94 protein-coding genes and 3 pseudogenes (1 of these 97 running past the window's edge) are annotated in these 115343 nt (G+C 59.3%); 62 read left to right on the top strand and 35 right to left on the bottom strand.

Going from position 1 to position 115343, the window contains the following annotated elements; all coding sequences use genetic code 11:
* The 7 genes from NPS56_RS14735 to NPS56_RS14705 form a co-directional block, all read left to right on the top strand.
* On the top strand, window positions 1-934 hold the 3' portion of the coding sequence (locus NPS56_RS14735; protein WP_274075257.1) for a Zn-dependent alcohol dehydrogenase. It extends 152 nt beyond the left edge of the window; 934 of the gene's 1086 nt are visible here — the last part of the coding sequence; the start codon falls outside the window, past its left edge; the stop codon is at window positions 932-934.
* Between the two features lie 100 nt (window positions 935-1034).
* Window positions 1035-2231, top strand: coding sequence for an acyl-CoA dehydrogenase family protein (locus NPS56_RS14730; protein WP_274075256.1), 1197 nt, complete (start codon window positions 1035-1037; stop codon window positions 2229-2231).
* 10 nt (window positions 2232-2241) lie between these two features.
* Window positions 2242-3384 carry an acyl-CoA dehydrogenase family protein gene (locus tag NPS56_RS14725; RefSeq protein ID WP_274075255.1) on the top strand — a complete coding sequence of 381 codons (1143 nt, stop codon included), beginning with the start codon at window positions 2242-2244 and terminating at the stop codon, window positions 3382-3384.
* A 74-nt stretch (window positions 3385-3458) separates the two neighbouring features.
* A complete protein-coding gene (locus NPS56_RS14720) occupies window positions 3459-5024 on the top strand; it encodes an arylsulfatase (RefSeq protein WP_274075254.1) in 1566 nt (521 codons plus the stop codon).
* Between the two features lie 169 nt (window positions 5025-5193).
* Window positions 5194-5943 carry an electron transfer flavoprotein subunit beta/FixA family protein gene (locus NPS56_RS14715; RefSeq protein WP_274075253.1) on the top strand — a complete coding sequence of 250 codons (750 nt, stop codon included), beginning with the start codon at window positions 5194-5196 and terminating at the stop codon, window positions 5941-5943.
* Window positions 5944-6885: an electron transfer flavoprotein subunit alpha/FixB family protein gene (locus NPS56_RS14710; protein ID WP_274075252.1), complete on the top strand. Its 942-nt coding sequence runs from the start codon at window positions 5944-5946 to the stop codon at window positions 6883-6885.
* A 159-nt stretch (window positions 6886-7044) separates the two neighbouring features.
* A complete protein-coding gene (locus NPS56_RS14705; protein WP_274075251.1) occupies window positions 7045-8379 on the top strand; it encodes an MFS transporter in 1335 nt (444 codons plus the stop codon).
* 50 nt (window positions 8380-8429) lie between these two features.
* Here NPS56_RS14705 and NPS56_RS14700 read toward each other — a convergent pair whose 3' ends face one another.
* Window positions 8430-11165, bottom strand: a complete 2736-nt coding sequence (locus tag NPS56_RS14700; protein ID WP_274075250.1) for a LuxR C-terminal-related transcriptional regulator — start codon at window positions 11163-11165, stop codon at window positions 8430-8432.
* A 309-nt stretch (window positions 11166-11474) separates the two neighbouring features.
* Here NPS56_RS14700 and NPS56_RS14695 point away from each other — a divergent pair, with 309 nt between their 5' ends.
* The 4 genes from NPS56_RS14695 (at window position 11475) to NPS56_RS14680 (ending at window position 17482) form a co-directional block, all read left to right on the top strand.
* Complete coding sequence (locus NPS56_RS14695) at window positions 11475-12581, top strand: acyl-CoA dehydrogenase family protein (RefSeq protein WP_274075249.1); 1107 nt, start codon at window positions 11475-11477, stop codon at window positions 12579-12581.
* Window positions 12582-12609: 28 nt separating this feature from the next.
* Window positions 12610-13797 carry a lipid-transfer protein gene (locus NPS56_RS14690; protein WP_274075248.1) on the top strand — a complete coding sequence of 396 codons (1188 nt, stop codon included), beginning with the start codon at window positions 12610-12612 and terminating at the stop codon, window positions 13795-13797.
* A gap of 112 nt (window positions 13798-13909) precedes the next feature.
* Window positions 13910-14482, top strand: a complete 573-nt coding sequence (locus NPS56_RS14685; RefSeq protein ID WP_274075247.1) for a DUF2889 domain-containing protein — start codon at window positions 13910-13912, stop codon at window positions 14480-14482.
* A 246-nt stretch (window positions 14483-14728) separates the two neighbouring features.
* Entirely contained in the window at window positions 14729-17482 is a 2754-nt protein-coding gene (locus NPS56_RS14680; RefSeq protein WP_274075246.1) for a LuxR C-terminal-related transcriptional regulator, read from the top strand.
* Here NPS56_RS14680 and NPS56_RS14675 read toward each other — a convergent pair whose 3' ends face one another.
* Window positions 17483-17947, bottom strand: a complete 465-nt coding sequence (locus NPS56_RS14675) for a PaaI family thioesterase (RefSeq protein ID WP_274075245.1) — start codon at window positions 17945-17947, stop codon at window positions 17483-17485. It lies immediately after the preceding gene.
* A gap of 121 nt (window positions 17948-18068) precedes the next feature.
* On the bottom strand, window positions 18069-19217 hold the full coding sequence (locus tag NPS56_RS14670; protein ID WP_274075244.1) for an acyl-CoA dehydrogenase family protein: 1149 nt from the start codon (window positions 19215-19217) through the stop codon (window positions 18069-18071).
* 466 nt (window positions 19218-19683) lie between these two features.
* On the opposite strand from NPS56_RS14670, the gene NPS56_RS14665 reads away from it, so the two are divergent.
* The 9 genes from NPS56_RS14665 (at window position 19684) to NPS56_RS14625 (ending at window position 30142) form a co-directional block, all read left to right on the top strand.
* Window positions 19684-20868 (top strand): lipid-transfer protein, encoded by a 1185-nt coding sequence (locus tag NPS56_RS14665; protein WP_274075243.1) that lies wholly within the window; start codon window positions 19684-19686, stop codon window positions 20866-20868.
* Between the two features lie 32 nt (window positions 20869-20900).
* Complete coding sequence (locus tag NPS56_RS14660) at window positions 20901-21338, top strand: MaoC family dehydratase N-terminal domain-containing protein (protein ID WP_274075242.1); 438 nt, start codon at window positions 20901-20903, stop codon at window positions 21336-21338.
* 10 nt (window positions 21339-21348) lie between these two features.
* Entirely contained in the window at window positions 21349-21783 is a 435-nt protein-coding gene (locus NPS56_RS14655) for a MaoC family dehydratase (RefSeq protein ID WP_274075241.1), read from the top strand.
* 34 nt (window positions 21784-21817) lie between these two features.
* Window positions 21818-22651 (top strand): SDR family NAD(P)-dependent oxidoreductase, encoded by an 834-nt coding sequence (locus NPS56_RS14650; RefSeq protein ID WP_274075240.1) that lies wholly within the window; start codon window positions 21818-21820, stop codon window positions 22649-22651.
* 97 nt (window positions 22652-22748) lie between these two features.
* Window positions 22749-23891, top strand: coding sequence for an acyl-CoA dehydrogenase family protein (locus NPS56_RS14645; RefSeq protein WP_274075239.1), 1143 nt, complete (start codon window positions 22749-22751; stop codon window positions 23889-23891).
* Between the two features lie 90 nt (window positions 23892-23981).
* Window positions 23982-25547, top strand: coding sequence for a long-chain-fatty-acid--CoA ligase (locus NPS56_RS14640; protein ID WP_274075238.1), 1566 nt, complete (start codon window positions 23982-23984; stop codon window positions 25545-25547).
* A gap of 110 nt (window positions 25548-25657) precedes the next feature.
* Window positions 25658-27478 carry a DUF1302 domain-containing protein gene (locus NPS56_RS14635; RefSeq protein WP_274075237.1) on the top strand — a complete coding sequence of 607 codons (1821 nt, stop codon included), beginning with the start codon at window positions 25658-25660 and terminating at the stop codon, window positions 27476-27478.
* Window positions 27479-27503: 25 nt separating this feature from the next.
* The gene (locus NPS56_RS14630) at window positions 27504-28871 is read left to right on the top strand and encodes a DUF1329 domain-containing protein (protein ID WP_274075236.1); all 1368 of its coding nucleotides are present in this window, start codon (window positions 27504-27506) and stop codon (window positions 28869-28871) included.
* An 83-nt stretch (window positions 28872-28954) separates the two neighbouring features.
* Complete coding sequence (locus tag NPS56_RS14625) at window positions 28955-30142, top strand: lipid-transfer protein (protein WP_274075235.1); 1188 nt, start codon at window positions 28955-28957, stop codon at window positions 30140-30142.
* Between the two features lie 462 nt (window positions 30143-30604).
* Here NPS56_RS14625 and NPS56_RS14620 read toward each other — a convergent pair whose 3' ends face one another.
* Complete coding sequence (locus NPS56_RS14620; protein ID WP_274075234.1) at window positions 30605-32317, bottom strand: hypothetical protein; 1713 nt, start codon at window positions 32315-32317, stop codon at window positions 30605-30607.
* A gap of 162 nt (window positions 32318-32479) precedes the next feature.
* Here NPS56_RS14620 and NPS56_RS14615 point away from each other — a divergent pair, with 162 nt between their 5' ends.
* Complete coding sequence (locus NPS56_RS14615; RefSeq protein WP_274075233.1) at window positions 32480-33595, top strand: CaiB/BaiF CoA transferase family protein; 1116 nt, start codon at window positions 32480-32482, stop codon at window positions 33593-33595.
* A 42-nt stretch (window positions 33596-33637) separates the two neighbouring features.
* A pseudogene (locus NPS56_RS14610) lies at window positions 33638-34702 on the top strand (LuxR C-terminal-related transcriptional regulator); the annotation flags it as partial.
* Window positions 34703-34756: 54 nt separating this feature from the next.
* Here NPS56_RS14610 and NPS56_RS14605 read toward each other — a convergent pair.
* Entirely contained in the window at window positions 34757-37264 is a 2508-nt protein-coding gene (locus NPS56_RS14605; RefSeq protein WP_274075232.1) for a LuxR C-terminal-related transcriptional regulator, read from the bottom strand.
* Between the two features lie 512 nt (window positions 37265-37776).
* Between NPS56_RS14605 and NPS56_RS14600 the strand changes: the two genes are divergently transcribed.
* Together NPS56_RS14600 and NPS56_RS14595 are read left to right on the top strand one after the other, a co-directional pair.
* Window positions 37777-39684, top strand: coding sequence for a DUF1302 domain-containing protein (locus NPS56_RS14600; protein WP_274075231.1), 1908 nt, complete (start codon window positions 37777-37779; stop codon window positions 39682-39684).
* Between the two features lie 26 nt (window positions 39685-39710).
* Window positions 39711-41078, top strand: a complete 1368-nt coding sequence (locus NPS56_RS14595) for a DUF1329 domain-containing protein (RefSeq protein WP_274075230.1) — start codon at window positions 39711-39713, stop codon at window positions 41076-41078.
* Window positions 41079-41203: 125 nt separating this feature from the next.
* Here the strand turns inward: NPS56_RS14595 and NPS56_RS14590 are convergent, their stop codons facing one another.
* Window positions 41204-41884 (bottom strand): helix-turn-helix transcriptional regulator, encoded by a 681-nt coding sequence (locus NPS56_RS14590; protein WP_274075229.1) that lies wholly within the window; start codon window positions 41882-41884, stop codon window positions 41204-41206.
* A gap of 370 nt (window positions 41885-42254) precedes the next feature.
* Between NPS56_RS14590 and NPS56_RS14585 the strand changes: the two genes are divergently transcribed.
* The 9 genes from NPS56_RS14585 to NPS56_RS14545 all read left to right on the top strand — a co-directional run bounded on the left by NPS56_RS14585 (window position 42255) and on the right by NPS56_RS14545 (window position 53073).
* Window positions 42255-43091, top strand: a complete 837-nt coding sequence (locus tag NPS56_RS14585; protein ID WP_274075228.1) for a transposase — start codon at window positions 42255-42257, stop codon at window positions 43089-43091.
* A gap of 48 nt (window positions 43092-43139) precedes the next feature.
* Window positions 43140-44300, top strand: a complete 1161-nt coding sequence (locus NPS56_RS14580) for an acyl-CoA dehydrogenase family protein (RefSeq protein WP_274075227.1) — start codon at window positions 43140-43142, stop codon at window positions 44298-44300.
* A gap of 10 nt (window positions 44301-44310) precedes the next feature.
* On the top strand, window positions 44311-45678 hold the full coding sequence (locus NPS56_RS14575) for an MmgE/PrpD family protein (RefSeq protein WP_274075226.1): 1368 nt from the start codon (window positions 44311-44313) through the stop codon (window positions 45676-45678).
* Window positions 45668-46882, top strand: a complete 1215-nt coding sequence (locus tag NPS56_RS14570) for a CaiB/BaiF CoA transferase family protein (protein ID WP_274075225.1) — start codon at window positions 45668-45670, stop codon at window positions 46880-46882. Before NPS56_RS14575 ends, NPS56_RS14570 begins: the two co-directional genes overlap by 11 nt.
* Before the next feature lie 13 nt (window positions 46883-46895).
* Window positions 46896-47708: an HpcH/HpaI aldolase/citrate lyase family protein gene (locus tag NPS56_RS14565; protein WP_274075224.1), complete on the top strand. Its 813-nt coding sequence runs from the start codon at window positions 46896-46898 to the stop codon at window positions 47706-47708.
* Window positions 47709-47919: 211 nt separating this feature from the next.
* Window positions 47920-49242, top strand: coding sequence for an MFS transporter (locus NPS56_RS14560; protein WP_274075223.1), 1323 nt, complete (start codon window positions 47920-47922; stop codon window positions 49240-49242).
* Window positions 49243-49410: 168 nt separating this feature from the next.
* The gene (locus NPS56_RS14555; RefSeq protein WP_274075222.1) at window positions 49411-50661 is read left to right on the top strand and encodes an OprD family porin; all 1251 of its coding nucleotides are present in this window, start codon (window positions 49411-49413) and stop codon (window positions 50659-50661) included.
* 67 nt (window positions 50662-50728) lie between these two features.
* Window positions 50729-52291, top strand: a complete 1563-nt coding sequence (locus tag NPS56_RS14550) for a long-chain-fatty-acid--CoA ligase (RefSeq protein WP_274075221.1) — start codon at window positions 50729-50731, stop codon at window positions 52289-52291.
* Window positions 52292-52398: 107 nt separating this feature from the next.
* Complete coding sequence (locus tag NPS56_RS14545; protein WP_274075220.1) at window positions 52399-53073, top strand: dTMP kinase; 675 nt, start codon at window positions 52399-52401, stop codon at window positions 53071-53073.
* Here NPS56_RS14545 and NPS56_RS14540 read toward each other — a convergent pair.
* The 3 genes from NPS56_RS14540 to NPS56_RS14530 form a co-directional block, all read right to left on the bottom strand.
* Entirely contained in the window at window positions 53063-54361 is a 1299-nt protein-coding gene (locus tag NPS56_RS14540) for a carbohydrate porin (protein ID WP_274075219.1), read from the bottom strand. The two genes, NPS56_RS14545 and NPS56_RS14540, sit on opposite strands and share 11 nt — an antisense overlap.
* Window positions 54362-54464: 103 nt before the next feature.
* A complete protein-coding gene (locus NPS56_RS14535) occupies window positions 54465-56870 on the bottom strand; it encodes a glucose/quinate/shikimate family membrane-bound PQQ-dependent dehydrogenase (protein ID WP_274075218.1) in 2406 nt (801 codons plus the stop codon).
* A gap of 124 nt (window positions 56871-56994) precedes the next feature.
* Window positions 56995-58347: an SDR family oxidoreductase gene (locus NPS56_RS14530; protein ID WP_274075217.1), complete on the bottom strand. Its 1353-nt coding sequence runs from the start codon at window positions 58345-58347 to the stop codon at window positions 56995-56997.
* 185 nt (window positions 58348-58532) lie between these two features.
* On the opposite strand from NPS56_RS14530, the gene NPS56_RS14525 reads away from it, so the two are divergent.
* Together NPS56_RS14525 and NPS56_RS14520 are read left to right on the top strand one after the other, a co-directional pair.
* Entirely contained in the window at window positions 58533-58772 is a 240-nt protein-coding gene (locus NPS56_RS14525) for a hypothetical protein (protein WP_274075216.1), read from the top strand.
* A gap of 212 nt (window positions 58773-58984) precedes the next feature.
* A complete protein-coding gene (locus NPS56_RS14520; protein ID WP_425313631.1) occupies window positions 58985-59806 on the top strand; it encodes a ZIP family metal transporter in 822 nt (273 codons plus the stop codon).
* A 93-nt stretch (window positions 59807-59899) separates the two neighbouring features.
* Here NPS56_RS14520 and proP read toward each other — a convergent pair whose 3' ends face one another.
* Window positions 59900-61402 (bottom strand): glycine betaine/L-proline transporter ProP, encoded by a 1503-nt coding sequence (gene proP, locus NPS56_RS14515; RefSeq protein WP_274075354.1) that lies wholly within the window; start codon window positions 61400-61402, stop codon window positions 59900-59902.
* 366 nt (window positions 61403-61768) lie between these two features.
* On the opposite strand from proP, the gene NPS56_RS14510 reads away from it, so the two are divergent.
* Window positions 61769-62692 (top strand): LysR family transcriptional regulator, encoded by a 924-nt coding sequence (locus NPS56_RS14510; RefSeq protein ID WP_274075215.1) that lies wholly within the window; start codon window positions 61769-61771, stop codon window positions 62690-62692.
* 76 nt (window positions 62693-62768) lie between these two features.
* Here NPS56_RS14510 and NPS56_RS14505 read toward each other — a convergent pair whose 3' ends face one another.
* Window positions 62769-63260: a (R)-mandelonitrile lyase gene (locus NPS56_RS14505; protein ID WP_274075214.1), complete on the bottom strand. Its 492-nt coding sequence runs from the start codon at window positions 63258-63260 to the stop codon at window positions 62769-62771.
* Between the two features lie 473 nt (window positions 63261-63733).
* On the opposite strand from NPS56_RS14505, the gene NPS56_RS14500 reads away from it, so the two are divergent.
* Together NPS56_RS14500 and NPS56_RS14495 are read left to right on the top strand one after the other, a co-directional pair.
* Entirely contained in the window at window positions 63734-64120 is a 387-nt protein-coding gene (locus NPS56_RS14500) for a putative quinol monooxygenase (RefSeq protein WP_274075213.1), read from the top strand.
* A gap of 60 nt (window positions 64121-64180) precedes the next feature.
* Entirely contained in the window at window positions 64181-64576 is a 396-nt protein-coding gene (locus tag NPS56_RS14495) for a DUF1330 domain-containing protein (protein ID WP_274075212.1), read from the top strand.
* A 342-nt stretch (window positions 64577-64918) separates the two neighbouring features.
* On the opposite strand, the gene ycaC is transcribed toward NPS56_RS14495, so the two are convergent.
* On the bottom strand, window positions 64919-65551 hold the full coding sequence (ycaC, locus tag NPS56_RS14490; RefSeq protein WP_274075211.1) for an isochorismate family cysteine hydrolase YcaC: 633 nt from the start codon (window positions 65549-65551) through the stop codon (window positions 64919-64921).
* Between the two features lie 711 nt (window positions 65552-66262).
* Here ycaC and NPS56_RS14485 point away from each other — a divergent pair.
* From NPS56_RS14485 to NPS56_RS14455, 7 genes are all read left to right on the top strand, one after another.
* A complete protein-coding gene (locus tag NPS56_RS14485; RefSeq protein ID WP_274075353.1) occupies window positions 66263-68473 on the top strand; it encodes a putative bifunctional diguanylate cyclase/phosphodiesterase in 2211 nt (736 codons plus the stop codon).
* A 162-nt stretch (window positions 68474-68635) separates the two neighbouring features.
* Entirely contained in the window at window positions 68636-71635 is a 3000-nt protein-coding gene (locus NPS56_RS14480) for a xanthine dehydrogenase family protein molybdopterin-binding subunit (RefSeq protein ID WP_274075210.1), read from the top strand.
* A complete protein-coding gene (locus tag NPS56_RS14475; RefSeq protein ID WP_060742345.1) occupies window positions 71632-72438 on the top strand; it encodes an FAD binding domain-containing protein in 807 nt (268 codons plus the stop codon). The genes NPS56_RS14480 and NPS56_RS14475 overlap by 4 nt, the downstream gene beginning before the upstream one ends.
* A gap of 2 nt (window positions 72439-72440) precedes the next feature.
* Window positions 72441-72941 (top strand): (2Fe-2S)-binding protein, encoded by a 501-nt coding sequence (locus tag NPS56_RS14470; protein WP_274075209.1) that lies wholly within the window; start codon window positions 72441-72443, stop codon window positions 72939-72941.
* Between the two features lie 5 nt (window positions 72942-72946).
* The gene (locus NPS56_RS14465) at window positions 72947-74485 is read left to right on the top strand and encodes an AMP-binding protein (RefSeq protein ID WP_274075208.1); all 1539 of its coding nucleotides are present in this window, start codon (window positions 72947-72949) and stop codon (window positions 74483-74485) included.
* A gap of 19 nt (window positions 74486-74504) precedes the next feature.
* Complete coding sequence (locus tag NPS56_RS14460) at window positions 74505-75308, top strand: enoyl-CoA hydratase/isomerase family protein (RefSeq protein ID WP_064596713.1); 804 nt, start codon at window positions 74505-74507, stop codon at window positions 75306-75308.
* Window positions 75309-75491: 183 nt separating this feature from the next.
* A complete protein-coding gene (locus tag NPS56_RS14455) occupies window positions 75492-76844 on the top strand; it encodes an MFS transporter (RefSeq protein ID WP_274075207.1) in 1353 nt (450 codons plus the stop codon).
* On the opposite strand, the gene NPS56_RS14450 is transcribed toward NPS56_RS14455, so the two are convergent.
* Window positions 76837-77622: an alpha/beta fold hydrolase gene (locus tag NPS56_RS14450; RefSeq protein WP_274075206.1), complete on the bottom strand. Its 786-nt coding sequence runs from the start codon at window positions 77620-77622 to the stop codon at window positions 76837-76839. The two genes, NPS56_RS14455 and NPS56_RS14450, sit on opposite strands and share 8 nt — an antisense overlap.
* 90 nt (window positions 77623-77712) lie before the next feature.
* Here NPS56_RS14450 and NPS56_RS14445 point away from each other — a divergent pair, with 90 nt between their 5' ends.
* Complete coding sequence (locus NPS56_RS14445; RefSeq protein ID WP_274075205.1) at window positions 77713-78684, top strand: XdhC family protein; 972 nt, start codon at window positions 77713-77715, stop codon at window positions 78682-78684.
* Window positions 78685-78872: 188 nt separating this feature from the next.
* Window positions 78873-79727: a helix-turn-helix transcriptional regulator gene (locus NPS56_RS14440; RefSeq protein ID WP_274075204.1), complete on the top strand. Its 855-nt coding sequence runs from the start codon at window positions 78873-78875 to the stop codon at window positions 79725-79727.
* 345 nt (window positions 79728-80072) lie between these two features.
* Here the strand turns inward: NPS56_RS14440 and NPS56_RS14435 are convergent, their stop codons facing one another.
* A complete protein-coding gene (locus NPS56_RS14435) occupies window positions 80073-80816 on the bottom strand; it encodes an SPOR domain-containing protein (protein WP_274075203.1) in 744 nt (247 codons plus the stop codon).
* 364 nt (window positions 80817-81180) lie between these two features.
* Window positions 81181-82164: an LLM class oxidoreductase gene (locus NPS56_RS14430; RefSeq protein ID WP_274075202.1), complete on the bottom strand. Its 984-nt coding sequence runs from the start codon at window positions 82162-82164 to the stop codon at window positions 81181-81183.
* A gap of 689 nt (window positions 82165-82853) precedes the next feature.
* Here NPS56_RS14430 and NPS56_RS14425 point away from each other — a divergent pair.
* Window positions 82854-84161: an OprD family porin gene (locus tag NPS56_RS14425; RefSeq protein ID WP_274075352.1), complete on the top strand. Its 1308-nt coding sequence runs from the start codon at window positions 82854-82856 to the stop codon at window positions 84159-84161.
* Between the two features lie 283 nt (window positions 84162-84444).
* Here NPS56_RS14425 and NPS56_RS14420 read toward each other — a convergent pair whose 3' ends face one another.
* From NPS56_RS14420 to NPS56_RS14410, 3 genes are all read right to left on the bottom strand, one after another.
* A complete protein-coding gene (locus NPS56_RS14420) occupies window positions 84445-85464 on the bottom strand; it encodes a zinc-binding alcohol dehydrogenase family protein (RefSeq protein WP_274075201.1) in 1020 nt (339 codons plus the stop codon).
* A 10-nt stretch (window positions 85465-85474) separates the two neighbouring features.
* The gene (locus NPS56_RS14415; RefSeq protein ID WP_064677804.1) at window positions 85475-85768 is read right to left on the bottom strand and encodes a putative quinol monooxygenase; all 294 of its coding nucleotides are present in this window, start codon (window positions 85766-85768) and stop codon (window positions 85475-85477) included.
* Between the two features lie 189 nt (window positions 85769-85957).
* Window positions 85958-87049, bottom strand: coding sequence for an NADH:flavin oxidoreductase/NADH oxidase (locus tag NPS56_RS14410; RefSeq protein WP_064677805.1), 1092 nt, complete (start codon window positions 87047-87049; stop codon window positions 85958-85960).
* A gap of 86 nt (window positions 87050-87135) precedes the next feature.
* Here NPS56_RS14410 and NPS56_RS14405 point away from each other — a divergent pair, with 86 nt between their 5' ends.
* On the top strand, window positions 87136-87438 hold the full coding sequence (locus NPS56_RS14405) for an ArsR/SmtB family transcription factor (RefSeq protein ID WP_177010346.1): 303 nt from the start codon (window positions 87136-87138) through the stop codon (window positions 87436-87438).
* Here NPS56_RS14405 and NPS56_RS14400 read toward each other — a convergent pair.
* The gene (locus tag NPS56_RS14400; RefSeq protein ID WP_274075200.1) at window positions 87435-88433 is read right to left on the bottom strand and encodes a zinc-dependent alcohol dehydrogenase family protein; all 999 of its coding nucleotides are present in this window, start codon (window positions 88431-88433) and stop codon (window positions 87435-87437) included. The two genes, NPS56_RS14405 and NPS56_RS14400, sit on opposite strands and share 4 nt — an antisense overlap.
* A gap of 103 nt (window positions 88434-88536) precedes the next feature.
* Here NPS56_RS14400 and NPS56_RS14395 point away from each other — a divergent pair, with 103 nt between their 5' ends.
* Both NPS56_RS14395 and NPS56_RS14390 read left to right on the top strand, forming a co-directional pair.
* Window positions 88537-89424 carry a LysR family transcriptional regulator gene (locus NPS56_RS14395; RefSeq protein WP_274075199.1) on the top strand — a complete coding sequence of 296 codons (888 nt, stop codon included), beginning with the start codon at window positions 88537-88539 and terminating at the stop codon, window positions 89422-89424.
* Window positions 89425-89676: 252 nt separating this feature from the next.
* Entirely contained in the window at window positions 89677-90492 is an 816-nt protein-coding gene (locus tag NPS56_RS14390) for a CmcJ/NvfI family oxidoreductase (protein WP_228732721.1), read from the top strand.
* Window positions 90493-90633: 141 nt separating this feature from the next.
* Here the strand turns inward: NPS56_RS14390 and NPS56_RS14385 are convergent, their stop codons facing one another.
* The 4 genes and pseudogenes from NPS56_RS14385 to NPS56_RS14370 form a co-directional block, all read right to left on the bottom strand.
* Window positions 90634-91734, bottom strand: coding sequence for a low temperature requirement protein A (locus tag NPS56_RS14385; protein ID WP_274075198.1), 1101 nt, complete (start codon window positions 91732-91734; stop codon window positions 90634-90636).
* Between the two features lie 519 nt (window positions 91735-92253).
* The gene (locus NPS56_RS14380; protein WP_010459441.1) at window positions 92254-92781 is read right to left on the bottom strand and encodes a DsbA family protein; all 528 of its coding nucleotides are present in this window, start codon (window positions 92779-92781) and stop codon (window positions 92254-92256) included.
* A gap of 17 nt (window positions 92782-92798) precedes the next feature.
* Window positions 92799-93335 (bottom strand): redoxin domain-containing protein, encoded by a 537-nt coding sequence (locus tag NPS56_RS14375; RefSeq protein WP_064677812.1) that lies wholly within the window; start codon window positions 93333-93335, stop codon window positions 92799-92801.
* A gap of 36 nt (window positions 93336-93371) precedes the next feature.
* Window positions 93372-93677, bottom strand: a pseudogene (locus NPS56_RS14370) (TolC family protein); the annotation flags it as partial.
* A gap of 428 nt (window positions 93678-94105) precedes the next feature.
* Here NPS56_RS14370 and NPS56_RS14360 point away from each other — a divergent pair.
* Complete coding sequence (locus NPS56_RS14360; RefSeq protein WP_425313630.1) at window positions 94106-96871, top strand: AAA family ATPase; 2766 nt, start codon at window positions 94106-94108, stop codon at window positions 96869-96871.
* Window positions 96872-97063: 192 nt separating this feature from the next.
* Window positions 97064-97474 (top strand): phosphate-starvation-inducible PsiE family protein, encoded by a 411-nt coding sequence (locus NPS56_RS14355; protein WP_274075351.1) that lies wholly within the window; start codon window positions 97064-97066, stop codon window positions 97472-97474.
* Between the two features lie 122 nt (window positions 97475-97596).
* Here the strand turns inward: NPS56_RS14355 and NPS56_RS31190 are convergent.
* From NPS56_RS31190 to NPS56_RS14340, 3 genes and pseudogenes are all read right to left on the bottom strand, one after another.
* Window positions 97597-97820, bottom strand: a pseudogene (locus NPS56_RS31190) (aminotransferase class I/II-fold pyridoxal phosphate-dependent enzyme); the annotation flags it as partial.
* A gap of 58 nt (window positions 97821-97878) precedes the next feature.
* Window positions 97879-98760, bottom strand: a complete 882-nt coding sequence (locus NPS56_RS14345) for a hypothetical protein (RefSeq protein ID WP_274075196.1) — start codon at window positions 98758-98760, stop codon at window positions 97879-97881.
* A gap of 351 nt (window positions 98761-99111) precedes the next feature.
* Window positions 99112-99546 carry a hypothetical protein gene (locus tag NPS56_RS14340; RefSeq protein ID WP_274075195.1) on the bottom strand — a complete coding sequence of 145 codons (435 nt, stop codon included), beginning with the start codon at window positions 99544-99546 and terminating at the stop codon, window positions 99112-99114.
* Window positions 99547-99627: 81 nt separating this feature from the next.
* On the opposite strand from NPS56_RS14340, the gene NPS56_RS14335 reads away from it, so the two are divergent.
* Window positions 99628-99897 carry a helix-turn-helix domain-containing protein gene (locus NPS56_RS14335; protein ID WP_034022979.1) on the top strand — a complete coding sequence of 90 codons (270 nt, stop codon included), beginning with the start codon at window positions 99628-99630 and terminating at the stop codon, window positions 99895-99897.
* Window positions 99898-99978: 81 nt separating this feature from the next.
* On the opposite strand, the gene NPS56_RS14330 is transcribed toward NPS56_RS14335, so the two are convergent.
* From NPS56_RS14330 to NPS56_RS14315, 4 genes are read right to left on the bottom strand one after another with little or no spacing between them, the layout of a single operon-like run.
* On the bottom strand, window positions 99979-100374 hold the full coding sequence (locus NPS56_RS14330) for a hypothetical protein (RefSeq protein WP_274075194.1): 396 nt from the start codon (window positions 100372-100374) through the stop codon (window positions 99979-99981).
* An 8-nt stretch (window positions 100375-100382) separates the two neighbouring features.
* Window positions 100383-102491 carry a hypothetical protein gene (locus tag NPS56_RS14325; RefSeq protein ID WP_274075193.1) on the bottom strand — a complete coding sequence of 703 codons (2109 nt, stop codon included), beginning with the start codon at window positions 102489-102491 and terminating at the stop codon, window positions 100383-100385.
* A complete protein-coding gene (locus tag NPS56_RS14320; protein ID WP_274075192.1) occupies window positions 102478-103998 on the bottom strand; it encodes a tyrosine-type recombinase/integrase in 1521 nt (506 codons plus the stop codon). Before NPS56_RS14320 ends, NPS56_RS14325 begins: the two co-directional genes overlap by 14 nt.
* An 11-nt stretch (window positions 103999-104009) precedes the next feature.
* Window positions 104010-105263 (bottom strand): tyrosine-type recombinase/integrase, encoded by a 1254-nt coding sequence (locus NPS56_RS14315; RefSeq protein WP_274075191.1) that lies wholly within the window; start codon window positions 105261-105263, stop codon window positions 104010-104012.
* A gap of 243 nt (window positions 105264-105506) precedes the next feature.
* Here NPS56_RS14315 and NPS56_RS14310 point away from each other — a divergent pair, with 243 nt between their 5' ends.
* Entirely contained in the window at window positions 105507-106112 is a 606-nt protein-coding gene (locus NPS56_RS14310) for a class I SAM-dependent DNA methyltransferase (RefSeq protein ID WP_274075190.1), read from the top strand.
* Window positions 106113-106321: 209 nt separating this feature from the next.
* Here NPS56_RS14310 and NPS56_RS14305 read toward each other — a convergent pair whose 3' ends face one another.
* The 3 genes from NPS56_RS14305 to NPS56_RS14295 form a co-directional block, all read right to left on the bottom strand.
* A complete protein-coding gene (locus NPS56_RS14305) occupies window positions 106322-106780 on the bottom strand; it encodes an RES family NAD+ phosphorylase (protein ID WP_274075189.1) in 459 nt (152 codons plus the stop codon).
* Window positions 106780-107292, bottom strand: a complete 513-nt coding sequence (parS, locus tag NPS56_RS14300) for a type II RES/Xre toxin-antitoxin system antitoxin (RefSeq protein ID WP_406590778.1) — start codon at window positions 107290-107292, stop codon at window positions 106780-106782. Before parS ends, NPS56_RS14305 begins: the two co-directional genes overlap by 1 nt.
* 184 nt (window positions 107293-107476) lie before the next feature.
* Complete coding sequence (locus tag NPS56_RS14295; RefSeq protein ID WP_274075188.1) at window positions 107477-108394, bottom strand: MerR family transcriptional regulator; 918 nt, start codon at window positions 108392-108394, stop codon at window positions 107477-107479.
* A 162-nt stretch (window positions 108395-108556) separates the two neighbouring features.
* On the opposite strand from NPS56_RS14295, the gene NPS56_RS14290 reads away from it, so the two are divergent.
* From NPS56_RS14290 to NPS56_RS14260, 7 genes are all read left to right on the top strand, one after another.
* Complete coding sequence (locus NPS56_RS14290; protein WP_274075187.1) at window positions 108557-109003, top strand: PAS domain-containing protein; 447 nt, start codon at window positions 108557-108559, stop codon at window positions 109001-109003.
* Between the two features lie 124 nt (window positions 109004-109127).
* Window positions 109128-109550, top strand: a complete 423-nt coding sequence (locus NPS56_RS14285) for a nuclear transport factor 2 family protein (protein ID WP_274075186.1) — start codon at window positions 109128-109130, stop codon at window positions 109548-109550.
* A complete protein-coding gene (locus NPS56_RS14280; RefSeq protein WP_274075185.1) occupies window positions 109547-110296 on the top strand; it encodes an SDR family NAD(P)-dependent oxidoreductase in 750 nt (249 codons plus the stop codon). The genes NPS56_RS14285 and NPS56_RS14280 overlap by 4 nt, the downstream gene beginning before the upstream one ends.
* Before the next feature lie 6 nt (window positions 110297-110302).
* Entirely contained in the window at window positions 110303-111550 is a 1248-nt protein-coding gene (locus NPS56_RS14275; RefSeq protein ID WP_274075184.1) for an NAD(P)/FAD-dependent oxidoreductase, read from the top strand.
* On the top strand, window positions 111547-112350 hold the full coding sequence (locus NPS56_RS14270) for a DUF1365 domain-containing protein (RefSeq protein WP_274075183.1): 804 nt from the start codon (window positions 111547-111549) through the stop codon (window positions 112348-112350). Before NPS56_RS14275 ends, NPS56_RS14270 begins: the two co-directional genes overlap by 4 nt.
* Window positions 112325-113584 (top strand): SAM-dependent methyltransferase, encoded by a 1260-nt coding sequence (locus tag NPS56_RS14265; protein WP_274075182.1) that lies wholly within the window; start codon window positions 112325-112327, stop codon window positions 113582-113584. Before NPS56_RS14270 ends, NPS56_RS14265 begins: the two co-directional genes overlap by 26 nt.
* A 1-nt stretch (window position 113585) precedes the next feature.
* On the top strand, window positions 113586-114077 hold the full coding sequence (locus tag NPS56_RS14260; RefSeq protein WP_274075181.1) for a DUF2878 domain-containing protein: 492 nt from the start codon (window positions 113586-113588) through the stop codon (window positions 114075-114077).
* Window positions 114078-114083: 6 nt separating this feature from the next.
* Here NPS56_RS14260 and NPS56_RS14255 read toward each other — a convergent pair whose 3' ends face one another.
* Window positions 114084-114608, bottom strand: a complete 525-nt coding sequence (locus NPS56_RS14255) for a DUF3833 domain-containing protein (protein WP_274075180.1) — start codon at window positions 114606-114608, stop codon at window positions 114084-114086.
* Between the two features lie 10 nt (window positions 114609-114618).
* A complete protein-coding gene (locus tag NPS56_RS14250) occupies window positions 114619-115176 on the bottom strand; it encodes a chalcone isomerase family protein (RefSeq protein WP_274075179.1) in 558 nt (185 codons plus the stop codon).
* Between the last annotated feature and the right edge of the window lie 167 nt (window positions 115177-115343).

Below are 115343 nucleotides of genomic sequence, written 5' to 3'. Positions count from 1 at the left end.
CCCGATGCCGGTGGTGCTCGGTCACGAAGCGTCCGGCATCGTCGAGCAAGTGGGCTGCGAAGTGCGTACGGTCAAGCCGGGCGATCATGTGGTGACCTGCCTGTCAGCCTATTGCGGCCACTGCGAGCATTGCGTCACCGGGCACCTGTCGCTGTGCGTGTCCCCGGACACCAAGCGTCGTGCCGATGAAGAGTCACGCCTGACCTACGTGCAGAAACCGATGACGCAGTTCATCAACCTGTCGGCCTATGCCGAACAGATGCTGGTGCATGAGAACGCGCTGGTCGCCATTCGCCGCGACATGCCGCTCGACCGCGCGGCGCTGCTCGGTTGCGCGGTCACCACCGGCACCGGCGCGGTGTTCAATACCGCCAAGGTGCGCCCGGGTGAAACGGTCGCGGTGATCGGCTGCGGCGGTATCGGCCTGTCCACCATCAACGGCGCGGCGCTGGCGGGTGCCGGGCGAATCATCGCCATCGACATGCTCGATTCGAAGCTGGAACTGGCCAGGCAGTTTGGCGCCACCGATGTGGTCAATGCCAAGGACGGCAGCGCCGTTGCGCAGGTGCTGGAGTTGACCCGAGGCGGCGTGCATCACGCGTTCGAGTGCATCGGCCTCAAGCAAACCGCCGAACAGGCTTTCGGCATGCTTGCCCGGGGCGGCACCGCAACCATCATCGGCATGATCAAACCCGGGGTAAAACTGGAGCTGGACCCCATGGCCATGTTGCACGAGCGCCGCATCCAGGGTTCGTTCATGGGGTCCAACCGTTTCCCCGTGGACTTGCCGCGCCTGACCGACTTCTACATGCAGGGCCGGCTCAAGCTCGACGAAATGATCTCCCAGCGCATCAAGCTCGAGCAGATCAACGAGGCCTTCGACGAATTGCGCCGTGGTGAGCTGGCACGCTCGGTCATCGTCTTCGATCAATGACTGCGCCGTCGTCGCCGGCTCATGCCGGCGACGGCACGCCCATTCAGTCGTCCTCCCACAAGACCGGCCCCAGGCTGGCGACTCATCATCGAGGTATCAGATGGATATTCATTTCAGCGCCGAGGAAGTGGCGTTCCGCGAGCAAGTGCGCGCATTTCTCAAGGCCAATCTGCCGCAAGACATCGCGGACCGGATCAACCAGGGCAAATCGGTGTGCAAAGCCGACCAGGTGCTGTGGATGCGCACCCTGAATGACCAGGGCTGGCTGGCGGCGAGCTGGCCGGTGGAGCAGGGCGGCACCGGCTGGACTGCCGTGCAGAAGCATATTTTCGACGAAGAGTGCTCGGTCGCCGGTGCGCCACGGATCGTGCCGTTCGGCATCAACATGGTCGGCCCGGTGATCATCAAGTTTGGCACCGAAGAACAAAAGGCCCATTACCTGCCGCGCATCCTCAATTGCGACGACTGGTGGTGCCAGGGTTATTCCGAGCCGGGCGCCGGTTCTGACCTGGCCAGCCTGCGTACCCGTGCGGTGCGTGACGGCGACGACTACGTGGTCAACGGCCAGAAGACCTGGACGTCCACCGGTCACATGGCCGACTGGATGTTCTGCCTGGTGCGCACCGATGCCGAGGCGCAGCAGCAACGGGGCATTTCCTTCCTGCTGATCGACATGAAGAGCCCGGGCATCACCGTGCGGCCGATCATCACCCTCGACGGTGGGCATTACGTCAACGAAGTGTTCCTCGACAACGTGCGGGTGCCGGTGAAGAACCTGGTGGGCCGCGAAAACGAGGGCTGGACCTGCGCCAAGTACCTGCTGACCCACGAACGCACGACGATCGCCGGGATCGGCATCGCCAAGGCCATGTTGTCGCGGCTCAAAGCGGTGGCCCGGGCAGAGCGGCGCAACGGCAAGCCACTGATCGAAGATCCGCACTTTCGTGCGCAGATCGCCGACGTGGAAATCCAGTTGATGGCCATCGGCATGAGCAACCTGCGCATCCTCGCCTCGGCCCAGGAGGGCGGTGTTCCCGGTTCGGAAAGCTCGATCCTGAAAATCAAGGGCACCGAGATTCGCCAGGCCATCACCTACCTGCTGACCAAAGCCGTGGGGGCCTATGCCAACCCGTTCCTCAAGGACGAGTTGGGTTACGACCATGAAGGTGAACTGCTGCACAGCGAGTTCAGCAATTCCTCCACCTGCCAGTACCTGGACATGCGCAAAGCCTCGGTCTACGGCGGTTCCACTGAAATCCAGAAGAACATCATCGCCAAGATGATTCTCGAACTCTAAGGGGCAGTCCATGGACTTCAAACTTTCAGAAGAGCAGCAAATGCTGCAAGACACCGCCGCACGGCTGGTGCGCGACACCTACACGTTCGAGCAGCGCGAGCAGTTTCGCGACAGCGCCAAGGGCTTCAGTGGCGAGTTCTGGCAACAGATGGGCGAACTGGGGCTGACGTCGGTGCCGTTCGCCGAGGACGTCGGCGGTTTCGGTGGCAATGGCGTGGATGTGATGCTGGTGGCCCAGGAACTGGGACGCGGCCTGTGCCTGGAGCCCTGGCTGCATTCGGTGATCTTTGCCGGTGGCCTGATCGATCAACTGGGCAGCCCGACGCAAAAGAGTGAACTGCTGCCGCAGGTGGCCAGCGCCGATTTGCAACTGGCGGTGGCCGTCGAAGAGCCGCACAGCCACTACCAACTGCACGATGTACAGACCCGCGCCGAAGCGGCCACCGGCGGCTGGTCCCTCAACGGGCGCAAGTCGGTGGTGGTGGGCGGGCAGAGTGCAGGGCTGATCCTGGTCTCGGCGCGGTCGTCCGGGGATGTGCGTGACGAGGCGGGCATCAGCCTGTTCCTGGTCGATCCGTCCACCCCGGGCGTGAGTGTGCGCGAATACCCGACCATGGACGGCCGCCGGGCGTGCGACCTGTTCCTGGACAACGTGTTCGTCAGCAGCGCCGCGGTACTGGGCGAACAGGGCAAGGCCCTGGATGCGTTGCGTTACCAGCAGGGCCGGGCCATCGCCGCACAATGTGCCGAAGCCGTCGGCAGCCTGCAAGCCACCTGCGCGCTGACGCTGGATTACCTCAAGACACGCAAGCAATTTGGCCAGGTCATCGGCAAATTCCAGGCCCTGCAGCACCGCATGGTCGACATGTACATCGAGCTCGACCAGGCGACTTCCATGACCCTGCTCGCTGCCTGTGTGGCTAACGAGCCGGACAGCGAAGAACGCAACCGCACCCTGGCCGCCGCCAAATACACCGTCTGCCGTGCCGCGCGCTTCGTCGCCGATCAAGGCATCCAGTTGCACGGCGGCATCGGCCTGACCTGGGAATACGTGCTGTCGCACCACGCCAAGCACTTGCTGATGATCGCCCGCCAGTTCGGTGACGACGACCATCACTTGCAGGCCTACAGCGCGCTCATGCAGGACGCCTGACACTCACGCCGCGCGCCTGTTTTCCAGCCAGGCGCGCTCGATCCAGACAAGACGATAAAAACAAGGAGCAAGACATGATGACGAGATCATGGCGTTGGCTGCGCGACCTGAGCGTCGCGAGCACGTTGCTGGCCGTGTCGGTCTGCAGTTCTGCCGCCGACAAACCGAATGTGCTGGTCATCTTTGGCGATGACATCGGCATCTTCAATATCAGCGCCTACAACCAGGGCATGATGGGCTATGAAACGCCCAGCATCGACCGTATCGCCAAGGAAGGCGTGCTGTTTACCCATGCCTATGGCGAGCAGTCCTGCACCGCAGGTCGCGCAGCGTTTGCCCTGGGCGAACACCCGTTCCGTACCGGCCTGCTGACCATCGGCATGCCCGGTTCCGATCACGGCATTCCCGATTGGGCACCGACCATCGGCGACGCGATGAAGCAACAGGGCTACACCACCGGACAGTTCGGCAAGAACCACCTGGGCGATCGGGACAAGCACCTGCCGACCAACCATGGCTTCGACGAGTTCTTCGGCAACCTGTACCACATGAACGCCGAGGAAGAGCCGGAAACCTACTACTACCCCAAGGACCCGGCGTTCAGGAAGCAATACGGGCCGCGCGGTGTGATCCATTCCTATGCCGACGGCAAGATCGAAGACACCGGTCCCCTGACCCGCAAACGCATGGAAACCATCGATGACGAGTTGGTGCAGGCCACCAACAACTTCATCGACAAGGCGCACAAGGCCGACAAGCCGTTCTTTGTCTGGTTCAACGCCACCCGCATGCACATCTGGACCCACCTCAAGCAAGAGTCCGAAGGCAAGACCGGCGTCGGCCTGTACCCCGACGGCATGGTCGAGCATGACGGGCAGGTCGGTCAGTTGCTCAAGAAGCTCGATGACCTGGGCATCGCCGACAACACCATCGTGATCTACACCACCGACAACGGCGCGGAGAAATTCAGTTGGCCCGATGGCGGCACGTCACCGTTCGCCGGCGAGAAGGGCACCTCCAATGAAGGCGGGCATCGTGTGCCGTTGCTGGTCAAGTGGCCGAAGGTACTCAAGCCCGGCACCCATATGAACAACCTGATTGCCCACAACGACTGGATGCCGACCCTGGCCGCGGCGGCGGGCGCACCGAACCTGGTGGCGGACCTGGCCAAGGGCACTCAGCTCAACGGCAAGCAGTTCCGTGTGCATCTGGATGGCTATGACTTCCTGCCGTTCTTCAAGGGCGAGGTCAAGGACAGTCCGCGCGAGGAATATTTCTACTTCAGCATGGGCGGTGACCTGGATGCGATCCGCTGGCGCGAGTGGAGGCTGGCGTTCGCGCAAATGACCGGGGATTTCGCCAGCGCTACGCGCAAGGTCACCAACGTGCCGGTGTTGACCAACCTGCTGGCCGACCCGTTCCAGACGGCGCGCAAGGAATCGCCAATGGCCAAGCGCTGGGCCGCGGACCAGGCGTGGTTGCTGGTGCCGATCCAGGCCAAGGTCAAGGCCTTCATGGCCACGCTGGGCCAGTACCCGTTCCAGGAAGGCGTCAGCCTGAACCCCGGCAATATCAACTACCAGAGCCTGGCGGTGAAGAAAGCGCTGATGGGGCTGCAGAAGCCTGCACCTGCCAATTGATCGGTATTCGCAGGTATTGCGGTCAACGCACAACAACTGCAGGAGCGAGCTTGCTCGCGATGGACGTCAACGATAACGCGTGCGTCCTGATTAAACGCGTCGTTCTCAAGTTTTTCGCGAGCAAGCTCGCTCCTACAAAAAGAAGCTATCCACTTTTTGGAGTTATCTGATGAAAGTCCTCGTAGCCGTCAAGCGCGTGGTCGATTTCAACGTCAAGGTTCGCGTCAAGGCGGACCAGTCCGGCATTGACCTCGCCAACGTCAAAATGGCCCTCAACCCCTTCTGCGAAATTGCCGTGGAAGAAGCCGTACGCTTGAAAGAGCAGGGCATTGCCACCGAAGTCGTGGTGGTCAGTGTCGGTCCTGTTGCCGCGCAGGAACAGTTGCGCACCGCGCTGGCACTGGGCGCCGACCGCGCCATCCTGATCGAGTGCAATGACGAGCTGAGTTCGCTGCCTGTGGCCAAGCTGCTCAAGGCCGTGGTCGACCAGGAGCAACCGCAACTGGTGATCCTCGGCAAGCAAGCCATCGACAGCGATAACAACCAGACCGGGCAGATGCTCGCCGCACTCACCGGTTTCGCCCAGGGCACCTTCGCCTCGAACGTCGAGATCGCTGGCGACCAGGTGATCGTTGCCCGGGAAATCGACAGCGGCATGCAAACCGTCGCGCTGAAGCTGCCGGCCATCGTCACCACCGACCTGCGCTTGAACGAGCCGCGCTACGCCTCTTTGCCAAACATCATGAAGGCCAAGAAAAAGCCGCTTGAAACCTTGACCCCCGAGGCCCTGGGCGTGTCCACGGTTTCCACCAACCAGACCGTGAAAGTCCAGGCGCCTGCCACACGCAGCGCCGGCATCAAGGTCAAGTCGGTGGCTGAACTGGTCGAAAAACTGAAGAACGAAGCGAAGGTGATCTGAATGGCAATCCTGGTAATCGCTGAGCACGACAACAACTCCATTGCCACGGCCACGCTCAATACCGTGGCTGCAGCTGCTCAAATCGGCGGCGACATCCATGTGCTGGTAGCGGGGCAGGGTATTGGCGCCCTGGCTGAAAGCGCCGCTGAAATCGCCGGTGTGGCCAAAGTGCTGCTGGCCGACAACCCGGCCTACGCCCATCAACTGCCGGAAAACATCGCGCCACTGGTGGTCAGCCAGGTGATCGAGCAACACACCATCTACAGCCACGTCCTGGCGCCGGCGACCTCCAACGGCAAGAACATCCTGCCGCGCGTAGCGGCTGCGCTGGACGTCGACCAGATCTCCGAAATCATTTCGGTGGAGAGCGCTGACACCTTCAGGCGCCCGATCTACGCGGGCAACGCCATCGCCACCGTGCAATCGAGTGCCGCAGTCAAGGTGATCACCGTACGTGCCACCGGTTTCGACCCAGTGGCCGCCGAGGGTGGCAACGCTGCCATTGAAGTCGTTGGGGCCGTCCACGAGGCTGGCGTCAGCGCTTTCGCGAGCGAAGCGCTGGCCAAATCCGATCGTCCGGAACTGACCGCCGCGAAGATCGTCGTGTCCGGCGGGCGAGGCATGCAAAACGGCGACAACTTCCAATACCTGTACAGCCTCGCCGACAAACTCGGCGCCGGGGTCGGGGCTTCCCGTGCCGCAGTCGACGCAGGTTTCGTGCCCAACGACATGCAGGTCGGCCAGACCGGCAAGATTGTCGCGCCGCAGTTGTACATCGCGGTCGGCATCAGCGGGGCGATCCAGCATCTGGCCGGTATGAAAGACTCGAAAATCATCGTCGCCATCAACAAGGACGAAGAGGCCCCGATCTTCCAGGTGGCGGACTATGGCCTGGTGGCGGACCTGTTCGAAGCGGTCCCGGAACTCGAACAAGCCCTCTAAAAAACACCGTCCCCCCCAACACCCTGTAGGAGCGAGCTTGCTCGCGATGGACGTCAACGATGACGCGTTCTTTCTGAATAATCGCGTTGTCCTTGCGTTCTTCGCGAGCAAGCTCGCTCCTACAGGGGAGGTGTTTTCAACCATGGAAAGGAGCGCCACATGAGCCACGCAGCAGAGCACTACCTGCCGGCGACAGCCGATTATTCGGTCGAGGAAACCCGTGCGGTTTACCGCAAGGTCATCCTGCGATTGTTGCCGTACCTGGTCCTGGCCTACGCCATCAATACCATCGACCGGCTCAACGTATCCTTTGCCAAGTTACGCATGGCCGAAGACATCGGGTTGACGGATGCCGCCTACGGCATCGGCGCCGGTATTTTTTACCTGGGGTACATCCTGTTCGAAGTGCCGAGCAACCTGTACCTGCAGCGCATTGGTGCCCGGGCCACGCTCACTCGCATCATGGTGCTGTGGGGCATGGTCACGGTGGCCACGGCCTTTGTCACCACGGCGAACCAGTTGATTGTCGCGCGGTTTCTGCTGGGCGTGGCCGAGGCCGGTTTCTTCCCCGGCGTCATCCTGTACCTGACGTACTGGTTCCCGCCCGCACTGCGTGCGCGCATCACCGCGGTGTTCCTGATGGCGGCGATGATTGCCGGCATCGTCAGCGGGCCGCTCGCCGGGATCATCATGAGCCATTTCCATGGCTGGCTGGGCCTGCGCGACTGGCAGGTGCTGTTTGTACTCGAAGGCGTCCCGGCGATGCTGCTGGGGCTGTTCGGCTGGTTCTGGCTGGTCGATAAACCGGACGATGCACGCTGGCTCACGCCGCAGGAAAAACACCTCCTGGCGGCGAGTCTTGCCCAGGGGCGCCCGGCAGACATGCCCAATGCCAGCCTGGCGCAAGTGCTGCGCAATCCCCGGGTGTACGTCGCCGGGCTGGTGTTCTTCTGCATCTACAGTGGCTCCAATACGGTGTCTTACTGGATGCCGACATTGATTCGCGGATTCGGTGTGCATGACCTGAAAACCATCGGCCTGTTGGCCAGCGTGCCTTATGCCGGTGCCTTGATCGGCATGTACTTGCTGGCCCGCAGCTCGGACAAACGCCTGGAACGTCGCTGGCATGTGAGCCTGACCCTGCTGCTCAGCGCAATTTGCTTCTTCCTGCTGGGCCCGGTCCAGGATCATCTGCTGCTGTCGCTGGTGTTCATGAGTATCGGTGCCGCCGCCGCCATGTCCGCGCTGTCGCTGTTCTGGAGTATTCCACCGGCCTTGCTGTCACCTTCGGCGGCGGCGGTGGGCATTGCGGTCATCAGCTGCATTGGCGGCCTTGCCGGCGTTATCAGCCAGGTTGTCGTAGGCGCGATCAAGACGGCGACCGGGGACCTGTACCTGGCGTTCGATGTGATCGCGGGTGTGTTGGTGGTGGGTGCGGTGGTGTTGCTGGTCGCCATTCCGGCCAGTCACCTGAAGGAGCGCATCAAGCCGTAGCCCTCCTGATCGGCTCATCGCGGGCCACCCCCGCGATGAACGCCGGTCTTTCAGGTGATCCAGCCCCGCGTGCGGGCAATGGCCAGGGTTTCCGTGCGCCCCTTGGCCTCCAGTTTCGCGTAGATCTTCTGCAGGTGCGATTTGACCGTGAACTCGGAGAGAAACACCTTCTCGGCGATCTCGCGGTTACGATGCCCGGCAGCCAGCAGTTGCAGGATCTGATATTCGCGCACCGTCAGCACTTCGTGGGCGCCGTTGTCCTTGCGCGCATCTTCCATGTTGCCGTCGCTGACATCCAACAGTTGCATCAGCCTGTCGACGAATCCGCAGTCGATCCCCAGCTCCTTGCAGCGTGCCTTGCCGGTCGTGGCCCAGCGTTGCAACAGCCCGGCCATGCGCTCGCCTTCTTCGATGAACGTGGCGAAGAAGCCGTCATGGCTGGCCAGGCGCAGCGCTTCACCGAGCGCTTGAAAGGCCTCCTGTGGTTGCTGGAGGCTGTCCAATGCGAGCGCCAGGAGAATCTGCAGCTTCAGTTCGCGGCGGTGATGTTGCCAGTGCCGCGCCTGCTCGATCGCCGTGCGCAAGGCCTTGGCTGCCGCCGCACCTTCACCCTGGACAATGCGCAAGCGTTGTCGGGCGATACTCGGGGTGTCCACGTCGTTGGCGATGCGGATGAAGTCGGGACGGTCCCAATCGCCGGCAAGGTCAGCTGAATGCAGGGCTTGCAGCGCCGTGTCCAGGCGCTGTTCGAGCAACGCCACTCGGGCTCGCTCCAGCCAGGCAGAGCACTGGACGCGGTGTGAGCCGACCTGGCGGCCGATCTGCTCGAGCTCCACCAGGCAGCGGGTCCAGGTGGTGCGATCGCCCTGGCTGTAGGCGATACGTGCGGTCAGCACGTGGGTGATGATCTGGTTCTCGGGGGAACTGACCTGCTTGGCAAAAAACAGGCAGCGTGAGAGATACTTTTGCGCCTGCGCAAAGTTGCCGTTCTCGTACAGCAGCAGGCCATGAAGGATATCCAGCGACAGCTTGGCTTCGTGTGGTTTGCCCTGGCCGGTGTTTTGCGTTCGCTCCGGCGTGCTGTGCATGCGCACCAGGGCATTGCTCAAGCGGCCCTGGATCAGGTCCAGGGTGCTCTCGTTGACCCGGAAGATGTGGCGCAGAAAACTCGAATGAACCCGCGAGTCACGTTGCAATGCACTGGACAACAGGTTGCGTGCTTCATCGTAGCGACCGCTGGCAACCATGTTCATCGCCACCGAATTGGCCAGCACGATGTATAAATGCACTTCGTCGGCAGGCATGCACTCAAGCAGTTCGACGCCCCTGCGGCAACAGGCTTCGGCCTGATCGGTCACCCCAAGGCGCAAACATTCCACGACCTTCGGCACATAGGCATAGGCCGGCCCCGACTGGTGCGCCAGACGTTCGGCCACGTGCATCGCGTCCTTGAGGCGTGTCGTGCTTGCCAGCAGCCAGGCGTAGGCCTGGTTGAGTAGCGGATAGCGGTCGCGAGTCGCCTCTGGAATCCGATCCAGCCAACGCAGCAGCAGGCGTGTGCGGCCACTGTCGATCAGGGTATCGAGGTGACGGTTCAAACCGTCGGCGGCTTCATCGAGGAGACCGGCATTGAACAGGTGTTCGACGCCGGGGATCGGTTGCCCGGCATCGAAGAACCAATGCGCAGCGGTTTCATGAAGGGTTTGTGCCATGCCCGGGTACAGGCGATCCAGGGCGTGGCGCAAGAAGCTGGCGAACAGGTGGTGATAACGGAACCATTGCTGCTGGCTGTCGACCGGCACCAGGAACAGGTTGGTGCGGTCGAGGTGGTCAATCATGGCGCGGCTGTCCTTGCGCCCGGTCACCGCTTCACACAGCGGCACGCAGAACTGCTCGAGGATGCTGGTCTGCATCAGGAATACCCGGCAGTCCTCGGTCTGTCGCGCCAGGATGTCTTCGGTGAGGTATTCGGCCAGTTCCAGGTTGGAGCCGGAAAAAGACGAAATGAAGGCGCCGTGATCGTCCCGGTCCTTGAGCGACAGGCTGGCCAGGTAAAGCCCGGCGATCCAGCCCTCGGTGCGCCGGTACAGCGTGGCCAGCTCATCGTCATGCAGCGGGATCTGCCGTTTGCCGCGAATGAACGCCATGGATTCTTCAAGCGTGAAACGCAGATCCTGCGGGCGGATTTCCAGCAGTTGTCCACGGGCGCGAATCCGCCCCAGGCCGATGCCCGGCGTTGAGCGTGACGCCATCACCAGGACGCTGCCGGAGGGCAGTTGCTCGACCAGTTGCTGGAGAAACTCGAGCACTTCGGGGTTCTGGATGACTTCGACTTCGTCGAGCAGGACGGCAAAGGGCAAGGGGCTGCTGACCATGAGTTGCAGCAGGTCCTCGGCACAGGGCGGATCGTTGCGCTCAGACTGCCGGGCGGACACGGGCAGCAGGCCGAGGCCCTTGTCCAACAGGTTGACGAAACGTTGCAAGTCGTTGTCGGCGGGCTCCAGGTTGATCCACAGCGCTCGCTTGCCGCTGGCCAGACAGTGCTCGCGGTATTGCTGCATGAGCGTGGTTTTACCGAAACCTGCGGCTGCACGAATCAGGATCAGGCGGGCCGCATCGGCGTCGGCCATTTGCTGAAGCAGGCGCGAACGCGACAGGTGGCTGTCGGCCGATTTGGGACTGGCGAACTTGATAGAGCCACTTCTCGAGGCTGACGGCTCACTCGGGGCGGCAGTGAGCGCAGGGCCGGCAGGCCCGACCATTGAATTGTCCCAGTGAACTGGCATTGAAAGTACCTCCAAACAGATCACTCGCCTGGCAATGTGATCTTTTTATTCTTGTAAGTGCGGCCATATTGCCACGTCTGGCCGTTGCCCGAGACTTTGGTCTAACGCAACCCTCAGGGCGCGCCGTTAAGCGGCGGCGTCATTCATTGAGCTTGCCCGATTATTGTGCACGCACAGCGTCTTGCAAACCCGCCCCCCCTGTGAGGGTGGCTCTCGATGCACCGCGTCCCATGCAACGATTGCCTCGACAAACTGGAACGGGTTTTCCCGTTTTTTTCCATGCAATCGGGCGATGGCCAAAGGTTCCGGATGGACGTTCAACGCACTCTCTACCGCGAAGACCATGAGATGTTTCGCACCGCCGTGCGACGCTTTCTCGAGCGCGAAGACTTGCCTCGCCTGACGGGTCGGGAAAATACCGGTGATGTTGAACGGCGGGTCTGGCTGAAGGCCGGTCGTGAAGGGCTGTTGTGCGTGACCCTGCCGGCGCAATTTGGCGGTGGTGGTGACGTGGGTCATGCCGCGGTGCTGCGCGAGGAGTTTGCCCGGGCAGGGGCCTGTGACCGGGCGATGTCACTGCACTCGGACGTCATCGCACCGTGCATCGCCCAGTTGGCCAGCGACGAACAGAAGCGTCGCTGGCTGCCAGGCGTTTGCAGCGGCGAGGTGGTGCTGGCCCTGGCCGTCACCGAACCCGGCGGCAAACCCGGGAGCTTGCGTACTCACGCCGTGCGCCATGGCGCTGATTACCTGATCAAGGGCAGCAAAACCGCGGTCGGCAACGGCATCGCCGCCGACCTGATCCTGCTCGCGTGCCGTACCGACGGCAATAACGGTGAATCGGGTGTCAGCCTGATCATGGTTGAAACCGGTCGCCCGGGCGTGCAGCGCATCCGTAGTGCGCCAGGCTGCGCGCAACCGAGTGCCGCCGAATTGCACTTGGACAACGTGCGTGTACCGGCGGGCAACCTGCTGGGCGAAGCGGGCAGGGGCCTGGATTACTTGAGCCAGGCAGGAGCGCAGGAGCGCCTGTTGGCGGCGATTGCGGCCGCCAGCCGCCTCGAACACCTGCTGGACCTGACCCTGGACCATCTGCGTCAGCCCGATACCAGCGGACATTGTTCGTGGGATCTGCAGCACACCCGCAAAAAAGTCGCCGATATCAAGGCCCGCGCCGTCGCCTTGCGGGTACTCGTCGATCACTATCTGGAGCGGCGCATGCGCCATCCATTGAGCGCTGAGCACACGGCGATCGCCTATCTGTATGCCAGCGACACCCTGCGCAAATGCACCGAGGAACTGGCACGCCTGCGCGCCACCCAAGGCCGCCTGCGCACTCATTCCATTGCCCATGCCACGGTCGAACACGGCATGACCGGCAAGGCCATGCACGAAATCATCGCACAAGCGCTGTGACACCCCTCAAACCAGCAAGGACATCGTCATGAGTCAAAATGCATTAGTAGCCGGCGTCGGCATGATCCCGTTCAGCAAACCGGGCGCGAGCCCGAGCTACATCGACATGGGGGCCGAAGCGGTACGCCTGGCACTGGCCGATGCCGGCCTGAGCTATGACCAGGTGCAGATGGCGTTTGCCGGTTACGTGTACGGCGATACCACCTGCGGCCAGGCCGTGTTGTACCGGGTGGGCCGCACGGCGATTCCGGTGTTCAACGTCAACAATGCCTGCGCCACCGGCTCCAGCGCGCTGTTCCTGGCCCGTGCCGCCGTCGAAAGCGGCCAGGTCGAATGCGCCCTGGCGGTCGGCTTCGAGCAGATGCGTCCGGGGCCGACCCGCTCCAACTTCGATGACCGTCCGTTGCCCCGTGGCGATTACTTGCCGATTCAGGATGAACTGTGTGGCGACGCCGGTGACATCCCGCGCAACCTGATCACCTTCGGCGGTGCCGGCCGTGAGCACATGCGCAAATACGGCACGCAGATGAGCACCTTCGCCGCGATCCGCGCCAAGGCCAGCCGCCATGCCGCCAACAACCCGCTGGCCTTGTTCAAGAAGATCGTCACCACCGAAGAGGTCATGAATGACCAGTTGATGTGGGAAGGGGTCATGACCCGGATGATGGCCTGCCCGCCGACCTGCGGTGCCGCCGCCGCGATCATCTGCTCGCCGGCGTTCGCGAAGAAGCACGGCCTGCGCACTGACGTGGCGATTCTCGCCCAGTCGCTGGTGACCGATCCGGTGGAGTCCTTCGAGCCGAAAACCATGATCGGTTTCGTCGGCGCGCACATGGCCGAACGGGCCGCCGGTGCGGTGTACGAAAAGGCCGGCGTCGGTCCCCAGGATATTCGCGTGGTCGAATTGCACGACTGCTTTGCCCACAACGAACTGTTGACCTATGAAGCCCTGGGCCTGTGCCCGGTGGGTGGCGCCGAGCAGTTCGTGCTCGATGGCGATAACACCTACGGCGGTCGCGTCGTCACTAACCCGTCCGGCGGCCTGTTGTGCAAAGGCCATCCGCTGGGCGCCACAGGCCTGGCGCAGTGCTATGAGCTGACCCACCAACTGCGCGGCACCGCGGGTGCGCGACAGGTCGAAGGTTTGCGCCATGGCTTGCAGCACAACCTCGGGCTGGGCGGCGCCTGTGTGGTCACGCTGTACGGCAAGAACTGAGTGATCTGAGCGGCCGTGCCAGGCACGGCTGACTCACCCGAAAACAACGGTCGGGGACCTGTACCCGGCCTGTTTCAAACGCTTTTGCGATGCAGCAAGAAGGAATTCATTGATGACCACCGAACCTGTCGACTCGCCCACTCGCACACTGCTGCACACCCGCGAAATCATCTGCAAGGGCTATCAGCGCAGCGATGGTATGTACGACATCGAAGGACGCCTGCAGGACCTGACCAACGAACCGACCGACCTGCCGTTCCACCGGGTGCCCCAAGGCGGAACGATCCACGACATGCGCCTGGTGATGACCATCGACGCCGACATGGTGATCCAGCACATAGCAGCCGTGACAGCGACCGGTGCCAGCCAGTTCTGTGGTGAAGCGGCGGCCGTTTACTCAGGTTTGGTGGGGCTGAAGATTGCCGCAGGCTTCAAAAAGAACATGAAAGCCATCGTCGGTGGCGCAATCGGTTGCACCCACCTCACCGAACTGCTTGAACGCATGGCCAACGTGGCGATGCAGACGCTGTTTTCCACCTACCGGGCTGAGGCCTCTCGCCGTCGGGAAACGGGCGCGCAGCAGGTCATCGCGGTGCGCCCATGGGTGATCGGCACCTGTCATGCCTATCGAGAAGAGGGCGATGCCGTGAAGCTGTTGTGGCCCGAAGGCGTACCCAAGGCCTGATCAACACTCGATCCCCCTGTGGAGCTGCCGCAGGCTGCGATCTTTTGATCTTTGCTTCTAAAAACAAGATCAAAAGATCGCAGCCTCGTTGCACTCGACAGCTCCTACAGGGGAATGTGTCGGACGAAAGCCGTATCGGCAAATGCCGCGTCAGGCCCTACAATGTGCTGCGAAATTTCATGCAGCCGGGACAGTCTCAGTCCTACATCGTTTGTCGCCTGGCTCGCCATTCGGAAGTGTTCTCCCATGTCGTTACCGCCCCTCAAAGACACCGACGCTCGTTCCTCACCGGACGCTGACCACTCGATTGCCGATACCAAGGTCGTACCGCCGCGCGGGGCCCGTCGGCTAGTGCCTCGGGAGAGCCTGTTGCTACGCCTGCAAGAGGTCCGGCGCCAACGTTGCGTGGTGATCCAGGGCCCTGCCGGGTGTGGCAAGACCAGCACTTTGCTGGCCTGGCGCCGGGAACTGTTGGCGATGAATTTCGACGTGGCCTGGCTGTCGCTGGGAGCCGAAGACGACGAACCTGGCCGCTTCTGCCATTGCCTGCAAGCGAGCTTGGCGCAAGTGCTGCCGGAGCAGGTCCGCGATGCCGGCATTCTGCTCGGTCGCGATAATCAGGACATGGCGGTCGAGCACTGGGTCATCACCCTGGTCCAGGGCATCGCCCAGCATTCGCGCGAACTGGTGCTGATGCTCGATGACATGCAGCATCTGCAGGAGCCGCGAATCGTCCAGGCATTGCAATGGCTGATCGACTACGCCCCGCAAAACCTGCACCTGGTATTCGGCACACGGGCAGCACTGCCATTTCCGCTGGCCGCCTTGCGCGCGCGGGGTCAAGTCAGCGAATTCGACCTGCGCGACCTGCGCTTCAGTCGCAGCGAATCGCAGCTGTTCCTGCGTGAACACCTGGGCGCCATCGATGCCCGCGACGCGGCGACGCTGCACGAGCTGACCGATGGCTGGGTCGCCGGCCTGCAATTGTTCGCCGTCGACCTCAAGGCCAAGCAGATGACTCGCTTCGACCGGGTGCAGATTCGCGATGCCATCGGCTTTGCCGACTATTTCGAACGCGAAGTGCTGGTGCGCCTGGAGCCGGAAGATCTGCGCCTGCTCACCTGCGCATCGATCTGCGAACGGTTCTGCGCTTCGTTGTGCGCGACCCTGCTTGGCCAGCCCCACGCCATCGCCGGCATGATGACCCAGCTTGCCCGCCTCGATGGCGACAATCTGTTCATCACCCAGGTCAAGAGCCACGACCGTGAAACCTGGTACCGCCTGCATCCGTTGCTGGGCAGCGTATTGCGTGCCCGGCTGGCGGCGCGACCGCAGCAGGAACAGGTGCTGCACGCCGTTGCGCGGGGCTGGTTCACCGAACACGAGCACCTCGATGAAGCGGTGCGCCACGCAGTGCGCGCCGGTGATTGCGAAGCGGCGGCCGATATCGTTGAAGCCTGCGCCTATGACTTGCTGGCCAAGGGCAACCTCAGCCAGATCTCCGGTTTGCTCAAGGGCTTGCCGGCGGAACAGACTGCCGAACGTTTCGGCTTGCAGGTGGTGATGGCTCATCTGCAACTGTACTCGCGTAATTTCCAGGCGTTGCAGCAGACCTTGCAGCATCTGCAAGCCCACCACGAAAGGCTTGACCCCCGGCAGCGCCATGCAGTGACCGTGCTCAAGGGCAGCCAGGCGATTCATCAGGACGACACCGCGGCGATGTTGGCGATCCTCCCTGACTTGCTGGCGATCCCGGACGATGCCGACGACTTTTCCTGGTCGGGGCGCAGCAACACCCTGGCCTGGCTGTACATGTACCAGGGCGAATTCGAGAAAGCGCGGGAGGTCCTCGAGGGCGGCGAGCGGCCATTCGGTTCGCCGCGCCGCAGCCTGCTCGGGCGCTGCATGAGTGGCATGAGCCTGGCGCTCGAAGGCCGCGCCACCCAGGCCGAGCACCTCTACCGTGAAGTGCTGGAGGAGGCCGAAAAACATGGGGTGGCCTATCTGGTGGTCAGCACCATGGCCGCCGGTTTGCTCGGTACGGCGTTGTACGAGCAGGGCGATTACCACGCCGCCTGCCAGTTGCTCGAGCCACGGATGAAACTGCTGGAGCAGGTGGCGATCCCCGACACCGTGTTGCAATGCATGCAGACGCTGGCCATGGCCCATTGGCTGGCCGGGCGGCACACCGAAGCCATGGGCTGTCTGGACCGCCTGGAACAGTATGCGAGCCGTTATGACCTGGACCGTCTATTGGTCTGTGCGCTGCTGGTGCGCATGCGCTGGTTGCAGCAGATCGGCGATGAATCCGCGGCGGACGGCGCGTTGCAACGCATCCTCCAGACGGCGCAACCACACCAGGCGGCGCAATCGGGCACTGAGCTGGAAGTGCGGATCATCGCGCGCCGGGCCGCGATTGAACGGTCCCTGCATGCCGAGGATTTTTCGGCGGCGGCCGAGCCATTGCCGGCGCTGATCGAGGCGTCACAGCATAACCGCCGATGGCGGCGGGTGGTGGCGATGCGTGTGCAAATGGCCGTGATCGAGCAGGGCAGGGGGCACGTGGATCAGGCTCGCGAGCAATTGATCGAAGCGTTGCGCCAGGGCCATCGCCTGGGGCTGGTGCGCAGCCTGCTGGATGCGGGGTCGGGGGTTGCTGCGCTGCTCGAAGCGCTGATGGCCGAGCATGTCCTGGACCCGGTGTTGACGTTCTACGCGCAACGCCTTCTCGACGTCGCTCGTACAGCTGACGCCAGCAGCCAGCAGGCGCCGGACACCGAAACCGCCAGTGTGCTGAGCATTCGCGAACTTGACGTGATGGCTCTGGTGGCCCAGGCGCTGCCCAACAAGAAGATCGCCCGGGTGCTGAACCTGTCACCGGAAACGGTGAAATGGCACATGAAGAATATTTTCTACAAGCTGGAGGTCACCGGGCGCGACGAGGCCATCGCCAAGGTACGCGACCTGGAACTGAAGCTTCCCGGCAACCCGCAGGTTTGATCAGCCCTGGCGTGGCTTGCCGTGCAGGCTTGGGGTATTGCCGATAAATGTCGCCTTGCCCCGGGCCACCAGGCGTTCGCCATCGAGCAGGTCGAGGCTGGCATGGGACAACGAGCGCCCGATCCGGTGAATCTGAACGTGAGCTTCGACCCATGCGCCCAGATTGGCCGGGCTGAGGTAGTCCATGCTCAGGTTGATGGTCGCGGGGGGTAGGTCGGTCGCTGCCGCCAGGCGCAATGCCCGGCCGAATGCCGTATCCGCCAAGGTCGCAAGAAAACCGCCGTGGGCGATGCCCAGCGGGTTCAGGTGTTCGGGGCGAATGCGCGCGGCCAGTACCGAGCGTTCCTCATTGACGTAAAGGCCGGTGCAATGCACCACGAAACCGACGCGCCCCATCGGCACGAAACCGGCGAGCGGTTTGTCCTCGTGGGCGGCAGCTTCAAAGGGTTCAGGAATCGAATTCATTGGCATGTGCTCTGTGGGAGCGGGCTTGCTCGCGAAGGCGTAGGCACAGTCAATATAGAAGTCGCCTGACACTCCGCTTTCGCGAGCAAGCCCGCTCCCACAAGGGGGGTGGTGGATGGGCTTATAGCGTGCGCGCAATCAGCTCTTTCATGACTTCATTGGAGCCGCCATAGATGCGCATCGGCCGGGTGTTCACGTACAACCGGGCGATCGGGTACTCCATCATGTAGCCGTAGCCGCCGTGCAATTGCAGGCATTCGTCGATGATCTGGCAGGCTTGCGTGGAGGTCCACCACTTGGCCATGGCGGCCGTGGTCGGGTCCAGTTCATGCTTGACCATCTTGTCCAGGCAATCGAAGACAAAGGTGCGGGCAATGGTCACGGTGGTCTGCATTTCCGCCAGTTTGAAGCGGGTGTTCTGCATGTCCAGCAATGGCTTGCCGAACAGCTTACGGTCATTGGTGTATCTGATGGTTTCCTCGACCGCGCGCTCCATGGAGCCCAAGGCGTTCATGGTGATGAACATGCGTTCTTCGGGCAGTTGCTGCATCAGCTGGATGAAACCCTTGCCTTCTTCCGGGCCGAGCAGGTTGGCCACCGGCACGCGCACATCATCGAAGAACAACTCCGAGGTGTCCTGGCCTTTCTGGCCGATCTTGTCGAGGATCCTTCCACGGCGGAAGCCCGGCAGATCCTTGACCTCAAGGCCAATGATCGACATGCCCTTGGCACCCAGGGAGGGGTCGGTCTTGCACACCAGCAGCACCAGGTCGGCGTGGAAGCCATTGGTGATGAAGGTTTTGGAGCCGTTGATGACGTAGTGATCACCCTCACGGATGGCCTTGGTCTTGACGTTCTGCAGGTCAGTGCCGGCGCCGGGTTCGGTCATGGCAATGGCGGCGACCATTTCGCCGGTGGCCATTTTCGGCAACCAGCGCTGTTTCTGCTCTTCGCTGGCGTAACGCAGGATGTAGTGCGCGCAGATGGCGCTATGGACGTTGGTGCCCAGGCTGGTGGCGATCTCACGGGCCAGTTCGTAGCCGATGATCGCGTTGTGCGCGTGGCTGCCACCGCCGCCGCCGTATTCTTCCGGGATCGCAGGACACAGCATGCCCATCTCGCCGGCCTTCAGCCAGGTCTCACGGTCCACGTGCTGCTGTTTGGCCCAGCGCTCTTCGTGGGGCACCAGTTCCTCGGCGGTAAAACGACGAACCGATTCCTGGAAGATCGCCAGGTCTTCGGTCAGCCATGCGGGTCTGTATTCGCTCATGTGAATCCTCGGTAGGTCAGGGACAGGGACTCTTGTAATGCTGGGCGTGGTGCAAATTTTCAGCGAGCGCCGAAGGGATGATGCTGCGGAGTAGGCGGGGGATCGTTCGAAGGGATGGTCCGGGGGAGTAGTCAGGCACTCACCTGTGAGAGCGGCTGAACGCAAAACCTGCGGCTACCCGAGATCATTGTGGGAGCTGGCCTGCCAGCGATGGGGGCGGCACATCCGACATTCATTTCGCCTGACACACCGCCTTCGCTGGCAAGCCAGCTCCTACAGTTGAGTCTCCTGTCCTCATCGATTTACTCCCTCCAAACGTTCCTTGGAACGCCTCCCACTACCTCCGCAACTTCATCCCTTCGACGGTCGTAGCACCGCCATGGGCAAACCTAGGATGAATCCCCACAAGAACCTACCGGCCGGCAGGTACGACAACCGAACGTGTATGCCAAAAGGAAATTCATCCATGAGTGAAAAAGTCGTAGTCGCCGGGGTCGGCATGATCCCCTTCGCCAAGCCGGGTGCCAGCCCCAGCTACACCGACATGGGCGCCGAAGCCGTGCGCCTGGCCCTGAAGGACGCCGGCATAACGTACGACAAGGTGCAGATGGCCTTCACCGGTTACGTGTTTGGCGACTCCACCTGCGGCCAGACCGCCCTGTATGAAGTGGGCCGCACCGGCATCCCGATCGTCAACGTCAACAACAACTGCTCCACCGGTTCCACCGCGCTGTACCTGGCCCGCGCTGCCGTGCAGAGCGGTCAGGCGGAGTGCGTGCTGGCCCTGGGTTTCGAGCAGATGCAGGCTGGCGCACTCAAGTCGCACTGGGATGACCGTCCACAGACCCGGGCCAGTGTGGTCCACGTGCTGGAAGGCCTGACCCGCGACGTCGACCTGCCGCGTGCACTGAAGACTTTCGGCGGTGCCGGTCGCGAACACATGCAGAAGTACGGCACCCGTATGGAAACCTTCGCCGCCATCCGCGCCAAGGCCAGCCGTCATGCCGCGAACAACCCGTTGGCGCTGTTCAAGAAAGTACTGACCACAGAAGACGTGATGAATGACCAGCTGCTGTGGCCGGGCGTGATGACTCGCCTGATGGCTTGCCCGCCGACCTGTGGCGCGGCGGCGGCGATCATCTGCTCGCCGGCCTTCGCCAAGAAACACGGCCTGCGCAGTGACGTGGTGATCCTCGCGCAGTCGATGGTCACCGATCCGGTGGAGTCCTTCGATCCGCCATCAATGATCGCCTATGCCGGCTTCCACATGACCCAACGCGCCGCGCAGCTGGTTTACGAGCAGGCCGGCGTCGGTCCTCAGGACGTGCGCGCCGTGGAGCTGCATGACTGCTTCGCACACAACGAGCTGCTGACCTACGAAGGCCTGGGCCTGTGTGCCGTCGGTGGCGGCGAACAGTTCGTCCTCGATGGCGACAACACCTTCGGCGGCCAGGTGGTAACCAACCCGTCCGGCGGCCTGCTTTCCAAGGGCCACCCATTGGGCGCCACGGGCCTTGCCCAGTGCTATGAGCTGACCCATCAGCTGCGCGGCACCGCCGACAAACGCCAGGTCGAAGACCTGAACATCGCCTTGCAACACAACCTCGGCCTGGGCGGCGCCTGCGTGGTCACGATGTACGGGCGCAACTGAGTTTTTCCATAACAACAAGAGGAGTGAGACACATGGCTGACAAGAGCCTGATCGGGCACAAGCTCGATAAATTCAGCGTCGATGTGGAGAAGGGCCGCCTGCGCTTCTTCGCCAAGGCGATTGGTGAAACCGATCCGGTGTACACCAGCGAGGCGGCGGCCATCGCCGCGGGCCACAAGGCCTTGCCGGTACCGCCGACCTTTCTCAAGTGCCTGGAAGGTGAAGGTCGCGACCTGACCGCTTTCCTCAAGCTGTGCAACTTTGACCTGGGCCGCATCCTGCACGCCGAGCAGTCCTTCGTGTACCACGCCATGGCCTATGCCGGCGACGTGCTGACCTTCAACGCCAGCATCACCGATGTCTACGAGAAAAAGGGCGGGGCCCTGCAATTCGTGGTCATGGAATCACGGGTAACCAACCAGGACGGCGTGCATATCGCCGATGTCCGCTCGTCCCTCGTACAGCGCTGAGGAAATGTCGATGACGCTCTCCAACACCACCCACGCGCAATTCTCCGATGTCCAGATTGGCGATGTGATCCCGCTTCTCAAACTGCAACCGGTTAACCGCACCACCCTGGCGCTGTACTGCGGCGCGTCGGGTGATCACAACCCGATCCATATCGACATCGATTTCGCCCGCAAATCGCGCATGCCCGACGTGTTCGCCCACGGCATGTTGTCGGCCGCCTACCTGGGTCGCCTGTTGACCCAATGGGTACCACAGCAGCAAGTGCGCAGCCTGTCGATCCGTTTCACCGGCATTACCCATCTGGGGCACATCCCGACCTGCACCGGCACCATTACCGAAAAATTCGAAGAAAACGGTGAGAAGCGCGTGCGCCTGCAGATCCGTTGCGCCAACCAGTACGGCGAAGAAAAGCTCGTCGGCGAAGCCGTCGTGGCCCTGGCCTGAACTCCTTGAATCCCTCACTCAGGAACAATAAAAAATGAAAAAGCTTGAAGGCAAAGTCGCTCTGGTCACCGGTTCCGGCCGTGGCATTGGTCGTGAAGTCGCTCTGCAACTGGCCGCCTACGGCGCGAAAGTCGTGGTCAACGACCTGGACGCTGCACCGGCTGAAGAAGTAGTCGCCGAAATTCGCGCCGCTGGCGGCGAAGCCGTGGCGTGCGTAGGCAGCGTCACCGCGCCGGACTTCGCCGACCGTTTCGTGCAGACCGCCGTCAAGAGCTATGGCTCCATCGACATCATCATCAACAACGCCGGTTTCACCTGGGACAACGTGATCCAGAAGATGAGCGACGAGCAGTGGTACGCGGTCATCGACTGCCACCTGACCGCGCCGTTCCGCATCCTGCGTGCCGCCCAGCCGATCATCAGCGCCATGGCCAAGAAAGAAGCCGCCGAAGGCCGAGAAGTGCTGCGCAAGGTGGTGAACATTTCCTCCGGCGCTGCTGGTGGCAACGTCGGCCAGTCCAACTATTCCTCGGGCAAATCCGGGATTCTGGGCCTGACCAAGACCCTGTCCAAGGAGTGGGGCCGCCTGAAAGTCAACGTCAACGCCGTCGCGTTCGGTTTGATCGACACGCGCCTGACCCAGGCCCTGGCTGGCGAGGACAGCAAGACCGTGAACATTGAAGGTCGCGAAATCAAGGTCGGCGTGCAGCAGGCGCGTCTCGACGGTGTGGCCGCCACCATCCCGTTGGGTCGTGTCGGCAAACCAGAAGAAGCCGCGGGTGCAGTAGTGATGTTCTGCCTGCCGGAATCCAACTTCTGCTCCGGCCAGGTCATCTTCTGCGGCGGCGGTCCAGGTTCGAATTTCTAAGGCTGTTGCGGCGTGTGCCCTGGTAAGCAGGGCCAACGATTCGTCGAGCTTGTTGCCCGCCCGCGGGTAACAAGCCCAAGAACTTGAGGTGTTTGCAATGCTGGAAAATTACCGCTCCCCGTGGATGACCGAGGACCTGGAGTCGTTCAACGACATGGTCATGCGCTTCGGCAAGGAATACATGGAGCCCAATGAACTGAAGTGGCGTGAGCAGCACTTCGCCGATCGTTCTGCGTGGCTCAAGGCCGGTGAATTGGGTCTTATTCTTCCGGATGTCTCGCAGGAGTACGGCGGTGCGGGGGGCGACATCGGCCACTACGTGTGCGTGTGCAACGCGATGAGCACCTTCGGTGGCGGCCTGGGCCTTGGCCTGAGCCACATCGTCGCTCATTACATCCTCGAATCCGGCACCGAAGCGCAGAAGAAGCACTGGCTGCCGAAGATCGGTTCCGGCGAGATGATCTGCGCCATCGCCATGACAGAACCCGGTGCCGGCTCGGACCTGCAATCAGTTCGCACCCGCGCCGTGAAGCGGGGCGACAAATACGTCATCAATGGCGCCAAGACCTTTATCAGCAATGGCCAGACCTGCGACATGGTGCTGGTGATCGCCAAGACCGACATCACCCAGGGCGCCAAGGGCGTTTCGCTGTTCATGGTCGACACCAACACCCCGGGTTTCCGTCGCGGCAAGCTGCTGAGCAAAGTCGGCATGCATGCCCAGGACACTTCGGAGATGTTCTTCGACGACGTTGAAGTGCCCGCCGATTGCCTGTTGGGCGAAGTGGAAGGACAAGGGTTCTACACCCTGATGAGCCAGCTGCCATACGAGCGCGCGCAGATCGGCGTTGGCGCTGTGGCGGTAATGGAGCGCGCCCTGCGCCTGACCGTGGAATACACCAAGGATCGCAAGGCCTTCGGCAAACCGGTGATCGACTTCCAGAACAGCCGCTTCGTGCTGGCGGACGCCAAGGCGACGGTCATGGCGGCCAGGACCTTCGTCGACCTGATCATCCAGCGTTGGATCGACGGCACCCTCGACACCACGCTGGCGTCGATGGGCAAGTTCTGGCTGACCGAACGCCAGGGTGAAGTGCTCGATCGCTGCCTGCAACTGTTCGGTGGCTACGGCTACATGAACGAGTACCCGATCGGGCGGATGTGGGCCGATGCACGGGTGGCACGCATCTACGGTGGCTCCAACGAGATTCAGCGCGAGGTCGTTGCGCGTTCGCTGTGACAACAGGGCTGACTCCGACTGTGGTCGGCCCGACAGCCACGTCGATAGTTCCAAATCGATTGAATAATAAAAAAGCAATTTGGAGTTTTCATGTACATCACTCAAGGGCTGCACCGTCATCTGCAGCAACGTCCCAATGCCGTGGCCATCCGCTCTCAGGGCGGCCACAGCATCACCTACGCCGAATTCGGTGATCGCGTCGCGCGCCTGGCCAGTGCATTGAAAGGCCTGGATGTCGGCAGTGGTGATCGCGTGGCCATGCTGTCCTTCAACTCGCAACGCTTCATCGAGTATTACCAGGCTGTGCCGTGGGCCGATGCCGTGGTCAATCCGGTGAACTTTCGCTGGAGCCTGGCGGAGATCGTCTATTCGCTGGACGACTCAGAAACCACCGTGCTGATCGTCGACGATCACCACAAGGCACTGGGCGCCAAGGTGCAGGAACAGGCGAAAACCGTACGTGTGGTGATCTACGCCGGTGACGGCGAAACACCACCGGGGATGCTCAACTACGAAACCCTGATCGAGATCAGCGAGCCGGTGGAAGATGCGCGCCGCAGCGGTGATGCCTTGCTTGGCATTTTCTACACCGGCGGCACCACCGGCCAGCCTAAAGGCGTGATGCTCAGCCACAGCAACGTGGCGTTCTCGGCGATGAACTCCTTGATCGCCGGCCGTTGCAGCGCGGGTTCGACATTTCTCCACGCGATGCCGATGTTCCACCTGGCGGACTTCGCCGCGATGACGGCCTGTTTCATCAGTGGCGCGACCCATGCGGTTTTGCAGACCTTTACCGCGCAAGGCGTTCTGCATGCCATTGACCAGGAGAAAGCCAATGAGGTGCTGCTCGCGCCAACCATGATCCAGATGGTGCTTGACTGGCACCAGGCACAGGGTCGGGACCTGGATCTTAGCTCGCTCAATCGCATCATCTACGGCGCTTCCACCATAACCCCGGCCTTGCTGGACCGGGCACGCGCGGTGTTCACCGATGCCGATTTCTCCCAAGGCTACGGCATGACCGAACTGGCCCCGGCAGCGGCGATCCTCGACAGCGAGTATCACAGCGCGGAGCACCAGGCGAGCGGCAAGATGTACTCGGCCGGCCTGCCGGTACAGTGCGTGGAAATACGAGTGGTAGACGCCAACGACAACGAAGTGCCGCGCGGCACCGTGGGCGAAATCATCGTGCGCGGCCCGAACGTGATGCTCGGTTACTGGAAAAAACCCGAGGCCACTGCCGAGGCGCTGCGCGGCGGCTGGATGCACACCGGTGACGGCGGCTACATGGACGAGGACGGCTTCATCTACATCTGCGACCGTCTCAAGGACATGGTGGTCAGTGGCGGCGAAAACGTCTACTGCGGGGAAGTTGAGGCGGCCATCGGCAGCCATCCCGCCGTGGCACAAAGTGCCGTGATCGGCATCCCCTGCCAGAGATGGGGCGAGTCCGTGCATGCGGTGATCATTCTCAAGCCTGGCATCAAGGCCAGCAGCGAAGAAATCATTGCCCACTGCCGCGAGCGGATTGCTGGCTACAAGGTGCCGCGCAGTGTCGAGTTCCGCGAAGCACTGCCGCTGACCAGCGTCGGCAAAGTGCTGAAGACCGAACTGCGCAAACCCTTCTGGGAAAACCAGCAGCGCGGGATCGCCTGAACCAGTGTCGCGCGGTCGTTGCGGCCGCGCATCTTATTTCCAACGCCAGGAACTCAAGCGCATCCACCGGTGCGCACGGGTCTCCTTGTGTCAATTCAATCGGAGGACGCATGAGCATTACGAGATTGCGTAGAGCTTGCTACCCAAACCTGCTGGCAGTCGCCGTCGCTGCGGCAGTCACCCCACAGGCTTTTGCCAAGGATTTCAGCATTGGTGAAATCGAAGGCAGTTTCGATTCCGCGCTATCGGTTGGCGCCAGTTGGGCGGTACGCGGACCGGACCCGGATTTCATTTCCAACTTCAATTCCCAGGGCGTGCGGGGCAATGCATCGGCGCGCACCAACGATGACAACCGCCTGAACTTCAAGAAGGGCGAGACCTTCTCGAAGATCTTCAAGGGCGTGCATGACCTGGAGCTGAAATACGGCGACAGCGGCGCGTTTGTGCGCGGCAAATACTGGTATGACTTCGAGCTGATGGATGAAAGCCGTCCGTTCTACGACATCGACGATCACGGCCGCCAGCGTGCCGCGAAGTCATCCGGCGCGATGTTCCTCGACAGCTTCGTCTACCACAACTACACGATCGACGAATTGCAGGGCAACGTGCGCCTTGGCAAGCAGGTGGTGAGCTGGGGCGAAAGCACCTTCATCGGTAACTCGATAAACAGCATCAACCCGATCGATGTGGCGGCGCTGCGCCGTCCGGGGGCCGAGGTGAAGGAAGGCCTGATCCCGGTGAACATGCTGTACGTGTCCCAGGGCCTGACGGAAAACCTCACCGCCGAGGCGTTCTACCAGATCGAGTGGGCGCCGTCGGTGATCGACAACTGCGGCACTTTCTTCGGCAACGACGTCACGCCCGAAGGCTGCAACGACCGTGCCGTGCTGGCAGGTCTCGATCTGCCACCGGGCGTGGCCAACAACACCGGGGCCCCAGGCCTTGCGGACGACGCCTACATCCCGCGCACCAAGACCAAGGACGCCCGGGACAGCGGCCAGTTCGGCCTGGCCCTGCGCTGGTACGCGCCAGAACTCAACGACACCGAGTTCGGCGCCTACGCCATGAACTATCACAGCCGCAACCCGAGCCTGAACTTCACCCGCGCGACCAACACCGCCAACGCGGTGACGGCGATTCGCAGCGCCAGCTACAACGTGGTCTACCCCGAAGATGTGCGCCTGTATGGCCTGAGCTTCGCCACCAACGCGATGGGTACTTCGCTGGGCGGCGAGGTGAGCTTCCGGCCGAACATGCCGTTGAACCTCAACGGCGCCGACATCAACCTGGCGGCCGTGGGCAACGCCGCTTCGCCGCTGTTCGTCAGTGGCCAGTCCGCCAATGTCGCGGGAGCCAGCGTCGAGGGCTACAAGCGCATGCCGGTGCTGCAGGCGCAGATGAGCGCCACCCGATTCTTCGACCAGGTACTCGGTTCCGAGCGCCTGACCCTGGTGGGCGAGGTGGGCTACAACCACATCAACGGCCTGGGCGCAAGCGACGGTAGCGAGGAACGTTTCGGTCGCAACACTGCATTCGGCGCAGGCCAACTGGTCAATCAGGCAGTCTGCGCCGGCCAGGCCACACCGGTGCCCGGCCAGCCTGGCGTGACCCGACCGAGCAACCCGCAGCAGGAATGCAACAGCCACGGTTTCTATACCAGCGACTCCTGGGGCTATCGCCTGCGCGGCAAGCTCGAATACCCCAACGTGATTGCCGGCATCAACCTGTCGCCCAACCTCGCCTGGTCCCATGACGTCAATGGCGTGGGTCCCAACTTCGAGGAAGGCGACAAGGCCATCAGCCTGGGCGTGGATGCCGACTACATGAACACCTACACCGCGAGTCTCAGTTACACCGATTACTTCGGCGGCAAGTGGAATACCAACACTGATCGCGACTACGTCGCCCTCAGCTTCGGCGTGAACTTCTGACACCGGTCAGACGGAGATAATAAAAATGCAATCGAGCACTCTGATTAAAGCCTGCACCTTGACCCTGAGCCTGATCGCTTCCAGCGTGATGGCCGCGGTTTCTCCCCAGGAAGCGGCGCAACTGGGCACCACGCTAACACCCCTGGGTGGGGAAAAGGCCGGTAATGCCAGCGGTACCATTCCCGCCTGGACCGGTGGCCTCAAGCCGGGTGCCGCGCCAATGACCAACGACTTTCTCGGCAACCCCTTCGAAGGGGAAAAGCCGCAGTTCGTGATCACCGCCGCCAATGCCGCGCAGTACAAGGCCAACCTGACCGCCGGGCAACTGGCGTTGTTCCAGCGCTACCCCGACACCTACAAGATCCCGGTGTACAAGACCCAGCGCACGGCATCGGCGCCCCAGGAGGTCTACGACGCGGTGAAGAAAAGCGCGGTGACCACCGAGTCGGCCAATGATGGCTACTCGTTGAAAAACTTCGAGCAGTCGCACTACTACGCATTCCCGATTCCCAAGACTGGCTTGGAAGTGGTGTGGAACCATCTGACCCGCTCTCGTGGCACCAACTTCATCAGTCGTCAAATCCAGGCTACGCCACAGGTCAACGGAGACTACACCCCGGTGGAGATCGAGTTCGCCACGGGGCTGCCATGGAAAATGAGCGACGCCAAGCCTGAGGACAGCGCCAACATCCTGTTCTATACCAAGCAAACCGTGACCGCGCCGGCGCGTCTGGCCGGTGGCGTGCTGCTGATCCATGAAACCCTCGATCAGATCAAGGAACCACGCATGGCCTGGGCCTACAACGCCGGCCAGCGCCGTGTACGGCGTGCGCCACAAGTGGCCTATGACGGCCCGGGCACTGCGGCGGACGGCATGCGCGTGGCCGATAACGCCGACATGTACAATGGTGCGCCGGATCGCTATGACTGGAAGCTGATCGGCAAGAAAGAGGTGTACGTCCCCTACAACAACTATCTGCTGCAATCGCCGAAGTTGAAGTATGCCGACATCATCAAGCCGGGCCATATCAACCAGGACTTGACCCGCTACGAACTGCACCGCGTTTGGGAAGTGGAGGGCACGCTCAAGCCAGGCCAGCGCCACATCTACGCCAAGCGTCACATGTACTTCGATGAAGACACCTGGGCTGCCGTGGAAATCGACCAGTACGACGGTCGTGGTGCGCTGTGGCGTGTGAGCGAAGGCTACCTGGTCAACGATTACAAGCAGGGCGTCGCCGTGTATGCCGCGATGGGCGTGTACGACCTGTTGGCAGGCCGCTACCTGGTGTCCAACCTGGGCAACGAGAACAAGCGCGGCACCGATTACGCCTATCAACCGACCATGGGCGATTTCACCCCGGCCGCGCTGCGTAACGCCGGCATTCGCTAAGCCAATCGAACCATTGCCGTTCGCCCTCGATGAGCGCGAACGGCTTCCCCCTGCGTCCTGTTCACTGAATCTGGAGAGAAGCAATGTCGCAAAAACCTTACGTTGTCGGCGTGGGCATGATTCCGTTTGTCAAACCGGGTACCAGCGGTACCTACATTGAAATGGGGTCCCAGGCGATTCGCCTGGCGCTGCAAGACGCCGGCGTGGACTACCGCCTGGTACAGCAGGCCTATGCCGGCTACGTGTATGGCGATTCCACCAGCGGCCAGGCCGCGCTCTATGAAGTAGGCATGAGTGGTATCCCGGTAATCAACGTCAACAACAACTGCGCCACCGGTTCCAGTGCCCTGTTCCTGGCACGCCAGGCCGTGGAAAGCGGGGCAGTCGAATGTGCCTTGGCATTTGGTTTCGAGCAGATGCAACCCGGCGCCCTGAAAGGCAACTGGGACGATCGCCCACGTGCGACCACGCACATGACCCAGTCGGTGATTGACGAGCTGACCTCTGATATCGAAATCCCGAGTGCCCTGCGGATGTTCGGCGGAGCCGGTCGCGAGCACATGCAAAAGTACGGCACGCAGATGAGCACCTTCGCCGCGATCCGCGCGAAGGCCAGCCGTCACGCCGCCAACAACCCGCTGGCGCTGTTCCGCAAAGTCGTGACCACTGAAGACGTCATGAACGACATGGTGATGTGGCCGGGAGTGATGACCCGCCTGATGGCTTGCCCACCAACGTGCGGCGCGGCGGCGGCGATCATCTGCTCCGAAGCTTTCGCTAAAAAACATGGCCTGCGCACGGACGTGGTGATCCTCGCGCAATCGCTGACCACCGACAAACCGGTCTGCTTCGAAAGCCGTTCGATGATCGAAGTGGTCGGTTTCGACATGGCGCAGCGGGCGGCCAGGGCAGTCTACGAGAAGGCCGGCGTCGACCCGCAGGACATTCGCGTCGCCGAAATGCACGACTGCTTTGCCCATAACGAGCTGCTGACCTATGAATCCCTGGGCCTGTGCGATGTCGGCTGCGCCGAGCAGTTCATCATCGACGGCAACAACACCTACGGCGGCCAGGTGGTGACCAACCCGTCCGGCGGCCTGCTGTCCAAGGGGCACCCACTGGGGGCGACCGGCCTGGCGCAATGCTTCGAGCTGACCCAACAGCTGCGCGGCAATGCCGACAAGCGTCAGGTCGAAGGCGTCAACCTGGCACTGGCGCACAACCTGGGGCTGGGTGGTGCTTGTGTGGTGACCCTCTACGGTCGCGCCTGATACAGCCGGCGGCGCATGCCGCCCAACCATGCTCCTTGTTTCGCCGGGCCACGCGCCCGGTTTTGTTATGCCGTTTGCACCTGAAAGCGGTACACCTGAAAGGAATATGTCGACTGACACGCCCTCATCGCGAGCAGGCTCGCTCCCACAGTAGATCTGCGGCGAACACAGATCTTGTGCATGACACCGATCAAAATGTGGGAGTGAGCCTGCTCGCGATGACGGCCGACCCGTTGATAGAGATATCGCCTGACCCACCGCTTTCGCGAGCAAGCCCGCTCCCACAGTAGATCTGCGGCGAACACAGATCTTGTGCATGACACCGATCAAAATGTGGGAGCCTGCTCGCGATGGTCGTCAACGATGACGCGGGCCGTATGGAGGAACGCGGGGATATGTTGATTGCATAAAAAACGCCGGCCCCTCAAAGAAGGGCCGGCGTCGCTGGCTGAAGGATCGCGTTTACTCGCTCTTGGCCACCTGTTCGACTTTCTGCATGCGGTTGGTGTCCATCAGCACCATGCCGAAGGCCATGCCATACATCAGGCGGCCCTGCTTATCGACCTTCATCGGCGCGTACATGCCGTTGAACACGGGGTCGCTGCCGGTGGCGATTTCCAGTACGGTCTTGCCGGTATCCAGGTCCATGCCGATGTGGAAGCCTTCACCCAGTCGACCGGCGTAGAAACCGTTGATCAACGCCATGCGGCTGCCGCCGCTGATCATCGGCACGATCGAGATCGAACCCACGTCGTCACGGGTCCACAAGGTGCTCCACTGGTCCTTGGCATTATCCCACTTGAACATCGCCACGCCGCTCGGGGCAGGGCGGGTCATGCCGTTGAGCATGGTCACGTAGTAGCCGGACCTGGCCAGCACCGGTTTTTCCACGGCAGGGATGTTGTTCACCACGAACGCGTGGCCGTCATACACCGCCACCGATTGTTCCGATTGCACGGTAGGCACGTTCGGGCCCATGTCGACGACACGCTGGTCGGCCACCCGCGGCGACGAAGTGCCGGGCTTCTGCTTCCAGCCGGCCGGGATCTTGTCGCGCCACATGGCGACGATGTTCATCTTTTTCGCGCCGTCGGTGAACACCACCAGTTTGTCTTCCTCCGGACCGTAGCCCATCAGGGTCGGCGTGGAGCCGGTGCCGTCGGCAATCTTGATCGACGTGAAGCGTGGCCCGCGCTCGTAAGGGGCCTTCCAGGCACCGCTGGCTTCGTCGGCGTGGATCTTGCCCTGCTTGTCGACCACCAGGCGGTACATGTTCTGGTTGGACGCGACATACACCGCGCCGCCATCGACTTCCGGGCCGGTGGCGAAGGAGTTGAGGAACAATTCGTCGCTGCCTTCCACGCGGTAGCTGTCGATCAGTTTCAGTGTGGTGCGGTCGAGGGTGGCGACGGTCCCGCCCATGGTGTTGACCACCAGGAAGCCGTTGGGGGTCATGCCCATGCCAAAGGTGGTGTCCATCGGCACGCCAACACCGTTTTTGGTCTTTTCATTGTTGAACAGTTCATCCGGAAGCTGCACTTCCCGGGTGAGCTTCATGCCGGAGGTCGGGTCCTTGTGATCGTTCTGGTCAATGCGGAACACCCGGCGGGCGCTGGCACCAATGAAGGCATCGTCGCGGGTCAGCAGTGAATAGATCGCGCCGCCCAACAGTTGGTCGGTGGTGCCGGTCAGCATGCGGTTCGGTTGCGCATTCATGTAATCGAGCAAACCTTTCTCGTCCCTGGCCTCGAGAAATTTGCGGGTTTGCGCGGCTTGCTCCAGACGCTGCTCAGGGGTGATCGGCTGGTAATTGGGCAGTTTGACCGGCAGATCGACCCGGGCCACTTCGGTGAACTTGAAGTCGTCCTCGATCTTCACCTTGCGCAGGGAAAAGCCGGCCCAGAACCAGTACAGGTCGGTATCGCCGACCTTGTCGCTGTACTGCACCAGGCTGCCCGATTCATTGGGCATTACGCGGTAGGCGTCCGGGGTCATTTTGTACGCACCGCGCGGCACGGCGATGTCGGTGCTGTCCGAGGCCCCATCGTTCCAATGGGTCTGGTTGTTGTAGGACTGCGCCAGATAAGGGTTGGCCGGTGCGACCTGGGCCAGGGCCAGCGTCGGAACCGTCAGCAGTCCCGCCAGCAGTGTCCAATGGGAACGTAGAGCAAACATGTGTTCTTCCTTTCTATTGTTGTTATGGCTTGAGGATTAAGTCTTAGAGTAACCAACCCGGGGTTCCGTCCCGAGCCCCCCGTAGCGGGGGGCCATGCTTCGTGGCGGGCTTTGCTAGCGTGTCCTCCATACAAGGCGCAGTCGCAGTCCGGAGGGAAAGAAATGCTTTCAGGTATCAAGATTGTAGAAATTTGCGGGATCGGCCCAGGGCCGTTTTGTGCCATGCACCTGGCGGACCTGGGCGCGGATGTGATCGCGGTCGAACGCGAAAATGCGCTGCCGCTCGGCATGACGGGCAAGCCACCGGCCAACCCGATTCACCGCGGCAAGCGTTCGGTGGTCGCTGACCTGAAAAGCCCGGAAGGCCGCGATCTGGTCCTGAAACTGATCGAAAGCGCCGACGTCCTGATCGAAGGCATGCGCCCGGGCGTCATGGAGCGCCTGGGTCTCGGTCCGCAGGACTGCCAGGCGCGAAATCCGCGTCTGGTCTACGGGCGCATGACCGGTTGGGGCCAGGACGGTCCGATGGCCCATGTCGCGGGTCATGACAACAATTACATTGCCCTGTCGGGTGCGCTCTATCACAGCGGCACCGCCAACGAAGCGCCGTCGTCTCCCATCACCCTGATCGGTGATATCGGCGGTGGTGCGCTGTACCTGACGATCGGCATCCTGGCCGGTGTGCTCAATGCGCGGCAGACCGGCAAGGGCACGGTGGTCGACGCGGCCATCGTCGACGGCTCGGCGCACATGATGCAGTTGATGCTGTCGCTGCAGGGCCGCGGGTTGCTCAAGGAACAGCGCGGCAAGAGCGTGCATGACGGCTCGCATTTCTATGCCACCTATCGCTGCGCGGACGACAAGTACGTGGCCTTGGGCTCGATGGAGTCGCAATTCCATGCACTGCTGCTGAACAAGCTGGGCCTGGAGGATGACCCGCGTTTCGCCAAACAGTGGGACATGAGCCGCTGGGAGGAACTGCGCGGGTTGCTGGCCGAAGTGTTTGCCAGCCAGCCGCAGGAACACTGGTGCGACCTGCTCGAAGGCACCGACGTGTGTTTCGCCCCGGTCCTGAGCCCCCGCGAGGCCTCGCAGCACCCCCATATGGTGGAGCGGGGCGTGTACTTCGAACGCGACGGCTTGTTGCAAACCAGTCCCGCGCCACGGTTCGATGGTCGGGTCCAGGTGCCAGGTTCGATCCCGGCCCGTGGCGAGCACACGGCAGGGATCATGAGCGCACTCGACGTCGGCGATCTTGCGGCCGTCTGGAAGCCGTAACCTCTGGACGTCGCCATCACCCTGCGGGCGGCCTCGCGCCTGATGGCCCTCGGGCGGTTCGACGAGGCAAGGTGCAGGCTGTCCCTGGCGATCGGGCAGGGTGTGGATGACCTGGCCTGCGCGGCGACGGCGCTGGAAAGCCTCATCGACCTGAGCCAGGGATGCCTGGCGACGGCGCGCCTGCGCCTGGAGTGTTTTGCCCCGGCTGGCACGCAAGCCGATAGTGTGCGTGCCCTGGTGCTCTATGAGAGTGGCGAGCTTGCGCAAGCGCAACGCGTGCTCACGCAAAACCGATCAGGCAGGCCTGACGAATCGCCAGCGGATGCGTGGATCCTCAGCCATATGCTCATGGCGCGTATCGCCTGGTCCCGGGGTGAACATTCGATCAGCCACCGTCACCTCGCCGTACTAGAGCAGACCGGGCGGGAGAGGGCTTGCCATCGCATCCAGTGTTCCGTGTGGATCGAGCGTGCCCGTGTCGCGACACTGGACGGTCGCGCCGAAGCGGCGGCGCAAGCGCTGACTCAAGTGGACAGATATGGCGATTGGGCCAATACGGAGCGGTTTTTCGTCGCCAACGACGTCGACACCCCAACCATCGCCCACGTGCGCCTGCACATCGCCCAGGGCCGTTTCGACCAGGCCATTGCAGCGTTGCAACCAGACATTCAGTACGCACGGCAGCGCGGCCGTTTGCGTCGTACACTCAAGCTGCGCCTGCTGTTGGCCATGGCCCTTGATGGCAAGGGACGACACGATGCGGCGATGGCGCAGTTGACCGGTGTGTTGCCGTTCGCCTGCGAGGAGGGCTGGCGCAGCACCTTTGTCGAAGAGGGTCCCCGACTGGCTGCGTTGCTGCATCGTCGGACGCTGCCAAAGCAAGTGCAGGGATTCGTCGACGACCTGCTCAAGTGCTTTGCAGAACGCAATGGCACGCCGTCTAAAAGCGCGGCTCTGACGGAGCGTGAGTGTCAGGTGATTCGTCTGGTTGCCCGCGGCCACCCGATCAGCACGGTTGCCGAGCACTTGCAGCTGTCCGCGCACACGGTAAAGGTCCACCTGCGCAATCTTTACCGCAAGCTGCACGCCCATGGCCAGGCACAAGCTGTCGCTATCGCCAGGGCGCGGGGGTTGCTGGATTGCCCAACCGAAGCCTTTGACTCAGAGCAGCACACCGGTCGCCTTGGCCCGCATCACGGCCTGGGCGCGCCGGGTAACGCCGAGTTTTTCGTTAATGTGCTTGATGTGTGCCTTGACCGTATTGGTCGAGATGTACAGGCGCTCGCTGATCTCACGGTTTGAAAACCCTTCGGCAAGCAATTCCAGCACCGCCATCTCCCGGCCCGTGAGCCGTTCATCGCGTTTGCTATTGACCGTGGGTTTACCTGGCGGGGCCAACCGGGCTTCGCTGACCACCAGGTTGAAGGCGCCGGCGTTCGTCTTCGACGGCCAGGTCGATTGGGCTGCACCAGCGTCCTGGGAGAAATGTTCCAACAGGCGCAACGCCTTGGCTTCAAGCCCATGGAAGTTCAGGCGTTGGCATTCGCGCAGTGCCGTATCCAGGCGCCTGCAGGCATCCCGGGTTTGCCCCACGGCCTGTTCGACAATGGCCAGTAGCAGCTGACTGTGCACCGGCAAAGACGGCACCTGCACGCGGGTCAGCCGTGCGGCAGAGCCGCGCAGATATTGCTCGGTCATCTGCGCCATGAGCAGGGCCTGCTTCCAGTTCCCTTGCAGGATCAATACGCTCAGCGTCTGCAGATTGAGCACTGCGCGGTAGCTGCTTTCCTGGACATTGGCGCATTGCATATGGCGCTCTGCGTCTTGCAGGAAAGCGCAGGCCTGTTGGAAATCCCCCCGGCAGGCGGCCACTTGTGACAGGCCCATCAGGGCTTGCAGGGTGGACAGGTGATGACCGCCGGCCAATTGCATGGCCTGATGCAGGAGGCGCTCGCATTCATCGAGTTCTGCGCGCTGCAAATGCAGTTTGCCCTGCAACACCCGCAAGCGTCCAAGCAACATCACATGCCGGTTGCCGTCGGCCTCTAACAATGAAAGGTTGTGCTGCAACAGGCGGTCGGCCATATCGCTCTCACCGCACAGCATCATCAGGCAGATGCGCTGGATGTTGACCTGTACTTCCCGGACCAGGCAACCCTGGCGGCGGGCCTGCTCGACGGCGAGCATCAGCATCTGCTGGGCCTGGGCGGTTTCACCGCTGCTCATGGCCAGTCGCGCAAGGATGAACGTGCAGACGAACGACATGTGTCGTTCATCGTCACCCAAGTGATTGAGTGCCGCCTGGCAGTACTCGGTGGCCAGCGTGCAGTTGCCCTGCAGGCCGTTGATGACGCCCCACAAGGCTTGCCAGCGTGCCAGTAGGCGCCGGTTCTGTTCGGCTGTGGGTTGTGGCAGGAAGCGGTTCAAGTGCGCCAGGCAAACCTGCGCTTCATCCAGACGGACATTCATCATCAGGGCGCAGGCAATAAGGACCACCAGTTGCGGCGTGCTGGTCAGCAAGCCGGCAGGCAAGCGCCCATGCCAGTCGAGCAGGCGTGACAGATTGCGCCCGGACAACAGCCAGCCCGGATTGAGGGTGGCCATGTAATTGGCAGCCACATCGGCGCGGCCGGCACTTAAGGCCAGGTCGATGGCATCTTCGATGAAGCCCGCCGCACTCAAGCCCCGGCAGGCGCGCAGGCGCAGTCGATTGAGTGGGTTGAGGTCGATTCTTCCCTGCAGGGCCTGCGCCACGGCCGGCAGGATGCAATACCATTGACCCTCGCTGTCCAGCGGCTGGAAGTACGTATGGGCGCGCAGCATTTCGCGCAGGGATGACGTGTCGTGGAGCTCCTCCCACAGCTCGGCGCAAAGGGCTTCGCTAAACCGTGGCAAATAGGCCAGGCCGCTCAGCAGGTTGCATTGTTCTGCATTCAGGTGTGCCAGCAATTCACGTTCCAGATAGTCGTACAGCATCGCTCGTGCGCCAGTTGCCGAGTTGACCAGCAGACGTGTGCCCGCGCACCAACCCGCCGCCTGCTGCCAGATCGCCTCGCGGCCCGCATCGCCGGTTGTCGGGGCGAACCGGCGCACCAGATCGTCGGACTCCTGACGGGAAAAGGCTAGCGCCCGGCTATCGAGTTCCAGTAGTTCACCCTCGAGCATCAGGCGCGGCAGGTTCCAGGCCGGGCGTTGTCGGCAACTGACCCACAGTTCGATGGTGGCGGGGGAATGCAGCAACAGGTGGTCGATCCAGGCATCGAGTGCGATATCGGCCTTTGCCGGATAATCGTCAAGGATCAGGGTGCAAGGCTCTTTCAATCCCTCAAGCCAATCGAGCAATGCGACCGGCGTATTGACGGGCTGCGCCAGATGGCTGAACTGCTCGGCGATGCGTGTGCAAAACCGGGCCAGGGTCAGGGGTTGTCCTGCCAGATTGAGTTGCAGGATTCGCGGTGCCGGTACGCAACGGGTCATGCATTGTCTGATCAACGAGGTCTTGCCATAACCTGCCGGTGCGCATAGCAGGCGCAGTCGTTGCGGTTTTTCCAGCAACTGCGCTGCCAGATGTTGGCGCGGCAACCATTGTGTGGAAAGCGTGGGTACTTCGGCGTCCAGGCTGACCGGTTTGCAGGCTTCAAGAGAGAGGGGTGAAAGGGACTGCGACATGTCGTTCTCCCGGGCCTTTGGGCGATGCTCTGGCGTTCGGCCCACAGCATCCGCAGCCTGGCCATCGCCGGCAATACCCTTTTCGGTTGAAAAGAGCGCTCGGCCCTTGCCTGCCATGGCGGCCTGACAGTCGACCCAACTCTCGCGGCCGTGCCCGATCTACTGTAGGAGCCGGCTTGCTGGCGATGACGGCCTGACACCCGACTCATCTCTCACGCCTGTACCCTATCCACTGTGGGAGCGAGCCTGCTCGCGAATAACGTCCGGCCCCCGCGTTCATCCAGACAGTGCGCGATATCGTTGACGACCATCGCGAGCAGGCTCGCACACAAGGATCGGGGTGCAACCCAGGCCCCGCAGCGCTCCCCTGGACTGCGTTACTTCCCGTATCGACACCACCCCCCCTAATCACCCACACGGGTAACCCGAAATCACCCCATCAGGGAATGTCACCGTGATGGCACAGTCCCTACTGTTGGCGCTCCAACACAAACCGTAGTTCGGGGAGCCGCATGACAAAAACAACAAAGTGCGCAATCTTTCAACCGCACCTGCTGGCAGCAGCCGTTGCACTGGAGATTAGCGCGCAGGCTTGCGCTGTAAATTTCGATATGGGTGAGATTGAGGGCAGTTTCGATTCATCGCTGTCGGTGGGGGCCAGTTGGGCGGTACGTGGACCGGACCCGGATTTCATCTCCAACTTCAACTCGCAGGGAGTTCGTGGCAACGCCTCAGCCCGCACCAACGATGACGGTCGGTTGAACTTCAAGAAGGGTGAAACCTTTTCGAAGATCTTCAAGGGCGTGCATGACCTGGAGCTGAAATACGGCGACAGCGGCGCCTTCGTGCGCGGCAAGTACTGGTACGACTTCGAACTGATGGACGAGAGCCGTCCGTTCTACGACATCGACGATCACGGCCGCCAGCGTGCCGCGAAATCATCCGGCGCGATGTTCCTCGACAGTTTCGTCTACCACAACTACACGATCGACGAATTGCAGGGCAACGTGCGCCTTGGCAAGCAGGTGGTGAGCTGGGGCGAAAGCACCTTCATCGGCAACTCGATCAACAGCATCAACCCGATTGACGTCGCCGCGCTGCGCCGTCCCGGTGCCGAGGTCAAGGAAGGCCTGATTCCGGTGAACATGCTGTACGTCTCGCAGGGCCTTTCCGAGAACGTCACCGCCGAAGCCTTCTACCAGATCGAGTGGGCGCCGTCGGTAATTGACAACTGCGGCACCTTCTTCGGCAACGACGTGACGCCGGAAGGCTGTAACGATCGCGCCGTAATCGCCGGTCTGGATCTGCCACCCGGAGTTGGCAGCAACACCGGCTCAGGCCTGCAAGTGGCAGGCACCGGCGCTCAGGGCGGCGGCGTCGATGATGCCTATGTGACGCGTACCAAAACCAAGGATGCCCGCGACAGCGGCCAGTTCGGCGTGGCGTTGCGCTGGTTCGCGCCTGACCTGAATGACACCGAGTTCGGGGCCTATTTCCTCAACTACCACAGCCGTAACCCCAACCTCGACTTCACCCGCGCCACCGTGATCACCAATACCGGCGCCGGCCTGGCGACCGTGCCAGGCGCGATCAGCTCGATCCGCACCGCGACGTACCACGTGGTCTACCCCGAGGACATTCGACTCTACGGCCTGAGCTTCGCGACCAATGCCCTCGGTACCTCGCTGGGGGGTGAGATCAGCTACCGGCCAAACATGCCACTGCAACTCAACGGTGCCGACCTCAACCTGGCGGCCACGGGCAACAAGAACTCACCGTCGTTTGTCGCGGGGCTTTCGCAGAACGTCGCGGGTGCACCACTGGACGGCTATGTGCGGATGCCGGTACTGCAAACCCAATTCAGCGCCACGCGTTTCTTCGATCAGGTGATGGGGGCCAGCCGCCTGACCCTGGTGGGCGAGGTGGGTTACAACCGCATCAACGGCCTGGGCGACGCCGACGGCAGCGACGTGCGTTTCGGTCGCAGCACGATTTTCGGCGCAGGCGTACTGACAACAGGCGCGGGGGCCGGCCCCACCGGTGCGCAAACCTGCGCCGGCGCGCCAAGCCAGGTACCAGGTGCGGCAGCCGGGGTGACCCGGCCGAGCAACCCGCAACAGGAGTGCAACAGCCACGGTTTCTACACCACCGATTCCTGGGGCTATCGACTGCGCGGTCGACTTGATTATCCGAACGTGTTTGCCGGGGTGAACCTGGCGCCGAACATCGCCTGGTCCCATGACGTCGAGGGTAACGGCCCGAACTTCGAGGAAGGCCTCAAGGCCGTCAGCGTCGGGGTGGATGCCGACTACGCCAACCTCTACACCGCCAGCCTCAGCTACACGGATTTCTTTGGCGGCCATTTCAACTCCAACGGCGATCGCGACTACGTGGCCTTGAGCCTCGGCGTGAACTTCTGATAGCCCAACTGCAAAGGATCAAGACCATGAAAAAAATCATTCTTGTTGCATGCGGCACCCTGGCGCTGAGTCTGCTATCCACCAGCATCATGGCAGCGGTGTCGGCGCAGGAGGCGGCCAAACTGGGCACCAGCCTGACGCCCCTGGGCGGGGAAAAGGCCGGCAATGCCAGCGGCACCATTCCCGCCTGGACCGGCGGCCTGAAACCCGGCGCCGCGGCGATGACCAACGACTTTCTCGGCAACCCCTTCGAAGGGGAGAAGCCGCAGTTCGTGATCACCGCCGCCAATGCCGCGCAGTACAAGGACAAGCTCACCCCCGGGCAGCTGGCAATGTTCGTGCGTTATCCCGACACCTACAGGATTCCGGTGTACAAGACCCAACGCACGGCATCGGCGCCCCAGGAAGTCTACGACGCAGCGAAGAAAAGCGCGGTGACCACCGAGGCGGTCAACGGCGGTTACGCGCTGAAGAACTTCGAACAATCGCACTACTACGCGTTCCCGATTCCCAAAAACGGCCTGGAGGTGGTGTGGAACCACCTGACCCGTTCACGGGGTACCAACTTCATCAACCGCCAGGCCCAGGCCACGCCGCAAACCAATGGTGACTACACCATCGTCGACATCGAGATCGCGGCGGGTTTGCCGTGGAAAATGGTCGACGCCAAGCCCGAGGACACCGCCAACATCCTGTTCTTTGCCAAGCAGACGGTGACCGCGCCGGCACGGATGGCGGGCAGTGTGCTGCTGATCCACGAGACCCTCGACCAGGTCAAGGAGCCGCGCATGGCCTGGGCCTACAATGCCGGCCAGCGCCGCGTGCGCCGGGCTCCGCAAGTGGCCTATGACGGCCCGGGCACCGCCGCCGACGGCATGCGTGTGGCGGACAACGCCGACATGTACAACGGCGCGCCGGACCGCTATGACTGGAAACTGATCGGCAAGAAGGAGATGTACATCCCGTACAACAACTACCAGCTGCAATCGCCGAAGCTCAAATACGCCGACATCATCAAGCCCGGCCATATCAACCAGGACCTGACCCGCTATGAGCTGCATCGGGTGTGGGAAGTGGAGGGCACGTTGCGCCCGGGTGAGCGCCACATCTACGCCAAGCGTCATATGTACTTCGACGAGGACACCTGGGCAGCGGTGGAAATCGACCAGTACGACGGTCGCGGTCAACTGTGGCGGGTCAGCGAGGGGCATCTGGTCAACGATTACCAGCAAGGCGTGGCGGTCTACGCCGGGATCGGCATCTATGACCTGATCGCCGGGCGTTACCTGGTGTCGAACCTGGGTAACGAAAACAAGCGCGGCACTGACTACAGCTATAAGCCCACCATGGCCGACTTCACCCCGGCGGCGCTGCGTAACGCCGGTATTCGCTAGATCCTCATCCCAACGCAACCCCTGTAGGAGCTGCCGCAGGCTGCGATCTTCTGATTGGCTTTTAAAACAAAATCAAAAGATCGCAGCCTCGTTTCACTCGACAGCTCCTACAGGGGTTCAAGTGATCAGTCCAGCCATCCCCGCGTGCGGGCAATGGCCAGGGCCTGGGTGCGGCTTCGGGCACCGAGCTTGACGTTGATTTTGTGCAGGTGAGTCTTGACCGTGGATTCGCTGAGGAACAATTTCTGGGCGATCGTACGGTTGCGATACCCGGCGGCCAACAGATGCAATACCTGTATTTCCCTTGTGGTAAGGCTTATGGGGGCGATGGTCTTATCGGAATGCGCGCATCGCTGCTCGCCCCAACGTCCCAGCAGCGCCGCCAAGGGTTCACCTTCGTCGATTAAACACTGCAAGAAACCGCCCAAGCGAGGGTGCTCTGCCAATTTGGAAGACCGTCGGCCGCTGATGCTTTGCGCTGTTTGCAAGGCCACCTGCGCGACGTCCAGCTGGTTGTTCAGGGTCGCCACCCGGCTGCGTTCCAGCCAGGCCACGGACTGGGCTTGCGTGCAGCCTGTCTTTTGCCCGAACCGCTCAAGCTCGATCAAGTGGCGCAACCAGGTTTCTCGCTCGCCACGCACCAGGGCCAGGCGAGCCATCAGCACGTGGCTGATGACCAGGCTATCGGCTGCGGCGATCTGCCGGGCTTGGGGCAGGAGGTCTGCCAGTCGCTGCCCGGCCTCATGCAGTTCACCGTGTTCATACAGCGCAAGGGCGGTGAGCGTATCGCGCAACAGGCCAGGCATGACAGTGATCCCGGTAAATTGAGCCACGATCCTCTGTTTCGTGGCGGTCGGGGAGTAGCAAAATCGCTGGTGCCAATCTCCCTCCAGCGTACGTTCCTTTGGACGCGGTCAACTTCATCCTCGGCTTCATTCCTTCGAACGTCGAGACTCTGTTTATCCAGATGCCACGTGTCATCGTTAACGACCATCGCGAGCAGGGGAATGCGATCAACTGTGGGAGCGAGCCTGCTCGCGATGATCTCAAGGTCGCCGCGCTCACCCTACAAACCTCTTTATTCCAGCTAACTGATGCCCCCCCGATGCGGGGAGTTCTGCGGGGGCCAGCAAACATCCGAGCATGGGGCTCACGCGCCCTGACAGGATTTTGTGCATGACAGCCCCGAGTGATTCCCCTTACGCCGCCTGGATCGGGCGCAGCGAGCACACCACCGAGCATTTGAGTTCGAGCTTGGTCAAGCGTATCGCCGCAACCCTGGGTGATGTCGCCCCTGAACCGGGCCAGCCATTGCCCGCGCTCTGGCACTGGGCATTCTTCCAGCCCGTGGTAGAAGAGACCGGGCTCGGCCAGGACGGTCACCCGGCCCACAGCGAGCTCCTGCCACCGACCCACAATCGCAATCGGATGTGGGCGGGCGGACGGGTGGAATTCTTCGAGGCGCTGCGGGTGGATGCCCCGGCGACGCGCACCACCACCGTCCTGAACATCGAGGAAAAATCCGGGCGCAGCGGTTCGCTGTTGTTCGCGACCCTGCGTCACGACTATACGCAGGAAGGACGCCTGGCGATTCGCGAGGAGCAGGACATCGTCTATCGCGACCCGACCCCACCCAAACTCGCCAGTGGCGAAGCCTTGCCCCTGGCCGGTTGGCAAGAATCGATAACACCCAGCCCGACCCTGCTGTTTCGCTACAGCGCCGTGACCTTCAACGGTCATCGCATCCACTACGACTGGCCCTATGTCACCGAAGCCGAGGGCTATCCCGGCCTGGTGGTGCAGGGACCGTTGATTGCCACGCTCAACCTGCACGCCTTTCGCCGCGCCCACCCGCAGGCGCGAATCCGGCGCTTTGAGTATCGCGGCATCCGCCCGTTGATCTCGCCACAGCCCTTCATGGTCGGTGGACGCCTGTATGCCCCCGGCAGGGCCGAGCTCTGGGCCGGCGACGACGGCGGAATCGCCCAGCGCGCCGAACTGATTTTCGACTGATTTCCTGCCTTTCCCTGGCAGCCCCATAACAACAATCGAGGACACCCGATGAACCCCAACAGTGACGAACTCAATGCGATCCGTGAAGGTGTGCGCGCGTTGTGCGCTGAATTCGATGCCGCTTACTGGCGTGGGATCGATGAGCAAAAAGGCTTCCCGGAAGCCTTCGTCGAGGCATTGACCAAGGCCGGTTGGCTGGCGGCGATGATCCCGGTGCAATACGGCGGCTCGGGCCTGGGCCTGGCCGAAGCCTCGGTGATCCTGGAGGAAGTGAACCGCTGCGGCGGCAACTCCGGCACCGTGCACGGGCAGATGTACAACATGTTCACCCTGCTGCGTAACGGCAGTGAGGCACAGAAAAGCTATTACCTGCCGAAACTGGCCAGCGGCGAACTGCGCCTGCAGTCGATGGGCGTGACCGAGCCCACCACCGGCACCGACACCACCAAGATCAAGACCAGTGCCGTGCGCAAGGGCGACAAGTACGTGATCAACGGCCAGAAGGTGTGGATCTCGCGCATCCAGCATTCCGACCTGATGATCCTGCTGGCCCGCACCACCCCCTTGGCCGAAGTGAAGAAAAAGTCCGAGGGCATGTCGATTTTCCTCGTGGATCTGCGCGAAGCCATCGGCAATGGCCTGACCGTGCAGCCCATCGCCAACATGGTCAACCACGAGACCAACGAGTTGTTCTTCGACAACCTGGAGATTCCTGCCGAAAGCCTGATTGGCGAGGAGGGCAAGGGCTTCAAGTACATCCTCGACGGCTTGAATGCCGAGCGCACCCTGATCGCCGCGGAATGCATTGGCGACGGACGCTGGTTCATCGAGAAAGCCAGCGCCTATGCCCGCGATCGCGTGGTATTCGGCCGTCCCATCGGACAGAACCAGGGCGTGCAGTTCCCGATTGCCGAGGCGCATATCGAAATCGAAGCCGCCGACCTGATGCGCTGGCGTGCCTGCGCTGAATACGACAGCGGGGTCAACGCCGGCGCCAGCGCCAACATGGCCAAGTACCTGGCTGCCAAGGCGTCCTGGGAAGCGGCCAATGCCTGCCTGCAAACCCACGGCGGTTTCGGTTTTGCCTGCGAATACGACGTAGAGCGCAAATTCCGCGAGACGCGCCTGTACCAGGTGGCGCCGATCTCCACCAATTTGATCCTGTCCTACGTCGCCGAGCACCTGCTCGAACTGCCACGCAGCTTCTAAGGAAAAATCGATGAGCCATACCCGTACGCTGGCAGCCTTTCTCGCCCGCCTGAGCTATGCCGACCTGCCGCAAGCGGTGGTTGCCCGCACCGAAGACCTGTTCCTCGACTGGCTGGGATCCGCCCTGGCCAGCCAGGGCGCACACCCGATCCCTTTATTCGAGCGCTACGCCGCGACCATGGGCCCGGCCCACGGCCCGGCAACCCTGCTGGTCAATGGCCAGGGTACCTCGGCGTACTTCGCCGCGCTGGTCAATGGGGCTTCCTCGCACCTGGTCGAGCAGGACGACCTGCACAACAGCTCCGTGCTGCACCCGGCCACCGTGGTCTTTCCCGCCGTGCTGGCGGCCGCCCAGGACCTGGGCAAGTCCGGTGCCGAGCTGCTGTTGGCCGCCGTGGCCGGTTATGAAGCCGGCATCCGCATCGGTGAATTCCTCGGCCGCTCCCATTACCGGATTTTCCACACCACGGCGACCGTCGGCACCCTCGCCGCAGCGGTGGCGGTCGGCAAACTGATGGGCTTTGACGAAGAACGCTTCATCAACTTGCTCGGCACCGCCGGCACCCAGGCCGCCGGGCTCTGGGAGTTTCTGCGCGATGCGGCGGATTCCAAGCAGTTGCACACCGCCAAGGCCGCGGCCGATGGATTGCTGGCGGCGTACCTGACCCGCGACGGCCTGACCGGGGCGCGCAACATCCTCGAGGGCGAGCAGGGTATGGCCGCCGGTATGTCCAGCGATGCGCAGCCGCAGTGCCTGTCCGATCGCCTGGGCAGCCGCTGGGCACTGCTGGAAACTTCCTTCAAGTTCCATGCGTCGTGCCGTCACACCCATCCCGCCGCCGATGCGTTGCAGGCGCTGATGCAACGCGAACGCTTGCAGCATCAGCAGATCACCAGGGTCGTTACCCGGGTGCATCAGGGCGCCATCGACGTTTTGGGTCGGGTCACGGTGCCACAGAGCGTGCACCAGGCGAAGTTTTCCATGGGCACCGTGCTCGGGCTTATAGCGGTGCATGGCAAGGCCGGCCTGCCGGAGTTCCAGCAACTGGCCTTGACCGATCCGGCTGTCAGCGAATTTCGCGGCAAAGTGCTGATGCAACTGGATGCAGAAGTGGATGGCGCCTACCCCCGGCGCTGGCTGGGACGTGTCGAGGTGCATACCACCGACGGTCGCGTGCTGCACGGGGCCATCGATTCGCCCAAGGGCGATCCGGACAACACGCTGTCGCGCGCCGAACTGGAAGACAAGTTCCGCCGCTTGCTGGCGTTTGCCGACCAGTTGAATGGCGATCAGGCCGGGGTATTGATCGCCCGTGTCTGGGGGTTGCGCGATGCACTGGACCTCAAGGGTTTGATGGAGAACATCCATGAGCAATGAAAAAAACAATCTGCGGCCGCTGGACGGCATTACCGTGATCAGCCTCGAGCACGCCATTGCCGCACCATTCTGCACGCGGCAACTGGCGGATCTGGGCGCACGGGTGATCAAGGTCGAGCGTCCTGGCAGCGGCGACTTTGCCCGTGGCTATGATCAGCGCGTGCGTGGCATGGCCTCGCATTTCGTGTGGACCAATCGCTCCAAGGAAAGCATCGCGCTTGATCTCAAGCAGCAGGAGGCCCAGGTCATTCTCGACCAGCTATTGCAGCAGGCCGACGTGCTGGTACAGAACCTTGCACCGGGCGCCGCCGCGCGGATGGGGCTGTCGTTCGAGACGTTGCACAAGGACTATCCACGACTGATTGTCTGCGACATTTCCGGGTATGGCGAAGGTGGCACCTACGAAGACAAGAAGGCCTATGACCTGCTGATCCAGAGCGAAAGCGGCTTTCTGTCCGTGACTGGTAACGCCGCGGAGGAGGGCATGGCCAAGGCCGGGTGTTCGATCGCCGACATCTCCGCCGGCATGTACGCCTACACCGGCATTCTCTCGGCGCTACTGCTGCGGGGCAAGACCGGGCAGGGCAGTCGTGTCGAGATTTCGATGCTGGAAAGCCTGGTGGAATGGATGGGTTTCCCGATGTACTACGCCTTCGAGGACGCCGAGCCACCGCAGCGCACGGGAGCGTCCCACGCGACGATTTATCCCTATGGCCCATTCCCGTCAGGCGACGGCGGCACGGTCATGATCGGCCTGCAAAACGAACGTGAGTGGGTGCAGTTTTGCGAGTTGGTGCTTCAGCGTCCCGAGTTGATCGACGACGAACGCTTCAGCGCCAACTTCAAGCGCTCGGACAACCGTCAGGCCTTGCGCGCCATCATCGTTGACGTGTTTGCCCAGCTGGATGCCGCCACCGTCATCGACAGGCTCGATGCCGCGCAAATCGCCAACGCCCAGGTCAACGACATGTCCGGCGTCTGGGAACATCCTCAGCTCAAGGCGCGAGGTCGCTGGACAGAAGTCACCAGCCCGGTGGGCATTCTCCCGACGCTGTTACCGCCGGCCAGCAGCAACGCATTTTCACCGCGCATGGCGGCCGTACCGGGGCTGGGTCAGCACAGCAACAGGCTACTGGCCGAATTGGGTTACAGCGCCATGGATATCCAGCGCCTGAGCGAAACAGGCATTGTCCAGAACGGTTGAGGGAGGCGTGTGTATGTCCAGTCTGTGTGTTCGCTCGGCGCTGTTCGTGCCGGGCAATCGTCCTGAACGTTTTGCCAAGGCGCTCGCCAGTGGCGCCGACGCGGTGATCATCGATTTCGAAGACGCCGTGCCCGCCGCGCAAAAAGCAGCAGCGCGCCAGCACCTGGCGCAGTTCATCCTGTGGAACCGGGGCGTGCAGCTGCTGGTGCGGATCAACGCCGCCGGCACCGCGGAGCACGAGGCCGACCTTGAGGTGTGCCGCCAGCATCCGGATGTGGTGGGGATCCTGTTGCCCAAGGCCGAGTCTGCCGCTCAGGTCATCCATGTCGCCGCTAGCGGCAAACCTGTCTGGCCCATCATCGAAAGCGCTCTGGGTGTGCTCGCGGTCGACGCCATTGCAGCCTGCAAGGGCGTGCAGCGCCTGACGTTCGGCGCTCTGGACCTGGCGTTGGACCTGGGATGGAAGGTGGGCAGTCCCGCCGTGGAAACGCTGTTCGACCAGACCCGTTTTGCGCTGTTGCTGCATTCGCGGGTCAATCATCTGCCGCCGCCGCTGGACAGCGTCTACCCGAGTTTCGAGGATGACGCCGGGCTTGGCGCGGCCATGGGACGTGCCCGCGACATGGGCATGGGCGGTGCCTTGTGCATCCATCCGCGCCAGGTGCCCGTTGTGCATGCAGCAATGGCACCCAGTGCCGAAGAAATGGCGTGGGCGCAACGGGTGGTGAGCGCGGCGGAGTCCGGCGAGGCCGCGTTCAAGGTGGATGGGGAAATGGTCGATGCACCGGTGTTGGGGAGGGCGCGCAGGTTGTTGGCGATGGGCTAGAGATCAAAGGATCAAAAGATCGCAGCCTCGTTGCACTCGACAGCTCCTACAGGGTTTGCGCATAACCTGTGGGAGCTTGGCGTGCCCGCGATGCGACGCGCATTACCCCCCCGGCAGGGGGAGGACTTACCGGACGTTTACCTGACGTAACCTCGAGCCGCTCAAGTGAGTGCAGCGATAACAACCAAAATAATAATATCGAGGTTATTTCATGACTTTACTGAACACCGTCGCACCTCCCGAAGTGGTCAATGCCGATGCCTTGTACCGCAGAGTCACGTTCAGGCTGCTGCCGTTTCTTTTTATCTGTTACGTCATCAATTACATCGACCGTGCCAATATCGGTTACGCCAAGTTGCAGTTCACTCAGGATCTGGGCTTCTCCGAAGCGGTGTATGGCCTGGGCGCGGGGCTGTTCTATCTGGCCTACCTGCTGTTCGAAGTGCCGAGCAACCTGTATCTGCAAAAGATCGGTGCACGTGCAACGCTGACCCGCATCATGATCATCTGGGGTCTGGCTTCAGGGCTGACGTGCCTGGTGACTACACCCATGCAACTGTATGTGGCCCGTTTCTGCCTCGGTGCCGCCGAGGCCGGTTTTTTCCCCGGTGTCGTGTTGTACCTCAGCTACTGGTTCCCGGCGGCGCGCCGCGGGCGCATCAGTTCGATCCTGTTGATGGCGATCGTTACGGCAGGTTTGCTGGGCGGCCTGGTATCTGGCTGGATCATGCATGAGGCCGATGGCTTGTTCGGCCTGCGCGGGTGGCAGGCGTTGTTCGTGATCGAAGCGATACCGGCGATATTGCTCGGTTTGGCCGTGTTTTGGGTGCTTGACGATTCGCCGCAGAAAGCCAAATGGTTGTCACCGGCCGAACGCGAACTGATTCGCCAGGATCTGCAAAACGATCAGGCGCTCAAGACCTCCAAAGGGCATAGCGGGGCATTCAGCGCCTTGCGTGACCCGCGTATTCATCTACTGGCGCTGGTCTATTGCGCGGTGTGCGTAGGCTCGGCGGTCATCGGCACCTGGGGCCCGTCGATCCTCAAGAGCGCCGGGGTCACGGATCTCAAGCAACTGGGCATGTTGATGATGCTGCCCTATCTGACGGCGGCCATCACGATGTATCTGGTTGGCCGCAGCTCCGATCGCCTGTTGGAGCGGCGCTGGCATGTGATTGTCCCATCCCTGGTGGCGGCAATTGCCTTCCTTGTCCTCGGCTTGCCCGACATCGGTGTGCCGGTGACGCTCTTGATGCTGTGCCTGGCCGCGGCGGGCGTGTACTCGGCGACGCCGGTATTCTGGACCATTCCTCCTACCTATCTGGGCAAGGACACGGCGGCGACCGGGATCGCGTTCATCAGCAGCGTCGGCGCCGGGGCCGCCGGTTTCGGTTCCGCTGCGTTGCTGGGATGGATCATGGCCGAGACGGGCAGTTTGAGTGTGGGCTTATCGTCTGTTGGCGTCTTGATCATCCTGGGCTGCGGGCTGTTTCTCGCCTGCATGCCAATCCGGTTGCTGAGGCTCAAGCGCTGATAGCGGCTCTGACGCTTCTGTTCCACATCCACTTTTAACGGTCACTCGATGTCCCTGTTCCAGGGGTAGCGAGACAGCTCATCTGCAATTTCTGACTGGCAGTTGACCAGGGACCGAAACGGGCCCTGGACAATCTGCTGCGGACTGCAAAAAAGAAGAGATGTTGAAATGCATGTAAAGCAACTGTGCTGGTTTTCCACGTTGGGGGCGTTGCTCGGCACGCTGCTGGCTTCACCAGCAGCCTGGGCAGAATTTGTGCAGCAGAGCCACGCCAGCCTGCTGACCCGCAACTTCTATCTCAATCGTGATTATCGCCAGGCCGGTGCACCGCAGAACCTGTCTGCGGAGTGGGCACAAGGCTTCATCCTGCGCGCCGAGTCCGGCTACACCGATGGCGCGGTCGGCCTGGGGGTCGATGCCTTGGGGTTGCTGGGCGTCAAACTCGACTCCAGCCCCGAGCGCAGTGGCGGCACCGGTTTGTTGCAACGCGACCGTGAAACGCGGCGTGCCGAAGATGAATACGGCGAGTTGGGCTTGACCGCCAAACTCAAGGTTTCGAACAGCGTGCTGAAGGTCGGTACGTTGACCCCACTTTTGCCGTTGGTGATGTTCAACGACACCCGCCTGTTGCCCCAGACGTTCGAGGGTGCCTGGCTGAACTCCACAGAGCTCGACGGCCTGACCCTGGACCTCGGCCAGTTGCGCCAGGTCAACCAGCGTGACTCCTCGGATAACGAGGACCTGTCCGCGAGTCGTACCACCCCGGGGCTCAATTCCGATCGCTTCGATTTTGTCGGGGGCAACTACAAATGGACCCCTGCGCTGAGCACGGGCCTTCATTACGGCATTCTGGAGGATGTCTACAAGCAACAGGTGGCGACGCTGGTGCATAGCTGGCCCATTGCGCCAGGGCACGCATTACGCACCGATCTGCGCTGGTCCCACGAGAGCGCCGATGGCAGTGCCAGTGAGGTGGACAATCGTGCGCTAGGGGCTGCGTTTACCTACAGCTACCGGACGCACCGCTTCGGTTTCTACTATCAACAAATGGACGGTGACACGGGATTCGCCTACCTCACCGCGACCAATCCTTATCTGGTCAACCTGTTGCAGGTCAGCGATTTCGGCTCCGCCAAAGAGCGATCGTACCAATTGCGCTACGACTACGACTTCGCCGCATTGGGCTTGCCGGGCCTGACGTTCATGACGCGTTACGTCCAGGGCAAGAACGTCGAGGTGAGCGGCAGGGCAGAGGAGGGCCGGGAATGGGAGCGCGACACCGATATCGCCTATGCGATTCAAAGCGGCCCGCTGAAAAACCTTTCATTGCTGTGGCGAAACGCGAGTGCCCGTTCTGACTTTGGCAGTGATATCGATGAGAGCCGCCTGATTCTCAGCTACTCACTGCCACTGTGGTGACCGCGCATTAATCCGCCTTCACGCCGTTCCAGATCAAGGCAACAACCCAAACCATCCGGAGATCCCCATGTACATCACTCAAGGGCTGCATCGTCATCTGCAAAGTCGTCCCAATGCCGTGGCCATTCGTGCCGATGGCCGTAGCACCACTTACGCGCAATACGGTGACCGGGTTGCCCGCCTTGCCAGCGCGCTGAAGCGCCTGGGCGTCCAGAGCAATGATCGGGTGGCCATGCTTTCGTTCAACAGCCAGCGCTATATCGAGTATTTTCTGGCGGTACCCTGGGCCGATGCCGTGCTCAACCCGGTGAATTTCCGCTGGAGTGCGACAGAGATCATCTACTCTCTCGACGACTCCGAGACCACCATCCTCATTGTCGACGATCATCACAAGGCGCTCGGCGCCAGGATCCTGCAAGAGGCGAAAACCCTGCGCCAGGTGATCTACGCCGGTGACGGTGAAACCCCTGCTGGCATGCTCGATTACGAAACCCTGATCGCCGCCAGCGAGCCAATTGAGGATGCGCGCCGTAGTGGCGATCAACTGCTGGGTATCTTCTACACCGGCGGTACCACCGGTTTTCCCAAAGGCGTGATGCTCAGTCATGACAACATCGCTTTCACGGTCATGAATGCCCTGATGCACGGCCGTTGCGGGGCCGATGCGGTGTTCCTGCACTCGATGCCGATGTTTCACCTGGCCGACTTCTCCGCGATGGCGGCCTTGTTCGTCAGCGGCGGCACCCATGTGGTCTTGCCGTCCTTCACGCCCAAGGCGGCGCTTGAGGCCATCGACCAGGAAAAAGTTACCGAGATTTTGCTGGCTCCCACGATGGTCCAGATGCTTCTGGACTGGTACCAGAGTCAGGACCATGCACTGCAAGTCGGATCGCTCAAACGTGTCTGTTATGGGGCGTCATCCATTACCCCGGCGTTGCTAGACCGCGCGCGTAACGTTTTTTTCAACGCCGGTTTCTCGCAAAACTACGGCATGACCGAACTGGCACCCACCGCGACCACCCTGGGTGTGCAGCATCACACACCCGAGTGTCAGGCTAACGGCAGGATGTACTCGGCAGGCCTGCCAGCGGCCTGCGTCGAAATCCGTATCGTCGATGCCCAGGACAATGAGGTCCCCCGTGGCACAGTGGGCGAGATCGTCGTCCGCGGCCCGAATGTGATGCTCGGCTACTGGAACAAGCCCGAGGCCACCGCCGAAGTCTTGCGCGGTGGCTGGATGCATACCGGTGACGGTGGCTACATGGACGACGAGGGGTTTGTTTTCGTCTGTGACCGGCTCAAGGACATGGTGGTCAGCGGCGGCGAAAACATCTATAGCGCCGAAGTCGAGACGGCCATTGCCCGCCATCCGGCGGTGGTGCAAAGCGCGGTCATCGGTATCCCTTGCCAGAAGTGGGGCGAGACCGTGCATGCCGTGATCATTCTCAAACCCGATTGCAGCGTCAGTGGCGAAGACATCATCGCTCATTGCCGTCAGTACATCGCGGGCTACAAAGTCCCCCGCAGCATCGAGTTCCGCGAATCACTGCCGCTATCCAGCGTCGGCAAAGTGTTGAAAACCGAGCTTCGCAAACCGTTTTGGCAGAACCAGTCGCGGGGGATTGCGTAGGAGATGCGGCAGGCTGCGATCTTTTGCTCTGGCTTTTAGAAGATCGCAGCCTCGTTTGATTTAATCAGGTTAGAGTGTTCATCAATCTATCAATCGTTAAGTGATGAATGAATCGTCCGCTGTTTGTTTCTCTGGATGGGCCCAAGGGAACCGGTAAAACCACACTGTTGGAAGCCGTTACGAAAGCACTGAGGGCAGACAACAGAAAGGTGATCCGGCTATGCGAGAAAAAAAGCGATCCCCATAGGGGTGAAACAATGGCCCTCGTCAACAAGCTCGTCAGAAATCCCACCCGGGAGCTGGAGTTGAAAGTTTGTGAGCGCCTGGCTGATAGCCGTAGCTGGATTTCCCGGCACGTGCTGGCTAAACAGCCACCTGGCAGCATCATCCTGATCGATCGCTGGTACCCGTCTGATGCCGCGTTTCGCCGGATAGTCCCGTTTGCAGAGATTCTGCAGTTGAACATTGATCGACACGTGCAAGTGCCAGACCTGCATGTCGGCGTTGTCACCGACCCGGATATTTCATGGGCAAGGGCAGCGGCACGAGGGCGTGGGCTGAGCAGTACGGTGATCCATAAGCTGGAAGAACAGGTCGCTTGTACCCAGTCGTTCGAGCGGGCGGTTGCAGATCACGGCTGGGTTTTATGCCGAAATGAAGGAACGATCGAAGACGCCACGATGCAGGTGGTTTCCGAGATTTATAAAGTCCTTGGCGGTCGGGACTTCACCGCCAATGGTGTGACCACCACTGGCGATGGAAATCGACCGTTCAGAGCGTAGCTTTCACCTGCAAACCGAACACCAGTGCATTGTCGATGTCCTGCCCGGAAAATGCGCCCGGTTCGATGATGTATTGCATATTCGGGCGCAGCGTCAGCCAGGGAGTGGCCTGGTAGCCGTAGCCTAGTTCGACCAATTGTTCGGCACTGTCCAGATTCGGCAACATTGTGCCGTTGGCCTGCGCGGCGTCCTGCTGCACATCGCGGCTGCGCGGGTTAGGTACGGCCCGGCCATAACCCAGGGCGACGGTGTCACGCGGGCGACCTTCGAACGGTTTGTACAGCACCACGCCGGTGCCGTACCACTTGCTGAACGGTGAAGCCGCTTCGCTGGCCGCCGAGTATTGGCCGAAGGCGTGCAGGCTGCGACCCTCGGACGTTTGCGAACGCCACACGGCCTGATCGATCAGCAGGTAATGACCGCCGCGGCCGGACACTTCCTTATCGCTGCCGATGCGTTGCACATCGGAACTGTCGTAGTAGTAGCCAACCTTGTACTCGCCGGGCAACTCGCCCGCGTGCTTGTACACCAGTTCGATCGGCACCACGGTCCCGGTGGTATGTTTCGGGCCCAGGTGCCAGGCACGGCTGGAATTGCCGTTGCTCTCGGGATCGACATTGAAGGCCGCCACGCGCAGCTGCCAGGACGACGACAGGTCGTACTTCACGCGCACGCCCAGGTGGGCGTTGGGGTAGTTGGTCCAGCCACTGCCGCCGGACATGTTCAGCGGATGGCCGCAGAAACCGGCGTTCATGAAGTTGCAGAGAATGCCGCTGTCCAGGCCACCGAGGTCGTTGCCCATGGCCATATAGCCCAGCTTCACGTTGAGCGACGGAGTAAACAGGCTGCGCTCGTAACTCAGTTCAGTCAGGCGAGTGTAGAGACCGCCGTAGTTTTCCTGGATGGGCAGACGGTTGCCGACCAGATCCTCGGAGGCGCTATTGCCGCGTCGGTCGTTGATGGTCAGCTGGATCTTGCCGGCGTTATCCGCGCCATACAGTTTGCTCAGGTCGAACTGCGCGCCGAGCTTGATGTTCTGCGAGTAACGGGCCGAACGGTGCAGGCCGCCATCGGCGTTGTAGGCGGTTTCGCCGCTGTAATCGCCGGTGAATTTGATGCCGTCCTGATCCATCTGGTGGCGCAGACCACCCCAATCACCGGTCAGGGTATTGCGGGTCAAGAGGTTCGAATCGGTATCGGCGAAGGCGGGCAGGGTGGCGCTGCAGGTCAGGCCCAACAGCAAGCCGTTGAGCCAGCCTGCATGAGAAAAGCGAACAGCCAAAAACATGTGAGTCTTCCAGGTGGAATCTTGAATGATTGCGCAAAGCGGCGCGGCACCCGCAGGTGCCGCGCACAGAGGAGTTGCCCGCCAGTGAGGCGGGCACGGCGGCTTACGGCAAGGCGTAAGCCATCACGTAGTCGCCGCGATCGGTCGACTGGCGCGCACCACCGGCGGTGATGACGATGTACTGCTTGCCGGACTTCGGTGAGACGTAGGTCATCGGGCCGCCCTGGCTGCCGACTGGCAGGCGGGCTTTCCACACCTCTTCACCGTTGCCGCTGTTGAAGGCGCGCAGGTAGAAGTCCTGGGTACCGGCGATGAAGATCAAGCCACCTTGCGTCGACAGGGTGCCGCCGAGGGTCGGCAGACCCACCTTGATCGGCAGGTGCATGCGGATACCCAGGGGACCGGTGTCTTCAACGGTGCCGACCGGAACCTGCCAGGCGACTTTCTGCGTCTTCATGTCGATGGCGGTCAGCGTGCCGAACGGCGGTGCCTGACAAGGAATACCGGCCACCGACAGGAAGCGGTTCTTGTTCACCGCATATGGCGTGCCCTTGAGCGGCACAGCGCCCATGCCGGTGTTCAACGCTTCGCCACCGGAAGTGGCCTGGCCTTTGTTCTGCGACGGGATCATCTGAATCCACAGACCCAGGCGCATGTCGTTGACGAAGATGAAACCGTGCACCGGGTCAGTGGAGATACTGCCCCAGTTCATGCCGCCCAGCGAGCCTGGGAAGCTCAGCGATTTATCCATGCCCGGCGCAGTGTACAGACCGTCATAACGCATCGATTTGAAATCGATACGGCACAACAGCTGGTCGTACGGGGTCGCGCCCCACATGTCGGATTCGGTCAGGTGCTGGGCACCGATCTGCGGCATGCCCACCGATTTCGGCTGGGTTGGCGAGTACGGTTCGTTGGGGATGTTGGCCGCCTTGACCGGCACTTCTTCAACGTCGGTCAGCGGTTTGCCGGTGGCACGATCGAGCACATAGATCTGCCCGGCCTTGGTGCCGATGACCAGCGCCGGTACGGTTTTGCCGTCCTTGGTGAAGTCGATCAGGCTCGGCTGCATCGGCAGGTCGAAGTCCCAGAGGTCGTTGTGAACGGTCTGGAAGACCCAGCGTTCTTCACCGCTGGTGGCATCCAGCGCCAGGATCGAGGCGCCGTAGGTGTGATCGAGCTTGCTGCGTTCGACACCATAGATGTCGGTGGAAGAACTGCCCATCGGCAGGAACACCGTGTTGGTCGCCGGGTCATAGGACATCGGCGCCCAGCTGTTCGGCGTGCTGCGTACATAAGTGCTGCCTTCTGCCGGCGCATTGCGATCCTGCGGATTGCCCGGGTCGAACGCCCAACGCATGGCGCCGGTGATCACGTCAAAACCACGGATCACGCCACCCGGCATGTCGGTTTGCACGTTGTCAGCCACGCGACCACCCACCACGACAGTCGTGCCGGCCATCAACGGAGCCGAGGACAACTGATAGTAACTGTCCGGGACATTACCCAGTCCAGCCTTCAGATCCACCTGACCGTTGTTGCCGAACCCCTGGCAGAACTCGCCGGTGTCAGCATCGACCGCGATCAGGCGGGCATCGATGGTGTTGGTCAGCAGACGACGCTGGCAATTGGCAGCCGGCGCGGTTTTGGCTTCGATGATCGTCGAATTGCTCGGCTGAGCGATGACGGTGGAGGCGTCGAAATACGCCATGCCACGGCAACGCTGCCAGACTTTCGACTGCGCGTTGATCGAGTTCTTCCACAGTTCCTTGCCGCTGTCGGCATCCAGTGCGATCAGGTTGTTGTGCGGGGTGCAGATGAACACCTTGTTGCCGACCTGCAGCGGGGTGAGCTGGTCTTCGGCGCCATTGCCATCGCTCTCGGCGACGTCACCGGTGTGGTACGTCCACGCGACCTTCAACTTGTCGACGTTGTCGCGGTTGATCTGATCCAGCGCAGCAAAGCGGCTACCGCCCTCGGTATTACCGTAGTGCGCCCAGTCCTTTTGCGCGTTGGCGGGCTCGACGGGCGTCAGGCCCGGGCCAGTGCCCGTGGCGGCGACAGTCGGGTGCGCAACGAACATGTTGCCAGCCGCCACCGCCAGCGCAATCGCCAACACCGCAGCGATGCCATAGGCACCGCGGCCTGGCACGCCACCATTGGCACGCTTGAGCAGCGGGTAGACCAGCGTCACCGCCAGGCCAACGGCGCTGAACATGAACAGGCGCGAGAAGACCGGCCAGAACACCAGCCCGGCATCACTCACCGCCCAGATCGCCGTGCCCAGCAGAAACACGGCGAATAACCAGGCACCGGCCGTCTTGAAGCGAGCGATCAGCAGACCGGAAACGGCCATCACCAGCCCACCCACCAGGAAGTACCAGGAGCCTCCCAGGCTGACCAACTTCACGCCGCCCGCAGCCAGCGCCAGGCCGAGGAGGGTGATGATCACGCCCAGCCCGACCAGAATGAATTTTGATACGCCCGAGAGGCGTTGACTCTGCTTCACGTTGAATGTCCCGTTGAAATGAGGGGGGCATTATATAGTTAGGTAACTATCTAGTTAAACCATAAATTCTGAATGAAGCGTAGTTCGTTGCTCAATGGCGCGCCTGAACGACGGCCTGCGCGCCTCAGCTGACTTCGCGACCTTTACCTCGCGGGCGATCTGACTGCCGACCATGGCGCTTCAAAGCGAACATCAAGCCACCCAGCAAAAGCGTCGCGCCCACTACGACAGCGAGCGAGGGCCGTTGCGTCGTTACTCGCCATCCACCTTCAACCTGGCGTTGAGCATTCGATGGGGTAAACAGATTGCCCGACGTGGCCTGAGTCTGCGGCCTGTGTTGCAAGCCTAAGCGAGTCAACCAGCCCGACAGATACGCAAAGCCCGGCAGCAAAAAATGCGCTATCCGTGCCATCGTTGCAGCTGCGCCGACGGTAGTACTCGGCCTCGGACGTAATGCGCAAGCCACCATGGCTTCGGCGACGAGATGTGGGTCATAAACGGGCGGCGGGGGTTTCAGCGCATGGCCAGTGAAATTGCCACCGTCACGAAATCCTGGGGTGTCCATGACAGCCGGATAAATGTCACAGACATGAATATCTGGATAGTCATACAGTTCACCGCGCAACGCTTCGCTCAGACCACGCAAGCCATATTTGCTGGCGGAATAGGCAGCGGCATATGGCTGTGCAACCCAGCTGCCCAGTGACAACGTATTGATCAGGATTCCACGTTTCTGCGCTTTGAAAAACGGCCATGCCACATAGGCGCCGCGCAGGTAACCCAACAGGTCCGTCTGCAGTACTTGCTCATGCGCTTCCAGCGGCGTTTCCTCAAAACTGCCTACCGCCCCGACACCGGCATTGTTGATCCAGATGTCGATGCGTCCGTCGCCGAAGGCAGCGGCCTGGTCTGCTAAAGCGCGCATCTGCTCACTGTTCGTGACATCGGTGCGCACGGCCAGGGCTGAAGCGCCACGTGCTGTGCATTCTTCGACAACGTCATCAAGTGCGGCCTCGTCACGCGCACTCAACACCAAGCGTGCGCCCTTGTCAGCAAATGCATGGGCTGCTGCACGACCTATCCCACTTGAAGCTCCGGTGATCACCACCAGTTTTTCATTGAGCGCCGAGGACACAGGGTGAACGAGCACATCGGGACTTTTATCGACTTCGGGTGGGGTGGGTTCTTCTCGAGCGTTGTACCTCACCTCGTTCAGGTTCAGACGTGCACCATCTGCCAGGATGAGCGTCAGGTTTTCAATAGTGCCAGCGACCCGATTCGCAAACACCGGTTCTCCGGTAGGGTCGAGTTGATCGTAAAAAAACGTCTGTCCTTCCAGCCATCCGACCGTCGTCATCAACTCGGGCCCCAGGTAATACTTTCCATCGAGGAAGAATCCTGGAAAGTGTTGGGTACGCTCCAGGCTTTCGACGACATACCGCTCGCCTGGCTTCATACCGGTTTTTGGATCGATCATGGCGGCGTCCTCAGAGTGTCTTGGTGTTGCGATAGAGGACGACGCTTCGCGCAATGTTCCATCGAGTTGACTCAATGGCTGCCCCGGAGGACGTCGACGATCGGTACGCGGATAAATCGAACGCTCGAAATTCGAAGCATCTCCAAGCTATACATCCTCAATGGTGAGGGTGCTGAGAGGTGCGTATGAATAATGATCCAAAGTTGCAGGGCGGTGCGGGACAAGACGACCCGATGCCAACTTCACCCGATCCACTGAGTCCTGGTCGCACTGAAGTCGACCCGATGAAGGAGGAGGGCATAGACGAGTTACCTGATAACGAAGGTGAGCGTCCGCTTGATGATGACAGCACCGGACTGGATCCCGACCGGGTGCGTGAAGAAACGGACAATGCGGTAATGGACAGACAGCAAGATCCCCGGTAAAAAACGTGATCCAGCCCTGTATCCAGCGGGGCTTGTCACCGCTCATAAAATTCGAACCTTCGGATGCGCCCTTGAACGCGCAACACGAAAGTAAGGGGCCCTGCATGTCGGAACCGCCTTCTTCATTTGTAGCCCCCTTACGCGCCTTGTTTGTACAGCTGACCCGTTCGGGATGGGGCGGCATGGTGTTTTGGCTGGCTCTACTGTCCGTGATGATAGTGCTGATGGTCAGCGGTTACGGAGCTTTCGCCGGGGCCAACAAGGACAATCTGCGTTTCGCTTTTCTTGGTGGGCTGTCGGGCTTTGCTGCGACAGCCGTGGGGGCTGTCGTCGCGCTTGCACTGCGCGATATTGCGGCGCGCACTCAGGACATCATGCTTGGCTTCGCTGCAGGGATGATGCTGGCTGCCAGTTCTTTCTCGCTCATCTTGCCGGGCATCGAAGCGGCCAAGGAACTCACCGGTAACAGTTTGCTGGCGGCCAGTATCGTGGTGCTGGGATTGGCGCTCGGTGTTGCATTGATGATCGGCCTTGATCGATTTGTTCCTCACGAACATGAGAAAACCGGCCGGCGCGGGCCTGAAGCCAAGCGTATCGATCGAGTCTGGCTTTTCGTCCTGGCGATCACCCTGCATAACCTGCCGGAAGGCATGGCGATTGGTGTCAGCTTTGCCACCGGCGACATGCAGGTCGGTATACCGCTGACGACCGCGATCGCCATCCAGGACATACCCGAGGGTTTGGCCGTCGCCATGGCTTTACGGGTGACCGGCATCTCGGCGCTGCGCGCGGCACTGATTGCAGTGGGGTCTGGCTTGATGGAGCCCTTTGGCGCCCTCGTAGGCCTTGGCATTTCCAGTGGCTTTGCCCTGGGCTACCCCATCGCACTTGGCCTTGCTGCGGGGGCAATGATCTTCGTGGTCTCCCATGAAGTCATACCAGAGACGCATCGCAACGGTCATGAAACGCCCGCCACTTTGGGACTGATGTTGGGTTTTGGCGTGATGATGTTTCTCGATACCGCGTTAGGCTAGGGCACGCTACGTTTCGTCCGGGACAGGTTCATAATTTTGGAACACCGACACCCCCCGGGGTGCCGGCAGTGGATCTCACGTCCAGTCGCCGTGTTATTCGATTCGCGGATGCTGTTGCACGAGATGCTCGCGTTTAGCTTCCAGCTCGGCAATTTCTTTGTCGATGTCCTCGATCTTCTGCTCGATGTTGTCATGATGTTCCTGAAGCAGTTCATGCGCTTCCTCAATGTCGGAAGCCGCCGGAGCTGCACCACGCAATGGTTTGTTGGCTGTTTCTTTCATCGTTACGCCGGTTATCAGCCCCACCACGGCAATCACCATCAGGTAGTAGGCCGGCATATACAGATTTTCCGTGCTTTCCACCAGCCAGGCTACGGCGGCAGGGGTAAGACCCGCGATCAACACCGAGACGTTGAAGGCACTGGCCAAGGCGCTGTAGCGGATGTGAGTGGGAAACATCGCCGGAAGGGTGGAAGCCATTACGCCGATGAAAAAGTTGAGCAGCACAGCCAGCACCAGCAAACCGGAAAAGATCAGGCCGATCTTGCCGCTGTTGATGAGCATGAAGGCCGGGATGGCGAGGAAGAACAGGCCGACGCTACCGAAGATAATGAAGGGGCGGCGGCCAATCTTGTCGCTGATGAGCCCAATTACCGGCTGGACGAATAACATGCCGACCATGATCGCGATGATGATCAACACGCCGTGATTTTCGCTGTAGTGCAAGTTGTGTGTCAGGTAGCTCGGCATGTAGGTGAGCAGCATGTAGTAGGTGACGTTAGTGGCCACCACTACGCCAATACAGGTCATCAGGCTGCGCCAGTGCTGGGTGGCCACCTCCTTGAAAGACACTTTCGGGCCAGTGGCAAGGCCTTCGCGATCCCCCTGTTCCAGTTGCTCGACATGCTGCTGGAACGCCGGTGTCTCCTCCAGCGCGTGACGCAGGTAGAGCCCGATCATGCCCAGGGGCAGGGCGAGGAAGAAGGGCAGGCGCCAGCCCCATGCCTCAAACTGCTCTTCACCGAGAATGGTGGAAATCAGCACGACCAGACCTGCGCCGAAGACGAAGCCGGCGATAGAGCCGAAATCCAGCCAGCTGCCTAGGAAACCGCGCTTGCGATCCGGAGCATATTCGGCGACGAAGATCGAGGCACCCGTGTATTCACCTCCCACTGAAAAACCTTGGGCCATTTTAGCGAGCAACAGGAGGATCGGCGCCCAGATGCCGATCGAGGCATACGAAGGAATCAGCCCGATGGCGAAGGTGCTGAGCGACATGATCACAATAGTGGCCGCCAGGACTTTCTGCCGACCGTACTTGTCGCCCAACGTACCGAAAAACAAACCGCCCAGAGGCCTGATCAGGAACGGAACCGAGAAGGTGGCCAACGCGGCAATCATCTGCACACCGGGATCAGCACCGGGGAAAAATACCTTGCCGAGAACATAGGCAACAAAACCATAGACGCCGAAATCGAACCACTCCATCGCGTTGCCGAGTGCAGCGGCAGTGATCGCCTTGCGCATTTTCGCGTCGTCGACAATGGTGATGTCTTCCAATCCGATCGGATTAACGGCTTTCTCAGGTGATTTCATGCGAGCCACCCTGTAACTGATTTTTCCTGATGCACACCACTGCGCTGCGGTGTGGCGCAGGCCAGACGAGCTTGCCTTTACCGATGCCATCTTTTTGATAGCACTGCTTCTTTCTGATCAGATACAGGAAGGCACGAAAAAATTCACATCTTGCCGTTATTTTTGCTGGCAGCCATGGCTGACAATGCGGTGGCCTTGATCAGAGTCTTCGTTGTCCCATGCATTGACCAGCGATCGCCCAACTGATGAGTAAAGTGAGACTATTTGATGAGAAACACTCATCAAATATACATCTATGTGGACGGTAGAATCCTCTGACGTGGTCGCTGGTCTGGCTTCCATCCCAAATCCAAGTTGTGAGGCCTCATGAATATAAGCCGCGCCAACCTCGCAGACTTTGTCTACTTTCTCGCAATTGCTCGCCATCAGAGCTTTAATCGAGCTGGCATAGAGGTTGGGATCAGTGCCTCCGCCTTGAGCCATGCTATCAAGGGTCTGGAAACCAGAATCGGCGTTCGTCTACTCAATCGCACCACTCGCAGCGTCACCCTCACTGCGGCGGGCGAAGAGCTGCACAACCTGATAAGCGAGCCCATGCTTGAGATGGGGCAGGCCATGGAGGTTCTCAATCGTTTCCGAGATGAGCCAACTGGTCGTATTCGCTTGAACTTGCTCAGCGATGCCGCAGATCTGTTGCTCGGCCCCGTATTGCCCGTCTTCAACGACCGCTACCCGGAAATCCAGATTGACCTGACTGTTACCAACCTGATCGTCGATGTTATCGGCGGAGGCCATGACGCAGGTATACGCTACGGCGGCACTGTTCCGGAGGACATGATCGCTCAACGTTTGTCTCCGGACATTCGCTGGGTCGTGGCTGGCGCTGCGCAATACCTGAAGCGCTTTGGTGTTCCAGAGCATCCGCAGGATTTGCTCAAGCACCGCTGTTTGCGCATTCGCTTGGGCAACGGCTGTATGTACGACTGGGAGTTCGAGAAGGGCGAGGAAGCAATTTCAATTGCGGTTCCTGGGTTGATTACAATTGACGAAACCCGTGTCGGCCTGTCTTTAGCACGTCAGGGGGCCGGATTGATGTATGCGCCAGAGCCGGCCATGGCGCCTCTTATCGCGAGCGGGTACGTCACAACTGTTCTTGATGATTGGGCCAGCATCGCACCTGGATTTCACATGTACTACTCGAGTCACCGGCAGTTACCGATGGGGCTGCGTCTGCTTATCGACCTGATCCGCGAGCTGCAGCCCCTTGATGAGCCAGCGATCATCAGCTAGCGGTGGCCGGCGCGATCCGTTGAGTCACAATCGGCCAGGAGCAGGCCAAGGCAGGCGACGCCTGCTTGAAAAGGCCTCATCGCGATGCCTCGTATTGCGCTTCGCTGACTGGCTCCATCCATACGACATTCTTTCCATCCACAGCCTCTTGAATCGCGATATGGGTCATTCCCGTGGTCGCGGTCGCCCCGTGCCAGTGTTTAACGCCGGGCGGTGTCCAGATTACATCGCCTGGCTTTATTACAGTTTTCTCACCGCCCACCTGCTGAATCCAGCCAACGCCTGTGGTGACTACCAACGTTTGGCCTTTGGGATGTGTGTGCCAAGCCGATCGAGCCCCCGGCTGGAATGTCACCGCACCCGCAGAAACAGTAGAGGGTTCACGCGCAGCGAAAAGAGGGTCGATCCTTACGTTGCCGACGAAATTGCCTGGAGCCCCCATCAGTGAGGCTTGGTCGCCATTCCTGACAATACTCATGGCTTGATCCTTCGGAAGATCCGCTGCATGCGCAGATGCGTCGGACAGGATCGCGGCAGTCAGCATCGAGGCGGTGACGAGTGTTCTCATGAGGCAAGCTCCTGCTGGATATGCGATAGAGCTGACAAACTATTGCAAGACCCTCCTGCGGACTACATGGCAAAACCGACATGAAGCAATGAATATCTCTCATTAGTCCGGCTGTGCGCCTGCTTCTACTGACTCGAGCCCTCTCGCGCAGTCGCTACCTGGATTGCTGAGTAACACTCATCAGAACATCCCACATTTGCCCCATATTCATCTTCTTACTCCTTAATTAGCGTGGGCGTCCTCACCAGAGGAGATCGCCGACGCGGCTCTCTGGTTAAGCAGTAGCGCCTCCGGTTATTTCACAGGCCAATCCATCTCGGAATCGCCACCCACCTACCTATGCCAATCGGCATGCCAACTCGCGGTGGGCCAACAATACTTAATCGTCAGCGCTGGCGGTAATTCAGCCATGACGCAGAAGGGTGATTACGTGGTGGCGTATGCGCTGCCGCAGTGAATGAGGGGGAAACCTGATGGGTAAACGTTTATTAGGAGTGGTCGCATTGGTTGGATTACTTGCGGGACAAGCGCTGGCCGCCGAAGAAAATGGCTTGGTGGTACGCATCGCGCAACTCGAAATCGATCCTGCACAGGTTGCGGCCTATCAAGCTGCAGTCAAAGAAGAGATCTCGGAATCGACTCGAGTTGAGCCGGGCGTCATATCAATCTACGCCGTCGCCGAAGTCGACCGCCCAAATTGGTTCCATTTCTTCGAAATCTACGCCAGCGACTCGGCATACCAAAGCCATATCGAATCGCCGCACTTCAAAAAGTACGCTGCCACAACCAAGTCGATGATTCTGTCGAAGCGCTTGATTGAAACCACGCCAATCGAACTTAGCCCCCGGCCTGGCTCGTAACCGGCTAGTTCGAAAGAGATTTGCGCGCTGGGCAAGCTGGTTTTTCAATGGAGCAAAGCGATGAAAAATTTAAAGGTGATGGCAATTGCAATGGCGGGACTGGCGTGTTTTGCGGCGGGCAGTTGTCGCGTAATGGCATCGGACGACCATGCGGCAGCACCACCGGCCTACTATGTCGCGGAGTTTGAGGTTACCGATCCCGAGGGGATGAAGCCCTACAGTGCACAGGTTGAATCAACCTTCAAACCCTATGGAGGGCATTTCATCGTGCGTGGTGGGAAGACCATCTCGCTTGAAGGTGAAGCGCCAAAGCGACGCCGTGTTGTCATCGAGTTTGCGAGCGTCGAAAAAGCCCAGGCTTGGTACAACTCTGCGGAGTACACCGAACTGAGGAAAGTCCGCCAGCGTTCAGCCAATACCGATGTCTACTTGATCGAGGGAGTACCGCCGCAATAGTCACAAATCCAAATCCTCCCCCAGTGGAAGCTTGGTTTTGGCACCGGCGTCATACTGATTCCAGGTATGCGCGAGCGTTGAACCATACAGAGAGATCTTTAGGTCTTTACTCTGTGAATGGGTGAATCCGACATATCGGACGTTAGCTGCAGGCGGCAGGAGCATGAGGTTGGTGCGGATATGGTGCGGTGGCGGCTGTAAAATTGCGTTCAGTACGAATTGTGAATAATCGAATCAAGCCGCATGGGGGGAGGGGAGTTTCATCAAGCGCAATGGGCGAGAGTTCACCATGAAACCTATGCCCAAAGCCCGCAAAAGCGGGCCTTGGGTTTCAAACCAGACTTACGATTGGCGTGCAGTCAACGCCGAGTAGCTGTTCATCAAGTTGCGATAGTTTGGAATGCGCTGGGACAAGAGATTACCCAGGCCTTCGATGTCGTTGCGCCAATCGCGCTGTAGCTCACAGGCCACCGAGAACCAGTTCATCATTTGCGCACCGGCCTGTGTCATGCGGTTCCAGGATGCCTGTTGCACAGTAGTGTTGAACGTGCCGGAAGAGTCGGTCACCACGAACACCTCAAAGCCTTCTGCCAGTGCCGACAGGGTCGGAAACGCTACGCAGACGTCCGTGACCACGCCGGCGATGATCAATTGCTTGCGACCGGTGGCCTTGATTGCCTTGACGAAATCTTCGTTATCCCACGCGTTGATTTGACCTGGACGGGCGATATAAGGCGCCTCAGGAAACATCTCTTTCAGCTCTGGCACCAATGGGCCATTCGGGCCTTGTTCAAAACTGGTGGTGAGAATGGTCGGCAGTTCGAAAAACCTGGCGACGTCTGCCAGGGCCAGTACGTTGTTCTTGAACTCGTTGGGTGAAAAATCCTGAACCAGAGAAATCAGGCCGGTCTGGTGGTCGACCAGCAGCACTACTGCGTCGTCTTTGTTCAAGCGGTTGTAGGTAGCGTTGCTCATGATGAAGTCCTTTTGAAGTGAGTGAATGTTGTCGTTCAACATGGGCTCAGATTAAGGATCTGGAGGGTGCGGAAAAAGCAGGTGAAATGCGTTTGACTGTCAACTGAGATGAGACAGTTCAGAATTCCAAGCGGTCCGCAGTTTTTGCGGACGAAAAAAAACCCGCGATGGGGAGCGCGGGCTGGGAATCACAAAAGGAGCTAGATCGACTGTACGTAAGACGATGTGAAAAATTTGTGAGAGGTCGTTGCCAGTGCGCCGCGCACACGGATTCGCCGCACCAGGTAACGCCTTGATTTTCAGATCCAGGTTTTATTCGAAATCTCAGGTTTCCAGGTGCAGCTCACATAAAGCGGGGAACCCTCTAATACACGATTTTACAAGTGGGCCATGTCATATGTTCATAGGCAGGCCGTTACTATGTTTTGCGGCAGGTCCGAAGGCTATTGGCGTGGAAATGTTCATCGGTCCAAGTTCATGGAAACCGGGCTGCAGCTTCCGAACTGTCCGGCCCAGCAGAACGGAGCACCCCGACCATTCCAGCCAAACGGCGGCAATCTGATACTGTTTTTTATGTTGGATCTGAGCCTTTTTTTAGCGGGTCGGTGCTCTATAGAGTGCGCGTCCGACGCACTAGTGGACAGTGATCGGCCGCCCACTGTTTCAGGCTCTCTGAAGACCGGACGACCTCGAGAGTCTTCAGGAACCACCATGAATACTCGTCCGAGCTTTCACAGCAAGACCTTCCCCGAGTCGCAACGTGACATTCTCGGCATGATCGCGACCGACCATCATCTGGGCGACATACTCTGCGCCATCTGTCAGATGCACGACGCACAGACCCCCGAAACTTTCTGCTCTATCCTGCTCACTGATGCCGAGGGCAAACACTTGCTAAGCGGCGCGGCGCCCGGGCTGCCGGCCGAGTACAGCGAGGCGATTCATGGAATGGCCATTGGTCCACAGGAAGGAACCTGCGGCACCGCAGCATTCCGGCGCGAGCTTGTGGTCACCGAAGACATCGCCCAGGACCCAAACTGGGAGCGTTTCCGCAGCCTGGCGCTGGGGCATAACCTGCGTTCCTGCTGGTCGGTGCCGTTGCTCTCCCATCAAGGAAACGTGTTGGGTACATTTGCCCTGTACCAGAACCGCGCCCATGCGCCGGACGAGGCGCAGATTCAACGATTGGCCTTTGCAGCCCAACTGGCAGTCATTGCGATCCGCCGCGAACGTGACGGCCAACGTCTGGAGGAAAGCGAACAACGTTTTCGATCATTGTTCACCTACAACCCCAACCCGGTGTTCGCCCTCGATCTGGCCGGCAACATCCAGAGTGTGAATCCGGCAGGCCTGAAGCTGAAACCGCACACCGCAACCGATTTCCTCGGTCATCACTTTTCCCGCCTGTTGCTCGAAGAAGACCTGGAACGGGTCAGTCAGCATTTTTCCGCAGCCCGCGCTGGAGAGCCTCAACGCTTCGAGGCACGGCTTCTCGACGAGAGTGATAAATTGCTGACCATGGACATTTCCAACCTGCCGATCATGGTCAACGGAGAGATCGTCGGGGTATTTGGCATAGCCCGAGACATCAGCGAGCAAAAGCATTTCGAGCGCCAATTGAGTTTCAACGCCAGCCATGACCGCCTGACCGGTTTGCTTAACCGTGTTTCGCTTGAAGACCGGCTTATGCTGGATTGTCACATCAGTCGTCGGCGCAAGCGTCGTCTGGCGGTGATGTGCATTGATCTGGATGGATTCAAATCCATCAACGATTCGATCGGGCATTACTTCGGCGATCAGGTGCTGATTGAGGTGGCGCAGCGTATGACCCGGCAGGTTCGTCCCGGTGACACCATCGTGCGCATGGGCGGTGACGAATTTATCGTGCTGCTGCCGGACCTGCTTCGTGATGAGGACGTTGTACCGGTGGTCGAGCGCTTGATGGCCAGCATTGCCAGACCCTACTGCATCCAGGGCATTGACCTGCACGTGAGTGCAAGTATTGGCATCACCCTGAGCGATGGTCACATCGAGCAGCCGATGCAGCTGATCCAGCAGGCTGACATGGCCATGTACAAAGCCAAGCAGCAAGGGCGCAACAACTTTCAGTGGTACACCAGCGATCTCAATCAGCGCGTTTGCGAGCACGCGAGCCTGCGCAATGACCTGCAAAAGGCTATCGAAACTCAATCGTTCAAGCTGCATTATCAACCGCAGATAGAGGCGCGCACGGGGCGGGTGGTCGGGATCGAAGCGTTGCTGCGCTGGGAGCATCCTGAAAAAGGATTTATCTCACCCGCAGTGTTTGTGCCGGTGGCAGAGGACAGTGGTCAGATCATCCCGCTGAGCCTTTGGGTACTCGATACGGCCTGTGCGCACTTGCGCCAGCTAGGCGAGCAGGGCATCACCGGCATCTCGATGGCGGTGAATATTTCGCCGATGCATTTTCAGCGTGGCCATTTCGTCCAGTATGTACAAGCCACCCTGGAGAAACACGGACTCTGTGGTGAGCAACTGGAGTTGGAGATCACCGAGTCGCTTCTGTTGCATAACGCTGAACAGGCGATCGACACATTGCACCGGCTCAAGGCGTTGGGGGTGTGCATTGCGCTCGATGATTTCGGCACCGGTTTTTCCAGCCTCAGCTACCTCAAGCGTTTGCCCATCGACAAGATCAAGATTGACCGCTCGTTCATCCAGGAAATCGCTACCGACCATCACGATGCAGCGATCACCCAAGGCATTATTTCCATGGCCCATCACCTCAGCCTGACGGTGGTCGCCGAAGGCGTGGAAACGGCGTTTCAGGTGGATTTCCTGAAGGGCAGTCGCTGCGATATTTTTCAGGGGTATTTCTTTGCCAAACCGATGCCCTATGCAGAAGTCGAAGCGTTCCTGAGCCTTCTCGCGTCCCATCCCTGACCGGCAATTCTGTCCGGTCCCAAACCTGAAAATCAGACGCTAAGGCAAATTGTCAGACTCCAACGCAGAACTCCCTCTCCCCAGGCAGGGCGCTCCCTGCGCCTTTCTCACACACTCGGCTCTAACGCTATCGCGCTGCAAAACAACAAGAGCCGCGAAAAAATGACTAGTTTCCAACCTGCTACCGAAAGCCAGACCGGCCACATCGGCGCCCGTCAGACCCGTGTCGAGGACGCCGCATTGTTGCGCGGTCTCGGCTGCTATGCCGATGACGCTGCGATCCCGCCGGGTACGCTGCATGCCGCAATTATCCGTTCACCCCACGCTCATGCGCGGATCACCTCGGTGGACTTTTCCAAAGCGCTGCTGATGAAAGGCGTGCACGGCGTGCTGGTCGGCGAAGACGTCAAACGCTGGGCGCTGCCGTTCCCGGTGGGTGTGCGTCAGCCGATGGAGCACTGGTGCGTCGCCGTGGACAAGGTGCGCTATGTCGGAGAGCCGGTGGCCGTGGTGATCGCCGAGAGCCGCTATCTGGCCGAGGACGCCATCGAAGGTGTGCGCGTTGAATACGAGCCGCTGCCCCCGATCATCGATCCCGAACGGGCCACCGCCGAACAGGCGCCGATCCTGCACGAAGCCGTCGGCAGCAACGTGGTCAACGAACGACGCTTTCGTTATGGCGAGCCGGAGCAGGCGTTCGAGCAGGCGCCGCACAAAGTCTCGCTCAAAGTGAAGTTTCCGCGCAGTTCCTGCACACCCATTGAATGCTATGTAGTGCTCGCTCAGTACGAGCGCGCCACCGGCATTTATGACGTGCTGGCCAATTTTCAGGGCCCCTATGCGTTGCACACGGTCATGGCCCGTGCACTGAATGTGCCCGGCAACCGCTTGCGTTTGCGCACACCGAAAGACTCCGGCGGCAGCTTTGGCATCAAGCAAGGGGTTTTCCCTTACGTGGTGATGATGGGCCTGGCGTCACGCAAGGTCGGCGCACCGGTGAAGTGGGTCGAGGACCGTCTGGAACATTTGCAGGGGGCTTCCTCGGCGACCAATCGGGTGACCGAAATTGAAGCAGCGGTAGAAGCAGATGGCCGCATCACCGCTTTGCGTTATGACCAGATCGACGATTGTGGTGCCTACCTGAGAGCGCCTGAACCGGCGACTTTCTACCGCATGCACGGCAACCTGACGGGGGCCTACGCGATCCGTAATTTGCAAGTGCGCAACCGAGTGGTGCTGACCAACAAAACCCCTTCCGGCCTGAACCGTGGTTTTGGTGGCCCACAGGTGTATTTCGCCCTGGAGCGTCTGCTGCAACACATCGCCGTGCAGTTGAAGCTTGATCCGTTGGACGTGATCCGCCGCAACCTGGTGCCGGCCGATGCCTTCCCTTATCGCGCGGCCGCCGGTGCGTTGCTCGATTCCGGCAATTACCAGGCAGGCATTGCCTTGGCGGCGGCTGACGGTGGACTCGACGAGTTGCTCGAACGTCGTGATCAGGCGCGTGCCGAAGGCCGGATCTACGGCATCGGTTATGCCGCCGTCATCGAGCCTTCGATTTCCAACATGGGATACATCACCACCGCGATGACACCCGAAGAGCGGCGCAAGGCCGGTCCGAAAAACGGCGCTGTCGCCACCGCCACCATCAACGTCGGCCCATTGGGTGACGTCAGTGTGCACGTGTCCTCGGCACCGCAAGGGCAGGGCCATCAAACCACCGTCGCTCAGGTCGTCGCTGAAGTGCTTGGGGTTGCGCTGGAATCCATCGTGGTCAACGTCGAACTGGATACCCAGAAGGACGCTTGGTCGATTGCCTCGGGCAACTATTCCAGCCGCTTCGCCGGCGCTGTGGCCGGTGCCGTCTACAAGGCGGCGCTGAAGATCCGCGATCGCCTCGCCGCGATTGCCGCCGAGCAATTGCAGGCCAGCCCCGAAGATATTCGTTTCGCCGGCGGCAAGATTTTTGTGGTCAATGGCGGAGCGGTCGCGCCATTCCATCGGATTGCCGGTGCGACCCACTGGTCGCCGGGCCTGCTGCCGGAAGGTGAAAGTGGCGGACTGCGCGAAACCGCGTTCTGGAGCCCGCCGCAATTGGTGGCCCCGGACGACCAGGATCAGGTCAACAGCTCGCTGTGCTACGGCTTTGTCTTCGACATCTGTGGTCTGGAAATCGACCGCATGACCGGCGAGATCCACATCGATCGCTACGTCACCTGCCATGACGCCGGCCGCCTGCTCAACCCGGCGCTGGTCGATGGCCAGATTCGTGGTGGCTTCACCCAAGGCCTCGGCGCGGCGCTGATGGAAGAGTTCGCCTATGGCGAGGACGGCAGTTTCCTCTCCGGGACCTTCGCCGATTATCTGGTGCCGACCGCACCGGAAGTGATCGAACCGATGATCCTGCACATGGAAACGCCATCGCCATTCACCCCTCTAGGCGCCAAGGGTGTGGGCGAGGGCAACAACATGAGCACGCCGGTGTGCATCGCCAACGCGGTGGCTGACGCCCTCGGTCGCTCGGACATCCGCCTGCCACTGACGCCATCGAAAGTACGCACGCTGATCGGGATCGAAGAGCCGCCACGGCCCGCAGGTATGGAGGCCGATGAAAACCTGGACGCAGCACCTGCCGGTGGACCGGCACTGCGGGCCAACGACTCGGTGGTGATTCCTGCTGCGCCGCAACAGGTCTTCGATACCTTGCTCGACCCGCAGACGCTGGCGGCAATCATTCCCGGTTGCCACGACCTCGTGCTTGAAGGCGAAAACCGTTACCGCGCAGACGTCACCGTCGGCGTCGGCATGATCCGTGCGCGCTTCGAGGCCAAGGTTGCCCTGAGTGATCTGGACCCGCCGCATTCATTGCGTCTGTCCGGTTCCGGCAGCAGCTCGATGGGTTCGGCCCAGGGTCAGGCCAAGGTGCGTTTCGTCCAACTGGAAAATGGCCACACACGTCTGGAATACCAATACCAGGTGGCGGTCAGCGGCAAAGTCGCCGCGGTCGGCGGCCGAATGTTGCAAGGGGCCTCGAAAGTGATCATCGGACAAATCTTTACTCGCCTGTCGCAACGGGTCAGCGGCCAAGCCATCTCCACCGGCTGGTGGGCGCGACTGCGGGCCTCGCTTGGCGCGCTGTTTGGCAAGGGAGGTGCGCAATGAAACCGGCTGCTTTCGATTACGTTCGGGCTGACACCCGTCGTCAGGTGGTTGAGTTGCTCGCCGAGTACGGCCAGGAAGCTCGCATCATCGCCGGTGGCCAATCGCTGATGGCAGTGCTGAACATGCGCCTGGCTCAACCCAAGTTACTGATCGATATCAATCATGTGGCTGAACTGGCCTATATCGAACTGCGCAAGGATTGCCTGGCGGTAGGTGCCGGGGTACGACAGGCGCAGTTGCTGGCGCGTTCGACCCTGATGGACGAGGTGCCTTTATTGGCACTGGCGATGCCCTGGATCGGTCACTTCCAGACGCGTAATCGCGGCACCGTCTGCGGTTCGGTGGCTCACGCCGACCCCAGCGCCGAGTTGCCACTGTGCCTGGTGACGCTGGGCGGCGAGATCGTTCTCGAGTCGAAAAAAGGCAAGCGCATCGTCAAGGCTGCCGACTTCTTCCAAGGCATTCTCACCACCGACAAGCGTGCGGATGAACTGGTCGTCGAGGTGCGTTTTCCGCTCAAGCGCGAAGGCATCACCTATCGCTTCCGCGAAATCGCCATGCGCCACGGCGACTTTGCCATTGTCTCCCTGGCCGCAGCCATCGGCGCGGATCAGGTCGAACTTGGCATCGGCGGGGTCGCTGACCGTCCACAACGTCGCAGTCTGCCTCGTGGTGCGGGGCTGCCGGACGCGCTCAATCAAACTGCCTGGTCGCTCGACGCACAAGACGATGTGCAGGCCAGCGCTGCCTATCGCCGCCAACTGATTCGCGAGCTGGGTCATCAGCTGATCGAAGGAGTCTGAACATGCGTGTAACTGCCGACCAAACCTTTCCGATTCGCCTGGAACTCAATGGCCGCTCCCGTGAAGCGCTGGCCGAACCGCGAACCCAACTCTGCGACTTCCTGCGCCACGACCTCGGTGCCACCGGTGTCCACGTCGGATGCGAACACGGTGTCTGCGGTGCTTGCACGGTGCTGGTGGACGGAGTCGCCATGCGTTCCTGCCTGATGCTCGCGGTACAGGGGCAAGAGCGGCGTATCGAGACCGTCGAGTCCCTGGCCGACGACGACACACTGAGCGACCTGCAACAAGCCTTTCGCCGTCATCACGCCTTGCAGTGCGGCTTTTGCACTGCGGGCATTCTCATGTCCTGCGTGGATTTTCTCGAACGGGTACCCAACCCGGACGAGACCCAGGTACGCGACATGCTTTCGGGGCATCTATGTCGCTGCACGGGCTACACCGGCATCGTCCAGGCCGTGCTCGAAGTCGCTGCCCAGCGCCAAACGAACAAAGGGGTATAACAATAATGTTCGATCTCGGACGCAGTTTTCTCGCTGCCGTTGAACGCCGACCGCACGCCGTGGCGGTCAGTGACGGTGCGTTGAAGAAAACCTATGAAGACTGGTTCGTCGATATCCAGAGCGCAGCGCGGGGCTTGCAACGCCTTGGGCTGCAACGCGGTGACCGACTGCTGGTAGCGATGCAGAACCGCTGGCAGATGGCGACCCTGCATTGGGCCTGTCAGTTTGCGGGCGTCGTCATGACTCCGTTGAACTGGCGTTCGACTGCCGATGAACTGGGCTACTGCATCGAAGATGCGCAAATCCGCGCACTGGCTTACGACGACGCGACCGTGGCCGCGGTGGCCGGTTGCAGCGCCGCCACCAGGCTGCCTCGGATCGCCGCGGGTATCCGTGCCGCCGACACCGACCTGAGTTTCGAGGAACTGTGTTCGCAGACCCCCTCCGACATCATTTTGCAGGCAGACGCCGAAGACTTTTCACTGCTGCTGTACACCTCCGGGACCACCAGCAAGCCCAAGGGCGTGCCCCGTCGGCACCGTAGTGAACGCGCCGCGGCGGTGGCCCACGTCGCGCAAAACCTCTACCGCCAGAACGAGTGCACGCTGGGTGTCATGCCGCTTTACCACACCATGGGCGTGCGTTCGTTGCTGTCCATGGCGCTGATCGACGGGCATTTCGTCTGTGTGCCGAAGTTCGACGTGGAAGCCACGCTGCAGGCCATCGAGCGGGAAAAGGTCAGCAATCTGTACCTGGTGCCGACGCTCTACCACATGCTCATCGAACACCCGGCTTTTGCCCGCGAGCGAGTAGCCAGTGTCGAGAAAATCGGCTTTGCCGGCGCGCCGATGAGCGATGGCTTGATGCGTCGCGTCGAGCAGGCGTTCCAGCCGCAATTGTTCGTCAATCATTACGGCAGCTCGGAAATCTACACCTTCACCATCGACCAGCAAGCCAGCCGCAAACCCGGTTCGTCAGGGCGCAGTGCAATGAACCAGCGCGTGCGCGTGGTGCCGATTGATGCTGAAACGCCGGACGTGCAGGTCAACCCAATGGAGGAGGGCCAGATCATCGCCGACCTGGCGAGTGACGAGGCGTTCGAAGGCTACCTGAACCGCCCCGAAGCGACCGCCAAGGCCTTGCGTGATGGATGGTATTTCACCGGTGACATCGGCTACTTCGATCTGGAGGGTGATCTGTTCGTCACGGGGCGTGTCGATGACTTGATCATCACCGGCGGCGAAAACGTCAGCCCGGCGGAAATCGAAAACATGCTCTCTCTGCACCCGGCAGTGGAAGAAGTGGTGGTGGTCGGTCTGCCCGACGAGCAGTGGGGCAAGATCATTGCCGCGTTTATCAAGTTGCGCGCCGAGGTCACGGAAGGCGACCTCGATGCCCATTGCATCACTTCGGGCCTGGCCAAATTCAAGCGGCCACGGCGTTACCAGTTCATCGATCAGATTCCAAAATCTCCAGTGGGCAAGGTGCTGCGGCGCGTGCTGCTGGCCCAATTCCAGGAACAGGCCTTGAAGGCCATCAGCTAATCATCCAGAGGACACTCTCATGCAACAACAAGCGATCCAGCAATTTCTCGACACTCAGTTCGATGGCTTCCAGGTTGAAGTCGATGTGTCCCGCGAGCGCGCCGACATCATCCTCAACCGCGCACCGTTGAACGTCATTTCCATGGGTCAGCGTGATGAACTGCGCCAGGTCTTCGAAGCCCTCGATGCACACAAAGGCGTGCGCGTCATCGTGCTGCGCTCGGTGGGTGAACACTTCTCCAGCGGTGGCGACATCAAGGGCTTCCTCGAAGCGTCGCCAGAGCACGTTTCCAAGCTGGCCTGGAACGTCGCGGCACCGGCACGTTGCGAAAAACCGGTGATCGTTGCCAACCGTGGCTACACCTTCGGCGTCGGTTTTGAACTGTCGCTGGCCTGTGATTTCCGAATTGCTTCGCAAACCACTCGCTACGCCTTGCCTGAGCAGAACCTGGGCCAGATCCCGGGCTCGGGTGGCTCCGCACGCCTGCAGAAAATCATCGGCATCACCCGCACCAAGCACATGGTGATGCGCGCCAAACGCATCACCGGCGACCAGGCCTATGCCTGGGGTATCGCGACCGAGGTCGTGCCGGATACCGAACTGGAAAGCACCGTCGATGCATTGGTCGATGAACTGCGTCGCTTCTCGCCGCTGGCTCAGCGCACGGCGAAAAAACTGATCAATGACAACGAAGATGCGCCGCTGACCGTCGCGATCGAAATGGAAGGTCACTGCTACAGCCGTCTGCGTAGTTCCAAGGACTTCAAGGAAGGCGTTGAAGCGTTTCACAGCAAGCGTGCGGCCGTATTTATCGGCGAGTAAATCGTACTGGCGAGCGGGCCCGGGAGTATGTTGGTAACAGCGTACGCCTTACGGAGCAGGGCCTGCCGCCCCTTCAATGCAACTGAAAGGGCACATCAAGGCATCACCGCTGACCTGCTGATTACCCGCAACCCGCGCACCGGGATGCAGAACGTTTCGATTGACCGTTTGTGTGAGGCAACCATGACTACGACAACAACAATAACTGCATCACCCGCCAGCGCCGCTACCGATACACCGCAGATTCCACCGGGCAAGGCCTTGCTCGCGGCATTTGCCTCGACATTCGGCTGGGCTCTGGATTTGTTCGACCTGTTCATTCTGCTCTACGTGGCGCCCATCATCGGCCGCCTGTTCTTCCCCTCGGACACCCCGACCCTGTCGCTGGCCGCGGTATATGCCTCGTTCGCCGTGGCCTTGTTGGTGCGTCCGCTGGGCTCGGCGATCTTCGGCGCGTACGCCGACAAACACGGCCGCAAGCGTGCGTTGATGGTGTCGATGGTCGGCGTCGGTATTTCCACGGCACTGTTTGGCGCCTTGCCGACCATTCACCAGGTCGGGGTGTTGGCCCCGATACTGTTTTTGGTCTTGCGGGTAATTCAGGGCATTTTCGTTGGCGGCATCGTCGCCTCCACTCACACCATCGGCACCGAATCCATCTCACCGCGCTATCGCGGCTTGATGTCCGGGTTGATCGGTGGCGCCGGTGCCGGCATGGGCGCGCTGTTGGCGTCATTCACTTATCTGGTGTTGTCGGAGATCTTTCCCGGGGAGGAGTTTGACGTCTGGGGCTGGCGCTTCATGTTCTTCTGCGGTTTGCTCAGCACGTTTTTCGGTCTGGTGATGTTCCGTTACCTGGAAGAAACCCCGGTCTGGCAGCAACTGCAACAAGCCCGCAAAACCAAGGGGCCGGCAATCGTGGTCGTGTCGCCACTCAAGCGTCTGTTCGGTCGCGAGTACCGCGGCGTGATGCTGGTCAACCTGCTGATTACGTTTGGAGGCGGTGCCACGTATTACCTGGCCTGCGGTTATCTGCCGACCTTGCTCAACGTGGTCGCCAAAGTGCCCCATACGCAGACTTCGCAGATGCTCATGTATGGGTCGGCGGCAACCATTGTCGGGGCACTGGCGTTCGGTTATCTGAGCGACCTGATCGGCCGCAAGAAGACCTTCATGCTACTGGGTGTGATCAACCTGGTGAGCCTGCCGATAATGTTCCTTGGTGTCGCCGAACCGGGCTCGCTGACCCGCACTGCGCTGTATTGCGTGGGCATAGGCTTCATGGGCGGGGCGATCATCGCGCCGATCCTGATCTTCCTCAACGAACGCTTTGCCACCGAGCTGCGAGCCAGCGGCACCGGGTTGTCCTGGAACATCGGTTTCGCCCTCGGCGGCACCATGCCGACCTTTGTGTCCCTGGTCAGCAGCAGCCCGGCGCAGATCCCCATGGTGCTGGCGATTTTCGCCGCCGGTCTGTCGGTGATCTACCTGATCGGCAGCGTGGTGATTCCGGAAACCCAAGGCAATTTCAAATAAAGGCGGGGAGGCGCTCCAGGAATTCGCAGATCAGCTGCAAGGTGCGCTCGGTCGCTTCGGTCTGGGGAAAGTGTCCGCAGTTGTCCAGCAACACACAGCGGCACGGCCCAGGCACCTGTCGCTGGATGACCACCAGTTGCTCGGGCGTGGCGTAGTGGTCTTCGCGACCCTGAATGACCAGCAACGGCTTTTCGATATAAGCCAACTGCGCTTCGAGATCATCCAAGGAAAAGTCCGGGTGCAACCAACTGTCGCTCCAACCGTGAAAAGCGCCATCGACATTTGTCCCATGGTGGCGTGCCAGGCGCTCGCGCAATTCGCCCAGATGCCAAGCCTCGGTGGTGTGGCGAATGGCATCGAGGCTCTCGGCCTCGACAATCACGTGAGGGGCCAGTGCGATGCTGCCCAACACGCGTGGATCGTTGGTGGCGGCATAGGCAAGGACGATGGATGCGCCGTCACTGTGACCGAGCAAGACCACTTGCGGCAGTTGCAAGGCATCGAGCAATTGCCGCAGTTCCCGAGGGCCGTCGCTGCTCAGGTAGTTCAGCGGACGCGGCAGGGTTACCGGGCTCGATTGCCCATAACCCTGACGGCTGTAAGTGACCACACCGTAACCGCTGGCCTGGGCCAGGCGCAGGGGGAAGTCTTTCCATTGGTCGGCGCTGCCGAGGCCTTCGTGCAACAGCACCAGTGTCGGTCGCGATGGGTCAGCCGGAGGCAGTTGGCGATGTTCCAGGCGCAGCGCCCCGAGTTGCAAAAACTGTTGTGGCGACATGTTGAATCAACGATTGAACAGGATTGCTCGCAGGTTACCGTAAACGCAACCCTGCAGGCAGCACCACGCTTTGCTTGAGGTACAGAAAATATGCGTCATCTCGATGTTCAGGTGATCGACCAGGCACTGCAATGGGCTCGCGCCGGGCAGGCCCAGTGGCTATGTACGGTGCTCTCCACCTATGGCTCGGCACCGCGTGCACCGGGTGCGATGCTGGTGACCAATGGCACAGGCGAACACGTCGGCTCGCTGTCGGGTGGCTGCGTCGAAGAGGAGTTTCTCGAAAGCCTGACGCGCGGTGAGTTACGCGAACCGGCGCAGATCGTCAGTTATGGCGACAGCGTCGAGCAACGCCACCGCCTGCGATTGCCCTGTGGCGGCGTGCTGATCGTGCTGGTCGAGCACCGCGCTGCCAGTCTCGAATGGATCGCCCACCTGGAGAGTCTGCAAGCAGCGTTGCTGGGTCAGCGTCGTCTGCTGCGTCACGTCGAACTGAGCAGTGGTGCCTTGCGCCTGGACCCGGACACCGGACACGGCAGCGAGCGGGTGCAAGTCGTCGACGAAAGCGTGCGCATCAGCGTCGGCCCGGCGTTACGACTGATTCTGGCGGGGCTCTCGCCGGTCGCCGAATTCTGCGCCAGTTTTGCCCGCGCCATCGGCTGCGAAGTCATCGCCTGCGATCCCCGGGAAGAGATGCTGCAAGTACAACTCGAAGGTGTGGAGATGCAACGCGTGCTGCCCTCGATGTTCATTGCCGCCGGAGGTTGCCACGCGGCGACCGCGGTGGTGGCGCTGACTCACGATCCGCGAATCGATGACCTGGCGCTGATGGAAGCGGTGCACACTCCGGCGTTTTACATCGGCGCCATGGGATCTCAGGCAACGTCGGCCAAGCGCGCCGAGCGGCTCAAACGCATCGGTGGTCTGACGGATGAACAGATCGCCCGTTTACACATGCCCATCGGCCTCGATCTGGGCAGCAAGGCCCCGGCGGAAATCGCTCTGGCGGTGGTGGCCGATATCCTGCGCGTTTATCACGGCAAAGAACGCCATGCCTTGTAAGGCGGTTTTTCCGACGAACGTGGGGGCTGCGAAAGTCGAGGTAGACGCTCGGTCATTCGCGCGCGATAGTGGCCAGCCAAGTGTTGCTGAACCATGGACCGATCGACGGGCTTGTGAAATAGATAAGCGCCCCGATGATATGCATTGAGGCCGATAACAATATCGCTTCAAGCGAGCGGAGGAATCTGATGTCGATTGCCCAACGGGTTTTCCACGGCAGGTTTGGCCGGGTCGCCTTGCTGAATATGGATCGTTCGCTGGTCACCCACACCCATTCCGAATGCCATGTGCTGGTCAAAGTGTCCGGCGAGGACACTTACTTCAACGTCCACGGTCGGCGGGTTCCGCTCAGCGATCGCACGGCGGTGCTGGTCAATGCCTGGGAGCCGCATTTCTACGATCCGCAGCCGGGTGCCGCTGCCACTGTCATCCTGGCGCTCTACATCGAGCCCGCCTGGTTGGCCACTGCCCAGCAGTCGCTGGCGCTCAGCGGTCGGCCGGACTTTTTTGCCCAGTCGTGCATCGAGCTGTCGAGCCGTAATCGCACCTTGGCCGACATCCTGGTCGCTGAAGCGCATGGCTGCGGGATCGTGCCGAAAGAGCGCCTGGAATTCATGCTGTTCGACTTCCTGATCGAACTGATCGAGGACTTTTCCAGCTGGCGGCATTTGTCGCAACTAGGGGCGCCAAACTCAGGTGAGTTCCGGGACGCGCGCGTGCGCCGTGGCACCGCCTGGTTGCTTGAGCACCTCGATGATCCGAACCCGATCGACAACGCCGCGCGGGCTTGTGGGCTGTCTAGGGCGCACTTCTTTGCGCTGTTCAAGAAAGATACCGGCATGACGCCGACCCTGTTGCTTAACGACGCGCGCATGCGTCGGGCTTTTGCCTGGCTTGAGCGTGAGCGCAGTGGAACGTTGGGCCTGTTGTCGGAGAATCTCGGATTCTCCGAGCAAGGTCATTTCACACGGTTCTTCCGTCAGCATATTGGAGCTTCTCCCAGCCAGTATCGGCGTGTAGTGGATTGTTATGCGACGGTTTGAACCGGGAGGAGGGCGGGGGGTATTTTAGGCAATACTCCCCTATGATGAAGTTTGACTTTAATATTGAAAGTTAGCGGCTTGAATAGTTACAAGCGTTGGGTCTGCCAAATACTCGGGAAGTCATAAATCTCATTCATGCGTTCTTCACGCATCAACTCAAGTTTCTTCTGAGTATCCGCATCTTTCAGCGAGCTTGTAGTTCAGCTCGCTGAGTTAAAAATGATTTTGTAAATTGGCGGCCAGGCAATTCTTCAGGGCGAGATAGGCTCTACCTCGCGATACTATCTTGCGTCATAAAATAAGTATCTATTTGTTCGAGGTCAGGCAGCGCTAAATAGGGTCGTGTCAATTTCCCGCCATCATCCATCCTCTAACACCATGACTTTCAGTCAACTCTTTCACGACTCGGGCCGCGTCCTGTTTCTGTTTGTACGGGCCGATGACTACAAAGTTGTTTTCTTTACGCGCTACCGGTAACTCCAGCTGTTGAATGGCTTTTTTGGCGCGATGTCGGCTGGGTGTGTTCAACGCAATTTCAATCACCCACAGGCCGGATGAAGACGTGGCTGAAGCAGGTTTTACAGCGTGGGAAATGAAGCCTCCACACGTCAAACACGGGCGTTCCAGCGTGATTAGCGACCTTGGCATGGTGCGAAAGACATGCCATTGCGGAACAATGGTTTTTTTGCGGGCGAAGAGTGCCAGGAGCAGGCCGGTAAAAGTAATCATACCGCTGAGAATAATCGTCCAGTTGTGTGAGGGTGTGGGCAATGAAGGCAGCGTAAGTACGGGTGATTCGTCTGGCTTTTCGAGTAAAAACTGTACGGCGTCAGCCTCCGTTGAATCGGTTATATGGAATCCGTTTTTCGCAATGGGTGCGAGCTCAACGGAATGTTTTGTATTGAGCTCTGTCGCAATTTTATTAGCGGCGTCATCGAGTAATTGTTCGAGCTTTGTCACTTTTTGCTGAATGTATGAATTGTCGACGTTATTTTGACAAATTGGTCCTGTGGACGTGTAGGTCCATAGTAGTGCTGATAGTTGCCCAAAAACGCCAGTTACCAGGAAGCCCAAGCCAAGCTTTCGCACGGCACCATCTCCAAATCAGGTGAATAGTAATTTGTCCTATTTGTCACGGATAAAACGGGGTTCTATTGTTGATCCTGGGATGGACTAAATTCTTGAGCGCGTCAGTGTGCCCAAGCGCCAAAATTAGTCGGCTGCTTTTTGTTGTTTTAAAGAATATCGGGCCTGCACTTTATAGACTGTTGGTTAACTAAAAAGGCTCAGATGATCGAAAAAGAACCGAATCAGATGGATTGCAAGGTGGTCCATTAAAGCAAATGACCTGCTCGAAGAGCCGTTGCAACCGATATTCCTTGAACAGGTATCGGCCTGATGATTCAACCTGTTGAACCGCACCACCTCGGCCGGCATGGAAGCGGCCGGCGTATCAATTCGCTCCGGGGCGCGGCTGTACTCCGAATTGCGGAACGATGTGAGTACCCAGTTCCTCAATAACTTGCGCAGCAGGGCGCTTTCCGTATTTGAGATTCAGGATAACGTGGTCCACTCCGATTTCCTCAAGCGACTCGAGCAAAAACCGGAGATGGTAGCGTCCAAGTTTGAACCCCAAATGAATGCGAGTGGGCGGCGTAGACGGGTTCTCATCAAGGTCGATGTAGAGCGACTGAGTGAAGGGCTTATAGACGGAGCCACATTGCTTTATGACCTCCTGCCGCCAATCTTCCACGATCATTCGCTGCATGTTCGGAATGCGTGGATAGTTGATCCATCCGACGCTTTCGCGCGCGATCCAGTCCAGTGACTGGCGGCTATTGCCGGTCACGAACATTGGAATGACTTGGGTTGTGGGTTTCGGAATGAGATCTGCGCCCCGCATCTCACCACCGCTCCAGCGAATGGGCTCAAAGCTGGTGCTGTGGGCTCGGCGAATCACCTCGTAGTGCTCGCGAAAGATTTCTCCGCGCCTTTCGGGATCGACGCCAAAAGCCGAAAACTCCACAGGGCGATCGCCGGAAGCGACCCCCAGTATCAAGCGACCTGCGCTCAACTGATCAACGCTGGCTGATGCCTTGGCCGTGTGTAGAGGATGGTGAACCGGGATGGCAATGGATGCTGTGCCAAGCGCTATCTCCGACGTATGAGCGGCCATGTAACCCAGGTAGACCCAAGGGTCGAACAGTTGGCCAACATCGCCGAAGCCGGGGTCCCGAAGAGGCACGTCGCGAAACCACAGCGCGCAGAAGCCCAGCGCCTCTGCTCGTTTGGCCAGTTCGACCTGGTTGAGCATGCTCGGAGTGTCGCCCTCGAAGGCCTCCAAAGGAAAGAATAATCCAAGGCTCAAATGGCCCTGAGTGAAGGTTCGGCTGAACCCTCGGTGCTGCTGATAAGGAATCGTGCTCGGCCGATACATACTCATTTTCCTCAATGGAAGAAACTTGAACAGCGCCCCTGTTTCCAGAGGTGCTACGGCATCGGTCGCTTGGGAACGACAGGTGGGGTTAGGGTGCAGTCTTCGCCCGTTGCGCTGTACATGTTGGTCGGGTCGACCGGTGTGAAGGGCCAGTTGCTGGCATGCGCGCGGGCGGGTCCGGATTGGCGATGAGCGGACGGTCAAAATAAATCAGATCGCTCCAGCCCGATACATCGCCTGAGCAAAAGCATGGGGACCATCCAACAAGCGTAGGCGGCTTTGCGCGGAACCGCCATGTCGTTCTCCGTCTCGGTACCCGTGACACAGGACGGGTCAGGTCATTGCGCTGAGCTTTTGGGTACTCGATACGGCCCTGGCACCGGGCATTTGGAATTGGAGACGACTGACAATGGGGTCCGGCCCCAGTCCTGACATTCAGACGATAAGGTTAATTGTCATACCCCAACGCAGAACTCCATCTGCCCAGGCAAGGCACTCCCTGTGCCTTTGTCACACACTCGGCTCTAACGCAATCGCGCGGCATAACAACACGTCTTCAAGCGCTGGCGGCACGCCCGGTTCGAGGCATGACGTCAAGGCCGACACGTGGCCCGTATGCTTATTTCCGTTGGCCTGGAAGATTTGCGTTGCTTCTATTACCTGAAAATAACAAATGGAGCGCAGTACAAGTGAGTAGAAAAACAATAACTGCAAGTTCGGTGTTTTTTTGCATGACGCTGAGTGCTCAGGCGCATGCTGACTTCCTGAGTGACAGCAAAGCCACCTTGGGAATGAGAAACTTCTACTTCAATAACGACAACCGCGATGGCATGGCCGCCCCTTCCAAAACCGAAGAATGGGCGCAGGGTTTCATGCTGGACTTCAAATCGGGCTATACCGGTGGCATGGTTGGCTTTGGCGTCGATGGCCTGGGGTTGCTGGGGGTTACCCTGGACAGCGGCCAAGGACGGCATGTCGGCAGCAGCATGATGCCTTCTGACGGTGACAACCGTGCCGTCGACGAGTGGAGCCGGCTAGGGCTGACCGGAAAAGTCAAAATGTCGGAAACGGAATTTCGCTACGGCACCTTGATTCCGAAACTTCCAATACTGGTCGCCAACGATGGGCGCGTGCTTCCACAAACCTTCGAGGGCGGTCAAATAACCTCGAACGAGTTCAAGGGGCTGACCTTGACTGGAGGTCGGATCAACCAGGCAACAGGACGTGGTTCGAGCGATCAGACGGGGCTGGCCGTTGCTGGTGGTACGCGTGAAAGCAATCAGTTTGACTTCGCCGGGGCCGATTGGAAAGTCAACAAGGATGTGACAGCTCAGTACTACTACGCCAGCCTCGATAACTACTATACGCAGCATTTTTTGGGATTAATTCACACCCTTGCTCTCTCGGACAATCAGTCCCTTAAAACCGACCTGCGCTATTTCAAAACTGACTCGTCAGGTGCAAATAGCTCCGGTACGTCTGGCTACAGAATGAGTGGCTACACCAAAGACGGTAGTGGAGAGATCGATAACCGCACCTGGAGTGCCGCGTTGATTTATACACTGGGTGGCCACGCGATTACTGCGGGGTACCAAAGTGTGTCGGATGGCAGCAACTTCACTCAACTCAGTCAGGGTAGCCTTTCTGACAAGGGCGCCGGTGGAGCAAGCCTGTATCTGTATACAGACCGTTTTATCCAGACTTTCACCCGCGCAGGCGAGCGCACAGCTTTCGGTCAGTATGCTTACGACTTCGCCGCTCTGGGTGTCCCTGGCCTGAAAGGCTCGGTCATGTACCTTTCTGGCGATAATATTAAAACTACGACAGGCGACAGCCAGAAGGAATGGGAAAGAGACATTAGCCTGGACTACGTCGTTCAGTCCGGAGCGCTCAAAGGCGTCGGGTTCGGCTGGCGTAACGGCAAGTCCAACAGCGAAGCGGCTCGTAGCGTAGATCAGAATCGTGTTTTTGTGAGCTATAGCCTTCCGCTTCTCTAACTATTGTCATGAGCGGTTAATTCCCAGCTTTGTTTTTGTTTTCAGAGCTAATGATGGATTCAGTCGTCTTGTTCCACTTGAAGAGCTTGGCAAGCGCTGCGGGCGCTGAGACCTGGAACTGATGGCAGACCTCTTTGGGCGTTAATCCCTCCGCCAATAACAGCAGAATTTTGGCCCGCAGCCCAAGACGTTGCCCCAGCCAGCCCATCCGCGACCAGCCTTGTAGTGTGGCGTGGTCAAATCGCATTAAAACGAATGGGGCGGCGGGTTTGTCTACACCCTCTTAGAAGCCTTCCAGCACGACCTTGCCCTTCGCCTTGCCGCTTTCCAGCAGAGCATGGGCACGACGAAGATTTTCTGCGCTGATGCGCCCGTAGTTGTCGCCAACGGTGGTGCGCAAGTCACCCGCGTCAATGCGCCGCGAAACTTCGTTGAGGATGTTGTGCTGCTCCTGTATGTCCTCTGTCTCGTAAAGCGAGCGGGTGTACATCAGCTCCCAGTGCAACGACAGGCTCTTGCGCTTGAGCGGTACGGCGTCCAGCGTGGCCGGGTCATCGATCAGGCCCAGCTTGCCCTGAGGCTTCAGTGATTCGATGATTTGCTCGTAGTGCCGATCGGTCTGGGTCAGGCTAGCGACATGGCTGACTTGTGCGATACCGATGCGCTTGAGCTCCTCGCTGAGTGGCTTGGTATGGTCGATGACATGATGCGCACCAAGCTCGGTGACCCAGGTCTGGGTTTCAGGGCGCGAAGCCGTACCAATGATCGTCAACCCGGTTAGCTGACGCGCCAGCTGAGTCAGGATTGAACCCACCCCGCCTGCAGCGCCGATGATCAGCAGCGTTTCGCCCCGGTCGGTGGTATCGCGTGCAACACCGAGGCGATCAAACAGTAATTCCCAAGCGGTCAAGGAAGTCAGTGGCAATGCCGCAGCCTTGCTGAAATCCAGCGACTGGGGCATTGAGCCGACGATACGCTCGTCCACCAGTTGCAGCTCACTGTTGCTGCCCGGGCGGATCAGCGATCCGGCGTACCAGACCCTGTCACCGGGCTTGAATAGCGTCACGTCGCTGCCGACCGACTTGACCACGCCGGCAGCGTCCCAGCCGAGGATGCGCGGCTGGCTTTCGTCCTCGTGCGGTACGTAGCCCTGCCGCACCTTGGTATCGACAGGATTGACCGATACGGCCTTTACCTCTACGAGCAAGTCGCGCGGCCCCGGCACTGGCTCGGGAATATCGATCTCCACCAAGGCGTCGGGATGTTCAATAGGCAGGCATTTGAAGTGTGCAATGGCTTTCATTCGAAGATCCTCAGGAGATGCGATACATTTTCGTGATGGTGAGCTTTTCAGCTGCACGTTCGATGAAAGGGAGCGCTGCCTGAAAATGCGGTGTCGCTTCGTGATCAGTCAGCGCCGCTTCGTCCCGCCACTGCTCGATCATGTGGAAAGTGCGAGCCTGCTCGGCATCACGATGGAAGTCGTACTGGATACAGTCCGCTTCGCCTCGGCTTGGGCCTTGCAGGCCCTGCAGCGTTTGCTCGAGCTCGGCTTCGAAGCCGGCCTTGGCGACCAAGGTGGCAATCAGTGTCAGAGGGGTGGTCATCAAACCTCCTGTCTGTGTGCGATATAAAGAGGGAGCGCATTGGCTGGCACGGAGTATCGAAGATGTCCATGCCGGCCATGCGGCCAAAAACCTGAATCCGGGTGAGAGCGCGACAACAATCTTGCCCGCTTGGGCATTCGACCAAGTTGATAGCCCTAAGGCCATGCGAGCGCCCTCGCTCCGGCGGGATCACCTGTAGCGTTCAAGCCAATGGGCATAGGGAGCGGGCAGGGTCCAGGCAGCACGCTCTACACCCAGCGCCTGGGCGGCTGAATAGGACCAGTTGGGATTGCCCAGGTGCGCCCGGCCAATCATCGCCAGGTCCAGTTGACCACTCTTCACCGCTTCTTCGGCGACGCTCGGCGTGCCGAAGCCCCATGCCGAGGCCACCGCAATCCCCGCCTCGCGCCGTACACGCTGGGTAACTTCGCCCATGAAACCGGGGGCCCAAGGAATGTTGGATTCAGGGATGGTGAACCCGATACTGACGCTGAGTAAGTCCAATCCACCGTCCTTGAAACGACGTGTCAGTTCGATAGCCTCTGACAAGGTCTGTTCATCCCGACCGTCGTATTCGATGACACCCAGACGAGCGGTCAGCGGCAAGTGCTCTGGCCATACTTCGCGAACCGCCGCCAGTGTTTCCAGCAGAAAGCGGCTACGGTTATCGAAATTTCCGCCATAGGCGTCGTCACGAAGGTTGGAGTGTTCAGAGAGGAATGACTGGGCCAGATAGCCATGGGCGAAATGCAGCTCCAACCACTCGAAGCCGGCTTCACGTGCACGGCGAGCGGCGGAGACAAAATCCTCGCGCACTCGGGCGATATCCTCCAGCGTCATGGCTTTCGGCTGCTTGGCGAGATGAGCGCCAAAGGCAACAGCCGACGGGGCGATGGTCTGCCAGCCACGCAAATCATCCTCGCCGATATGATCGTCACCTTCCCAAGGACGGTTCGCACCGGCCTTGCGCCCCGCGTGGGCAATCTGGATACCTGGCACTGCGCCGGCAGCCTTGATCGATTGCACCACCGGCACGAAGGCACGAGCGAGCTCATCATTCCAGATACCAGCGCAGCCAGGCGTGATCCGTCCTTCGGGTGACACGGCGGTCGCCTCGACAACCACCAGTCCCGCCCCGCCACGCGCGAGGGTGGCATAGTGCACAGTGTGCCAATCGTTGATCAGGCCATCATTGGCCGAGTACATGCACATGGGGGGAATCGCGATCCGGTTGCGAAGGGAGACATCCTTGAGCGTGAAAGGTTGGAACAGTGCAGACATCAGGTTTTTTCTCCGAGGGATACTATTACTATTGTTCGATAATATTCGAACTATTGACCTATAGCAAACCCGTGTATGATTCGCTCATGCGCCCCTTCAAACACCTTCCTCTCAGCGAATTCGTTCTTGAGCGTCTGTTTTACGCCTTGAGCGACCCTGTACGCCTGGAGATTGTCCGGCGCCTCGCCGAGCTGGGAGAGGCCAGCTGCGGCGACCTGGACGGTGGCCGCGCGAAGTCCACCATGTCCCATCATTTTCGGGTGCTGCGTGATGCCGGCCTGGTTCAAACCCAGACCATCGGCACGACCCACATGAATTCGTTGCGCAGGGAAGACTTGAGTCACCGTTTTCCGGGCCTGCTGGAAACGATCCTGTCCCAGCACGACTAAGCCTGTCGCTCAATGACGACTTTGCCAATGGCACGGCCTGACTCAAGGCGATCATGTGCCGCGCTGACACCCGCAGCAGTGAAGTCATGACGCTCATCAATCAGTGGTTTAACCAGGCCGCGATCAACCAGGGCGGCCAGTCTTTGCAGGATCTCGCCATGGTGCTTGCGGCCTTCGTTATGAATGATCGAAATAGCCATGAATACAAAGTCGAGTCTCAATGCCTTAAAGTGCATTTCGGTCAGATCGTAGCTGTCGTAACCGATGATCGAGACAACATGGCCCTTAAGCTTCGCGGCTTTCAGTGAGTTTTGTAAGACCTCACCGCCCAAGGTATCGAAGACCGTATCGAATCCTTTTCCTTCGGTGATTCGCTGACTGTATTCCTGGGGCGTCTCGCTGTTATAAAAAATAATCTCATCGGCGCCCAGTTGACGGGCAATTTCCGCTTTTTCTGGCGTTGAAACCGTCGTCGAAACCCTGGCCCCCAGGATCTTGGCCAATTGAATGCCTATGTGCCCAACACCACCGGTGCCACCATGCACCAAGACGTTGTCATTGGGTTTGATCGAGGCTCGGTCGATCAGCGCCTCCCAGGCCGTAATTGCCACGAGCGGCAAGCTGGCTGCTTCGCCAAAAGAGAGCGACTTGGGTTTTAGAGCAAGCATCTCAGCATCGGCCTCCATCTGATCTGCCAGCGCACCGGGAATCCCCACGATGCCGCCGAAACAGCCATAGACTTCATCGCCTACGTTAAAGCGGGTCACACCAGCACCAATGGAGCTGACCACCCCTGAAACATCGATGTGAAGAATTGCCGGAAAAGTCAGACCGGCCGTACCTTCGCTGCCCCGACGAATTTTCTTGTCCACTGGATTCACGCTTGTCGCCCGCACGTCGATAATCACATGACCTGGGCGGGCAACGGGGTTTTCCGTATTAATTTCTACAAAAAGGTCTGAGTTACCATGCTGATTCATCACAATGGCTTTCAAGGCTTAAACTCCGAGGAACAATAGGCCAACAAATTTATCATCAGTAATATGGGATAAATACGCTAGAATTATTGAATCTTTCGGTCCTTTTGGTTGGTAATAAATGCTGGATTCCATTGATGAATTGCGGTTGTTTATTGCTGTTTTCGAGGAGGGTTCCATCCGCGCAGCGTCCGAACGAATGGGGATGACTGCCGCAGGCGCAAGCAAGCGTCTTCTGGCCCTTGAAGACAGCGTTGGTCGGAGACTTTTTAACCGCACCACCCGCAAGCTAAGTCCCACTTCGGACGGTGAGAAGCTTTATCAACACGCACTAAGCATCCTGGAAAGCGTCGAAAAAGCGGAGCGAGGATTTTTCCAGAAGACCGAGATTACCGGTCATCTACGCATAACCGCTTCCGCGACATTTGCCCAAGGTTATTTATCGAGCGTCGTGAGCAGTTATCTCAAACGCTACCCTGGCGTTATCGTTGATTTACACCCGACAGATCAACTGGTTGATTTGGCCGACCATGGTACCGACCTTGCGATTCGGCACGGAGTAATGGCCGATTCATCCCTGATCGCGCAGAGGATTTCTGCGTCCCGACGTCTGATTTGCGCCGCCCCCCAATATTGGGAAAAACAGGGTATGCCTACCTCTCCAAAAGACTTAACCACGCTGGACGGCCTCATCGTCGGAAAAGATTCCAGTTGGACCATGTCCCGAGGAGGCGTTAAAAAAACATGCAAAATACGCAACCGTTTTTCATCCAGTTTGGGGGAAGTGGTTCGCCAGATGGCAATAGATGGGCATGGAGTAGCGCTGCTGATGGACTGGCATATACGAGATGATCTTGATTCAGGAAAGCTGGTGGAGGCATTTTCCGATTGGGCCATTGAGCCGCCGGTGGGAATCTATGCGGTATACCCTTCAAGAGAAAACATCGCTCCGACTGTTCTCAGTTTTGTTGCTCATCTCAAAGAGTGGGTCGCAGCCCACCCCGTTTAAACTGAGTGCTGGTGGGCGACAATCCACCTTTTGAAGCGCTTTCGTTTTTTGCTTTCTGAATTTGGTCAAGCTGCACGTCGGTGTCGGGGTAGGTATGTCCTGTTCTACCGGTCGGGGACCATGCACCTCCGGGTGCATTTGAAAGTGTCCCTTGGAAAGCATACGATCGAGGATGAGGCTGTTTACAGGCAAGCTATAGCGCCGCCACGGTGACACCACGCCGAATGCGCTCAGCAGACCGGGAGGTGTTACTTGAAGTGCACAACTGATATGCCCGCTGGCGTCATCACAAAACTCACCTACCTGGTCAAGCACGATGCGAAGCCCTATGTGCATACCGAGGCTCTGACCGGTAACAGTGAACCACACTACTTTGCTGAGCAGGAGGAGCGCGAGGTCACGATACACAACGGTCGTCCGTTGGCAGACAGCCTTTCTCTGGACAAGCAGGGGTTTGAACTCCATCGGCGGGATACGGTGGTCGACGATCTCTACGACGATACCTCAGTGGAAAGCGTCTACTATGACGAGGTCAAGGCCTTGATCAAGGAGTTGACGGGCGCGAGCCGGGTCGTCATCTTCGACCACACCAGGCGCAGCGACGCCGAGCGGCGGGATATTCGCGGGCCAGCCAGCCGTGTGCATAATGACTACACCGACCGCTCGGGGCCTGAACGTATTCGCGACGTGCTGGGCCAGGATCAGGCCGCCGCACGGGTCTCGGTGGCCCAGATTAACCTCTGGCGCCCGATGAGCGGCCCCGTCAAGCGCTCACCGCTGGCGGTGCTGGATGCCTCGACGCTCGACCCCAATGACCTGCTGGCCACCGATTTGGTCTATCCGGATCGTATCGGTGAGATCTACCACCTGGCCTACAATCCGCAACAGCGCTGGTACTATTTTCCGGACATGCGCCGTGACGAAGTCTTGCTGATCAAGGGGTATGACTCACGTCACGACGGCCGTGCCCGCTTCACGCCCCATACCGCCTTCAAGGACCCCAATACGCCGCCGGGAGCCCCGCCGCGCGAGAGTATCGAAGTTCGCACCCTGGCCTTCTTTGATTAGGTTTTTGCCGCTTGGCGCGGGCCTCCCGCAGCGCTGTGTTTGCCCCCGTGCTTTCCAGGCGAACACCCGCTTTGGTTGGTAGGGATGTATGGATGTGCGCGGATAGCTGATCCACCCGTGATATGGCCCAACTTTAAAGATTCAACGATACCTGAAGTTTAGTAAAACATAACAGATCATGGTTGCTGTCAGGCCGACCAATATGTACTCGACGCGGGGTAGGAATATAACCAAACCACCTAGAGAAAACACGATCAAGGTGTTTTGTAGTATGTATTTCCTTATTTTAGGTACCGCTATGAAGTAGCCATATTGCTTGCCTAAGAAAAATAAGGCCATGCCGATGATTGACGTAATCTGGAAATCGCGCATCGCAATGTCATTCAGGATCGCATGCCTGATCAAATTTGCGAGAAGTGCTAGCCCCATAAATAGAAAAAGGTGCGAGTAGATTAAGGAGTGTCCACTCATACTACTTTCATTTTTGCTCAACAAGTAAAAGCTATCAAAATATATCCACCAGATACTGCAAATCATGATAAATCCGGTGATTGCCGCCATCACATTATAACGATCCCATTGAATGTCAGATAACCCTCCAGAAAGGCTAATTACCGACTCGCCCAATAAGATGAGGGTGAGTAAACCTAGTCGTTCAACCAAGTGTTCTGTATGTGCGGGCAATGGCTTTAGCTTACCCCAAGAAAATAAAGGGAGCAGAATATCAAGAAAAATCCCAATGTAAGCGACAAGGTAACGCATAGGTGGGTCAAAAAGAATGGATGAAAGACTAACAGCTGCGCTAACTAACAGGGCGAAGCCAAGCCTGGAGGAGAATTCACTACGGTGATCGAATTTATTTATGGACGAAATGTACATAATACTGATGATGGCACGTATACCAAAATAGCAGGCAATAACAAGCGCATAGTTTACTTCCAATTCTTCCCCAATCCGTGCAGACAGCACAATGAGCAGCAACATTAAAAATAATGTTGCCAAACGGTGAAGGTTACTGTCTGTATCAAACCTATTTGAGTAAATCGTGTGGCTGGACCAGATCCACCATAATGGAACAAAAAGCAGTAAAAATGTCCATAATTGCTCCTGTTCAAAGTGGCCGTGATGAAGATGTCCGAGAGTATGCGTAACCTTGCCAATTGCTACAACAAAAATCAGGTCAAAAAACAACTCTAACCATGTGGCGTGTCGATTTTTTTCATAATACTTCAAAGATTTCATTCGCTGCTGGCTCCGTGTGCACCTCTTTAATGTAGAAGGAAACTAACGGATAAGCGAACGGGTGGACGGGTATAGGCGTCAACCTTGGGGGCGGTCGCAAAAACTGAGTGCAACACCTGACCTAGTCCACCACCACGTCTGTTAGTACGGTCAATACAGAATCCAGCGTGCCATCGGGCCGATAGCAACATTTCGCACGGGCGGACCTTAGCGGGCAACTGGGCTGCTGTTCCGCCAACCATTCATTCAGCGCCTCGACCAGGACACGGGCCTCGACTATGGAATCTTCCGAACTGTCAAAAATTAACATCGCCATTTTTTATGTCCTCGGTTCGCTGGGCTGATATTTTCGTGCCGCTGCTTTATGAGCGATGCTTATCGTTGGCAGCACCGTGGATTCTTCAATCTCCCGTATTGAAATATTATCGAACGCACACCTGGTGCGCTGCGCAATAGGGCACGTTCGCCCTCGGCTACGGTGTGGGTGATGCCAAGCGATTTCACTATCTAGCGATTTCGTCAACTCACTAACGAAAGCTCAATCATCTGACTCATCTCGGTGAACTCTGGAGCCCCGTCATAGCGAAGCCCGTCAATGTAAAACGCTGGGGTGCCATTCACGCCGCTCCGTACGCCGCCATTAAAATCGGATTTTATTTTGGGTACGTAGGTACCGTCTTGCATGGCAAGATAGAGTTCTTCGTCGGAGAGGCCATGTTTTAGAGCGATGGCCCGAAACAGCGGCAGGCCCAATCGATCCTGATTTTCATACAATTCGTCGTGCGCCTCCCAGAAGAATCCTCGACTCCCGGCAAACTCAGCGGTGACAGCTGCAGCCATCGCATGCGGGTGAGCAGTGGTCAGTGGAAAATTACGGAACACGAACAGCAAATCATCGCGAAAATGCTGTTGCAGATTCTTGACTATCCAATACGCTTCAGCGCAATAGGGACATTGATAGTCGCCAAATTCCACCAGTGTGACCTTGGCATGCGCACTTCCCTGGCGATGGTCGCTGGCACTTACCGGGACTTTGAGAGTGGCCATGGGATCACCTGTTAAATTTAGGTTGGCGTGCTTTGTGATGAATTCGCCAGAGCATCCAGCGCATCCAGAATGCCGTCCGCCCCCGGATTGATTGCCATCGGGGAGACGTAGCTCCAGGCGACCACCCCCTCCTTGTCAATCACGAACAGCGCCCGCTTACAAACCCCCAGGTGGGACTCGTAGGCTCCATACTGCCGCGCCACAGCCCCTTTGGGCTCGAAATCGGCCAGCAGGCTGAAGTGAAAACTCCGATCTTTGGCAAAGGCCTGATGACACCAGGCGCTGTCAACTGAGATACCCAGTAGCGTAGCACCGTATTCTCTGAATGTGGGTAGCAACTGGTTGTACAAAGTCAGTTGGTCGCCACAAACCGAAGTCCAGTCTGCGGGATAAAACGCCAGTATCACGGGATTTCCCTTTAGCTCGCGTAGCGACAACTGCTGATCAGGGGTTGCGTACAGAGTGAAGTCGGGCGCGACAGTGCCGGCCGGCAGCGGCCCCTGAACCAGGTCGCCATTCGTTTCTTTCGCATCATCCAATTCTGAAGTGTGCATGGCTTGAGCCCTTATAGATGGGCGGTTGGGGTCTGCTCAGCGGGATACGACTTGCCCGGGGGGATAACTCCATCCACCGCCAAGTGATTTATAAATGGCGACGATGCCTCGATACACCTCGTTTGAGGCCTGAGCCTGAGTGTCTTCGGTTGCGAGACGTTCACTATCCGCATCAAGAAGCACGAGGAGATCCGCCGTGCCTTCGCGGTATTGGATTGAGGCCAGGTTGGCAGCGGAAAGGCTGGATTCGCTCTGACGCACCATTGACTATAGTCGTTGTTGGCGCTTGCCGTAATCGCTGAACGCGTTCTCCGTTTCCTCCAATGCCGGCAAGACCTCGCGCGCTCGTTCTTTTGCTGTCATTTTCGGCGGCTTTTTTATCCGATGGTTTTGGTGCGAACCGCAATCATGTCCTTGCTGATCGATTCGCCCCTGCGAATTCCGACATCGAAGCGTTGCTCGATCACGCTGGTGATTCCATAGCCTCATTTGCTGATGAGTTGGTGGTTTACGACTGGCGGTATTTTTGAGCACAAATTTATCAGACGTCGTTCGTCGGTATCCTGGGTCGCCCATAGCGTGTTTTGATGAGATCCGACTATCGTTATTGGATGGCGTCGTCTGCCGAGACTGCCATTCCCTCCAACGTAATCGTCTTCCTGAGCAATCTCAGCGTATTGCGGATCTCATGCCCCTGTTGCTTGAGCATCGTTTACGGGGCCGTAGATCCATCTGAATGAGTCCGTGTTATCCATCTTTGGAGACAACTCATCATGGCTACTCTCTGTGAAATATGTAATGCGAGACCCGCTGTAGCGCGAGTGACCGTATCGCAAAATGGCCAAGCCAGGACAATGTCCATTTGCGACCACGATTACCGTCAACTCTTACGCCATCAAAGCATGTTGAATCCATTCGACTCTCTGCTGGGCGGGGGTGTGTCCCGCTTTTTCGACAGCATGGGCGGAGCAAAGGATCAAGCGGGTGATGACTTCAGGCTCTCTGCGCAAGTGCCTCGAGAATCTGTCGATGCAACCGATGCATTCAGTTCCCAGACGCTGGAAATCCTGCAACGCGCGGGTGAGAAAGCCCATGAGCTCAACCGCAGCGAGCTCGATACTGAGCATTTGTTGTATGTGCTTGCGGATACCGATGTGGGTACGGCGTTGCTTAAGGAGCTGAAGCTTTCTCCGGACGAGATCAAAGGTTACATCGATCAACATGCTCAGAGGGGCACAGCGGAGGCCCAGGCCCCGGTGGACCAGATGAGCATTTCGCCGCGGTTAAAGAAAGTTTTCAATTTTGCGTTCCAGGCATCTCGTGATTTAGGACATTCGTACGTTGGCCCAGAGCATTTGTTGATCGGGCTTGCCTCTGTACCAGAAAGTATCGCCGGGACATTGCTTAAAAAATACGGCGTAACGCCTGAAGCCTTGCGGCAGAAGGTGGTAAAGGTGGTGGGTAAGGGGGCTGAGGATGGGCGAGTCGACACCCCGACGGGAACACCGACACTCGACAAGTTCGGTCGCGACCTGACGTCACTGGCTCGTGAGGGCAAACTGGATCCCGTACTGGGGCGCGCGCAGGAAATCGAAAATACCATCGAGGTGCTGGCGCGGCGCAGAAAGAACAATCCGGTTCTTATCGGCGAACCTGGCGTCGGTAAAACAGCCATCGTTGAAGGGCTTGCACAACGAATAGTAAAGGGCGATGTCCCTGAGATTCTGCGTGGCAGACGGCTGGTTGAGATCAATCTGAACTCAATGGTTGCGGGCTCTAAATATCGTGGTGAATTCGAGGAGCGAGCCAAGCAACTACTTGATGAAGTCGCCGCAAAAAGCTCGGAGCTTATTCTGTTCATCGACGAGTTGCATACGATCGTTGGCGCGGGGCAGGGTGGTGAGGAGGGCGGCCTGGATATTGCCAACGTACTGAAACCCGCATTAGCGCGCGGGGAGCTCAGTTTGATCGGTGCGACGACACTCAATGAGTACCAAAAGCACATCGAAAAAGACGCAGCGCTTGAACGACGTTTTCAGCCTGTGCTGATAGCCGAGCCCACCGTCGAACAGACCATCATTATCCTGCGTGGGCTGCGCGATAAGCTTGAGGCTCACCATCAGGTCACATTCGCCGATGAAGCATTTGTGGCGGCAGCAGAGCTGTCGGATCGTTACATCACCTCGCGCTTTTTGCCGGATAAAGCCATTGACCTGATCGATCAGGCAGCCGCCCGCGTTCGAATCAGTTCCTCCTCGAGGCCGGCTGGCATTCAGGAGCTGGAAGCGGAAATCACGCAACTTAAACGTGAACAGGATTATGCATCCTCCCGTAAACGTTTTGATGAATCCAAAGGCTTCGAAGAACGCATTGGTCAAAAACAGACGCAACTGGGAGAGGAAACAGAAGCCTGGGAGCGCAAGACAGGTTCCGAAACCCTTGAGGTGACACTGGAGTCTATTGCCGAGGTGCTGTCCCGTCTCACCGGTATTCCTGTGACCGAGCTTACGCAGGAAGAGCGTCAAAAGCTGTTGAATATGGAAGACACATTGCGTGATCGGCTGGTCGGGCAGGAAGACGCTGTTCGCGCGGTCAGCGATGCCGTTCGTTTGTCTCGAGCCGGACTTGGCCAAGCCAACAGACCTATTGCCACGTTCCTCTTTCTTGGCCCTACGGGCGTTGGCAAAACTGAACTTGCCAAAGCGTTGGCGGAAACGGTGTTTGGTGACGAGCAATCGATCATTCGTATTGATATGTCGGAGTACATGGAGCGGCATGCGGTTGCTCGTTTGATCGGCGCGCCACCCGGTTATGTGGGATATGACGAAGGCGGTCAGTTGACAGAGCGTGTCCGCCGCAAGCCCTACAGTGTGATTCTGCTCGACGAGATCGAGAAAGCGCATCCCGATGTGAGCAACGTATTGCTGCAGGTATTCGACGATGGGCGTCTAACGGACGGTAAGGGACGTGTCGTGGACTTCAGCAATACGATCATCATTGCCACCAGCAACTTGGGCTCTCCCATTATCATGGAGAATCTTGAGCGCCCCGAAGATGAACGCCTTACGGATAAAGCGTTACGCGATGAATTAATGGGCGTCCTGAAAGGGCATTTTCGTCCCGAATTCCTTAACCGTATTGATGACATCATCGTGTTCCATGCCCTTACCCGTGACAACATCCGATCGATTGTGAGCATTCAGCTTGATCGGGTCATTCGAACCGCAGCTGCACAGAACATCACAGTGAAAATTGATGGCTCACTCATCGATCATCTGGCGGATGTTGGTTATCAGCCTGAGTTTGGCGCGCGCGAGTTGAAACGTCAGATTCGCCAGGCCGTCGAAACGCGGCTTGCGAAGGAAATGCTCGCTGGCAAGCTGCAAGCCGGCGACAGTGTTGAGTTGGGTTACGACAAGGGGCGTAGCGAAGTGGTCTTCAATAAGGTGGAGGTGGATGCGCCAAAGGCCTCCGAAAGGAGTAGTCCGCCAGACCAGCCAGATGATCTGGCACCTACTGCGGAGACTGGGACTTAGCCCCAGCACACTCACGTAACCTGGGAGCAGGCCTGTTGATCACGACGTGCAGTGGTGTACTGGATCCTCTAATGCCTGGACGAGCCCGGCAGACTGAAGACGCAAGTGTGGAGGGTTATCGTGTCAAAGCCTGATTCTGAAAGGCGTGAGCGCAACTCGACGCTGAAAAATTTCAGGCTTCAGTGGGCGCTGATGAATGCTTACGAACGTTTCGAACAATTGGTTGTTATTGCGCTCAGTCTCATCATCGCGTCTGTGATTTTGATGGCTCTACTGCAGCTCTGTCGCAGGGTTGTACCGTTGGTGATCGGTGGTGCGATTGACCCTCTAGATCACGATGTTTTCCAGGCCCTCTTTGGCTCAATCTTCACCGTGCTGATAGCCCTGGAGTTTAAGCATTCGATTGTGCGCCCGGCCCTACGACGCAACAGCATCGTTCAGGTTCGCACAGTGCTGTTGATCGCCTTGCTGGCGCTCAGCCGGAAGTTCGTTATTCTCGATTCTGCCGCTACTCCTGCGCTCACCATTGCCGCACTAGGATTTGCCACCCTGGTGCTCGGCATCGTCTGCTGGCTCTTACGGGAGCGTGATAAGGATGAATAGCTACGAGGGCTTCGCAATGCCAACAATTTTCCACCGAGAGAACATCGAAGCCCGCCAGAAATGGCTCGACACCAAAAGCAAGATCAGCCGGTAAACGTGCTCAGATCGCAAAGTCGGTGGAAGGACTCCTTGCATGAGATGATCACCGGTGTGGCGTCGTTCAGTCGGGCGATGTCCGGGTAAGAAACCCAGTACGGAGCATGCACGATGACTTCATCACCCAAGTTTAAGGTCGCGACCAGGGCGTGATAAATGATGTGCTTGCCACCGCAACCGCGATCACTTCGTCTAGGGCATAGTGTAAGTCATTGTCGCGCTCAAGCTTCAGGCAGATCGCCTGAGGCAACGGGCCACGGCGATCATGAGTTTGATCCAGTCTTCTAGTTTGTGACATTTTCGCAAGATCAAATGCCAAAGAACATTTTTCGATCTTCACTCTTATGCAAGTTATGCTTTGCGATGTGATAAAATTTTGGCTCAACCTTATCTGAAAATAACATGAAAGGTAATTCATCTATGCAGATTTCAGCTACAACGGCGCCAAAATCCTTGTCATAGCAATCTTGAAGAATTTTTAGATTGGTAGAAGGGAAACTGTCCTTGAATTCTTTATTAAATTCTGGGTAAAAATACCTAATTAGCGCCGCTTCATACAGAGAAATTTTTTCCGCTTCTGTAGTGTTTTGCGCTTTGTCCAAGCCTTGTTTTATCCGTGCATCACCGCTATCACCATTTTTAGCAAATGGGTTCATCATTGTAATGAGTTGATTGCTAGGCTGAATGGAAAGCAAAAGCAAAGTCAGTTTGTGCCCTGGCGGAACTCCCTTCAGCGCTATTTTTTGCAAGGTTTCATGTTTTAGTAGTCGATCAATAGCATTTCTTGAACCGTCTTGACCGTATGCCTGGCCTATGTACTTTACGTCGAAAGTAACAGCTTTAAATTCATTGTTTAGACGGGCTTGTACATGCTCCATGTCAGGCCACATCCTTTCGCCGGTCGCATCCTCTAGGAAATTATAACCGTCTTCCATCTTGTAGATTAAATCAGGTATTGAATACGTGACAGTATACTCTTTGCCCAATACATTCAATTGTATATTAAGCTCATCTCCCGTTTGGCTTGCACCAGTGAAATCCACAATTGGTGTGTATCCGATGCAGTAAATATGACACGTTTCAATGACGCTCATCATAGATTGCAAAATGGCTTTATCGTAAATAGCCTCAGCGGGCATCGTGCAATAACTGTAGGCATACATGCCTATGGCATGCTCGACATCATTCAAAGCACGACCAAATACATGTGTTTTGAGGGCGACTCGGGATTTTCGATCAATTTTCCTACTCCTTGTGTCAAATCTGTAAAGCTTACCGTTTCCGGCAAGGGCAATGGGAGACCGTCAGCCAGTACATGAGCTCCCTTCCACGCCGGTAATTGAACCCTGCAGTGGTAGCTGCACTTTCTCAGAGGCGCTGCAGAGTCAAGGTCCACGCTCAATGGGAAACGTCATAATCGGCATTACCGGCTGCGCATTCAGCCGTGAGACGGCCAATGCCAAGTTCACTCATCCCAGTAGAGTGGCTCAACCAGGCGGTCAGGGTCTTACGCGCGTGGCGCGTCAGCGAAATGGCTTAAATCAGCGGAGCGAGATCACAACCCTGCTGATGTTACCTTGCTCGACCTCCAGCCCAGGGTCACATGAGTCGGTGTAAACCGCACCCTCTTCGACCTTGAAACGGTAGTGACGGATTGAGCCCTTTGACTTCGGAACGTATGCTATCTCCGTAAGCGGCTCCATTAACCATCTTTCTGTCCCGTTCATACCGGGCGGCGAGGCTAGGAGAATTGACTCAATTGTCACGCTCGATGTCCCGGCCAAGCTCAGTTCCTCCAAAGTTAGGACGTCAGAAATCATGAGCATGTGGCGCGAAGATGAATCGCCACCGCGTTTGAGGGCTGTGAGATAAAACCAAGGCAGTGAGATAATCTGCTCCACACACGACCACAACTGGAGATCTGACTCCAGCCGTGACGAGAGGGGCATTGCGTCTCGTCGATAGGTTCTGAACATAAATGCCTCCCAATGAACACTATAGATTGTAGCTCTATAGTGTTCGAAAAGGCTTCATCTTTCCATTTGCGAGTAAAGCAAATGGAGTTGAAACAAGCCTTCGGATCAGCGCTTCGCGCCTTGCGTATCAGCAGAGGTCTAACCCAAGAGGATTTTGCTTTAGTCAGCAGCCGCACGTTCATGAGCTCGCTGGAGAGAGGTATCAAAGGCGCGACCTTAGAGAAGATCGACGAGCTAGCAGGTACAATTGGAGTGCATCCGGTATCCGTTATCGTCGCCTGTTACCTTGAGAAAGACCCAGCCGTTAAACTGGAGGATCTGCTTGAGCAGATCCGTAGCGATCTCAAGTAGTTTGCGCCTCTCGCGTGTGGTTTTGGACATACATCAGACCGGACTCACATACTATGGGCTTCGACGTGAGTGATGATCCGCTCACTGCTTTCGCAACGGACCCAGTACGCCTTCGACGTCCAACCCTTTCAATAGGCAGTTATGCGCAATTACGGACAGCGCTTCGTAGAGCCTATCGCGCTGTGTAATCAAGGCGGCATTTTCCGCCTGTAGATGAGCAATGCGCTCTTCGAAGCTTCTCCGCCGGCGGGCACCGTCCGGATCTATCCCGCTTTCCTTCAGTTGTGCGATACGGGCGGACTCGATCCGCCGACCACGATCACCTACTAAGGTCGCGCGGCTTGTCAGGCCCAATCGACGCTGTACTTCGGGGCGTGAGATAGGCGCGAGCTCCAATCCTAAGCTAACCATTTGGGCGAGGAGGGCATCGATCGCCTCGTCCAACGTGCCGCCCCTCAAAGTCTGTCGTTGCGCCATGGTCGCCTCTAATCGTCTGAAACCGAACTGTGTCGTTTGTGCGTGTCCGCAACCGTCATTGGATGCCCATTTGGAAACACGCGTTGCACACCTGCATTGGTATCGCGTGCGAGGACTGATTTTAAATTGTTGAGTTTGTCCTCCTGGTCCGCCAGCCATACATCGCTGCCTGCCTCTCCGGCGCCGGCATCGCGCATGATAGTAATTGCGGTCGTAAGATTCTCGGCTTGTTTCTCAAGGTTGGCCCGTTCCGATGGAGTGCCCATCAGATGGAGATGCGAGCAGCCATTCCAGCACTGAAGATGCTTAGGGCAGGGCGCTTGGGAGAAATCGTGAATGCAACCTCCGAAGGGTGTCACATGCAGCGCCGTGGCGTGTACGGCAAGGAATGCTTCTGCCGTGGTCGTGCCTTTATTTGACAGCAAAGCATGGTAACTATCAGTCAAAGCGCCCTGAATGCGCTTATCTCTTATGCCCGCGTGCAGGAAATCGATGCGCTCGTGATGGCTATTGAACGCCAAGAACTCTTGGTGGGCAGCAGTGTTTTCTTCAATGCTTGTGTGTTGGTAATAGGTATTTTGGTCGAGGCGTTTTCGCCCCAGGGCCAGCGCTTGCTGAACATCGCTCATGCCAGTCAGATGGTAAATAGTGTTTCGCCAGTGTCGAGGTTGGTGGCTTGTTAGCCGAATCGGAGCCCCATCAGACTCGGTCAATGACCGTCGCGAAAAAATGGACGCGTGCCTTTCATCGCTACCTAGCGCGTGATTAATATCCAAGAGGGTCACACGACGGGGGATTGCTCGAAATACATTTGCTTCCCGTCCACCGAGGCGGAATTGACCATCAAAAGCAATGGCTAGTGTTTCGCTGGTTTTCAGGACAATACGAAGCGTACCTCCGACATTTTCCGTTAATACTGTATGTCCACGAAGCTTGGGAACGAGCAGGCGCTCAATATCACCGGCCAAGTATCTCCGCTCGATCGCCTTAGACTGATGCTTAGTCTCGTCGTGGGGGTGAACTCCGTTCCGAGAAAAATACACATAGAGATTTCTAGCTGTGTCTCGGTTCTTGCTAAACCCGAGCCATTCTAGAACCGCAGCCTCTGACATTGCCGTCTGAGGTGAGTAATGCCAGAGACGCCCAGGATGGGCTTCTTGCCACCTAGCGAGTTCTCGTTGTTCTTGCGTCAGCACCTTCAGTCGTTCGACCGCGCGCCTAGCTAAAGGAACGTCGCTTTCCGCGAACCAATGAACACGGGATTGAAATTGCTTTTCCGCAAAGTACCTGATCCCGCATTCGACTATGGGTTTACCATTGGCATCTACAACTACCTTTCCTGCCGTCCCTTTGATTGGCCGTTCGACCCAACAGTCATAGGGAATTACTGCTACCTCATTACCCCGTTGCCCAGTCGCGATCAACAAATCGATCACACGCAGCAAAATTTCTTCGCCCTCACTGCGCGGATGGTTCGAGCATAAGGCGTAGGCTTCCATCGCCTCGCGAGAAGGCAACTTGTCATCAGACTTACGCTGTTTTACCGCACGATCAGGATCGTGCAATGAAATGTAGTTGTGGCGGCGTTTCTCTGGTTTTGCATCATGCTCAAAGTGGATGGCGATCTCGGTTAATTGCAGATTATCAATCGTATCCGCTATTACCTGAAGATGAGAGATCGCGTCGTAAAGGTTCTTGTAGCCACTTTCGCGGAGAAAGGCTACGACCCGATCAAAATCGCCTCGCGTCAACTGTGTGGGGTCGGGCACGCGTCTTTCAAACAAGGGATTGTAAAGCCGCCGGACGGCAATATTGTAGGCCGCGACCATCGAAAACTTCAGGTTCCGGGTGCGTTGCAAATACACAATCAAGGCCTTGCTAAAATCTTGGAAAGTGCAGGGGAGTGGTCCCTTAGGCGGGGCGGGATAGCCTGTCTTCTCAAGGGCTTGCCGATGCGTTTCGAAGGTAAGAGCATGTTGGTTATCCCGTTGTGGTAACCAACTTCCGACGCCCCACACCGGTGACGCCCACGGTGTTGAAATTGGTAACGACTGAAAAATCGCTTTTTCCTGTGTAATAAAGCCCTCGAGATTCGGCCTTGCCCTAGACAGCGTCATCTGCGGCACCCTCCGTGTGCTGCCGGCAGCGCTCGATGGTAGCGCTTACCGCCAGGATGGTTGTCTGATGCTGGGCGAGAGGCCGATTGTGAAGGAGGTCTCCGGCTTGTTCTGCCATGTCAATGAACCGTTGGGCTTCTCGTTGCAGCGCCTCTTTCACCTGCTCATGGCGGCCGTCAGCAAAGGGGTGAAACTTCTTGCAGGTGTAGCAGGCATAGACGGGATTGTAGGGGCAGTGCGTATGAACTGGGAGGGCACATGCACCGATGTCCCCGATGTACTGTGTGTCGATCACGCCACGGATCGCTCTTTCGGCAGCGGTATCGCGGCGTTGCACGACTTCCCCGGTCAAGAGACTGCGCATAATGCGTTGATAGGCGGGACTCTTGCCGAGTGCTTTCTCTTTGACCCGGGCAATGTTGGGGGTTGCCGTGACGTAAGCACGCGCTGCAACAGTGCTGTTGTGGCCAAGCAGTTCGGCAATCATGTCTGCCGGTGTTCCCTGGTCCGCCAAACCTTGCCCTAGGTGATGACGGAGCAACATGGTTACTTGGTTAGGCTTGTCTATCCCAGCCTCTCTCAGTTCATGTTTGAGTCCCATTATGATTTCAGTTACAGACAGTCTTCTTCCGTTAGAATTTACAAATAATGGTTCGCAGTTGCTGCTAAAGCGGCGTTGAATTTCTGAAACATGCCGTGAGATTTTTTCACCCAGTCGGGAGGTGACTTTGCGCGGCCGTCGCTCAGGTCTGCGTTGGCCGACCTTTTTGGCCATGGGTAGCCACAGGGTGTAGTACCTCTCATGATCAGCACTTTCAATGAACTCAAAATCCGAGATGTCAAGGGAATGGAATTGAATCGAGCGTGGTGCGAGTTCGAAACCCAAGTGAAGCATTATATTAAACTGGGCTTCCCCCCAAGAGTTAGATGAAATGTATCGTTCAATGCGTTTGAGCAACCGAACTTCCTCATCAAGGTCTAAGCCAGACTGCGAGAGAAAAATTCGCGCATACGGGTCAACCCGTGCTGACTTTGTATCTTTGATCGTTAGGTAAGTATTTAGATCAAAACCTTTAATCCCTCTATCAACTGCCCAGCGATAAAGCCTGCGAAACCCAATGAGATTATGCCTGGAGCGCTTGAATCCTTCTAATTGGGCGATTAAATCTTGATGATCCCAAGGAAAGTGGCGGGCGAGATTGGTACTTGATAAATAGACAAGAGACCTTACAAATATGAACGCTGTTTGGGGAGCATATTTCTCTAACGCATATGCCATAAAGCCTTTGGCTATTTCATTAAACTCTGGAGTTAAGTCAAGCTCGGCCCAATCAATTGTCATCGCAATACCGCCGTCGTACCACGTCCAGGCGCTCAATCGAGTATCGACGTACCTTGGCTGGTCATTAGTGCGAGTTCGAATCGCAACCTGAGCCGGGCCCTCGAACTCGTAGGCCGGAAAAGAGGAGGAGGGTGAAGCCTGTTCTTGATCGGCTGATTTGGTCACGGCGAACCTCTTTAACTGTCAAGTCGGCTCCAGGCTGCCGAGGCACGCTGGGCATTGTGGAGGTTGGCCGACTCAGCTAGATAACGACTTGCATAACGGCGTGGCATCGTCGACGTATCAGACCAACCGCAGACTCGTCGGAGTTCGTCCGTAGCCCGCTCCAGGTCATGCCCACGCTTCTCGACCAGGTAAGCTAAAAAGCGGTCGGCAAACGAGTGGCGAAAGTCATGCGCGGAAAGTGTAGGCAACAAACTTGGATGAGCCAGTTCAATGGTCAGAAACAGCCGATCGAGGACGTTAGACAGTGCGCGAATCGACAGCGGGCGGCCTCGATCCGAGATGAACAGATAGCGGTACAGCAATTTCATCGGTTTGCCGTCACGCAGAGGGCGCCGTTCGCCCTGGATATAGTGTTCGTAGACCTCATACAACTGTGCGGAGATACCTACTGTCCGTCCGTGGGTTTTCAGCGCAGGCTCTTCAGCGCGTGGGTCGGCTGGGTCATGTTCGCGGTCATTGATGCTGACATAGGCATGCTGAGAACCCTGATTGATGTCCGTGGTGTAGAGCTTCAGAAGCTCTCCGCGACGGATACCGGTCTCCAGCAGCAATTCAATCATTAGCCAATTGCGCAACTGCAATCGTTCCGGAAACGGATTCTCCGCAGCGCCCGGGCGAATCAGTGTGCGAATGATCTGGAGTTGAGCATCTGTCAGGCTGCGGTAACGAGCGTGGTCGGGACGAACATTGATGATATGGCTCTCAAAGCGTCGTTCAATGACGTCGGCGACATCTGCAAATACAACCTCGATGTTTGCCAGGGTGGTTGAGTTCTGACGGGCGCGCGGGATGTATCGGGTGACACACCAGGACAGGTACTGCTTCAACAGCCGCAGGTACTGGTCACGGGTACGCGGATCGATCAGCGGAAAAGATGTCGTTTTAGCTGTGCCAATTCGGGCGACTAGGTTGTCGGCTTGACGGCCGCTCTGGAGCCAGATGGCGTAACCGTCCAGTAACGCCAGAATCGCCTCAAAACGGCCCGCCAAGATGGCCTCATCGATATCCAGCTCCCGGCTTTTGGCATAGGTGTAGAAAGCCTGGATCGCCCGCAGGTGCGCTGCTGCGGTGTTGTATGCACGATGCCTGAGCTTGAGCTGGACGTAGATGAATGGGACTAGCTTGGGCAATGGCGCCGCCTGACCATCCTGCACAAGCAGCGGTACACGCTGACCAGAAGAGTAACGGCACTGAATCAGCTTCATCGGCAGCCACCTCATTAAATAACGCGCCATGAACACGAAGGACATGGCCCGTTGAGAGCGTGGACGGTAGAAGCGGGTTTGTCGAATCAGTGCTTTAGGCTGCTGATGAACATACCTAACATAGCACCTCGTTTAACATAATATACATTATGCGTACCCATAGGTATTCCACACAGGGCGTCTCCAAGGTACATTTCAAACCCCAGCCACATCCCTCGACCACATCCCTCAGGATTGCCCCTCATGCATGAAGCAGCTCATCAAATCATCGATCTCTACGAGCGTCACGCTCAAACATGGGATCGTGTTCGCTCGCGGCGCCTCGTCGAGCAATCCTGGCTGGATCGTTTTCGTCAGGCCATGCCTGTTGCTACTGGTGATGTTCTCGACATCGGCTGTGGCTGTGCCGAACCCATGGCCGCTTACTTGATCGACGCCGGACACAGCGTGTGTGGCATTGATTCGTCCATGGCGATGATCACCTTGTGTCAGCAACGTTTCCCACAGCACGACTGGCATGTTGCCGACATGCGCCAGTTAGCGCTTGATCAGCGTTACGCGGGTATCCTGGCGTGGGACAGTTTCTTTCACCTGACGCCTGAGGATCAGCGCCGAATGTTCCCGATTTTCCAGGCCCATGCCCAACCTGGTGCCGCATTGATGTTTACCAGCGGAACGGCCCATGGCATCGCGTTGGGCAGGTTCGAGGGTGAAACGCTTTATCACGCCAGCCTGGACCACGATGAGTATACTGCGCTGCTCAATGCCCATGGTTTTAGCGTCGTTGAGCAAGTAACGGAAGATCCGGATTGTGGTGGGCATACTATATGGTTGGCTGTTTTTGGTTAGAGTCGCACCTTTGCCCTGTGCGTTTATATGAATAATCCTTATAACTCAACTAAACATCTATTTAGTTGAGTTATGTTTCAACAGTCCTGGTAGATGTCCCCTGCCCTCAGGTCAAGAAATTCCTATCCAGGTCGAGGTTAGGGTCAAAGTCCACGAAGTTGCGACGCAAGTAGCTTTCCATTCCAGGAGCTCATGTGAGGTGAGATGCCCTACTTGAACATGCGAGGGTCGTACATGAAGTCAAAGACATCGACCACCTTGATCTGGCTGACCGCCGGATGATTGGGGTTGATCACCACATTACGCTCCAGGACCAACACTGCCGAGGGCACGATCAAGCCAAGGTGAGTGTTCGCCTTCAGCCAGGTAGTGCCGAAGTCCATGCCTGGACGGTCAGCGGGAAGACTCGCCCAGCCTTCAGGCAAGGTTTTTGGATCAGGCTCCCAGTAAAGCGCGGCATCGGCGGGCAGCTCGAAGCAGGTGATCTTCATCGGGAAAGTAGGCTCGCCCCCCGCATGGACGAATGTTTCAAGGCAGCAGATAGCCGGTGTCAGTCCCATGTACACAGCTGGCACGTCCTGATCGTTCCACCGCCCTCCTTCGATGGCAGCTCCCATACCTGATAGATCGGTCGCACGTTTCGCTTTCGCAATTCGCCAAGCCCGCATCAGGCTGCACCACCCCATTCAAGGGCATGCAGGACACGGCGAACCTGCCTGGCGCCTATCTCGGTTTCGCAGAGCATGATCGGTGCGGCACCGCCGAGCGCTTTATTGGCAGTCGACATCCATTGAGCCGCTTTCTCCTGGCTCTCAAAGACCTCCTCGGCCAGGTGACCCACTGTGGCGATCCGATCCAGGCGTTCGGAGGCAACGGAATCCAGGTTCTTGTGCTCACGCCGACGTCTTTCCAGTGTCGAGAAGGAGGCATTGAGCAGCGTTTCCAGATTGCGCTCATGGAGGTCGAAGGTCTGCCTGACCGCGTAAACGAGATAGGCGGGAAATCCCTCCCTGATCTGATTCAGCCGCTCGGAGTCCTTGAGAAACTCGCGGGCGGAACTGAATCGCCAAAAGGCCGCAATCCCGGCTTCACGAGGCTCTTCTTTGATTTTGGTCGGACGCGGAGCAACCGTTGAAGCGCTCATCATCACTACCTCCAAATGAATAATTTTTTCAGTCAAATGAACTATACGCCATTTGCTTTCCACAAGGTACTGCCAATGAGCGGCAACTCATGAGGCCTGGTGCTGTGGGGTGCTCAGTCTGCCGGTGATTCGCATACTGCCAGTGCTCATCAGGCTGGCGGGAACCCGTTTCGATCCGAAACCCCGTCGTGTTCCCTGACTTGAGCTGGAACAACCGGATTCAAATTTGCAGCGTCCCCCTGACCAAGGCTTCAAGCCTGCGCAAAATACTCGCTTCGTCATTGCCCAGAATGGCAATCGAAGCACCGCGCACGCCTGACGCCGAAGTGGCAGCTGCGTCGCCGGCCAACGCCACCGGGCACGCGACGCCCATTTGAAGGGCGCGCAGGCGCTGGTGCGCATCGGCCTGCAGAGGCGCCTGGACCCACAGCACCAGCGCGGCGGGCTGCATCGCTTTACACAGCAACGGCAGTTCTTCCAGGGGCTGGCCCGGGCCCAGCACCTCGATGCGCAGCTGGTCATTGCTCATCAACACACCGGCACACAACAGCTCCAGTTCGTGTGCATGACCCGAGCCGTCTGCCAGCAGCACGCACGCACCCTTGCCCGGGTTCATCTGCAGTCGCAATAACAACCGCGCACGCAGGAAGGCGTCCAGGAACAGCCACTGGCTGCGGCGGCCGAAAGCATTGCCGGCTGCCAGTCTGCGCCAGACCGGCAGCAGGATAGTCTCCAGCACCGTAGCCTTCGGGTAGAGGGTGAACAGTTGCCCGTGAAGACGCTCCAGCTCGGCGCCATCAAACGCCTGGGTGGCGCGATGAATTGCCTCTTGCCATTGGACCAGGGGCGCTTCGACCGAGCCTGATCCAGCGATACCGGGGGTGTCCTGCTGGCGCACGAGCAAAGCGCCTATCTTGCTGATCGGCAGGCCCCGGCTCGTCCAGAGCATGATATTGCGGATATGTTCGACGTCCTGTTGTGAATACAGGCGATGACCGCCCACCGTGCGTACTGGTCGAATCAGCCCGTGGCGGCGCTCCCAGGCCCGCAGGGTGATCGGGTTGACGCCGGTCAGGCTGGCGACTTCGCGCATGGGGAGCAAGACGTCGTCGGAGGCGGATTCGCTGGGCTCGGTCATTGAAAGGGGGTGCCTGCTGAGTGTGTCGGCATTCTAAACCAGGCCCGGCACTTTTAAACCAGCCTCCATCGAAGACCGGCTCCTGCGCCCTGCCATCTAGGCATCGCTGTCGCTGACGACTACGCTGTGGGGCAAACCCACGAACCACCGCGAGCCCAGACCATGATCGACGCCAAACTCCTGCAACTGATGGTCGAAGCCTCCAATGACGGCATCGTCGTGGCCGAGCAGGAAGGCGATGACAGCATCCTCATCTATGCCAACCCTGCCTTCGAGCGCCTGACCGGCTACAGTGCCGACGACATTCTCTACCAGGATTGCCGGTTCCTGCAGGCCGACGATCATGCCCAGGCAGGCCTTGCGGTCATCCGTGACGCCATCCGCCTCGGTCAGCCCTGCCGCCAGGTGCTGCGTAACTATCACAAGGATGGCAGCCTGTTCTGGAACGAGCTGTCGATCACCCCCGTGCACAATGAAGCCGACCAGTTGACCTACTACATCGGCATACAGCACGACGTCAGCGACAAGATGGCCGCCCTGGAAAAAATCCAGGCACTGGAGAACGAAGTGGCCGATCTTCGCCGTCAACTGGCGAGGCTCGGTGGCTGACACCCGTTACGCCACGACCGCCACAAAAAGTGTACAAGCATATTGACTTGTACAATTTTCGCCCTAGGCTACAGATAAACCTGTACAGTTTTATCGACTTGTACAATTTTGCCTGGAGCCTGTCATGTCTGCCTATCTCCGCCATTTCGCTGACACGTTCGCCACGCAGAACGCTGATAGCCTGCACAGGCTGGGCGAGCTCTACAGCAACGACGTGCAGTTTCGTGATCCCCTGCATCAGGTGGAGGGCTTGCCGGCACTGCGCGGTTACTTTGAAAAGTTGTACAGCAACGTCGAGGATATTCGCTACGACATCCTTGACGTGGATGAAACCGCGCCTGGCCACGGTTACCTTCGCTGGAACCTGCACTTTCGTCATCCACGCCTGTCCCGCGGCCGGCCGATCCGCCTGCAAGGGTGCAGCCACCTGCGCTGGGCGCAACAGGTCTACCTGCACCACGACTACTTCGATGCCGGCGCCCTGCTCTACGAGCACGTTCCGCTGCTTGGCGGGGTGATCGGCTGGATCAAGGGCAGGCTGGCATGAGCCGCTGCTGGCTGACCGGCGCCAGCAGCGGCCTCGGTGCTGCCCTGGCCGAACGCCTTCTGGATCAAGGTCATGAGGTGGCCTTGGGTGGCCGGCGCGCGGAAGCACTGATGCCGCTGATGCTGCGCTACCCCGGGGCCCTGCTCGCCACTGGCGATGTGACTGAGCCACGCCAGGTCGAGGCGATTTGCGAGAACATCGAGCAGGCGTGGGGCGCGCTGGACCTGGTGATCCTGAACGCCGGCACCTGCGAATACCTGGTGCCCGGCGGGTTCGAGGCCGAGACCGTCGAGCGTGTGATACGCGCCAACCTGCTGGGGGTCAGCTACTGCCTGCAGGCGGCCCTTCCCCTGCTGCGCCGCGGGCATCGACCCCACCTGGTCGTGATCGGTAGCTCGGTGACCTGGCTGGCGCTGCCGCGGGCGGGAGCCTATGGCGCGTCCAAGGCGGCCCTGAGGTATCTGGTCGAGTCACTGCGCCTGGATCTACACGCCGAAGGCATCGATGTAACGCTGGTCAGCCCGGGCTTCATCGACACCCCGCTGACCCAGCGCAACACCTTTGCCATGCCACAAATCTGGAGCGCCGACCGCGCCGCGCGGCATGTGATCGTGCGCCTGACGCGCCGTCCGCTGGAGATCAACTTTCCACGGCTTTTCACTCTCGTCCTGCGCCTGCTCGGCGCCCTGCCAGCGCGTTGGCGCCTGGCCCTGGGCCGTCGCCTGGCGCGAACCGAACAGGAATAGCGGCACATGCGCATCGCCATCATCGGTAGCGGGATCTCTGGGCTGACCTGTGCCTATCTGCTGTCACGTCGTCATGAGGTGGCTGTGTTTGAAGCGGCTGACTGGATTGGCGGTCATACCCATACGGTCGACGTCGAATGGCAGGGACAGCGTTATGCCGTGGACACCGGTTTCATCGTCTTCAACGACTGGACCTACCCCAATTTCATTCGCTTGCTGGATCACTTAGGCGTCGCCTCGCGCCCCACCGAGATGAGCTTTTCCGTCAACGATCCGCACAGTGGCCTGGAATACAACGGCAACAACCTCGACACCCTCTTCGCCCAGCGCGGCAATCTGCTGTCGCCGGGCTTCTGGGGCATGTTGCGCGATATCCTGCGCTTCAACCGCCAGGCGGTGGCCGACCTGGACGGCCAGCGCATCGAGCCCGGCATGAGTCTGGGCGATTACCTGCACTCGCGAGGCTACGGGCAGCGTTTCATCCATCACTACATCGTGCCCATGGGCTCGGCCATCTGGTCGGTCTCAAGGGCCGACATGCTGCACTTTCCGCTGCACTTCTTCGTGCGGTTCTTTCGTAACCATGGCCTGCTCTCGATCAGCCAGCGGCCTCAGTGGCGAGTGATCGAGGGTGGCTCGCGCAGCTACGTGCAACCGTTGTGCAAGTCCTTCAACGAGCGCATTCGGCTAAATTGCCCGGTGCTGAGCGTGCGACGGGACGACAGCGGCGTGATGATCGACAGCGCCGCAGGCCATGAGCGTTTCGACAAGGTGGTGTTCGCCTGCCATAGCGACCAGGCCCTGGTGTTGCTGGAGCAACCGTCGATCGCCGAGCGCGAGGTGCTCGGCGCCCTCGAGTATGCCGACAACGAAGTCCTGCTGCACACCGACACCCGCCTGCTGCCCAGCCGGCGCAAGGCCTGGGCGAGCTGGAACTATCGCCTCGGCGGACCCGCCCATGCCCCGGCGGCCGTGACCTACAACATGAACATCCTGCAGGGCCTCGACGCCCCGGTGACCTTCTGCACAAGCCTCAACCAGGGCGACAGCGTGGACCCGTCGAAGGTGCTGGCACGCTTCAATTATGCCCATCCCCAATACAGCCTGGCCGCCATGGCAGCCCAGGCGCGCCAGGGTGAGCTGCAGGGAAACCAGCACAGCTACTTCTGCGGTGCTTACTGGGCAAACGGCTTCCATGAGGATGGCGTGGTCAGCGCACTGGACGTCGCCCAAAGCTTCGGGGAGCGACTGTGAACAGCAGCCTTTGCTACGGTTGGGTGAGCCACCGGCGCCTGGCGCCGCGGTTCCATGGCTTCCGCTATCGCAGCGGCATGTTCTACCTGGACCTGGACGAACAGGAACGGCTGCTGGGCCTGTCCCCGCTGCTCGGTGCTTCTCGCCTGGCGCCGTTGTGCTGGCGGGAAACCGACTACCTGCCGGCCTGGACTCGTCGCGGCATGCCCTTGAAGGATGCCGTGCGCGAAGTGGTGGCCAAGGCCCTGGGCCAGGCTCCGGGCGGCGCCATTCATTTGCTGACCCAGCCGCGCAGCTGGGGGATTTCGTTCAATCCGGTCAGTTTCTACTTTTGCCACGACAACGACGGGCTGCTGGCGGCGATTGTGCTGGAGGTGCGTAACACACCCTGGCGTGAGCGCTTTCACTACGTGTTGTCGGTGCTGCCCGGTCAGCCCCGACAGTTCTCGGTCAACAAGGCCTTCCATGTCTCGCCGTTCCTGCCGCTGGACATGCAGTACCACATGCGCTTTGACATTGACGGCGAGCACCTGCGCATCCACATGGAAAACCGCTGCGAAGGGCAAAAAGTCTTTGAGGCCGACCTGGCCCTGCGCCGCCAGCCACTGGATGCCGCCGCACTTCGACGCCACGTATTGGCCTTCCCCTGGATGAGCCTGCGCACCCTCGGCGCCATTTACTGGCAAGCCCTGCGCCTGTTGCTCAAGCGCACCCCGCTCTACACCCATACGCCCTGTCAGAGCAGCGAAACCCCTGTCATCGAGGAGTCCGAGCATGTCCGATCCAACCCTGAGCGTTAGCAAATCCTTTGGCCTGGCGCCGTTGTTCGGTGGCCTGGCCAGGAGCGCCGTGCTCTCGCAACTTCGCCACCTGCGCCAGGGCCGTCTGCGCCTGATCTGCCACGGGCGGCAGTGGCTGTTCGGCGACATCGGTAGCACGCTGCATGCAGAGGTCGAGATCGTCGACGAGGCCGCCTGGAGCATGGTGGCTGCCAACGGCTCGATCGGTGCCGGCGAAGCCTATACCCACGGCTACTGGCGCAGTCCGGACCTGGCCGCGGTCACCCGCCTGTTCGTCGCCAACCTGGAGGTGCTCGACGCCCTCGAGGGCGGCCTGGCGCGCCTCGGTCGTCCGATCCTGCGCCTGCTGCACGGGTTCAACCGCAACAGCCGGCGTGGTTCGCGACGCAACATCCTGGCCCATTACGATCTGGGCAATGCCTTGTTCGAGCGGCTGCTGGACCCGACCATGATGTACTCCGCTGCCATGTTCGACAGTCAGGAGCAGAGCCTGGAGCAGGCCCAATTGAACAAGCTCGAGCGTATCTGCGCCAAACTCGCGTTGCGCCCCGACGACCATCTGCTCGAGATCGGCACCGGCTGGGGCAGCCTGGCAATCCACGCCGCCACCCGCCATGGGTGTCGGGTGACCACCACCACGTTGTCCGAGGCGCAGTACGCCCATACCCGGCAACGCGTCCAGGCGCTTGGCCTGCAAGAGCGCATTACCGTCCTGCGCGAAGACTACCGCGACCTCGGCGGGCGCTTCGACAAGCTGGTTTCGATCGAGATGATCGAGGCGGTCGGGCACCGCTATCTGCCGCTCTACTTTCGCCGCTGCGCCTCGCTGCTCAAGGACGACGGCTTGATGCTGCTGCAAGCCATCACCATCCGCGACCAGCGTTATGAGCAGGCCCAGCGCTCGGTGGATTTCATCCAGCGCCATATCTTTCCCGGCGGAGCCCTGCCCTCCTTGAGCGTCATGCTGCAGACCGCCAGTCGCCACACCGCATTGAACCTGGTGCACATGGAGGACTTCGGCCTGGACTACGCGCGCACGCTGCAGTACTGGCGCGACAACTTGCGCCAGTCGCGCAGCGCCTTGGTAGAACTGGGGTATGACGACACTTTCCAGCGCCTCTGGGAGTTCTACCTGTGTTATTGCCAGGGCGGTTTCGAGGAGCGCGCCATCGGTGTCGCGCAACTGCTCTGGGCAGCCCCGGCCGCCCGCCGCGCCTCGCTGCCGGCCGCCTGAATTGAGCCGGGCCTGGTTGATCGGCAACGCGCTGTGGATGCAGGCCGCCTGGTGGGCTTGCGTGCTGAGCGAGCGGCATCCCTGGCTGCTGCTGCCAGTGGTGGCGGGCTTGCTGGTGCATCTGGCTGCTTGCCCACGGCCGCGGGACGAAGCAACCACACTGGTCTGCGTGGGGCTGACAGGCTGGCTGCTGGATGCCGGCCTGGGTGCGCTGGGCGTCTTCGATTTTACCTCGCAACCCCTGCCCCTGTGGCTGGCCCTGTTGTGGCTGGTGCTGGCCAGCGGGCTGCGCCACAGCCTGGCCTGGGCGCGACGCCCGGTGTGGTACGGAGCGCTACTGGGCCTGTGCGGTGGCCCCCTGGCTTACCTCGCCGGCGCAAAGCTGGCCGGTGTCGGTCTGCCTTTGGGCACCCTTGGCACGACCCTGCTGCTCGCGCCGCTGTGGGCAGTGTGGCTGCCGCTGATCCTGCGCATGGCTGCACCCCGTGCGTGAATCCGTTTACGGCTGGCGACGGAAGAACAGCGTCACTTGTCCCACCTCGACGCCAAGCTTGCTCATGCTCGTGCGATTGATCATGGTGTCTTCGTCCATCAGGTACATCCAGTCGTCCATATCCACTTCCCAATGCCTGCCGTCGACCGGCAGGTCAAGGCGATAGCGCCAGCGCAGCGCGTTGCCGGCGGCCTCGCCGCTTGCCTCGCCGATGACGTCGTCCGCACGCCCACGCCAACGCCCGGCGCCGGCGGGCTGCAGCGTCCAGACCCGGCGCTGGCGCGTGCCATCGCTGTAGAGAAAACGCTCGTCGAGAATCAATTGCTGCCCCTCGAGACGGCTCTCGATCTGCACGTGGAAACGCTTGACCACCTCGCCCGAGCGATTCTGGAACATTCCCCAGGCCTGTACCGGCCGGGAGAAGAACGCTACCAGATCCAGCGCCGGTCGCTCCTGGGCGTAATGCTCCACCCCAACGTTGTTGCAGCTGGCCAGCAACAGGCAAACGAGCAGTACCAGTATTCGACGCATCTCAACCTCCTCAATCAGCCGGCCCGGTCATCCCCAGCAGTCGTTGACGCAACGGCTTGTCCCGCGTGCGCGGATCCAGCCAGATGTCGAAGAAGGCGCGGGCAAATACAGGGTCGTCGACCCGCCGGCGAAGCTGGCCGTCGACGTAGAACGTGCAGCCAAAGCCTGGGTGGTAGACCCCGGTAATGCGCATTCCGGGCCGGACATCGACGAAGGCTTCATGCATTTCATCGGACCAGCGTTGAAGGGTGGACTCCTCTGGACGAGCCGGTCCCATGCGACGCATTTCCTTGAGGCTGGCCTCAACAAGCGTGCCCCTGGAAAAGTCACGGTGATAGGTCAGTTCAAGCGCAAAGGGTTGATCCCAGGTCATCGGCACCCCCGGGCTCCACAACCGTGCGGTGTACAGGCTTATGCCAAACCAGGTGAAGTCGCCGCTGCCCACCAGGCGAGCATCAGGCAACGCGGGACGCCAATCCGCCCAGGCAGGTACGGCGAGTATCAGCAGCAACAGCCAGCATCTCGACAGGCGAGGTTCGAGAAAGCGTCTGGGACTGGCCACGTTCATCAGCGTCTCGGCGTTTTTTTAAATACTATACAAGATTAGCTCAATGTATAGTTTTTACGCCATCAGCAGAGAATTTGTACAACTTTTCTACTCCATTCGGCACCTGAGCTGCTCGCAACTTGCGCTGGTCGATCATACCTGCCGGGTATCGTACGCCACCAATACGA

Origin of the sequence: Pseudomonas putida (assembly GCF_028682635.1) — a bacterium.
GTDB lineage: Bacteria > Pseudomonadota > Gammaproteobacteria > Pseudomonadales > Pseudomonadaceae > Aquipseudomonas > Aquipseudomonas putida_AE.
This window is presented reverse-complemented; position numbering and strand designations above follow the sequence as displayed.

What these genes read in the sequence shown, in the direction of transcription:
- NPS56_RS14485 (WP_274075353.1), top strand. Translation starts at nt 66,263, where the DNA reads ATGAATACTCGTCCGAGCTTTCACAGCAAGACCTTCCCCGAGTCGCAA.
- NPS56_RS14660 (WP_274075242.1), top strand. Translation starts at nt 20,901, where the DNA reads ATGGCTGACAAGAGCCTGATCGGGCACAAGCTCGATAAATTCAGCGTC.
- NPS56_RS14290 (WP_274075187.1), top strand. Translation starts at nt 108,557, where the DNA reads ATGATCGACGCCAAACTCCTGCAACTGATGGTCGAAGCCTCCAATGAC.
- NPS56_RS14635 (WP_274075237.1), top strand. Translation starts at nt 25,658, where the DNA reads ATGAGCATTACGAGATTGCGTAGAGCTTGCTACCCAAACCTGCTGGCA.
- NPS56_RS14630 (WP_274075236.1), top strand. Translation starts at nt 27,504, where the DNA reads ATGCAATCGAGCACTCTGATTAAAGCCTGCACCTTGACCCTGAGCCTG.
- NPS56_RS14555 (WP_274075222.1), top strand. Translation starts at nt 49,411, where the DNA reads ATGCATGTAAAGCAACTGTGCTGGTTTTCCACGTTGGGGGCGTTGCTC.
- NPS56_RS14685 (WP_274075247.1), top strand. Translation starts at nt 13,910, where the DNA reads ATGACCACCGAACCTGTCGACTCGCCCACTCGCACACTGCTGCACACC.
- NPS56_RS14265 (WP_274075182.1), top strand. Translation starts at nt 112,325, where the DNA reads ATGTCCGATCCAACCCTGAGCGTTAGCAAATCCTTTGGCCTGGCGCCG.
- NPS56_RS14665 (WP_274075243.1), top strand. Translation starts at nt 19,684, where the DNA reads ATGAGTGAAAAAGTCGTAGTCGCCGGGGTCGGCATGATCCCCTTCGCC.
- NPS56_RS14600 (WP_274075231.1), top strand. Translation starts at nt 37,777, where the DNA reads ATGACAAAAACAACAAAGTGCGCAATCTTTCAACCGCACCTGCTGGCA.
- NPS56_RS14705 (WP_274075251.1), top strand. Translation starts at nt 7,045, where the DNA reads ATGAGCCACGCAGCAGAGCACTACCTGCCGGCGACAGCCGATTATTCG.
- NPS56_RS14280 (WP_274075185.1), top strand. Translation starts at nt 109,547, where the DNA reads ATGAGCCGCTGCTGGCTGACCGGCGCCAGCAGCGGCCTCGGTGCTGCC.
- NPS56_RS14335 (WP_034022979.1), top strand. Translation starts at nt 99,628, where the DNA reads ATGGAGTTGAAACAAGCCTTCGGATCAGCGCTTCGCGCCTTGCGTATC.
- NPS56_RS14445 (WP_274075205.1), top strand. Translation starts at nt 77,713, where the DNA reads ATGCGTCATCTCGATGTTCAGGTGATCGACCAGGCACTGCAATGGGCT.
- NPS56_RS14730 (WP_274075256.1), top strand. Translation starts at nt 1,035, where the DNA reads ATGGATATTCATTTCAGCGCCGAGGAAGTGGCGTTCCGCGAGCAAGTG.
- NPS56_RS14510 (WP_274075215.1), top strand. Translation starts at nt 61,769, where the DNA reads ATGAATATAAGCCGCGCCAACCTCGCAGACTTTGTCTACTTTCTCGCA.
- NPS56_RS14325 (WP_274075193.1), bottom strand. Translation starts at nt 102,491, where the DNA reads ATGACGCTGTCTAGGGCAAGGCCGAATCTCGAGGGCTTTATTACACAG.
- NPS56_RS14460 (WP_064596713.1), top strand. Translation starts at nt 74,505, where the DNA reads ATGCAACAACAAGCGATCCAGCAATTTCTCGACACTCAGTTCGATGGC.
- NPS56_RS14305 (WP_274075189.1), bottom strand. Translation starts at nt 106,780, where the DNA reads ATGCGGGCTTGGCGAATTGCGAAAGCGAAACGTGCGACCGATCTATCA.
- NPS56_RS14480 (WP_274075210.1), top strand. Translation starts at nt 68,636, where the DNA reads ATGACTAGTTTCCAACCTGCTACCGAAAGCCAGACCGGCCACATCGGC.
- NPS56_RS14525 (WP_274075216.1), top strand. Translation starts at nt 58,533, where the DNA reads ATGAATAATGATCCAAAGTTGCAGGGCGGTGCGGGACAAGACGACCCG.
- NPS56_RS14250 (WP_274075179.1), bottom strand. Translation starts at nt 115,176, where the DNA reads ATGAACGTGGCCAGTCCCAGACGCTTTCTCGAACCTCGCCTGTCGAGA.
- NPS56_RS14520 (WP_425313631.1), top strand. Translation starts at nt 58,985, where the DNA reads ATGATAGTGCTGATGGTCAGCGGTTACGGAGCTTTCGCCGGGGCCAAC.
- NPS56_RS14385 (WP_274075198.1), bottom strand. Translation starts at nt 91,734, where the DNA reads ATGAAATCTTTGAAGTATTATGAAAAAAATCGACACGCCACATGGTTA.
- NPS56_RS14405 (WP_177010346.1), top strand. Translation starts at nt 87,136, where the DNA reads ATGCGCCCCTTCAAACACCTTCCTCTCAGCGAATTCGTTCTTGAGCGT.
- proP (WP_274075354.1), bottom strand. Translation starts at nt 61,402, where the DNA reads ATGAAATCACCTGAGAAAGCCGTTAATCCGATCGGATTGGAAGACATC.
- NPS56_RS14475 (WP_060742345.1), top strand. Translation starts at nt 71,632, where the DNA reads ATGAAACCGGCTGCTTTCGATTACGTTCGGGCTGACACCCGTCGTCAG.
- NPS56_RS14255 (WP_274075180.1), bottom strand. Translation starts at nt 114,608, where the DNA reads ATGCGTCGAATACTGGTACTGCTCGTTTGCCTGTTGCTGGCCAGCTGC.
- NPS56_RS14655 (WP_274075241.1), top strand. Translation starts at nt 21,349, where the DNA reads ATGACGCTCTCCAACACCACCCACGCGCAATTCTCCGATGTCCAGATT.
- NPS56_RS14540 (WP_274075219.1), bottom strand. Translation starts at nt 54,361, where the DNA reads ATGTTTTTGGCTGTTCGCTTTTCTCATGCAGGCTGGCTCAACGGCTTG.
- NPS56_RS14615 (WP_274075233.1), top strand. Translation starts at nt 32,480, where the DNA reads ATGCTTTCAGGTATCAAGATTGTAGAAATTTGCGGGATCGGCCCAGGG.
- NPS56_RS14700 (WP_274075250.1), bottom strand. Translation starts at nt 11,165, where the DNA reads ATGCCAGTTCACTGGGACAATTCAATGGTCGGGCCTGCCGGCCCTGCG.
- NPS56_RS14440 (WP_274075204.1), top strand. Translation starts at nt 78,873, where the DNA reads ATGTCGATTGCCCAACGGGTTTTCCACGGCAGGTTTGGCCGGGTCGCC.
- NPS56_RS14275 (WP_274075184.1), top strand. Translation starts at nt 110,303, where the DNA reads ATGCGCATCGCCATCATCGGTAGCGGGATCTCTGGGCTGACCTGTGCC.
- NPS56_RS14625 (WP_274075235.1), top strand. Translation starts at nt 28,955, where the DNA reads ATGTCGCAAAAACCTTACGTTGTCGGCGTGGGCATGATTCCGTTTGTC.
- NPS56_RS14620 (WP_274075234.1), bottom strand. Translation starts at nt 32,317, where the DNA reads ATGTTTGCTCTACGTTCCCATTGGACACTGCTGGCGGGACTGCTGACG.
- NPS56_RS14495 (WP_274075212.1), top strand. Translation starts at nt 64,181, where the DNA reads ATGAAAAATTTAAAGGTGATGGCAATTGCAATGGCGGGACTGGCGTGT.
- NPS56_RS14720 (WP_274075254.1), top strand. Translation starts at nt 3,459, where the DNA reads ATGATGACGAGATCATGGCGTTGGCTGCGCGACCTGAGCGTCGCGAGC.
- NPS56_RS14415 (WP_064677804.1), bottom strand. Translation starts at nt 85,768, where the DNA reads ATGACCACCCCTCTGACACTGATTGCCACCTTGGTCGCCAAGGCCGGC.
- ycaC (WP_274075211.1), bottom strand. Translation starts at nt 65,551, where the DNA reads ATGAGCAACGCTACCTACAACCGCTTGAACAAAGACGACGCAGTAGTG.
- NPS56_RS14455 (WP_274075207.1), top strand. Translation starts at nt 75,492, where the DNA reads ATGACTACGACAACAACAATAACTGCATCACCCGCCAGCGCCGCTACC.
- NPS56_RS14375 (WP_064677812.1), bottom strand. Translation starts at nt 93,335, where the DNA reads ATGCACACTTCAGAATTGGATGATGCGAAAGAAACGAATGGCGACCTG.
- NPS56_RS14380 (WP_010459441.1), bottom strand. Translation starts at nt 92,781, where the DNA reads ATGGCCACTCTCAAAGTCCCGGTAAGTGCCAGCGACCATCGCCAGGGA.
- NPS56_RS14595 (WP_274075230.1), top strand. Translation starts at nt 39,711, where the DNA reads ATGAAAAAAATCATTCTTGTTGCATGCGGCACCCTGGCGCTGAGTCTG.
- NPS56_RS14410 (WP_064677805.1), bottom strand. Translation starts at nt 87,049, where the DNA reads ATGTCTGCACTGTTCCAACCTTTCACGCTCAAGGATGTCTCCCTTCGC.
- NPS56_RS14530 (WP_274075217.1), bottom strand. Translation starts at nt 58,347, where the DNA reads ATGATCGATCCAAAAACCGGTATGAAGCCAGGCGAGCGGTATGTCGTC.
- NPS56_RS14695 (WP_274075249.1), top strand. Translation starts at nt 11,475, where the DNA reads ATGGACGTTCAACGCACTCTCTACCGCGAAGACCATGAGATGTTTCGC.
- NPS56_RS14505 (WP_274075214.1), bottom strand. Translation starts at nt 63,260, where the DNA reads ATGAGAACACTCGTCACCGCCTCGATGCTGACTGCCGCGATCCTGTCC.
- NPS56_RS14545 (WP_274075220.1), top strand. Translation starts at nt 52,399, where the DNA reads ATGAATCGTCCGCTGTTTGTTTCTCTGGATGGGCCCAAGGGAACCGGT.
- NPS56_RS14590 (WP_274075229.1), bottom strand. Translation starts at nt 41,884, where the DNA reads ATGCCTGGCCTGTTGCGCGATACGCTCACCGCCCTTGCGCTGTATGAA.
- NPS56_RS14310 (WP_274075190.1), top strand. Translation starts at nt 105,507, where the DNA reads ATGCATGAAGCAGCTCATCAAATCATCGATCTCTACGAGCGTCACGCT.
- NPS56_RS14550 (WP_274075221.1), top strand. Translation starts at nt 50,729, where the DNA reads ATGTACATCACTCAAGGGCTGCATCGTCATCTGCAAAGTCGTCCCAAT.
- NPS56_RS14355 (WP_274075351.1), top strand. Translation starts at nt 97,064, where the DNA reads ATGAATGCTTACGAACGTTTCGAACAATTGGTTGTTATTGCGCTCAGT.
- NPS56_RS14670 (WP_274075244.1), bottom strand. Translation starts at nt 19,217, where the DNA reads ATGAGCGAATACAGACCCGCATGGCTGACCGAAGACCTGGCGATCTTC.
- NPS56_RS14565 (WP_274075224.1), top strand. Translation starts at nt 46,896, where the DNA reads ATGTCCAGTCTGTGTGTTCGCTCGGCGCTGTTCGTGCCGGGCAATCGT.
- NPS56_RS14645 (WP_274075239.1), top strand. Translation starts at nt 22,749, where the DNA reads ATGCTGGAAAATTACCGCTCCCCGTGGATGACCGAGGACCTGGAGTCG.
- NPS56_RS14340 (WP_274075195.1), bottom strand. Translation starts at nt 99,546, where the DNA reads ATGTTCAGAACCTATCGACGAGACGCAATGCCCCTCTCGTCACGGCTG.
- NPS56_RS14675 (WP_274075245.1), bottom strand. Translation starts at nt 17,947, where the DNA reads ATGAATTCGATTCCTGAACCCTTTGAAGCTGCCGCCCACGAGGACAAA.
- NPS56_RS14575 (WP_274075226.1), top strand. Translation starts at nt 44,311, where the DNA reads ATGAGCCATACCCGTACGCTGGCAGCCTTTCTCGCCCGCCTGAGCTAT.
- NPS56_RS14330 (WP_274075194.1), bottom strand. Translation starts at nt 100,374, where the DNA reads ATGGCGCAACGACAGACTTTGAGGGGCGGCACGTTGGACGAGGCGATC.
- NPS56_RS14500 (WP_274075213.1), top strand. Translation starts at nt 63,734, where the DNA reads ATGGGTAAACGTTTATTAGGAGTGGTCGCATTGGTTGGATTACTTGCG.
- NPS56_RS14560 (WP_274075223.1), top strand. Translation starts at nt 47,920, where the DNA reads ATGACTTTACTGAACACCGTCGCACCTCCCGAAGTGGTCAATGCCGAT.
- NPS56_RS14395 (WP_274075199.1), top strand. Translation starts at nt 88,537, where the DNA reads ATGCTGGATTCCATTGATGAATTGCGGTTGTTTATTGCTGTTTTCGAG.
- NPS56_RS14315 (WP_274075191.1), bottom strand. Translation starts at nt 105,263, where the DNA reads ATGAAGCTGATTCAGTGCCGTTACTCTTCTGGTCAGCGTGTACCGCTG.
- NPS56_RS14470 (WP_274075209.1), top strand. Translation starts at nt 72,441, where the DNA reads ATGCGTGTAACTGCCGACCAAACCTTTCCGATTCGCCTGGAACTCAAT.
- NPS56_RS14295 (WP_274075188.1), bottom strand. Translation starts at nt 108,394, where the DNA reads ATGACCGAGCCCAGCGAATCCGCCTCCGACGACGTCTTGCTCCCCATG.
- NPS56_RS14570 (WP_274075225.1), top strand. Translation starts at nt 45,668, where the DNA reads ATGAGCAATGAAAAAAACAATCTGCGGCCGCTGGACGGCATTACCGTG.
- NPS56_RS14430 (WP_274075202.1), bottom strand. Translation starts at nt 82,164, where the DNA reads ATGTATCGGCCGAGCACGATTCCTTATCAGCAGCACCGAGGGTTCAGC.
- NPS56_RS14650 (WP_274075240.1), top strand. Translation starts at nt 21,818, where the DNA reads ATGAAAAAGCTTGAAGGCAAAGTCGCTCTGGTCACCGGTTCCGGCCGT.
- NPS56_RS14715 (WP_274075253.1), top strand. Translation starts at nt 5,194, where the DNA reads ATGAAAGTCCTCGTAGCCGTCAAGCGCGTGGTCGATTTCAACGTCAAG.
- NPS56_RS14725 (WP_274075255.1), top strand. Translation starts at nt 2,242, where the DNA reads ATGGACTTCAAACTTTCAGAAGAGCAGCAAATGCTGCAAGACACCGCC.
- NPS56_RS14605 (WP_274075232.1), bottom strand. Translation starts at nt 37,264, where the DNA reads ATGTCGCAGTCCCTTTCACCCCTCTCTCTTGAAGCCTGCAAACCGGTC.
- NPS56_RS14580 (WP_274075227.1), top strand. Translation starts at nt 43,140, where the DNA reads ATGAACCCCAACAGTGACGAACTCAATGCGATCCGTGAAGGTGTGCGC.
- NPS56_RS14710 (WP_274075252.1), top strand. Translation starts at nt 5,944, where the DNA reads ATGGCAATCCTGGTAATCGCTGAGCACGACAACAACTCCATTGCCACG.
- NPS56_RS14285 (WP_274075186.1), top strand. Translation starts at nt 109,128, where the DNA reads ATGTCTGCCTATCTCCGCCATTTCGCTGACACGTTCGCCACGCAGAAC.
- NPS56_RS14640 (WP_274075238.1), top strand. Translation starts at nt 23,982, where the DNA reads ATGTACATCACTCAAGGGCTGCACCGTCATCTGCAGCAACGTCCCAAT.
- NPS56_RS14690 (WP_274075248.1), top strand. Translation starts at nt 12,610, where the DNA reads ATGAGTCAAAATGCATTAGTAGCCGGCGTCGGCATGATCCCGTTCAGC.
- NPS56_RS14450 (WP_274075206.1), bottom strand. Translation starts at nt 77,622, where the DNA reads ATGTCGCCACAACAGTTTTTGCAACTCGGGGCGCTGCGCCTGGAACAT.
- NPS56_RS14680 (WP_274075246.1), top strand. Translation starts at nt 14,729, where the DNA reads ATGTCGTTACCGCCCCTCAAAGACACCGACGCTCGTTCCTCACCGGAC.
- NPS56_RS14420 (WP_274075201.1), bottom strand. Translation starts at nt 85,464, where the DNA reads ATGAAAGCCATTGCACACTTCAAATGCCTGCCTATTGAACATCCCGAC.
- NPS56_RS14465 (WP_274075208.1), top strand. Translation starts at nt 72,947, where the DNA reads ATGTTCGATCTCGGACGCAGTTTTCTCGCTGCCGTTGAACGCCGACCG.
- NPS56_RS14585 (WP_274075228.1), top strand. Translation starts at nt 42,255, where the DNA reads ATGACAGCCCCGAGTGATTCCCCTTACGCCGCCTGGATCGGGCGCAGC.